This window comes from Nostoc sp. XA010, assembly GCF_020829625.1.
GTDB lineage: Bacteria > Cyanobacteriota > Cyanobacteriia > Cyanobacteriales > Nostocaceae > Nostoc.
In genome coordinates this window covers 1-89,736 of sequence record NZ_JAIVFX010000027.1, presented here as the reverse complement: position 1 = coordinate 89,736, position 89,736 = coordinate 1, and the positions used below count along the sequence as shown (strand labels likewise).

Below are 89,736 nucleotides of genomic sequence, written 5' to 3'. Positions count from 1 at the left end.
GGGTGTTGAAAATAAAGTCCACTACGTCCGTGACGTTACCCAAGGTGAAGATGCATCCAGAATTCGCACTACCCCTCTGACCCAAATATTTGCACTCGCTCGTAATTTTTCACTCAATTTATACCGGAATAATATGTTTAATAATATGGCACAAGCTCAACGTTTATGTTCTTTTGGATTAGACACACTCAAGGGGCTTTTTAGAATGAAATAGCCCTGCACTTGGTGAATTACGAAATGCTATCAAGAATAAGTTTGATGCTGTAGGAAAGAATATGAAAAAGGATGGTGGTGTAGATATTCTCTTTGACAGTGACAAAGAAGCAGCAAATAACTTATTTGACAAACTTGCTGAGTATGGTCTGTTTGTTGTGCGGAAGGGGGAGTTGGAGTCTTGGCTTCTTCAACTTGCTGTGCCTGGACACGGGCCCAATTGGTTGATTAAAATCTTTGAGAAAATGGGAGAAGATCCAGAATCGCAAGATTATCTCAAACCCTCAGATGATGATGTCTGGAGTTTCTGTGGTGAAATAAAAAAATGGTTTACTAATCCAAATAGGAAAGGCATACCTTCATAGAGTCTTTGATAATTCCAATTTCTTCCGCTTTCTTCTTAACCAAAGACTCAATAAACTGAAATACTGATAGCAATTCGAGATGTGTTAAGAATGATTTCTCTCTAAACTGAGTTCAGCAATAGCCAAAGCTTTTTGGTACAGTATTCTAGAAAATCCATATCACGAGAATAGGCGTTCGCCTTTGACGTTGGCGCAGCCATCGTTAATTGCAATTGCCAGTTTATTGCTCAAAATCGAAAACGCAGTTGCTATGATCAAACGCCTGCTTGTGGTAGAATCTCCCGGAAAAGTCAAAAAACTCAGTCAAATTCTGGGTTCGGATTGGAAAGTTCTAGCCAGTTGTGGCCATATCCGAGAACTCAGCAATGAAGGAGACGATTCCTTGGGCTTCGTCATGGACGGCAGTAATGTTCGGTGCAATTACGTCCCGCGTGACCAACGAGCGAAGGAAACAATTCAGAAGCTCAAGTCTGCGGTGAAGCAGGTTGATGAAGTTGTCTTAGCAACTGACCCAGACCGGGAAGGCGAGACAATCGCTTGGCATCTAAAGGAAACGCTGGGTTTAAAGGAACCGAAACGAGTAATTTATACTGAGATTACAGCATCGGCAGTGCAAAGTGCGATCGCTAATCCCAGAAAGCTAGACCAAAACTTAATTGGTGCTGGGCTGTGCCGAGATTGCCTAGATAAGTTGGTGGGTTATAAAGGTAGCCCTTTAGTTTGGGCATTGAATAACGGCGCTAAGAGTGTTGGCAGAGTCCAAAGCGCCACGTTGCACCTGATTTGTCAGCGAGAAAACGAAATTCTGGCTTTTGTCCCCCAAGATTACTGGAGTGTCTGGGTAGATTATGCTGAAGGATTTCGGGCTTTTTACAAAGGGACGGTAGATTCTGCAAAAGATGCAGCAGACCAAGAAACTGAAACTCACGATGACGCGAAAGTAGGTAATAGTCCAGAAACACCGGAGTCTAAGCGCGTTCTTTCAGAAGCAGAGGCTACACGTTTAGTTGAAGAAGCACAGCGACATCCTCATCAGGTGATTCATTTTGAAGGAAAAATCGTTAACCGCCAGCCACCTCCACCATTTACAACTTCCAGCCTTCAGCAAGCAGCCGGTTCAAAGTTGAGGTTTGCTCCCGACAAAACCATGATTGTGGCCCAAAAGCTTTATGAGGCAGGGCTGATAACATATATGCGAACAGACTCAGTAATGCTAAGTCCAGAATTTTGTGCCAGCGCCCGTAAATGGTTAGAGCAAAATGATCCTCAGAATGTACCGTCGCAAGTCGCCAAGCATCGCAGTAGCAAATCGGCTCAAGAAGCACATGAAGCGATTCGTCCAACGGATGTATTTCGTCCCTCAGTTCAATTGCGTTTAGAACTTCCTGATGATGAGTTTAATCTGTATGTGATGATCTGGAAACGGTCAATTGCTTCTCAGTGTCGGGCTGCCCAATTGCGTAAAACTTTAGTGATTACTCAGTCTGGTTCTCTACTGTGGTCAGCTAGAGGGCAAGTGATTGAATTTTACGGTTATGCCCGGTACTGGAATAATCTTAGCAAGGATAGTGTTTTACCTTCATTACAACAGGGACAAGCGCTGAAACTGGAGAATGCTGGACATGAGCAGAAGCAGACGCAGCCACCACCCCGTTATAGTGAACCAAAATTGGTGCAACTGATGGAACGTAAAGGAATTGGCCGCCCAAGTACCTATGCTCCTACTGTTGCTACCTTAAAAAAACGAAATTATGTTGAGTTGAAAAAAGACCATCTGCAACCGACAGCGTTAGGGTTAGAAGTTGATGCGTTTTTGCTCAAAGCACTGCCTGATTTACTAGAGGCGGAATTCACAGCAAAAATGGAAGATGCCCTTGATGCAATTTCTGAAGGAAAAAACTCTTGGCAGCATTATTTAACTAGTTGGAATCAGAATTACTTTGTACCAGCGCTTTCCAAAGCTAAAACTGTAGTTGCGAGTTCCCCAACAGGTAAAGCTAATGTGATAAGCGAGCGGAAATATGAAACTTCCAAGACGCGATGCCCTGAATGCAAAAACTTTCTCGCCAAAATTCCGAGCAGTAAAGTCAAAAAGAAATATTTCCTCAAATGCACAAAAGGCTGTGAAAATGTCGTGCTATTTTGGAGCGACTTTAACAAAACTTGGCAGCCACCACAAACTAAAACAGTTCAGGCTGAGAATCAACAAAAGGCTCCCGTGAAGATGACGGCATATCCCTGCCCAGTATGTAAGAAACCTTTAGAAGAGTACAGTTATATCAAAGAGGGGCAAAGTAAGAAAATGTTGCGATGTTGTGACCCACAATCCCGTAAAGACACCAAACATAAAGATGTGGCTTATTTCAGTACGCCAAAGGGGTGGTGGAGTCCTAAGTTTGGGGAGTTAGAAGTTAAAAGTTAGGAGTTTTGAATTAATAACTCCTAACTTTTAACTCCTAACTTCTAACTTCTAACTTTATTTACTTTAACCGCGAGTTCTGCGGGGTTCATCTGCTCGTAGTGTTCAAAAGGTTGATGAATCCAGGGGTTATCAGGCAGATAATCAACATAATAATTGGGTGCTATAACTGAACAGGCTTTATACCAAAGAACGGCGGTGCGAATTTCCTCAATGGGGAAATCAGTATTTTGCTGGAGCCAAGGTATAGTCTGCTGGAGTGTGATGCCAGAGTCTACCAAATCATCCACTAGGAGAATGCGCGAACCTAACTTTTCGGCAGTCATCGTTAAGTGGCGAGAGAAAATTAAATTATTTCTTTCTTGCTTACCAGCGCCACTATAAGATGAGGTTGCTAAAATTGCCAACGGCTGCTGGTATATGCGCGAGAGAATATCTCCGATTCGTAGTCCTCCTCTGGCAAGACAGATAATCTGGTTAAATTCCCAACCGGATTCATAAATCTGAATAGCCAGTTGTTCAATTTTTTGGTGATAATCTGACCAAGAAACATAAAGGTCTGGCATAAGTCTAACGGGAGTGGTAGATAGCTAGTATTGAAGGCAATCGCAGACTTTTTATTTTAGTATGAGTGCAAAGTTTTATGAATGATTCTACTGCTGATGGCGATGCCCAACGAAATCCTCTTACTGAAAAACTCGACTTAAAAACCAAGCTGGCTTACGGTGCAGGGGATTTAGGGCCGGCAATTACTGCAAATATCTCTGTCTTTTATCTGCTGATTTTCTTTACCAATGTCGCTGGTATCCCTGCGGGTTTAGCTGGCACTATTTTGATGATTGGCAAAATCTGGGATGGGGTAAATGATCCGCTTGTCGGGTTCCTGACTGATAAAACGAAATCTCGCCGTTGGGGCCGTCGTCTTCCTTGGATGTTTTATGGAGCAATTCCCTTTGGAATTTTCTTCTTCTTGCAGTGGACTGTACCGCAATTTAGTCCAAATCAGAGTGAGAATATCTGGCCGCTGTTCTGGTATTACGTAGCAATTGGGGTGCTATCTCAGTCGTTTTACACAGTTGTGAATTTGCCTTATACGGCGATGACTCCAGAACTAACTCAAGATTACGACGAGCGCACCAGCCTTAACAGCTATCGCTTTACATTTTCCATTGGTGGCAGCATTCTGTCATTGATTTTAGCGCTAATTATTTTTATCAAAATTGCCGATCGCCAACAAGCATATCTCGTTTTAGCAGCAGTTTGTACTGTAATTTCGATTTTAGGATTATATTGGTGCGTTTTTGGAGTCCGCGATCGCATCTTGGCTTTTGAGGCTAAACGCATCCTAGCCGAGGAACCTGCATCTCTCCCCTTCGGCGAACAGCTAAAAATTGTCTTCAGCAACCGACCTTTCTTATTTGTTATTGGTATATATCTTTTTTCTTGGCTAGGTGTGCAAATTACAGCCAGCATTATTCCCTATTTTGTAGTCAATTGTATGAGACTTAAAGAATCAGATGTGCCCACAGTGCTGATTGCAGTCCAAGCAACTGCCCTGCTGATGCTATTTGTCTGGGGTGAGTTGAGTAAAAAAGTCGGGAAAAAAGTTGTTTATTTTCTGGGAATGAGTTTGTGGATAATAGCCGCCGCCGGACTATTTTTCTTACAGCCTGGTCAAATAGTTTTGATGTATGTGATGGCTGTCATGGCAGGTATTGGTGTCTCCACAGCTTATCTAATTCCCTGGTCGATGATGCCAGATGTGATTGAATTAGATGAGCTGCAAACTGGACAACGCAGAGAAGGCATTTTTTATGGCTTCATGGTTTTGCTACAAAAATTTGGTTTAGCTTTCGGGCTGTTTTTGGTGGGAAATGCTTTGCAAATATCCGGTTTCAAAGAATCTGTAGCCGGAAGCCCACTACCCATCCAACCTGAATCTGCACTGTTTGCGATTCGTATTGCTGTTGGGCCTATACCTACAGTTTGTTTGCTTTGTGGCTTAGTTTTAACGTATTTTTACCCAATTACCCGCGAAATGCACGCAGAGATCATGCTGAAACTCAAAGAACGGCAAGAGAAGAAGGGGAGTTAAAGGAGTGGGGCAGGGGGCAGGGGGCAGGGGAGACAAGGGGACAAGGTGAATTTTTATGCTTGTTCACGAGTATCAAAGACTCATTAATGGAGTTCAAAGGCTCATTAATGGAGTGCAAAGACTCATTAATGGAGTTCAAAGGCTCATTAATGGAGTTCAAAGACTCATTAATGGAGTTCAAAGACTCATTAATGGAGTTCAAAGGCTCATTAATGGAGTGCAAAGACTCATTAATGGAGTGCAAAGACTCATTAATGGAGTTCAAAGACTCATTAATGGAGTTCAAAGACTCATTAATGGAGTTCAAAGGCTCTACCAGACGAATGCCGAACGCCCAATGACTAATCCCTTGTATTTGCGATCGCAAACTGACTTAACCTAAGTATATGCCTTTGACAGAGGTAAATTCAAACGCTCTGTTCCATACTTAACTAAAGAGCAACTATTTAGAGACAACTGAACTAAGTCTCAACTACATTTGCATTGCCTTGTAAATTGGTTAGTCGCTTATTGTTGCAAACCATGCAGGTTACAAGTTTGATTGCAAATCCTCTTAAATAAACTATCAAAAGTTTTCTGTCTCCGCTTAAATAAAACACCTTTGCCTCATTCCCACTTTTGGAAATGAGGCAAATTTCTATGCAGCGCACACCGCACGGTTAATATTGTCATAGGGGATGTGGGTAAACCGAAGACTCTTACATAAGGCAATCTCTTAAAGCTTTTTCTACTTCATCTAGTCAAACTCTTTACCGATACGATTTTCTCGGCTTCATTTACCCTAATCTGCGCCAACCCAAATTGTTCAATTACGGCTGCATTGGTCGTTAAATGTCTACTCACCTCAGCCACCCGGTAATGGCTCTCCTGTGACGCTAAAGCAGCTGGTAATAATAACTGATCTGCTAAATGTTCATCTACTGCTGCGCCGGTTTTATGAAACTCAAGTAGTTGCTGACAAGCAATTTCTGCAACTGTTTCCGCCGACAACCGTAATCGTCCAAATCCACCAAAGCCAGTCAAGCTGTTCTCATACTCAGCAGTTAAAAAAATACCCGCCCCAGGTGCTATACCTCTTTCTCGCAAAGCGTGTACAGCAACTTTCAAATGGGCTTCACGTAACAAATTCTCGGCACGATTCGCCATCCGTTGGGGAATATGCGAAGGCAATTCTGTTACCACTGCTAGCCCTCGCACCTGTTGTAAATTTCCCCGTTCCAACAAGTTAATCCCGTTGAGTTTACCACCGCCATCCACCTGCAACTGTACCTCTCCGCCACCTTTGGGAAACCACCCCCAAGCGCCTAACTTGACTTGGGCTTCTACACCCATGCGTTGCAGTATCGGCAAATAAACTTGCTCAATGTACGTCACTGTCGGGCTAAAGTTCACATGAGTTCCACCCTTTAGTGTGACTTGGGAATTGCCAGATGCTAGTGCCAAAGGTAAGAGAATTGTCTGTAAAACTAGAGCGATCGCACCTGCAGAACCACCAACTTGTGCTTTACTAACATCAAAGGTATAAGTTCCAGCTTGCACAGCACTACCTGGGATGAATTCCAGTAGCATTGAACCTAAAGCATCACCCTGTAGTTGGGCATTACAAATTCTCGCCGCAGCCCGAACTGCGGTTAAGTGTTGTGCTGCTAATCCTGGCTTTGTGCGTCCAGCGCGAATGCCTGAAATTCGTATGGGTTCGCCAGTGATGGCTGCTAGACTTAAGGAAGTGCGAAGAACTTGTCCGCCTCCCTCTCCGTAGGAACCGTCAATTTCAATCATGGGCGATTTTGGAATGGTGGATTTTGGGTTATCCCCACGGCTCTTAAAATCAAACCACAAATTATAAACGTCTAGCAGCTAGTTTTTTGAAGACAAGTTACACAAATATACAGAAAAAGTTCTGAGATGTGTTTTTTGTAGTTTGCTAATTTTGAATTTGCAATTGAAGAACCTTGCTTTTACCGGGATTCATCAACCGATATGGATCAACTATTTCCTTAAATTTTAACTGCTCAGGATCAATAACTTTTCTGCCGCCCTCTTCAATAATATACGTGTGGGGATTGGCAATACTCACACCGTGTTCTTCGTGATAGCGGATAATTTCGTTGAGACGTTCTTCGGTGGTGTAGCGCACAAGTTGCAAAGCACCAGGAACTACCGCACCGTTCACGCGAAAGAATTCCAAATGCATCATTACCTCATCGCCGAAGTGATGATACATGTGTTGTACCAGTTGCAAACTGCGGTCGTGAGGAAACATACTTTGTAAATAGGTAATACCAGTATCTACACTCCGGGCGTGTAAGGTAGTGTGGTTCCAGCAAAATTCTGCTAAATGTATACCTTTACCCGCTTCCTCGGCTGGTTTTTCATAAGTAATTTTGCCGCCATATTGCTGCACCAAACCTGGTAAGAATTCCAAACTCGATTCAGCAATTATCAAAAATGCTGGGTGAGTCCCTTCAGGAATATACTCTTGTAGGGCGTGAAAGTATTGAGGAATTGGGGATGCAAATACAGAAATCAACTTCTTAATCATGCCATCAGCATTGCCAAGAGCCTGACCAAACTTTGCTGCTGTCATAAAGTCGTCAAAGGTGACAATCACTTCTGCCCAAGGATAAGCAGGCCCCAAGGGGATTTCTACTTCAGTGATAATGCCGTTAATTCCCCAAGCATGATTCACCTTTTGCACGTCGTCGCCGCGTAATTCGATCGCACGGGGTTCATCTTCTACAGTTACCACTCGCAATGCTAGGATATTACCGCGATCGCCTAATAACCCATATTGTATCGAACCAATGCCCCCACTACCCCCAGCAATAAATCCGCCAATTGTGGCTGTGCGGTACGTGGAGGGGGCCATGCGGATTTCCCAGCCGATTTCTCTGGTTTTTTTATCCAACGCCGCCAACTTTACCCCAGCTTCTACCCGCGCCACCCCTGGCTTTACCCAAGGAATCCCCTGCATCCGCGTCATATCTAAAATTACGCCACCATGCAACGGTACGCATTGCCCATAATTCCCAGTTCCCGCACCTCGCACTGTCAGGGGTACACGGTGTTTCGCGCAGGCGGCGGCAACTTTTAAAACCTCTCCTTCATTGGCGGGACGCACTACAATATCCCCGACTTTTCCCTCTAGTTTCGGCACAAGTACCGGGCTAAAGCTGTGATAATCCTGGGATAATTTTGCGACTTGGGCGGAGTCAGTGATGGTTTCTATACCTTCTAGAGAATTAATTAGGGCATCCAATGTCGTCATAGCTTATATCCTTTTTTTAACCCAGAGGGACGCTGAGGGAAGCGCATAGGCGCTTCTCTACGAGACGCTACGCGTAGCTTGCTTCCACGAAGTGGTACGCCTTCCCGCAGGGTAGGTTCGCAGAGAATTAACTCCTCTGCGTTCCTCTGCGTAAACCTTTGCGTTCCTCTGCGTTTTAAAATCTTAATTCTCATGTTTCACTGCACTTTCATGCCACTTACTTAATATAAGGTCAGATAAGGCACTCAAGCTGACAAAAATTAATACACCCAATCCAGTTGTGAGAAATAATGCTGCAAACATCCGAGGAATTTGTAAGTTGTAGCTGGAAATTAAAATTCGGTAAGCAATGCCAGATTTTGCCCCACCAGTACCAGCGACAAATTCGGCAACAACTGCGCCAATTAATGCTAAACCACCGCTAATTTTTAAACCACCTAAGAAATAGGGCATGGCGCTGGGTAAACGGAGATACAGGAGAGTTTGCCAGCGAGAAGCTTTGTAAAGTTGAAATAGGTTGAGCAAGTTCTGGTCAACGCTGTTGAGTCCTAGTGTAGTGTTGGATACGATGGGGAAAAAGGCGACAATCCAAGCACAAACTACTAAAGCGGCAAAAGTGTTATTTTTTAACCAGAGAATGATTAAGGGTGCGATCGCAACTATCGGAGTTGTTTGTAAAATTACTGCATAAGGAAATAAACTGCGTTCAATCCATTTACTTTGGGTAAACAAAATCGCCATTAGTAAACCAGAAATAGCCGCAGCAATAAAAGCAACGACTGTGATTTGCAGTGTAATTAATAGTGATGGAAAAAGCTCATTCCAGTCAGTAATTAAGGTTTTAAATACTAATAAAGGGCCAGGGAGTATATAAGGAGGAAGATGTGTTATCCGCACAAATATATCCCATAAAAATAATGCTATAATGCCAACTACCATCGGTGCCAAAACGTCAGCAGAAAGAAACTTGCTCGATGTCTTTTGTGATTTGGTGCGACGGATGAATAGCATATAAATTCAAAATTTTAAATTGGCGCAAAGCTCATAGCTTTAGCTAGATGCTGAGAAATTTCACGGCAATACTGGTTATACAGCAATGATGTGCGAAAGTCATCGTTACGGGGGTAGGGAACATCAATTTCTACATCAGCTACAATCCTTCCGGGACTTGTCCCCATAACTAGCACGCGATTTGATAAGTACACTGCTTCGTAAATATTGTGGGTAACAAAAACCACAGTCCAGCGCTGTTGAAGCCACAAATCTAGTAAATCACCATTGAGTTTGCTACGAGTAATTTCATCTAATGCGCCAAATGGTTCATCCATCAATAAAATATTTGGCTGAGTAACTAATGCTCTAGCAATTGATACTCGCATTTTCATCCCACCTGATAATTGGCGGGGATAGTTCTCTTCAAAGCCTTCTAATCCTACCAGCGCTAATGTCTGCTGCACCAATTTTTGGCTATCTTTTTTAGACATTCTCGCCAACTTTAGCGGTAGACGAACATTCTCCCAGACATTTACCCAAGGCATGAGTGCGGCATCTTGGAAAACAAAAGCCAGTTTTCTTGCTTGCTGAGTTATACCCCAGTCAATACTACCAGAACTCGTGCGCCCTAATCCGGCAATCAGTCGCAGAACTGTACTTTTACCGCACCCGGAGGGGCCAACTAAACTAACAAATTGCGACTCTGGAATTGCTAAATTGAGGTCTTGCAGGGCAACAGTGCCATTGGTGTAGACCTTGCTAATCTGATTGAGCGTGATAACGGGATGGTGACTCATTCAAAAAATCTGGAGAATAGCAAGCGGCTTACTTCTTGTAATAGCCTACTCCTTTATTCACAAATTGCAAGGTGTATGCTTCTTTGTAGTTAACGTTAGATTTAGAAATCTTAGTATCAACCATGCTGTCAAAGAGTGATTTCCACCTTGCATCACTCATCGCCCCAATCCCTTGTTGTTCGGCTGCATCAGAAAGGATAATCCCATATTGTTTTAGCTTTTGAATGCTATAGACAAGTTGCTCATCCGTCATTTCTGGATTATCTTTTTTAATTAATTGATTACCTGGTTGGGGATTTTCTAGGTAGCTATACCAACCTTTAATTGAGGCATCAACAAATCGCTGCACTAATTCGGGATTTTTTTCTACTAGTTCTTTTTTTGTTTCAAGAGTGGTTGCATAGGGTTGATAACCATAATCTGCTAATAAAAATACTACTGGCTGAAAACCACCCTGCTTCTCAATAGCAAAGGGTTCAGATGTAATATAACCTTGCTGGGCTGAGTTTTTGTCAATCAAAAAAGGAGCAGGATTAAAGTTGTAAGGCCGCTTTTGATCTTCGGTAAAACCATACTTTGTTTCAAGTAAAGGCCAATAGGTGATATTAGCAGAAGCAGAGACATAAATTGGTTTGCCTTTGAGGTCTGCAAGGGTTTTAATTGCTGGGTTGGGATGTGCAATAAGACACCAGGGGTCTTTCTGGAAAATTGCTGCGACTGTGATTTTGGGAATACCTTGTGCTATAGCATTCACGGCATCAATGCCATAACCCATAAAGAAATCTACCGCATCCCCCATCAACAATTGAGTACCACTGGGAACCTGCGGGCCACCCATTTTGATGGTGACATCTAAACCATAGTCTTTATAAATACCAGTGGCGATCGCCTGGTAAAATCCGCCGTGTTCTGCTTGTGCTATCCAGTTTGTACCAAATGTAACTTTATCAAACTGAGAATTGCTAGTTGATGGTTGGTTGCTGTTAGTACAACCAGCAATGAAGCTACTACCAATCAAGATAGAACCGTATTGAATAAAATTGCGGCGACTAAGGCGGTGAACGGCTGTTGATAAGGGTGATGACGGATTCATAAAACAGGATGATATTATCTTCTATTTGCCGTTGTAACTGAATCTAAATGTACATTCTAGAATCAACTTTTGATTCACTAGCGAATAAGGCTGAATTTCTAAAGCAGCTTTAAAAGCTTTGATGGCTTCACTATACTCTCCTAGTGCTGCATAACACAAACCCATACCGTGAAGCGCCCCAAAATGTATTGGATTTATCTGCACGACTATCTGACAATCTGCCAGAGATTTTTGATAATCTCCAATACTGTAATACAGAAAAGCTCGACGATTCCAAGCTTCTGCAAAATCTGGCTGGTCTTTGATTAGTGCTGTCAGAGCTGTTTCGGCTTCAGCAATTTCACCTGCATCAAGTAATTTTTGACTGCGATCAATTATTTCCAGCCCATAAATTCCCTTTTGCTGAAACCAAATCCGCCAGATTTTTCTGGTTGCTTTTTCGCGGACTGTGGCATCTGGGTTTTTCAACTCTTCAAGTAAGGAATTGATAGGTAAAGAATCCATGAATTTGAAATCCGTGAATATACGTTTGTATTAACTTTCTCACAAAATATATCTATTAAATGATTTTTAAAGCCATCTTTAAATTTGCGGCAATTTATTGCTAATTATGAATTTTCTGTGTTATTTATTGTATTCAGCATACGACTAATACCACGCTCGATATTTAGAGTTATAAAAATAAAAACAGATTATAGGTAGTTGACAAATACCTAGTGACTAATAGCTTATAAAAATATCCCCAAAAAAATAATGACTATGCCAAAGCAAAACGACGTTTTTGGCGCAAAGTAAAAAATACTTGATTTTAGTTAAAATTGCCAGCTTACTTGTAACCCAACGATATCCACGCCACCTTCAAAATTACCTTTGAGCGTACCTGCTGTAGTACTTGACTGGTTAATGTAGCTATTGTTTACAAATACGTGCGTATAACCAATATCGAAATTGAATGACTTGGAAGGCCGATAGCTAGCACCGAACCCAATCAAGGTGCGATCGCCACCGGGTAATCGGGGCGTATTAAATTCTTCCGTAACAGGGCTAGGATCGTAAGTGATACCCGTTCGCAGTGTTAAGCGATCGCTCACAGCATAATTGGCCCCAACTCCAAAACGGTAAGTATCATTCCAATTCTCCGGCTGTACGGTATCTGCTTGAACTGGATTGTCAAATTTAACTCGCAGTTCTTGAAAGCGGCTCCAGTTTGTCCAAGTTACATCACCGACAATTGCCAAACGAGGGTTAAGTTCTTGATATACAGCAAGTGATAAGGTATCGGGCAAGTTTAAGACGGCGCTGGCTCCTGTGTCTGTAAATTGTCCCCTAGCAGTTAATGCTCTAGCGCTTGCAGGAACTGTAAAATCAGCATTTCCCCGAATGTCTTGAGTAATTGGCGATCGATAACTCAAACCAATCCGGGTACTTTTGGATGGTTCATACATCACTCCCAAATTGTACCCTACACTCCAATCGGAGCCTGACACTTTGACAAAACCATCTGCCTGTTGGGATTGGGTACGTAAACCAACACTTTGCCCAATTAAACCAAAGTTAATCGCATTCGAGAGCGTTGTCTCGGCATACTATATATTAAGATCGGCACCAACAGACAAGTTATCACTCAACTTAGCTGCCACAGTGGGATTAATATTAATAGTAGTGAGTTTAGACTCGACTGCCTGGTAACGCCCAACCCAGTTACTATCGTATTTGCTAGATAATCCAAAAGGAACGTTAATACCAATACCCAGTTTCAGGCGATCAGAAACGCTCCAAGCAGCATACAGGTTTGGCACAATAATATCAACGCCTGCTTCTCCACCATTACCACCTGACAATGGAACCCCTGTTGCTACAGAACCCTGGTTTTGAAAAATGATTGTCGGGAAAATGACATAAGAAGCTCCAAAAAAGGAATTATCTCGTAAGCGAGTCAAGCCTGCCGGGTTAAAGAAAATTGTGCTGGCATCATCAGCAGTGGCTGCACTTCCTGCAAAAGCATTTCCCAAACCCTTGACACTCTGTTCGTTCAAAGCAAATCCTCCAGCAAATGCAACGCTGGCTGTACTGTTTACTGTCAGCGCTACCAATATTGGTATTAAGGACAATTTCACCCGCAATTGCTTCAATGTATGCATTTGGAATTTTATATCTTGTCTATCTTGTAAGTTGTTTTAAATTTTTTATTGATTGTGAGCAGATTGAGGCTACGCCTACGCCGCCATTGATGACCATTTGGATGAACATGGCTATATTATTCCTGGGTTGGGAGATGCAGGCGATCGCTTGTTTGCTACAAAATAAGCTACTAATTTCAATTTACACCAAACGCTACCCTAGAAATCAGTATCGTTTCAATCTTGAAGTTTCAAATATGATAGCCTCGCCCCAACAAAACTACCTTAGCCCTGAAGAGTACCTCCAAATAGAGGAACAAAACTCTATCAAACATGAATACATCGACGGCTATATCTACGCAATGGCTGGAGCGCTTGACGCACACGTTACTATTTCTCTTAACCTGGCATCTCTGCTCCGTAATCATGTGCGCGGCTCTGGTTGTCGTGTTTACATCGCTGACATGAAAGCCAGAATTGAATCTCTAAATCGCTTTTATTATCCCGATGTTATGGTTACTTGCGACCAACGAGATCAAGAAACGCCAGCTTATAAAAGATTTCCCTGTTTAATTGTCGAAGTTTTATCTAATTCTACTGAAGCCTTTGACCGGGGCGACAAATTCGCCGATTATCAAGCCCTGGAAAGTCTGCAAGAGTATGTTTTAATTAATACAAAACGTCAGCGAGTCGAGTGTTTTCGACGCAATGAGCAGAGGCTTTGGGTTTTACAATCTTACACAGCAGAAGATAAATCATTTCGACTCAACAGCGTGGATTTTGAGGAAACAATAGCAGCACTTTACGAAGATGTAGTTTTTGAATAATCAACTTATGATTGGTATGCTACACAATCTTTAGTAAACTAAATATCTATTAATATCTTCAAGGCTTCCTAACCCGGCGGGGGCATTGAGCAAAACAGACACAATTGATTGTATAAAAGTTATGGCGCTTATAGTTCAGAAATACGGTGGTACATCTGTCGGTTCAGTCGAACGTATTCAAGCTGTTGCACAACGTGTTTACAAAACTGTTAAAGCTGGAAACTCTCTTGTAGTAGTGGTTTCAGCAATGGGCAAAACCACCGATGGACTCGTCAAACTAGCTAATGAAATTTCTTCAAATCCTAACCGCCGGGAAATGGATATGCTGCTTTCCACTGGGGAACAAGTCACTATCGCCTTACTTAGTATGGCTTTGCAGGAACTCGGACAACCAGCAATTTCCATGACTGGCGCTCAGGTAGGAATTGTTACCGAAGCCGAACACAGCCGCGCTCGGATTTTACATATTGAAACTACTCGCCTAACTCGCCACATAAATGCAGGTAAAGTAGTTGTAGTAGCAGGATTTCAAGGCACATCCAACGCCGGAGAAATGGAAATTACAACTTTGGGACGTGGTGGTTCTGACACTTCGGCAGTGGCGATCGCAGCCGCATTACAAGCAAATTTTTGTGAAATTTATACAGACGTTCCAGGGATTTTAACTACAGACCCCCGCTTAGTTGCCGAAGCCCAGTTGATGGATGCCATCACCTGTAATGAAATGTTGGAACTAGCTAGCTTAGGCGCAAAAGTGCTGCATCCCCGCGCTGTGGAAATTGCTCGCAACTATGGTGTTCCTTTAGTAGTTAGGTCTAGCTGGACGGATGCTCCCGGTACTTGGGTAACATCAGCCAAACCCCAAGGGCGATCGCTAATCAATCTAGAAATTGCCCGTCCGGTGGATGCTGTAGAATTTGACACTGACCAAGCAAAGGTGGCTTTGTTGCGCGTACCCGATAGACCCGGGATAGCAGCAAGGTTATTTGGCGAAATTTCTCGGCAAAAAGTAGACGTAGATTTGATTATTCAGTCAGTTCATGAAGGTAATAGTAATGACATTGCCTTTACTGTCACCACACCAATATTAAAACGGGCAGAAGCAGTAGTAGCAGCGATCGCCCCAGCACTGAGGAGTCAATCTAACCCCAAATCTGACGAAGCCGAGGTAATGGTAGAACATAATATTGCCAAAGTCAGCATCGCAGGCGCGGGAATGATTGGGCGTCCTGGTGTAGCTGCAAAGATGTTCGCCACTTTGGCAGAAGCAGGCGTGAACATCCAGATGATTTCCACCAGCGAAGTGAAAGTAAGTTGTGTAGTCGATGCCACCGAATGCGATCGCGCCGTCATAGCACTCCGCACTGCCTTTGAGATAGAGGCAGGGGGGCAGGGAGCAGGGGGAGCAGGGGGAGCAGGGGGAGCAGGGGAAGCAGGGGAGGCAGGGGAAAATAAATTAATTTTTTTATCCTCCCCACTCCCCGCTCCCCACTCCCCGCTCCCCACTTCTCCCGTTCGTGGTGTAGCTCTCGATTTGAACCAAGCGCGTCTTGCTATTCGCCAATTACCAGATCGGCCGGGGATGGCGGCGAAGTTGTTTGGACTGTTAGCGCAACATAATATCAGCGTTGATATGATTATCCAATCTCAGCGCTGTCGGGTGATTGATGGTGTTCCCAGACGAGATATTGCCTTTACAGTCTCGCGGATAGACGGGGAAAGTGCAAAAAAAATGCTTACCCAAGTAGCGGCAGAATTAGGATGGGGTGAAGTTGTTTTAGATAGTGCGATCGCTAAGGTGAGTATTGTAGGTGCAGGTATGGTGGGACAACCAGGTGTAGCCGCTAAAATGTTTGAAGCACTAGCCGAACACCAAATTAATATTCAAATGATTGCCACTTCAGAAATAAAAATTAGCTGTGTCGTGGCACAAGAGCAAGGTGTTAAAGCTTTGCAAGTCATTCATGCTGCTTTTGGACTAGCTGGTAGTGAAAAATTTGTCGTGCCAGCGTAGAACTAAATTTTTAATTGTTGATTATCTATTTCTGAAATCCCATTTTTCCATCATGGCTACCATTTCTGAAAGCCGACGTTCACCACACCAAACTAAATCAAGTTTTTTGAGTTGATCAAGCCTGATACCACCCTCTTCCTCAGCAATGCGGTGATATTCTTTATCTCCCATTGCTGCTAATAAATGTCCGAAGATAATAATTTCATCGAACTGAGGATTTGTCTCTGGATCGTTCAAGATTAGCATTGCTCGTTCTTGAGACAGTCCTTGGAGAGTATTAGCAATAAATCGTGTGGGAAAGTCAGCATCCTTAAGTTGAGGATAACGCGACACTAATCCAGCCAACAGCACTCCTAAATAAGCCGCCGCTTGGGAATTACTCAGTACCTGCATCTGTTGGATAGCAATCTCAGTTAAATTGCTAAAAAATGCACACCCTAACTGCTGTTCGATGGTAGTAACTGGATCTGAGACTAACGAGGTTTCTAACTGTGCCTCAAATGATGCTTGATGCTTCTGTGGTACTTGGGTAAGTAAGATTTGCTTGGCGCGATCGCTTACAATCATCATGCCATCAAGTCCAAAGCTAAAGTCCTTGCCCGGTTTCAAACCTTTACTCACTAATATTTGAAAGACGTTACTTTGAGCTTTTTCCTCCATCTGTTCATATTGGGCTTGTCCAAGGAAAATTTGACAAAACCAACTGTGGCAGTCAGAATCACATTCGAGCATTACCTCGTTAACAATCAAATCAGTTAACTTTTCCGATCTCAGAATCCTTTGCCATTCTACAATCAAACTCTTAATGGCAGCTATATCACGGCAATTCAGCGCCTTGAGCAATTGACGCTTCGCAGTAGCTCTCACGTCTTTTTTCCGCCCAAATATGTTGATTTTCAACCTTCTATATGGGGTTATGAATAATTCAAACTTCTATTTTTTACTCCATTGGAGGACTAGGTGTCATGAGTGGGATTGCTGAAAAATCAAGATCAAAATATCCCCGCTTCCTACTTACCTCCTTTACCAAATGTCGTTTAATATACAAACTTTACTCAAGTCTGGTAATATGTAACCGTATTAACGCTTTTAACATTTTTTAATAAAAACCATATTAGTAGTAATATGCCACATTAGCTAATAATTAATACTTTTACCTGCCAGAATGGCATTAATTTTTTTATTAAGTATTTTTTAAATGAACTTACCAGTAAAAACACTTAAGGTATAATAATAAAATTTATAAAACTATATTTACATTGATGAATATTCATTTACTAAATGGACATTATCGAATACTAAAAGTTCTCAATGATAATGAAAAGGGAAAAACTTATCTAGTTGAAGATGTTAATCTTGCTGACAGCAAATTTATAGTAAAGCAGTTACGTTTTCCTAGTAGCAGTCCTCAAAGTTTAACAATTCTACGCCGCTTGTTTGACAGTAAGGCAGCAACTTTAGAAAAACTAGGACAAAAACACGAGAAAATTCAAAAGCTAATTGCTTATTTTGAAGAGAATGAAGAATTCTATATAGTCCAAGAATTCATAGTCGGTAATCCTTTAACTGACGAAATTATCCAGGGGCAACCTTTGAGGGAAGACCAAGTAATTAGTCTTTTATCAGAGATATTAGAAATTTTGGTGATTGTACATAGCGATGGCGTGATTCATCGGGATATTAAACCAGCAAATATTATTCGCCGTGAATCAGATAAAAAGTTAGTTTTGGTTAACTTTGGCACTTTTAATGGAGCCATCGCTAATACCGTTGACAATCTGGAATATATGCCGATAGAACAAGTTAACGGTAATCTCAAATACAACAGCGATATATATGCTTTAGGTATCGTTGCGATCGCAGCCCTTCTAGGTTTATCTGAAAACGAAATATCTAATTTGCGAACTCATAAAAATCGGCTGACGGGTGAAATAGTTTGGCAGAAAAAAAATATAAAAGTTAATAAAAACTTAGCAAAAGTTATTAATAAAATGGTGCGTTTTAACTATCGTAAGCGCTACCAGTATGCCACCGAAGTTTTAGACGATCTGAAAAAGATAACAAATGTTGATCGCGATCAGCAAAAACAGGATCATAAAAAATTATTAGTAGTTCTGGCTGGGGTAGCTGGCTGTATCACACTTGCCGTTGGAGCGTGGCAATTGAGGTTGCTAAAACCTCTAACAAATGCTCAACAGACATTATACCAAGAGGGAGTAAATAAATATGAGGCAGGAAACTATGAAGGAGCAGTTAAAGATTTAAATCAGGCTATTGAATTAGATCCAAAAAACGCTCTAGCGTATAATAAGCGAGGCGATGCTTATTATCGATTAGGAGACTACGAGCAAGCACAAGCAGATTCTAGCCAAGCTATTTCGCTCAATCCTCAAGATGCTAATGCCTATTTTGACCGAGGATTTGCTTTTTCTGAATTAGGCAAATACAAAGAAGCGATCGCAGACTATACCCAAGCGATTAAGTTAAATTCTAAGGATGCTTATGCTTACTATGGCCGCGGGTTAGCCCGTACTCAACTGAAGGATAATAAAGGAGCAATTGGAGATTTTAACAAAGCGATCGCTCTCAAGCCTCAGTATACCGAAGCCTACTTACAGCGAGGGATTCTTCGCCGTCGCCTCAGACAAAGACTTGAAGCAATCCAAGATTTTGATACGGTAATTAAGATTAATCCTAGCGATGCTAAAGCTTATTATCAAAGGGCTTTAACTCAATCTATTAATAAGCAAAAATATGCAGCCCTGAAAGATTATACAGACGCAATTAACATCAATCCTAAATACATTGAAGCCTATCTTAATCGTGGTGATGTTTACAGCGATTTGGGAGATAACCTCGAAGCTACTGAAGATTACAACACTATTTTACAGATTGATCCTAAATTTACTGCGGCTTACATCCACAGAGGTATTCACCGCTTTTCTTTCGGAGATTATAAAGGCGCTATTCAAGATTACACCGAAGCGCTAAAACTAGATTCTAATAATTTAGCAGCTTATAATAACCGTGGTAACGCCTATCTCGAGCTGGGAAATAAAAAAGCTGCAAATCAAGATTATTCACGAGCGATCGCAATTAATCCTAACAATGCCTTAGCCTACTATAACCGGGGCGTGATTCGCACTAAGCAGAAAAATAAACAGGGAGCGATCGCAGATTTCAGAAAATCTGCAAAACTATTTCAGCAGCAAGGAGAAAAAGATAGTTATCAAGATGCACAAAGAGAAATTGCAATTCTACAAAATAAGTCAGCATCAGTGAAAGCTACCCGCCCTAAATCTGGGAAAAGAGAAAAAAATTGAGCTATGATCCAATACAGTAATACCATTTTAAGAGGATATTTTAATAGTCCTCTAGTCGGGTAGCAAAATGTTTTAGATCCCCCTAAATACACCTTAAAAAGGGGAATTTTGATTCGATTCTCCCTTTTTTTAGGGGGGTTGGGGGGATCTTTCAGGGTAAAATATTACTAACACCAAGCGCATTGCAATATGTCTATTCATCGTAATAAACCGCAAGCTTTGACATTTTATGTGTCCTTGTAGACTAATAAATTATCGCTCAACATGAGTCATAGTGTTTTTCGACGACTCAATTAGGATGCCTATATGCTAACTCTTCTCACTTTTTATCCAGACAACCTGGAATTATTTAACAGTAATCATGTCGATACGGTACTGAAACAAATTGATAGTTCTCGCAATATTTGGTTGCGCTGTATTCACTTTCGCGACCGCACTGGAACAGCCAAAATTATTAAGCACTTTGGTCTTAATCCATCGCGTGTGAATATGATTTTCAACCATTCCCCTGTAGGAATTGATGAAAATGTAGAAGATTGCTTATTTGACAGTTATGAAATATTAACTCCTCAAATAAAAAATCACGAGTTTGAGGTTGCTCGTGGCAATATTGTGCTGGGTAATAATTTTATTATTACCTTTGAAATCACTGAATTAAAAGTTTTAAGTATTTTAGCTAATAATCTGCAAAAACGAACTAAGGATATTGAAACGTTAGGAATTGACTATGTTTTTTATCTCATTTTTAAAGAGGTTTTGAATAATTACCATACTGTATTTGAATATATTTCTAGAAAACTTGATGATTTAGAAGATGAAGTTTTAGATAATTCTGGTGATGAATTAACATACCAAAAAATTGCCACCATGAGGCAATCGACTCGTTCAGGACGCCGTAATTTTCAAAGCATCAAGTCACTGATGGCTATTATGGATTACGAAGATTTCCAATGGATCACCCAACCAGTGAAGGAACTATTCAATCAAGAATTAGTTCATCACGTTGATAAACTTTGGCAAGAATATCAAGCGTTGAGAGCCTGGATGTCAGAATTGATGGAAATTCAACGCGATAATATTGCTAGCAAAACTGGTGAACGAATTAATCGTTTAACTATCCTCTCAACTATATTTTTACCAATTACTTTTATGTCTGGTTTCTATGGCATGAACTTCAAATATATGCCGGAATTAGAGCAACCTTTGGCTTATCCTGCTGTGATCTGCGTGATGGCATTAATTGTAATTGGTAGTATCGCTTATGCTAAAAAACAACAGTGGTTGTAATGTCTTTCAGATTACAGACATTGGTGGAATAGGAAAATTTACATCTCGTTTAGCATTCTTATAATTATCCATAAAGGGAACAATAAAGCCACTATATTCACATAAGTATTACAAATAATTACAAATGAAGTTTATGCTTAAATTGATGAAACTCTATGTAGTATTATTGATTTGAGTATATATGTATCTTTACTTAACCGTAGGAAAAATTATGTCTGAAAGCAAACCAGAAGAACTGAATTCACAAGCACTACCCTTCTTTGCCAGATTTTTAGAAGGGCAAAGCTTTGAAGACCTATCTGATAAAGAATCAGAAGGGATTGGCGGTGGAAGTTGTGGTGTAACCAAGAAGGAGAATGATGAACTTGTCCAAACTCTAAAGTTTCCATCTGATCAAGAAGATTTAACGAAAAAGTATCCCTCTGATAGTGATGAACAGATTTTTACTACTCAGAAGTACCCTTCAGACGGTGATGATCATGGGCCGGCAGAATAACTGCATACTTTTGATTAGACTAGAGATGTAGTTTTTAACAATATTCTTAGAATAAAAATACTGTTAGCTTTGCCAACTCCATTTAGGGGTTGGCTTCCCATTAAAAAAGCTTATTTTTTTTATAGTTGACAGTAGGGAAAATACAAAAACCTAATGAAAATATTTTATGTACGTTGACCGTGATGTGGTTTTATTAATTACCCATAGTAGTGATTATTTCACAATAGATAGAGTTGCAGAAGCTGTATCAAAACGAGGCGCACAGCCATTTCGCCTTGATACTGATAAGTTTCCGATGACTGTACAAATCGAGGCGAATTTCAGTAACTCTGGGAGCAATCATAAACTGGAATATGGCACTCGCTCCCTAAACACCGAGCAAGTGCAAGCAGTATGGATGCGACGTATCTGGCAACCCGACTTAGGTAAAGAATTGGCTCCACAATTCCAAGCAGCTTGCTCTAGCGAATCACTCGCAGTCTTAGATGGCTTTTGGGACAGTCTGAGGGGAGCTACCTGGGTGGATGATTTACAACGGATCAGTGCAGCCGAAAACAAATTACGCCAACTAAGAATTGCATCGGAAGTAGGTCTTGTCATACCTGGGACTATCGTCACCAACAATCCTCAACAAACACGAGAGTTTTTTGGGGAAGTTAAAGGGAAAATGGTTGCCAAGCTACTCAGGCCTCTTTCTTATGGGATGCAAGCCTCCTCTTTTTTCATGTATACCAGCGTCGTTAAAGAAGAAGACTTACTTGATGCTGAAACACTGCGCTATTGTCCAGTTGTGTTTCAAGAACAAATCCCCAAACAGCTAGAACTACGCGCAGTCTATGTGAATGGTAATCTCTTTGTCGGCGCACTGGATGCGTCTGAGTATGCAGCATCCACCCAAGATTGGCGACGGGGAACAAAAGAGGCTCTTACCTGGCAACCATATCAATTACCTGATAAACTAATCCGTTGCCTGGATGCTTTTATGGCAAGGTTTGGACTGATTTTTGGAGCATTTGACTTCATCAAAACGCCATCAGGAGAATATGTTTTTTTAGAAATTAATCCCACAGGAGAGTGGGGAATGCTGGAGAGAGATTTGGAATACCCGATCGCAGATGCGATCGCAGATGCACTACTTTCAACAAGTCCTAAGCAAAATGCTTTTACTTAAAAATTCATAACCAACTGACAGCCTTTATAAATTTAGGAACTTATTAATTTTTAATTTTTAATTCGGAGCGAAGCGACGTGACTGTTTTAATCATTACTCACAGCCAAGACAACGAAAGTATTCCTCTAGTTATTCAGGCAATTGAAGCCCAAGGAGGGAAAGCATTTCGTTTTGATACAGACCGATTTCCCACAGAAATCACCTTAGATGTTTACTATGCTAAAAGTGAGCGAGTTACTCTAAGCGTTGAAGACCAGACATTAGATTTGAGTGAAGTGTCAGCAGTTTGGTATCGCCGCATTGCAATTGGGTCAAGAATTCCCGACTCGATGGACAAGCAACTCAGACAAGCCTCGCTCAAAGAATCTCGCGTCACCATTGACGGAATGATTGCCAGTATTAAGGGCTTCCATCTCGACCCTCTGCCAAATATTCGCCGAGCCGAAAATAAGCAACTGCAATTACGAATAGCGCGAGAGATTGGTCTAGATACGCCACGTACTCTGACTACAAACAATCCAGTGGCAGTGAAGCAATTTGCCCAAGAGTGTAAGGAGCGAATGATTACAAAGATGCTCTCTTCCTTCGCTATTTACGATGAACAAGGACGAGAAAAAGTTGTGTTTACGAATCCAATTTCATCTGAGGATCTGGATAACCTCGATGGATTACGTTTCTGCCCAATGACGTTTCAAGAGAAAATTCCTAAAGCATTAGAATTGCGGACAATTATTGTAGGCAAACGTGTGCTGACGGCGGCGGTTGATTCTCAAGCTTTGGATAAGGCGCGTTACGACTGGCGCAAACAGGGAATTGCCTTACTCGACGCTTGGGAACCATACAATCTGCCTGAAGATGTCGAAGAGAAACTCCTCAAACTCATGGCAGAATTTGGTTTGAACTACGGAGCTATTGATATTATTTTGACTCCTGATGGTCGTCATGTATTTCTTGAGGTTAACCCAGTTGGTGAGTTTTTCTGGTTAGAACGCTGTCCTGGCTTACCGATTTCTCAGGCGATCGCACAGGTTTTACAAAATTAAAGTTAAGAATTATTGAGTGCAAATTTAGAGAAAATTGGTATTAGATTTTAACCATATTAACCTAATGAGCATTTAATTTGCATAACACTAGGGCTGAAGTCCTTACTACAAGCGAATCAGTCTGGAAAAATGAATGACGATTAGCTTAATCAGTCGAATTGTTAGAATTTCCCATTCGACTTTAGACAAGAAAGAAGTGATTCGCGTGGATTTTCTACAAACCACTTCGAACAATTTACTCATACGGTAAGCGAGGCTATACCGAATGCTTATCACGTAAACAGTTAACCTCATTCGCAATTGCTAACAATACTTTCATCCAGTTAGACTTTAAAATACCATCACTCAGCTCTCAACGTGTGGAATGTAGGGTATAGAATTCGAGTGAAGAGATTCCCAAATAAGACTTGTAGATTCAGTTGATGTTGATGTATGCAATTACTAGTTAATGAACTGTCCCTCTCAATGATTCAGCATCAACGGGTTTGATTAGGTAAGTCTGCAATAGATGCCCAACAATGGAGGCTATCAAGGGTAATTTTTGGCAGAATTTTACAACTGGTGAACGAGCGCTGTTATTAATCTCTGCTAGTTTCAGATTAAGGTCAGAACACTTCTCCAACCGCCGGAAGAACTCTGGGTGATTTGTATTCAAAATCAAAGGAAATGCCCCTGCGGCGGTGTTATTCGTCTCTTGAATGACTCTGGTATTATATTCGCGCGGATCTATCCCAATGGATTGATAAAAGGTTGCGCGTTCAAATACGGTCAAGGTGTGAGTAGCAAAAACACTCAGCAAAAAGAAACGCACCCATAATCTAGCTCTCCAATTGTTCCATAGTTGAGGTTGCGATCGCAGCAGTGCTTTGAAAAAATCTCCATGTCGATTTTCATCCTGACACCAACTCTCAAACTTACGGAATAGTGGATAAATTTGGTGTTCTGGATGTTTCTCCATGTGTCGATACACCAAGATGTAGCGCCAGTAGCCAATTTTCTCAGACAGGTAGACTGTGTAAATAATCCACTCTGGCGGGAAGAAGGTATAAGTGCGATTTTTGGTTAAATAACTTAAGTCAAGGGAAAGATTAAAATCTGCCATTGACTTATTTAAAAATCCCGCATGGCGTGCTTCATCCCGCGCCATAAAATTAAAAGCATCCGCCAAAATCGGATTGCGGTTTTTCAGACGGCGTGATAACTCTTTGAACAGCAGAAATCCAGAAAACTCTGAGGTGCAGGAACGTTCCAAAAAGTCAATAAAGGCGACGCGCGTTTCCCCATCAATGTGATCCCAACACTGCTGAAATTCCTCATCACGGACAAAGTGATGACGGTTATAGTCAGCTCGTAACTCCTCTACAATTGCCAGTAACTCAGCTTCCTGGGACGAAATATCCAACTGCGCCGCAGCTTCAAAGTCAGTAGTATAAAACCGAGGTGTTAATAATGTTTCTTGAACAGGCGCTTTTACACCTGGTTTTAGCAACTCATGTTCGGGAGCCAGCGCGGTCTTGGGGGTTTCCCCCATGAGCGACTGGCGTTGGCTTTCCAGAGACTTAACCATAAGAATCCTTTGATTTTTTCATCCTTTAAAAGTTATCTAAGCATAAATAGTTGTTTGTAGACATCAGTTAAATTATTGAGAGTAAATTGTGAGAAATAAACTTATTACCCGTTGTTTCAGGAGAGTTTAAATGCCTATTCCACAACCAGTTTTGTTACTACTCAAGTAGGATGTGCCTAAAGGTGAAAATCAGAAAAACCTAAATAAATACTAATATCTTTATAGTCATATATAAATTAATAGTTAAATAATCTTAGGAGAAATAAAAATGGCTGGGATCTACATCGGCAGTGATACTTGCCAGATAGAGTTATGCAGATCCTCTCTAAACCTAGAATAACAATCTTTTAGCTGACACTGGCAGGCATCCTGAGTCAGTGACTGCCCAGAAACCTTGCCCCTGAACATGAAGGAAGCAACAATGAGTAGTAATCTAGCCATCAAACTGCGCTCTGGAACTCGACAAGCCCACACCTCAGCAGAAAATGTGGGATTTATGAAATGTTTTCTGAAAGGAGTTGTGGATAGAGACTGCTTCGCCAAGTTCTTAAGCAACTTGTATTACGTCTACAGCGAACTAGAAGCAGCATTAAAGAGCCATTTAGAGCATCCTGTAATTAGTGCGGTTTATTTCCCCGAACTTAATCGCCAATCCTCGCTCGAAAAAGACATGGTGTTCTATTATGGGGATAATTGGAGAGAGAAAGTTACACCTTCACCTGCTGCCCAAAAGTACATTAACCGCATTCGGGAAATTTCTATTAGTGAACCAGTCTTATTGCTAGGTCATGCCTACACTCGCTACATGGGCGATCTTTCTGGGGGTCAAATGCTACAAAAAGTTGCTCAGTCAGCCCTGAAGCTTTCTGGCTATGAAGGCACATCCTTTTATAATTTTGAGCAAATTCCTGACAAAAAGGCATTTAAGGATAAGTATCGTCAGGCATTAAATGAATTACCAGTTGATGATATAACAGCAGAACGGATTGTTGCAGAAGCTAATAATGCCTTTGGGTTCAATTTACAAATAGCTCAAGACTTAGAAGGAAATTTAATTAAAGCACTCGGTCAAGTTATGTTTAATAGCCTAACTAATTAGTCGTTAGTCATTAGTCATTAGTCATTCTCCCCCTGCTTCCTCTGCCTCCCCTACTCCTCACTCTCCACTCGCTACTCCCTTCATTCATTGGAAAGCAACTCAATGGTTTTTCTATTACCTGGTGTCAAGTTTGATCTGGATCTGATTCAAAAGTACGACACTCGCGCACCTAGATACACCAGTTATCCGCCTGCTACAGAGTTAAGCGAAACATTTACTGAAACTGATTTTAAGGCCGCGATCGCAGCCTCGAATCAACGCAAAACTCCTATGAGTCTATATTTCCATATCCCCTTTTGCCAAAGTGCTTGCTACTTCTGCGGCTGTAACACGGTAATTTCCAACAACAAGAATATTGCGAAACCTTACGTGGAATCTTTGGCTCAAGACATTAAAAACACCGCAGCTTTAATCGATCCAGATAGAAAAGTGCTGCAAATCCACTGGGGAGGCGGTACTCCTAATTACTTGGATCGTCACCAAATAGAATTTTTATGGAAAAACATCAATAGCCATTTCAACATCGATCCAGAAGCAGAAATCTCAATTGAGATTAATCCTCGTTATATCGATAAAAACTACATTTTCTTTCTGAGAGAAATTGGGTTTAACCGTATTAGTTTTGGCATTCAAGATTTTAATAGCCAAGTTCAAGTAGCTATAAATCGTGTCCAGCCAGAAGAAATGCTATTTGATGTTATGAGTTGGGTTAAAGAAGCTAAGTTTGAAAGTGTGAATGTAGACCTTATTTATGGTTTACCTTATCAAACCCGCGAAACATTTCGGGAGACGTTGAAAAAAACTGTTGAGTTAGATCCTGACCGAATTGTTGTCTTTAACTTTGCATATATACCGTGGATTAAACCTACACAAAAAAATATTCCTCAAGAGGCGCTACCCGCAGCAGAAGAAAAGTTAGAAATTCTGAAAATGACCATTGAAGAATTGACGAATAACCAATATCTATTTATTGGGATGGATCATTTTGCTAAAACTAATGATGAACTAGCGATCGCTCAACGCAATGGTACTCTCAAACGCAATTTCCAGGGCTACACTACCCACGCTGAGACAGAACTATTTGGTTTTGGTTCTACATCCATCAGTATGCTAGAAGATGCTTATGCTCAAAACCACAAGGAATTAAAGGATTATTATCACACAATTGCAGCAGGTGCTTTACCTGTTAGCAAAGGTATCAAGCTCACTCAAAATGACATCATCAGACGGGATGTGATCATGGGTATTATGTCTCACTTTCATTTGCATAAGCAAGATATTGAAAATAAGTATGATCTCAATTTTGATGAATATTTCTCTGAGGAACTAGAGGCGTTAAAACCACTAGAAGCCGATGGTCTAGTTATTTTATCAAAAAATCAGATCCAGATTACAGATATCGGTAGATTACTAGTCAGAAATATTGCCGTCATCTTTGATACTCACACAAGAACACGAGAGACAAAATTTTCTCGTGCTATTTGATACCACTTTTACAAATGTCAGCTACATATTATCCCCTCAATCTACCTTGAAAATCACGATTGAGGGGATTTAACTAATTAAAACTTACGCATCAGGTATCTATAGTCGTAATTTGCCAGCCGAGGGCAAAAGCTACTACTAACCCCATGCCTAAGTTCAGAATTTTTCTTGATAAATATATAGATTACATCATCGTGTAGCTGTTTCCCCATTTTTTAAAAGGAACAAAGGATACTCTTTTAGTCTTGATATTATTTCTCAATAAAGTGGTATTGTTAGATCAACTTAAATCTGCTTTGTCAAAGTCACTTGCGTACAGCTTTGCCTTGTGACCAAAAAGAGTAATGGGGACTAGGGGAATTATTGAAAAAGAGGCAAGGGAGCAAGGAGAAAGGAAAAGAGGAATTGGGGCGGGGTGCGCTTTGCTTGGGAGAAAGTTTCCCCTTTTCCCCCTGCTCCCTGCTCCCCTGCTTCTTCATTTCCCCCTCCTCTCCTCCCAATCCCTAGATCCCCAACCCCTCACTGACCAATAGCAGTTTCAGTCACCAGGCGTTACATGTGTATATGGTGGTGTTAATGAGGATTGATATTTTACTCAGAGTTTACAAAAGAAAATCAATACGCGTTTTACCCTTAATACTCAGTTTGATACTGGTTTTGTTTGTCGGAAGCCGCACTGTAGCTGTACCAACAAAATCCACAGAGATATTATGGGATACCTATGGAGTGCCGCACATCTACGGTAAAGATGACCAGAGTGCATTTTATGCCTTTGGTTGGGCACAAATGCAAAGTCATGGAGATTTACTTTTGCGTCTCTATGGTCAAGCACGGGGACGCGCAGCCGAATATTGGGGAGAGGAATATCTGGAGTCAGATCGTTGGGTACAGACTGCGGGAGTACCAGAACGCGCTAGTACTTGGTACAGAGCACAGAGTCCAACTTTTCGTAGTTATCTTGATGCTTTTGCTGCTGGGATCAATGCTTATGTAAAACAAAATCCGAAGTTAATTGACGATCAAGTTGAGGTGGTGCTACCAGTTAAGGCAGAAGATGTCATGGCTCACTTACATCGGGTACTCAATTTCACCTTTGTGGTCAATCCGGAGTCAGTATTAGACCTGAGCAAAGAAAAGTTGCAAGCAGGATCTAATGGTTGGGCGATCGCACCAAGTCATTCTGCCAATGGGAATGCCATGTTGCTAGCAAACCCACACCTACCTTGGTCAGATTTATTTTTGTGGTATGAAGCTCAAATCACCGCACCAGGGATTGATGCTTATGGAGCAACACTTGTAGGTATTCCTGTATTAGCGATCGCCTTCAACAACAACTTAGGTTGGACTCACACCGTTAATACATACGATGGTTGGGATGTTTATGAACTCACACTCGCAGGTAATGGGTACCGCTTTGATGACAAAGTTCGTAACTTTCAGACAAAAACCCTCTCATTGAAAGTGAAGCAGAAAGATGGCTCCTTGCAGGAGCAACCATTAGTAGTGAAAAGTTCCGTTCATGGCCCTGTGGTAGCCGAGAAAAATGGTAAAGCCGTGGCGCTAAGAGTTGCAGGTCTTGACCGACCAGGTGTACTCCAGGAGTGGTGGGATATGGCACGAGCAAAAAATCTTGCCCAGTTTGAAAAGACACTCCAGCGCTTGCAATTGCCAATGTTTACGGTGATGTATGCGGATCGGGAAGGGCATATTATGCACTTATTCAATGGTCAAGTTCCAGTGCGCTCTAAGGGTGATTTTGAATACTGGCAAGGCATAATCCCAGGAAATACATCTAAAACCTTGTGGACAAAACTTCATCCTTACCAAGATTTACCGCGCATAGTTGACCCGAAAAGTGGCTGGTTGCAAAATACAAACGATCCACCTTGGACAACTACATTTCCAGCCGCCATTAAAGCAGATAATTACCCGCCTTACATGGCACCTCGTTTCATGGATTTTCGCTCCCAACGTTCTGTAAGGATGCTGGCTGAGGATAACAAAATCTCTTTTGATGAAATGGTTGCATACAAACACTCTACTCGTATGGAACTGGCTGATCGGATTTTGGATGATTTAATTCCGGCTGTACGCAAGTACGGTCAGGACTTAGGGCAAAAAGCAGCTAATGTCCTAGAAGCATGGGATCGACAAGCCAATGCAGATAGTCGCGGGGCTGTATTATTTGCCTTTTGGGTACAACAGATGGACTTAGATAAAACGTTTAGTAAACCTTGGAATGAAAATTATCCACGCACCACACCCGATGGTTTAGCTAATCCTGAAAGTGCAGTTGCAACTCTGCAAGCAGTTGCAGCAGAGATAGAAAAGACTTATGGGGCGCTTGATGTACCGTGGGGCAAGGTTTTTCGGCTACGGTTGGGTGATATGGATTTATCTGCTAATGGTGGGGATGGGGAACTGGGAATTTTTCGGGTACTGAATTCTGCTCCCGGAGAAAATGGGCAATTCCAAGCCGTTGCGGGTGATTCCTATGTGGCTGCAATTGAATTTTCCAACCCTGTACGGGCAATGGCACTCACCAGCTACGGTAATGCAACTCAACCCGGATCGCCCCACATTAGCGACCAGTTACAGATGTTCGCCAACAAAAAATTGCGGACTGTATGGCGCGATCGCTCAGATATTGTTGCTCATTTAGAAGAACGTAAAATATTCTGAGTTCAATAGTCTGTTTCTAGCGCTTGCGATGTCTGCGACGGGCTACGCCTACGCCCAAAAATTTCTCATTTTCTGGAGATATTTGGAGCGATCGTATGTATGACCGTCGCTTCTCTACGTTCCCTGCGGGACGGTGACGCGTAGCTTGCTTCGACCTAGAAATACGCTTGAATTAAAAATTGAAAAATTTTTTAATTCCCCAAAGGGGGTTAATAGGAATTTATTTGGAAAAGCAATTGCAGTTTGCAACAAGTAATTTAATCTAACATGAGCCTAAATAACACTGCTAATTTTGACTAGTGAACCAGGAGGCAAGATGGAAAGCAACACTATACCGTGGTGGATATATGCATTACTTTCGGCTGGCTTTGCAGCATTGACAACTATTTTTGCCAAAATTGGCATAGAAAATATTAATTCTAATTTAGCAACAGCAATCCGAACTGTTGTTATCTTAGTAATTGCTTGGGGAATTGTATTTTTTCAAGGAAATGTAGTTAATATCTTAGCTATTTCCCCAAAAACGATGATCTTCTTATTATTATCTGGAGTATCTACAGGGTTATCATGGATTTTTTACTTCCAAGCTTTACAAACCGGAAAAGTCTCCCTTGTCGCACCAATTGATAAATTAAGCTTGGTATTAGTTTTATTGTTTTCAGTTATGTTTCTGGGAGAAACATTAAACTTGAAAATAATATTAGGAAGCAGTTTAGTAGTTGTGGGGACTTTAGTTCTAATCCTTTAAACACTTAATTACAAGTGTTTCAGATGTTGAGATAGAACAACCTTTACCAAAAATATAATACGTTATAATTTACCCCCAGCAGATTCTTCTATTTTCTTACGAACATTAAGTGGTCTCATGTCAGTCCAAGCTTCTTTGATGTAATAGACTTGTCCGAAATATTAACTTATGAAAAGAAAATGCTAAAACGTTTAATTGAGGATCTACCATTTTTCCAAATGTCTATAGTGTTTGATTATATCCAAAAGTATCCATCCCGAACAAAACAGATTTTAGCAAATAGTCACCAACAGTTACAACCACTGTTAAATTGCCCTATAAATCGTCACAACGAAATCAAAACTAAAAAGTCAAGTCAAAAAATTAAAATCAATGCGCCTGGTGGAGGTCGCCCGGAAAAATTATTAGTAAGCAAGCAAGTATGTTTATGCATATTGCAATGATTCGTATCATGGTCATACGACTTGCATGATTTTTTACTGGCTTTGACTTTTCAAACATCCTCTAAGGCTTTCACTGCCTTTTGCATAAATCGTGCTAATTACGAATTACAAATTATTTTAATTCATCTGCAAAAAGTTAGATTATTTTTTTATATCTTAAGGTAGATATAAAAAAATATAATTCTAGTGTCTAGTTCGAGAAAAAGTAACTTCTAGAGTTGTGTATTCAATAATTCCTGATTTATCTGACAAAAATTTCGTTTAGTATTTTTATTTATAGAATAAAAATACCAATTTCCATCTGAACCTTGATGTAAAGTTTTTTGTCTAACTTTTGGATTTAGCATTTATCCCATCTGGTAGAAAGAATTGTGAATCAAAGTTGATAACTTAGATACAAGTGAGATTGTTGAGGCAGTTATGAGTATTCTTGCTTGGGTAGTTTTACGACTTTTAGCAGGTGCTATGCCTAACGGCGGGCTACGCCTACCCTAAAGCTGTTTATCCTGGTTATCAAGGTGGTGGAATTCTCTCCACAATGATTTTGGGTATCATGAGGCTTTTGTCGGTGGAAGTCTGTTTACTTTACTACGAACAGGAACTCTACAAATTACTGCGGCTGGTGCTGGTTTAACTCTTCCAAGTATTTTAGTAGCTGTGATTGACGCAATTGTTGCTATTTATCTATGGGGATTAATCAGAAGAAGCAGCAATGCTTAATTGCTGATTGGCAGTTATCAACACTAACATGACTACTGTATTTTATTGGTCTTCTAGTGAACCAGTTTGAGAAGGTATTAAATCTTAAATTAGGTAAATATTGAAAAATACTAGGAGACAATAAAATAGTTTGTTAATTCTGTAAAATCATAATTTCTGGAAGTGTAAATCTATGTTTTTTCACAAAAAAGAGCCTATTCATGCAGTTAACGTGACTGAACCAAACCCTCGTTTTGCTCAGTTGCTTTTAGAGCAGTTTGGCGGAGCTACGGGAGAACTTAGTGCAGCACTTCAATATTGGGTTCAATCATTCCATGTTGAGAATGCTGGAATTAAAGACATGCTTCAAGACATTGCGATCGAGGAATTCAGCCATTTAGAAATGGTTGGTAAACTCATTGAAGCTCATACTAAGAATAGCGATCAAACAGAAGCTTATAAAAGTACTCTCTTTGCAGTCCGAGGGATTGGGCCTCATTTTCTAGATAGCCAGGGTAATGCTTGGACTGCAAATTACTTAAATGAAGGCGGAGATGTAGTACGTGATTTGAGAGCTAACGTTGCAGCTGAAGCTGGCGCTCGTCAGACTTACGAAGAATTGATTAAGTTGGCAACAGACAAAGGAACCCAAGAGACTTTAGTCCATCTGTTAACACGAGAAATTTCTCATACCCAGATGTTTATGAAAGCTCTAGATTCGCTGGGTAAGTTGACAGATCCGTTCTTTGGTAATATTAAGCCAGATGAAACTGTTGCTCTTTACTACAATCTATCTACAGACAGCAGTGGGCAAGATGAGCGTGGCCCTTGGAATTCTGAGCCAACATTCAAATACATTGCGAATCCGTTAGAAAGCCACTCTTAATTTCAAGATTGCAGTTAGAGGTTCTTGAAAACTCCCAATTATTAGGTAGGCAAACAGCCCACCTTGTTCAGCAATGGTTCAACTGTTTGTCTACATCAGGGATTTTTGAGGGAGAATTTAGCCTTATCTAACCTAAAGCAATCTTAAATCATTCGTGAACAACAAGATTCCCGATTTCTTAGAGAAGTCGGGAATCTAATTCGAGCAGTATTTACTGATATTGATTTGGATGCAACACGCACTTTGAATACTTTGGATACATATCTCTGCGCGATATTGAAATTAAGCTACACTGAACAAGTCAGAGCGATCGCCTCTTCAAATCTACCCCGACGTTTCTGAATTCAAAAATTAATTCAACTCAAAATCAAAACTAAGAATCAGGAGATTGATTTGTGATTGTCAACGCTACGCCAAATGGTTGGGAAGTTATTTATCACCGCGCCCATGCTTTATTAGCAGCTCAACTTGCAGGACAATGGCGGCGTAAAGATGCTCCAGTAAGGTTATATGAAACCGTCGCTGCAATTTCCCATCACGATGACCTAGAAAAAGAGTGGGAAGAGGACATTCTTACTGAAGCAGGTGCGCCACTGGACTTCATGCTCTCTTCAAATACCAATGTAGATGCTAGTGTCCAGAAATTGGCTGATCTGGCTAAGAATGCCCGCTACCGTGGACGATGGGTGGCTTTATTAATTTCCATGCACATCAGCCGTTTAAATGAGTCAAGTCGGGGTAAGGGTTCCAAGCTAGACAAACTTTTAGATGAGCAACTGCAAAACCAGCAACGTTGGCGCAAAGAACTAGGCATCAAAAAGGAAGAAGTTGATGCAGCCTATGCATTTATGCAATGGTGCGATCGCCTTTCTCTCATTTTATGTCAGCAAGAACTACCTGATGATGAGCGATTTTTAGAAATTAGCAAGGGCCCTGATGGTCAACGTTATGACATCATGCAGCGCAGCGATAACTTGGTTGTTGTCAAACCTTGGCCCTTCGAGAACGAAAAATTTACAGTCAACGTTGAAGCCTGCGACCTCTCCCAAATAAAATTTAAGAGCAGCGCTGAACTAACTCAAGCACTACAAGAAGCTCCCATCAAAGTATTAGAGTGGACATTCGTTAAGAGTTAGATAGTTGTCGCCGCCATAGTCAGCAATTCAAGCCTCCAGATGGGGGCTTTTGGTATTGGAGTTTCTCTGGCTTTTCAATAAAAAAGAGCCAGAGAACTAACTCTCTAGCTCAAAGCTGGAGACAAGTAATCATCGAATAAAGGCTTGGGTAAAAACCTAAATTCTTCCCAGGTTATGCAACCCTAAGACGACGCCCACTCCTAAGATATGACCAAAGGCAGCAGTTGCTAAAAGGGCTGGTAAACCAAAACCACCAAATAAATTAGCTGAGGGTAGTTTTGGTTCTGCGTTAGGATATCTGATGGTAAATTTACCAAAGGCAATGGCAACAATATTAACAATAATGATAATCAGTGCAACTGTTGGACTCCATTGCAGAGGTGTGGTTGCGGCAGCGAGTAAGGTTGAACTAAACACCTGATTTGCTCCTGAAATTTATTAATGATTGCAAATATAATCTGAGACTTTCCGAAGCAAATTCCAGAAAGTACCCGATTTTGCATCAATATTTAACAGTTATTCTCACTACTTAATACAACATGGGTTCAACGGCATTAATTCAGGACTTATACCAATTTAATGTGAAGCTGCACTAAATGAGTAACTCTCTATTCTTGGCGTACTTGGTGAACCAGCGCTGTAGGCGGGTTTCCCGCCGTAAGCGACTGGTGAACCCGAAGGGCGGTTTGTTTAATATTCTGTGCATCTTCATACGGAATTGGTATTAGGCAAAAATCGCCAAAAAGCTTAATTCATCGGACTACTTTCTTTACAATACCCTGTGCATCCGGTTGCTTTTCCCTTCCTCAAACTCACGTTAATGCATGTATCTATGGCATTATATCTGCACAAAGAAGACGAGAACTATAATTTTTATCTATCAAAAGCATTAGATATTTTGAATTAATATAGCAATCCGACTTGAAATAAGAGAGAATACTAAGCTCAAAGTAAGTATTTATAAGCTTTTCAGCAATTTTGATTTTTGCAAAAATTTTATAGTTTCTATAAGAGAAATATAATTTTCATCTATCAAAAGGATGAAATCTAAAGATAAAAATTTTCTATATCTAAAGAAATTAAATATTTGTATTTAATCTAATAGTATACTTCTGGCAGAAGATGTAAAACAATATTAGGCATAGTAAATTAAAATCAATATTAATTAAGGTTCCTAAACAATTCGGACAAGTGTGCTATACACGAGTTTGGAACAGCTTAAAACTTTGTTAAAATCAGCAACACACAAACTATGAACTCTACCACCGAAAAACGTATCGCCTTGATTTCCGTCCACGGAGACCCGGCGATTGAAATAGGGAAAGAAGAAGCTGGGGGACAAAATGTTTATGTGCGTAACGTGGGTGAAGCACTAGCGCAGCTGGGATGGCAAGTTGATATGTTTACTCGCAAAGTGAGTCTGGAGCAAGACTCGATTGTTAAACACAGCGACAATTGCCGAACTATTCGTTTAAAAGCTGGCCCCCTTGAGTTTGTGCCGCGAGATGAAATTTTTGAATTTCTGCCAGAATTTGTGGATAATTTCCTCAAATTTCAATTAAAAAATGACTTTACATACCAATTAGTTCACACTAACTATTGGCTCTCTAGTTGGGTGGGGATGGAGTTAAACAAAATCCAACATAGTAAACAGGTTCACACCTACCACTCTTTAGGAGCCGTCAAGTATAACACTATAGAAGATATTCCTCAGATTGCTAGTATGCGATTAGCAGTGGAAAAAGACGTGTTGGAAAAAGCAGAGCGAATTGTAGCGACAAGTCCGCAAGAACAGCAACACATGCGATCGCTAGTTTCCACTAAAGGTAATATCGACATCATTCCCTGCGGTACAGATATTCAGCGCTTTGGATCGATTGCACGAGAAGCAGCCAGGGCTGAATTGGGAATTGATAAAGAAGCCAAAGTAGTATTATATGTAGGGCGTTTTGACCCACGCAAAGGGATAGAAACCTTGGTGCGTGCAGTAAACAAGTCTGAGCTACGTGACTCCAAAAATCTCCAGCTAATTATTGGTGGTGGCAGTACTCCAGGTAACAGCGACGGTATTGAGCGCGATCGCATTGAGCAAATCGTCAACGAATTGGGGATGAGTGACTTTACCACTTTTGCGGGTCGTCTGAGTCAAGATATTTTGCCAACTTATTACGCAGCTGCTGATGTTTGCGTTGTTCCCAGTCACTACGAACCTTTTGGACTCGTAGCGATCGAAGCGATGGCAAGTAGTACACCAGTGGTAGCAAGTGATGTCGGCGGACTTCAGTCTACTGTAGTTAATGAAGAAACTGGTTTATTGGCAGCACCACAAGATGTAGATGCCTTTGCATCTGCCATTGACCGAATTCTCTTAGCTCCAGAATGGCGAGATGAATTGGGTAAAGCTGGTAGAAAGCGTGTCGAAACTAAGTTTAGCTGGGATGGTGTAGCACATCAACTGAGTGAACTTTACACCGGACTGTTGCAGCCACAACCAGTAGCGTCAACAGCAAAAGAACTAGTGGAGTCAACAGCCGAATTAGTGCAGTCAGCAGCAAAAGAACTAGTGGAGTCAACAGTCGAATTAGTTCAGTCAACAGCAAAACAACCAGTTTTGGTTGCTAAATAATTCTCTTAGGTAACAGATAATGGTTAATGGGTAACTCGGAAGTAAGCAATAATTTTATTTTCCTAGTGGTTACTCACCATTACTCAATCATTAATTCTAAATATTCTCTAGGCTGAGTGATTTCCATTATTAGTTCAATTAGTGGATATTACTTAGCTTTTTTATATAGCCATTAGCTTAGAGACCATTTATAAAGTAAATCTTTAGGTGACTAGACGAAGTATTTTATAAATCTAATTCTTCTAAATGATTAGTTTTGAATAGTTTGATTGTTTCCTCTAGCCAGAGACGATCATTAATTTTATAAAGCTCTTTTAAACTCAAGTTATAACTAACTCCTTGCATAAAACCTCTTTGAGTTAAATATTACGAAATTACAATTTTAGGCTAAGGGGCATCCAAGAATTAAATTACTCAATTCCTACATCCAACGTCACTATCCAATTTTTTCTCCCCCTGCTCCCCCTGCCTTCCAAAACAATTGATTATTTTTTTAGTTGGAAGTCCCTAACATTCTTTGGGGGATAATAATGTAGCCAGTGGTGCGATCGCCCAATACTAAGTTACGTTGTTCTCCCCAATACCACCAGTATGCAGAAACATAGGCGCAAATTAAGCTATCTAATTGATCTTCAACTACTTTGAGGGCTGCGCTTGTGGTGGGAATTTCGGAGGGAAACAAACCGCAGAGGCGCAGAGGGCGCAGAGGAGGAGAGAATGAGGGGAGGATATCGAGAAGATAATTTTGGAGTTTGATTAGTTCTAGGCGGCGCTCAGTGAGTCGTCCTTTTTTGTATTTGAGGATGCGTTCTAAGTTGAATAGGTTAACGATTGCTGGGTGGGGAAAGACTTCTATTTGATATCTGCTGAGTTTTTGCGGTTCTATGGTGGGTGCGTGTGCAAAACCGCGTGATTCTAATTCTAAGCCAAAGTTAATGGTGCGTTCTGCAAAGGGTAGCTTTTGATTAGCTGGGTAGCATCCTGCATGATATTTACCAAAGTACTTGTGGCTGAGTTTGTCGGGGAGGCGACTTCCAGTGGAGTTGGGTATGAGGGTAGGTGCATCTACGGCGATGATAGCTGGTTCGTCTGGTTGTACGCTTTGATCAATCCAGGTGAGGATGTCTGCAATGGCTTCTTTACGATCTAGATCAAGTAGTTGCAGTTGTCCATCTATCCATTCTAAACAGCATAGTCCACTTGGTTGAGATTTCCAGCCTAAATCAATGCCAATAAATTTCATGGTCATAACACGAATTTGCGATTATTTTCGCATTTCGCGGCAACATTCACCTAAATTTACTTGCTAAAAATTGTGATAAATAATCTTATAATCTTAAATAGCTTGTCTTAATTTATTTTATGTCGCAATAAATTAATCAAGATTATTCCAATGAAAGTTTTATTTCTACATCCCAATTTTCCCTCTCAATTTCGCAACCTAGCGACAGTTTTAGGTAAAGATCCTAATTGCCAAGTCGTGTTTGGAACAAATCGTCGTGAAGGCGAAATACCTGGCGTTTTTAAAGCTATTTACACTCCTTCTCGTGAAGCTGCTCCCCAAACCCACCATTACGTTCGCAACCTGGAAAATGCTGTTCTCACCGCGCAGGCTGTCTATCGCGTGTCAGAAAAATTAAAGTCCGAAGGTTTCATTCCAGATATAGTTTATGGTCATTCTGGTTGGGGGCCAACTTTATTTATGAAAGATATTTTCCCTAAAGCAGAATTATTATGTTATTTCGAGTGGTTTTACCATGCTCATGGTTCCGATGCAGATTTTGATCCCAATGAACCACTGAATGCTGATGATGAATGCCGCATCCGCGTAAAAAATACGCCGATTTTGACTGATTTATATAGCTGCGATCGCGGTCTTTCTCCAACGAATTGGCAGCGTCAGCAATTTCCCAAAGAATATCATAGCAAAATCACTGTAATTCATGATGGTGTTGATACCAAATATTTTGTTCCTAAACCAGGCGCAAAGTTAGTTTTACCAAGAATAAATCTGGATCTTTCCCATGTGGAAGAGTTGGTAACTTATGTGGGACGGGGGATGGAACCTTATAGAGGATTTCCGCAGTTTATGGAAACGGTGGCGCTAATTCAGCAGCGAAGACCTAAGTGCCATGTGGTAGTTGTGGGAGAAGATAGGGTGGCTTATGGAAAAAACCTTCCTGATGGTCAGACTTATAAACAATTAATGTTAGAAAAATTATCTTTGGATTTATCGAGGCTGCACTTTACAGATAGGCTTCCTTACAATGAGTATCTTCAGGTTTTGCAAGCTTCTTCAGCTCATGTTTATTTAACTCGTCCTTTTGTTTTATCCTGGTCAATGTTAGAAGTCATGGCAGCAGGATGTTTACTAGTAGCTTCTAAGACTCCGCCAGTATTGGAAGTCTTACAGGATGGGGTAAATGGACTGCTGGTAGATTTCTTCTCTCCTCAGAATATTGCTAATAGGATTGAAGAAGCACTGAATAATCCTCAAGAAATGAAAGCAATTCGTGCGAATGCGCGAGAGACTATTTTGAAGCGTTATGATTTGGCAAAACTATTACCACAGCATTTGCAATGGATGTTTGCTGGCAAAAATTCTAATAGTTTGAAAAAGCGTCCAACTTCTAAGGGATTTAGCAAAAATTAGATAATATTCGTTATCAGTGATTAACCTCTTGCATAAATATTTTTTGCCTCAAGCAAAGGTGCAAATAAAAGCTGAAGAAAACGACTTTTGTAATAAGTATATTAATTATTAGTTATTGGTCAATAACTAATGAAAAATGAAAAATGACAGAGAGCAATATTTAAAATGCGAATTATTTTTACCATTGCCCATTATTTCAAACCTAGCAGTGAGGGTCGTCATGCTTCCCAACGCAAAGACCCGCAACCACGCTTACAGGCGTTAACTAATAGCCTTACCGCCTTACACCAATTATTTGGTAAATCTCAAAGTATCATCAATATTGCTCAACGAATGGCTTTCCCTGCTAACCAGCCGCAATCTCACGAATTAGATATTGTTATTTGTACAACCAAAGATAATCATCTTCTGAATCAGCTTCCCCTACCATCCCATTTATATAGGCATCATTCTAGCAATGCAGAACCTCTACTTTTAGGATTTGAGTGCCAAGCTATCCTGCAAAGTTGTCTCGGTCAGTATGATTACTACTGCTTCCTTGAAGATGACCTAATTATCTATGATCCTTGGTTTTTTATAAAATTAAACTGGTTTACCCAACAAGCAGGTGATTTAAATCTGCTCCAGCCAAATCGTTATGAAGTTTCCCCTTACGCTTTGGTTCACAAAGCTTACATTGATGGAGATTTAGCTTTGCGAGTAACTGCTCCCTTTCAAAATGTGCAGGAGCAACAGGAACTCAAAGGTACAATTATGAATGCACCAATTACCTTTTGTCGTGCCCTCAATCCTCATGCAGGCTGCTATTTTTTGAATGCAAATCAGATGACTTATTGGGCTAATCAACCTTATTTTCTCGACCGAGATATTAGCTTTGTTGGGCCTCTAGAAAGTGCTGCCACCTTGGGAATTATGAAAACATTTCGGATTTACAAAACCTCACCAGAGCAAGCAACTTTTTTGGAGATTCAGCACTTTGGAACAGGATTTTTGGGGCTAATTGGAGGACAGGTGGGTTTAGCAAAAAGGTGAATATTACAAGGTAATCATCAATTAATACGGTTTTTGAAGGGCGATCGCAACCAACTGCCACTAGTACAATGCCTAAGCTAGTTTTGCGGTTTTGTAGTAACACAAAGCGTGATTAGAGGATAAGGACTAAAGTCCTTACTACGAACTTAGTTATCCATCAATTTAAACTTGATAGACCGCTAGAAACGGAAACGAGTTGAGTTAATAACACCCTGACGCCCAAACAATTATCGGAAATAAACGCAGTTAATGCCAAGTTATAAGACAATACGGTTCAGTTAAGCCAGAAAAATAAATTTGGGTAGGTTGGGTTGAGGAACGTAGACCCAACCTACAATTATCCTTAACCCAAGCGTATTGAGTTATAAGACATTTTCCCTTAGTACCCTTACGTTTTATCAAGTTAAAGTGGCGGTAGACGTGTTGGAGATAAATATTTCTAAATGTATGTTACAACTTCTTACGTTTTGGTGTTAAAAAACTAAAAAAATCTAATTATTATACTCATGTAGGATAATTTTAATGCTTGTTTAGGAGTTATAGCTATGACTACTAGTACCCTGCTGCAAGAAATAGAAAAGTATATCCCTATTGTGGGAGATATAAATATTAAAAGTCCATTAGCATACCAAGCAACTCGTGGGGCGGTTGAGGTAGTTAACACAGTTCAGATGGCAGTGGCGGAAGCTTATATCAACGGATTAGAAGTTCCTGATTCCGTTCTAGAATCGCTTTTCGACACCTGTATGCCAATTTTCTTTCAGTATTTCCCATCCCTACTAGCACCGTATGAATGGGTATTAAAAGAAACTGATCATCTCGCCGAAGGCTCGCGGGAACTAATGAAAATTCAGTACGACTTGCCTCAAGCCATGCTGAATACTATGTTAGGGGAGGGAAAACTCATTTATCCTAAGTACAGCATGGGATTGTGGGAAAAAGGAGCATTAAACCTTGAACAATCACAGATGCACATGATTGATGATGTGATTGAAAAGCTAGACATCAAGGATGGAGACAATATCTTAGACTTTGGGTGCGGGTGGGGATGTGTTCCTAATTACATTCTTTCTAAGTTCCCCAATGTCAAATTTACGGGTCTTAATTTGAGCCACGAGCAATGTGAATATATACGCCGCAAAATGCAAGATCCTGACAGTTATCTCAGTTCAGATCGGTTTACCCTATATGAAGGTGATTTGAATAATGCAAATTTCGAGACGAAGTTTGATAAAATTCTCTCGATTGGTGTTTTTTGTCATGTTGGTAACTTAACGGGAGCTTTTAAAAAATTAGCTTCGTTTCTGAAGGATGATGGCAAAGTTTTAATTCACATCATCACAGTCCGCATCCCTAACAATATGTCTAGCGTTTACACTCACAAATATATTTTTCCACACGGTCGGTACTGGAATTACGATGCAGTTCCTAGCCATAGACAAGACCTCAAAACAATTCAAAGATGGTATCTTAATGGCTCTAATTACTCTAAAACACTAACTAACTGGTTACAAAATTTTGACGAGAACCAGACAACAATAAAAACATTAAACTATGGCATGGATTATGCCAAGTTTCGCCGGATATGGAGATTTTATTTGATATGGTTTATTCGCAATTTTGCTAGTTGCGATGGAGAATATAATGGTAATGGTCAATTTTTAATGGTTCATGCTTAACTGATAAAAGCTAGTGTTTCGCCTGCTAGGGAATGGACATTCTGCCTGTCCTTATTTAACTGGCTAAAGATGCCTTCTTCACAAAAATATCTTCAAAATGTTAAATCCTTGGATTCTTGGCTGAGAGGCTATTTATAAAGTAAATTTTAAGTAAAGTGGGTTACGCGCTGCTTTAATGCACTTTACAATTTAAGGTTTGCTTTATAAATGGTCTCTAAGAGTCTGTCTGAATAATAGATTTCTGCGTTAGGGATCTCCAAAAAATAAATTATCCAATTTCTGGACTTCACTACGACTTTCCCTCCCCCAGCTAAGATATCCCTGTCCCCCTGCCTCTGTAGCGATGGTATATTTTTTTATTTGGAAGTCCCTTAGCTATCACCAAACCAAGTAACCGTTATGATAGTTGAGGTCTGTTATGCTTTGACTAAACTAAGATAAAAGCATAGCGATCGCTACCATTTGAATGTTAATAACTAATCGCTTTGCAACCAGTTGACTTTACCACTCTCACAGCTGCTTGTAGCGAAATCCGCGCTAACTGGCTACCATCACGCTTAGAACAGGTTTACCAGCGCGATCGCTACACTATTGCTATGGCATTACGCACCCTGAAACAGCGAGATTGGCTACAAATTTCTTGGCATCCTCAAGCTGCACATATTTGCATCGGCGATCCACCACCGCGATCGCCAGATACCTTTACCTTTAGCCAACAACTAGTACACCAATTGAATGGTTTAGCACTGGTGGCGATTGAAGCGATCGCCCCTTGGGAGCGGGTTATTGATTTGCAATTTGCCCGTCGTCCCGGAGAAACCGCCCTATATCATGTCTATGCAGAAATCATGGGCAAGTATAGCAACGTCATCCTCACCGACGCCAACAATATAATTATCACCGCAGCCCATCAAGTCAGTCAGCAACAATCTAGTGTCCGTCCCATCCAAACTGGACAACCTTATGAAACACCGCCAAAACTGACTGGAACTGTCCCCAGTTTGAACGAATCTCAAGAACGTTGGCAAGAACGGGTAAGTTTAGTGCCAGGAGCAATCAAGCGGCAATTGCTCAAAAGTTATAGTGGCTTGAGTGCTGCACTACTAGAGTTAATGCTGTTAGAAGCAAATCTCGCACCAGAAACATCCACCGATACTCTTAACCCCGACGACTGGCGACGGCTATTTGAACGCTGGCAAGAATGGCTGCAAGCTTTGAATTCCAGTAAATTTCAACCCGGTTGGACAAAAGATGGCTACACCGTAATGGGTTGGGGTGCAGTTGAAAAGGTCAAAAATATCCAGGAGCTACTCAACCGCTACTACAGTAACCAAATTGACCAACAATTATTTTCTCAATTGCGCCATCAGTTGAGTCAGAAATTGAATAATATTCTGGCGAAATTGCGGAATAAAGCTCAAACCTTTAAGACGCGCTTGCAGCAATCAGATAAAGCCGATGAGTATCGGCAAAAAGCTGATTTATTGATGGCTCACTTGCAAAACTGGGAACCGGGGATGAAAGAAATTATCCTTGCTGATTTTGATACAAATTTGCCAGTAGCGATCGCTCTCCAGCCAGATAAAAATGCCGTCCAAAATGCCCAAGGTCTTTACAAACAGCACCAAAAGCTCAAACGCGCTCGTGCTGCCGTCGAACCGCTACTATTAGAAGTGCAGACAGAAATTGAGTATTTAGAACAAGTAGAAGCTGCGATCACTCAGATAGACACCTACCAAACAGCAGAAGATTTGCGAGCTTTAGAAGAAATCCGCGAAGAGTTGATTGGACAAAAGTATTTAGAAGATCCAGAATATCGCAGCCGCAGTGCCAATGAACCCCCCAGCACCAACTTTCATCGTTACCTTACCCCCAACGGCTTTGAAGTATTAATCGGTCGCAACAATCGCCAAAATGACCAATTGACCTTTCGTGTAGCTGGGGATTATGACTTATGGTTCCACGCTCAAGAAATTCCAGGGAGCCATGTGCTACTACGTCTAGAACCCGGTGCTGTTGCAGAAGAAGTTGATTTGCAATTTGTAGCTAATCTTGCCGCCTACTACAGTCGCGCCCGTCAGAGTGAACAAGTGCCAGTAGTTTACACTCAGCTAAAACACGTCTACAAACCCAAAGGAGCAAAACCGGGAATTGCAATTTACAAGCAGGAAAGCATCCTCTGGGGAAAACCACAAATGGTTATTAGTCATTAGTCATTAGTCATTTGTCAAAATTTAAGAATTTTTCCCTACTTCCCCTACTTCCCCTACTTCCCCTACTTCCCCTACTTCCCCTGCTCCTCTACTCCACTCCTTTTCTACCCTGCGATTTGCTGAATTATCCTGATAGATAGAAGCTTTTAAGCTTTGTTCGGATATTTTTTGATGAAGTTTCACGAAAAATTTGTGTTGACTGTTACAATATTGTTAAGAAAAGTTGCCCGTTGCATTTTGGGAACGCGCATTGGGTTTTAACTCTCTTGAGAAGACAACGCAAAAAAAATTTTATAGACCAGCTGTGGGAGGCTGGTCTTTTTGTTTTTTAATCAGTGCGCTCTGATTTATCCAACTTTACCCCTATAGATTAGCCAAACATGTCTAAAAATAGTCAACGTGGACTAAAAGCACCCATCTTTACACCAATAACAATCGCTGAAATAGAGTTTCTGGATAAACAATAAACCCCTGAAAGCGTGAGCCTTCAGGGGTTTTAATGGTATGCCAGGAACCGGACTTGAACCGGTGACACGAGGATTTTCAGTCCTCTGCTCTACCAACTGAGCTATCCCGGCTGGGGCTTTTGTGAGCCACGATTAATAAATGTAGCAAACATCCAATAAAATAGCAAGCCCTTGGAGAAAAAAGATTTATGCGGCTTTCAAATTCAACTTAAACCAGATGAAAACGGCTACAAATAGTAGAAATTGAACAAGAACAATACTTGGTCCAGAAGCAAAATTGAAAATACCTGACACAATGATGCCAGCAATGCTGCTGATGGAACCAACTATCACCGACATAATTAGAAAACGGCTAAAGTGATGACTCATCAGTTTGGCGGTAGAGGCGGGAATAACCAAAAAGGCATTCACTAGTAAAACGCCAACAGCTTTAATCGCTACAGCAACGGCGAGTGAAAGCAAGACCACAAACACGTAGCGGTACAACTGGACGGGAATACCTTGAACTTGCGCTACATCGGGGTTAAGGGTTAATAAAATTTGCTGCCGCAGGGTTGATAGTAAAAATATGCTGCCTCCCACAAGTACTAGCAGCGTCAAAATCAAATCTGTGGTATCGATCGCTAGAATATCGCCGAATAGCACAGCCATCAAGTTGCCACGATATCCTTTAATTAGGCTAGTGAGAATCACACCGATCGCTAATGCCCCAGATAGCACTATGCTAAGGACGCTATCACTACCTAAATCGGTTTTGTCGATGAAGTAGAGGACAATAACCCCAAAAACCAACGTGAAAGGTAACAGCATCCAAGTCGGATTTATTTGTAGCAACACACCTAAAGCTACACCTACTAATGCTGCATGACCAACCGCGTGGCTGAAAAAGGACAACTGGCGCAAAGTGACAAAACTGCCTAACATCCCGCCAAGTATTCCCATTAACACAGCACCTACGATTGCACGCTGCATAAAGGGGAATGTTAACAAGCTTACCAAGTCATTGCTACTGGCGATCGCTAGCCTTGCTATCTGACAATCATTGAACAAATTCATACTTATGGACATTAACTAATTCTGGGAGTCTAATTACGAATTACGTTAGCGTAGCGGTAGCGACGTAGGAGCGTCATTACGAATTATTTTAATGTTGATGCTGGTAACGGCTAAAACCTGGGCCGTAGGTTGCTAACAAGTTTTGCGGTGAAAGGGCAATCTCTGGCTTACCAGTACAAACAATACTTTGGTTCAGGCAAAGCACGCGATCGCAATGGCGATTTACCATATCAATATCATGAGAAACTTGCAATACCGTCCAACCTTCCTGACGCTTTAATTCATTTAGCAAAGCGTAAAAATCTGCTGAACCTTGTACATCAACACCAGCAAAGGCTTCATCTAGTACCAAGAGTTTGCGAGGCATTACCAAACAGTAAGCCAATAAAACCCGCTTGAGTTGACCACCGCTAAGAGTACCAATAGCTTGATGCTGTAAATGATAAGCATCGGTTCGCCGTAAAGCTTCTGCTACGGCTGCCGATTTTTCTCGGTCTTGTCTCCACAGCTTGGAAAAAAATAAATCCCTTTTTTTCGCTTCCTTGTCCCATCCAAGTCCTACTAACTCGCTGACAGAAATGGGAAAGCTGCGGTCAAAAATGAAGTTTTGTGGCATATAGCCCAACAGATGACGTAAACGCCCCAGCCTTGCAATTGGACGACCTAAAACTTCAATCGTACCAGAACTGCGAGGTATCAAATCTAAAACCGCTTTTACCAGAGTACTTTTACCAGCACCATTGGGGCCGACTATAGCTGTATCTGTTCCTGGCAATAATTCAAAAGAAACATCTCGAACAGCTAGATAGCTTCCTTGATAGACAGTTAATCCTTCTACTTTCAAAATAGCAATGTTATTATTCATTATTTAAATTGATAAATTATGAGTTTTAACTCCTAACTCCTAACTCCTAACTCCTAACTTATTTACATGCAGTTTGCAGAGTTTGCAAGTTAGCTTTCATAGCCTTGAAATAATGCTGTGGATCTGTTTCGCCAGTTTCCAGAGAATCCAGAGGACGCAAAGTTAATTTTAAATCTTTGGAGAGGCTGGATAGAAGTTTGTTATCTACTCCTGGTTCGCTAAATAAAGCTTTAACTTTGTACTTTTTCACTGCATTGACTGCATTTTGCACATCCGTTGGTGAAAGTTGATCTTCGGGAATTTGTACCACAGCAACTTGCTTGAGGTTATAGCGTTGAGCTAAATATGGAAACGCATCATGAAAGGTAATAAAGGTACAACTAGGAGTTTTCTGCAAAGTCTGCTGAAATTCGCTGTTTAAACTTTCTAATTCTTTAATATAAGTCGCAGCATTCGCCTCATAAGTTGCTTTGTTCGCTGGGTCAGCAGCAATTAATCCATCCCGAATATTAGTTACCTGCTGTTTTGCCAAAACTGGATCTAACCAAACGTGAGGATTACCTTGGGCGTGTTCATGGTCGTGGTCTTCTTCCTCTTGGGCCGTTTTTACAACGGGTGAAATTTCATTTAAGGGTTTAATACCTTTACTAGCATCAATTTCAGCTAATTTCCTATTTTGGGCATTTTTGACAGTACTTTCCAGAAATTCCTCCAAACCTAAACCATTTTTTACTAACACATTCGCAGTTGCGATCGCTTTGACATTTTGTGGTGTCGCTTGGTATTCATGCACCTCCGTACCAGGTGGCACTAGAATTTCTACATCTGCCACATCTCCAGCTACTGCCTTAGTAAACAAATATATCGGCAAAAATGTTGTCACTACTTTAGTTTTTCCCGCCTGCATCGACGGCGTAGAAGCAGCTTCCTGTGCTTGCGGCGACTGTTCAAAAGCTGTTCCCTGATTCGGATTCGATTGGCTACAGCTAGCTATTGACAACATTAGCAGAGCAATTATAGACAAGATGCCGCTTCTTTGTCTGCCTGTTCTAAGTCCTCTGTAATTCATCATCACGGTATTTTCCCTTTAAAACGGATGCTTGTTCTGCCTCTGTCACAATTCCTATTGACAATGAGACTGATTATTGATTTTATACTATAATAATTCTCATTCTCATTCAAAGCACATCATATCATTCGGGGTTTCCTGTGTAATGAATAACAACAAAACTTTTTCAGATGTTACAGCCCTCTGCAATTTAGTTTTCCCTAAATAATTAGGATCTCTTGACTTCTTTTGTTAAAAAGTTTGCTTACTTCTGATAAGATTGTTGACAAATATTTTCATAAAATACACGTTTAAAAAAACGTGGTTTGGGTGTGAATTGGAGATCAGTGTGAGGGGAGAAATGCAAAAATTCTGTAAATATCTGCTAGTTAATCCAGTAGTCTGCGGTGTCATTCTATTTTTTAATACTGCTACGTTTGCAGGTGAAACATCCAACACGTCTGAAATCAATCAACCACAAGTTTTAGCTAATCCAGACATAAGAGCTACGAACATAGCGCCAGATCAGATAACGGCGCAAGTTACCTCAGTGTCTCAATTTTCCGACGTGCAACCCACCGACTGGGCATTCCAAGCATTGCAGTCTTTGGTTGAGCGCTATGGGTGTATTGCAGGATACCCAAACAGCACTTATCGTGGTAATCGGGCATTAACACGATATGAGTTTGCTGCTGGTTTGAATGCTTGTCTTGATCGGGTTAACGAATTAATTGCTACAGCCACCGGCGATTTAGTTAACAAACAAGATTTAGCCACATTACAAAAGCTGCAACAAGATTTTTCAGCCGAACTAGCAACACTGCGAGGTCGTGTGGATGCAGTAGAAGCACGCAGTGCTGAATTGGAGGCAAATCAGTTCTCAACCACAACCAAACTGCAAGGACAAGTTATCGCAGTCGTTAGCGATGTTTTGTCAGGAAATACAGTCAACGGTGCAGAAATTACAGACGAGAATACAACTTTAGGGGCACGAGCGCGGATAGAACTTGTGACCAGCTTCACAGGACAAGATACGCTGTTTACCAGAATCCAGGCTAATAATATTCTCAGCCCTAACATTGGTACACCAGAGGGCAACTTATTTTTTACTGGGGACGGTACTACTGATGCTGCCATAGATGCACTGTTCTACAGATTTCCCTTGGGCGAAAAAACAGAGGTTGTGGCTATTGCCAACGCAGGTGCAGCAGATGACCTTACCACTACTGTTAATATTTTTGACGGTGATGGTGCTTTTGGTGCTTTATCTACCTTTGGTACACGCAACCCAATTTATTATCAGATAGGCGGCGCGGGGTTGGGAGTAACGCACGAGTTCGGTGACAAATTGGCACTAAGTTTAGGGTATTTGAGTGGTACAGCTAATGACCCAACGCCCAATAATGGTTTGTTCAATGGTTCTTATGGTGCGCTGGCACAGTTGACTGTTAAACCAAGCGATCGCATTACTATTGGTTTAACTTACATCAATTCCTATAATCAACCACTATTCACAGGTAGCAATGCAGCAAATCTCGCACCCTTGGATTTAGATGGCGATGGTACATTAGATTCCCGATTTTCCAGTAATTCTTACGGTGTCCAAGCATCCATCGGCATCACTGATAATATCGTCTTAGGTGGTTGGGCTGGATACACCAACAGCCGCACATTAAATGGCGATCGTGGAGAGGTTGACATTTGGAACTATGCCGTCACTCTCGGCTTTCCCGACCTTGGTAGAGAAGGTAACTTAGCAGGTATCATCGCTGGTGTAGAGCCGAGAGTAACAAGTTCTAACATCGCAGGATTAGATAGAGATCAGGATACATCCTATCATCTTGAGGCGTTCTACCAGTATAAGCTGACTGACAATATCACCATTACCCCAGGAGTCATCTGGTTAACATCGCCAGATCATAACAATGACAACGATGATGTTGTGATTGGCGCACTGAGAACCACATTCAGTTTCTAATTTTCAAAATTTCTAAAGAAGACGCAAATTTAACTTTTGCGTCTTTTCTTTTGTGTGATATCAAAAATAAAACTCAATCCAAATGCTGGGCTTGATAAACTCAGGTTTGCACAGCAAATTCTTCTGGATCAATTCCCCAATTTACCCAGTGAATTGCTTCATGCGCTGAGTTCATATTCGGTGGAACTCGCAAGGCGTGAATAAATCCTGTACTGGGGCAAGTCATTTTTAATAAGTAAATTGCTTCTTCATCGACATCGTTATCTATTTTTAATAGAGTATATTCTTTCCAAAAATCTAATTCAATTGCCTGTAATTCTTGGCAAATTCCTGGCATTCATGTTGAGGATAAAGAATGTTGAGGACAGAGATACAGAAATCAAACTCAGTCATCCAGTCAACGTGTTCTTCAGGTTTAAAGCAGTCATGAAGTTGCGTTTCTATCCACCATGAAGAATCCTCTAGCTGCTCGTTTAATTGAGTACTAAAATTGTCAAGTAAGCTATTGAGCATTTCATGATTTAAGGAATGATCCGCCACTAAATAGAGACAGTTATTTAACTGTGTATGTACTTGGTCTCCAAGCTGTTGATTTAATTGACTCGAAAGTTCTTGAAAGAAATGACCTGAGAATAAGCTTCCTAAATTATTTGGTTCACGAAGGTAACTCTCGATTAATTGAGGTGACAGTCGTTTTAGCATCCAGTTGTAAGCTGCATAAGGGCTATCACAAAAAATAATTTCAGGCTGTTCAACATCCATTGCAACATAAGTAGCTTTTACCGCTTCGGCTGCTTTTTCCTTATCAATTCGCTCAGTTGAAAGCGCGATCGCTCTCCACTTTTCCCGATAAACTGGAATCAAAGCCTCTTGCTCAGGCGTTAACTTTTCAATCAGCGACATATCGCCAACCTTCAGGCTCGTATTCCCGTTGAATTTTCACCATCCAGTCACCTTGGAAAATAGAAATAGCTTAATGCTCCTCATGGGCAAGCAAGGCCGACTCTGAAAAGACACGCAAATAGAGTGTGCTATCTTTATCGTATAATTCTGCGTCTCCCTCAGTAATGCGATGCTTATGCCCCGTAACTTCGCCTTCTGCCAAAGTTAAGTGAGGTATTTTTTGTCCTTCAATTTGCTGCACAGGCAGTAAGATTACATCACCTTGGCGAATCGGTTTCATGGTTTTGCTTTCCTGACATGGGTACAAACCCACTTCGCTTTTGCTCTCAAGTTTGGTTTAATTTTGGCACAAGCTCTTAGGAATTTGGGCATTAGGCATTGGGCAATACAATAGTTATTCTCTTGTGCCCCATTCCGCACTCCCCACTCCCTACTCCCCAATGATATTTTGAAAACTGTAGTCGCCAATTATGCGTTAGATAAGTTAAAGATTGAAATAGCTGGAAATTCACACCCAGCGTTCTCCTCCTCTACCCTGTGGGACAGACTGGGCCATAAGTTCAGCAGATTTTATCCCAAGCAGGCAGTTTATGTGAGGATTAAATCACTGCCCTAAGCGTGACCTTTTATCTTGACAATTTGCAAAAATTAGCTCAATTTGACTGTTTAGCTTAGTAGCTCTTCTTTTTATTGAAATTTCCATGTCAACTCTCGTCATTGTCGAATCTCCAACCAAAGCTCGTACCATTCGCAACTACCTGCCAGCAGGCTATCGGGTGGAGGCGTCTATGGGTCATGTGCGTGACCTCCCCCAGTCGGCTAGTGAAATTCCTGCTGCCGTCAAAGGGGAATCATGGGCGCAGCTAGGGGTAAATGTGGACGCCGACTTTGAACCGGTGTATGTTGTCCCGAAAGACAAAAAGAAAATTGTTACCCAGCTCAAAGAAGCCCTCAAAGATGTAGATGAACTGATTCTGGCAACGGACGAAGACCGGGAAGGTGAAAGCATTAGTTGGCATTTATACCAATTGCTGAAGCCGAAAGTTCCGACTAAGCGGATGGTGTTTCATGAAATTACCCAAGAGGCGATCAAAAAAGCTCTGAAAAACTGCCGCAATATTGATGAGCAGTTGGTTCGCGCCCAAGAAACGCGGCGGATTTTAGATCGACTGGTGGGTTATACCCTGTCTCCCTTGCTATGGAAAAAAATCGCCTGGGGATTATCTGCTGGGCGAGTACAATCTGTAGCTGTCCGACTTTTAGTCACTAGGGAACGCCAACGCCGCGCTTTCCATGAGGGTACGTACTGGGATTTGAAAGCTAGTTTGTCAAAGGAAAAAACCCCCTTTGCTGCCCAGTTGGTAACATTAGCAGGAACCAAAATCGCTAACGGCAGTGATTTTGACGCAACGACGGGACAAATTACCGCAGGTCGCAATGTCTTGTTGCTAAACGAAGATCAAGCGGTAGCCCTCAAGGAACGCCTAACTGGGAAAACCTGGAATGTTATCGAGATGGAGGAACGCCCAGTGACGCGCAAACCGTCACCACCGTTTACCACCTCGACGTTGCAACAAGAATCTAACCGGAAATTGCGCCTCTCAGCCCGTGACACAATGCGGGTTGCCCAGAATTTGTACGAGCAGGGGTATATTACCTATATGCGGACAGATTCGGTGCATTTGTCAGATCAAGCGATCGCAGCTGCTCGGAGTTGTGTAGAAAAGCTCTACGGTCAACAATACCTTAGTCCCCAACCCCGGCAATACACCACCAAATCCAAAGGCGCACAAGAAGCGCACGAAGCAATTCGTCCAGCAGGTAGCACCTTCCGCACCCCTCAAGAAACTCCTTTGGGCGGTCGAGAACTTGCTATCTACGATTTGATTTGGAAGCGGACTGTAGCCTGTCAAATGGCTGATTCCCGCCAAACTCAAATTACCGTGCAATTACAAGTCGAGGACGCTGGATTTCGTTCTTCTGGCAAACGGATTGAATTTCCAGGATACTTACGTGCCTACGTCGAAGGTTCAGACGACCCCGAAGCAGCACTAGAAGACCAGGAAGTGATTTTGCCGAATTTGAAAGTAGGAGATCATCCCGATTGTACAGAGCTAGAAGCAGTTGGGCACGAAACCCAACCGCCAGCTAGATACACCGAAGCCACTTTGGTGAAAACCTTAGAAAGCGAAGGTATCGGTCGTCCCAGTACCTACGCCAGCATCATTGGCACAATCATTGACAAAGGTTATGCCCATTTGGTGAGTAACGCTCTTATTCCTACCTTCACCGCTTTCGCCGTCACCGACTTACTGGAAAAATATTTCCCGGACGTTGTTGATCCTAGTTTTACCTCAAAGATGGAGCAAACCCTGGATGACATTGCCACAGGTGAAGCGAAATGGCTACCCTACTTGCAGCAATTTTATCTGGGAGAGAAAGGGCTAGAAACCCTGGTAAGAGAACAGGAAAGTCAAATTGATGCCACCAAAGCTAGGACTGTAGAACTGGAGAATCTAGATGCCAAAGTCCGCATTGGCAAATATGGCCCATACATTGAAGTTGAAAATGGTGACGGAGTTATCACCGCTTCAATTCCCAAAGACTTGACACCAGCCGACCTCGACCCCAAACAGGTAGAAGTATTGCTGCGACAAAAAATCACAGGCCCTGACCAGGTAGGTCGGCATCCCGAAACTGGCGAACCGATTTATGTGAAAATTGGCGCCTATGGCCCTTATGTCCAATTGGGTGACAAAACCGACGAAAACCCCAAACCGAAACAAGCCTCCCTACTCAAAGGTGTTACCCCAGAAACCGTTACCCTGGAAATGGCTGTTGGTCTGTTGGCACTACCCCGGACATTGGGAGTTCATCCAGTCACTGGCGGCAAAATCCAAGCAAGTTTGGGGCGCTTTGGCCCTTATGTGGTTCATGACCAGGGTAAGGAGGGGAAAGACTACCGTTCTCTAAAAGCTGCTGATAATGTATTGACGATTAGCTTAGAACGTGCATTGGAATTATTGTCTGAACCCAAAAAAGGACGTAGTTCCACAAACAGCAAGTCCAAGGCAGCTTTACGCGAATTGGGTACACATCCAGATGATGAAGAAACAATTAACATTTACGATGGCCCATACGGCCCTTACATCAAGCATGGCAAAACTAATGTGAGTATACCAGAAGGTCAAACGGTAGAAAATATAACCCTGGCTGAGGCGCTGAACTTGTTGTCAGCTAAAGCATCAACAGGGAAATCGACTCGCAAAACGACTAAATCAACGACTTCCAAATCTAAGTCAACTGCTAAGTCAACAACCTCTACGAAAAAAAAGGGCGCAGAAGGTTAATTGCAAGTCAGCTAATTTTGAATTTTGGACTTCGACTTTGCTCAGTCGAACGATTTTGGATTTAAAGAATTTTGGGGTTCATTCCCCGCGCCTGGTAAGCGAAATAAATCTAAAATCTAAAAAACGCTCCTACGTCGCTCTAAGCGTACTCCTACGGAGAAGCAAGCTACGCATAGCGTCTCCAAGAGTTGCCATACCGTTGGCAGAGCCTCTCTAAGAGTTGGCTTTACGCTACGCTATCGTAAATCAATTCGTAGTCAAGAGTCCAAGTTCGATCCCTAACTCTTGACCCTTAATATCCATCCTTGATAGGATGCAGTTCAGTAGGTGCAAGTGTGATACTCTAAAAAGTAAGGGAAAACACAACGCCAAATTTTAGAAGTGGCTTATGTCCCAAACACGGGATTGTTTATCAGCCCGGTTGGAAGCCAGAGGTGCGAAAATATACCAATTTCTGCGTACCTGTTAATCAAAAATTGAGGTAGTATCTCAGGAGTCGTCAGTTCATGGACTATATAGAAAAGGTGCTGGAAAAGGTTAAGGAATTAGCACGGAGGCTAATTGAGAGCCTGTTTGGGCCAGAGGCAGAACCGGAACCGGAACTGATTCCGATTCCTGTAAACGATCGCTCGCGTCGTCGCCACTAATCTCAAAGTGCTCAACTCGACGTTGCAACCCTTAAGCATTCTGGCGCTGCATGGGCCAAACTTAAATTTGCTAGGACAGCGAGAACCAGGAATCTATGGTGCGTTGACTCTAGCTGAAATTAACCGCCTGTTAGAAGAAGAGGGATTCAAGATACAGGCGAAAGTTTTTTCTGTGCAGTCAAATCATGAAGGAATTTTGGTAGATACTATTCATGCCGCATTAGGACAACATCACGGGATTTTGATTAATGCAGGGGCATATACCCACACAAGTGTGGCATTGCGAGATGCGATCGCGGCTGTTAACTTGCCCACAGTCGAAGTACATCTAAGTAATATTTACCGTCGGGAAGATTTTCGGCATCATTCGTACATCGCTCCAGTAGCGATTGGGCAAATAAGTGGTTTTGGCGAACAAAGTTACTTGTTGGGCTTACAAGCTTTGGTGAATCATTTAAGAGTTAGGAGTTAGAAGTTAGGAATTAGGAATTGGTAGTTGGTAGTAAAGTTAGGAATTAGCAATATTTCATTAACTCCTGACTCCTCGCTTTTAACTAGATAATTTATGCGTTACTCTCCTATAAGTCGGTTTAGAGGTACTTTACTCGGAGCATTCCTGGGAGAAAGTTTAGGTACTGGTAATATAAAGTCTCAGAGTTACCTGGATTTGGGCAGAATGACGGTTCTAGGTACTGAGAGTTTGATTGTGTTTGGTAGATTAGATTTAGATGATTGGATAGCGCGTCAGCAACAAGAATCTCTTCATTTAGCAGCAACTGATAACATATCGATCAAAATAATTCTTGCGACACTACCAGTAGCACTTTTTTTTCACGAAAATCCGATTAAGCTTCGGGAAAACTTGCTGCATGTCCTAAAAATCTGGGAGGATGACCCAATAATAAGGGATGGAACGCTAGCAGTAGGATATGCGATCGCTCTTGCCTTAACTGAAAAACTTAACCCCCGAACCCTCATCCCACAAACAATTTCTTTTCTCGGGCAAACGCCGACATCAATACCAAAAAAATTATTAATAGTTCAGGATTTATTAGAGCAAGGGGCAGGATTATCAAGGGTGCAAGCTGAGTTTGCTAAAGAAGAACAGCTCAGTAGCACTATTGCTATGGCGTTCTACTGCTTTTTGAGTACCTTGGAAGACTTTCGGCTGGCAGTTTTGCAGGCTACTCACAATGGCAATTTCATGGAACATGCTACGCCTCTAAACTTACAGGCTACAGGTGCAATTACTGGTGCCTTGTCAGGAGCATATAACGGTATAGGCGGAATTCCGATAAATTGGCAAGTCTTGCTCTTACAGAGGAATTCTCCAAGATGGGGACTAACTAGCTTTTCCCAAATGTTAAAATTGGCGGATGCATTTGTGGCGGTGTGGTCGGGAGTGTATGATCTTACCTTAAATCCAAGGGAGTTAACTGAGGAGGAATGTGAGGTGGATTTGCTTTCAGTTTACGCAGCTCCTCGCGTTATTCGCTCGCGTTAATCCTATTTTTACCGAATAACTGTGTAGGTACTAAACACTGAAGACTACCAATCTAGCCAAAAACTAAAAAACTTATATACTAGAATTTTTCAGAAAAACTTTGGACTGATTCTGTAGGTAGCTATTGTGGCAAATCAGCTTTAATTAGGCTCCGTTACTGGAGTTGCGATAGCCGCTAATCAAACTTCCCTGATGATTGTCTTATTTTGAACCATCAAAGTCAGCAATTGCAGGCAGAAATAATGAAAATAAAGCAATTTTTGCAGTTCTTAACCCAGCAATTGACTAACTGGCGGCGACAGTACAAAGGACTACGCCGTAAGGGAAAGTTAATGAGAAGTCCCAATAGCAAAACCCATAGAAGGGAACTTCTAAGGACTGTGCTTAAGAATATAATTCTATTTTTATCAAAAACTAACGATAAAAGCGAGCGCCGAAAACAAGAAAGAGCGCTCCAGTCAAAAACAAAATCGGTCAAAACTAAGAGTACTATTTATACAGTTGCTTTAGATTGGGTACATGAACAGCGTTCCTTGGTAATTTTAGCGATCGCTCTAGTGTCCCTCACTGGCGTTATAGGGCATAAATTATACAACCAGACTCAAATTCAAGTAGGAAATCCCGCGCCCCAAACAATAACTGCGCCTTACACAGCTAACATCGAAGATCAGAAAAAAACAGAATCACAGCGCCAAGCCGTTAGTCAAACATCCTTACAGGTGTTGATGATTAATGTGCCAATGAACGAGCAAATCAACGAAAATTTGCAACGACTTCTAGATGATGGCAACGAAATTCGCGCCGTTGCTGGAGCTTTTCCTTTTTTTGATCCTCTAGTTTTGTCCATCTCTACCCAGCGTTACCTCCGCTCTTGTCCTGATTCGGAATGGCAAGCACTGCTAATAGCTGTAGAAAATACTAAAAATCAGCATCAGAAAGGAACAGGACAAACCACCGCCTCATCCGCACCCAATCAGGAACACCAACGGCGCACAACACCAACGCCACAGAAGACAAAGCCTGTTGATTTTTCTCAAAACACTGACTTTACTCAAGCAGTGGCAGAACTAGAATCTTACCGCCTCACTTCTAAGAAAAACTTGTCTTTAGTGATTTCCCAAATTTCCCAAGCACGGCAAAGATACACCCAAGCCACTGCCAAACTTTTACAGTTAGAGACTGTTACCCCAGAAGCAGTATATGAGGAATCCCTACTTTTGAATTTGTCAGATGAGGAGTGGGGAAAAACACAAATGGGAATTCATCAGAGTGCAGAGCGGATTCTCACCCAAGGTATCCCACAAGGACTGCCAAAAAATATCTTACAGGATGCGGTGAGTTTACAATTGCAGTCCTTTGTACCAGAATCCGCCGAATCTTTAGCAAAGAAGCTTTTGTTAGCTGTACTCAAGCCGAATCTGCAAAAAGATGAAGAACAAACCAGAGAAAACGCTCAAAAGGCTGCTGCTGGGGTGCCACCCGTGATGGTGAAGGTACGGTATGGTGAGGTGATTGTCAGAAAAGGAGCGCAGATTACTGCATGGAACTTTAAGGTGCTGGAGCATTATCACCTGGTTCGCCGCGAGGTAAAATGGCGCGAGTTAGTGAAGTTAGCAGGTGTAATTGCGATCGCCATTGGTATTTTTGTCTGGGTAGAACGGCATGTCAATTACGAATTGCGACAACGCGATCGCCTATTGGTGTTATTGCTGACTTTGAGTGTGCCAGCATTGGTAACGATGGGATTGCCTTATACCACCTGGAGTGCCCTTGGTTTATTGTTGGGAAGCTTTTACGGCCCCACTTTGGCGTTAACAGTTGTCGGACTGCTGTTGCCAATATTAGCTATTAGCTTGGATATAAGCAAGGCTGCGCTTTTAGCTTGTGTAGGGGGAGGAATATTAGGTAGTTACATAGCGCAACGATTGCGATCGCGTGAAGAATTAGCATTATTAGGTGTTGCGATCGCTTTAACTCAGGGCAGTATTTATCTGGTTGTTAAAATCTTAATTGGTCAAGCATTTGGTTCAACTTGGTATCTCGTCCTCCGAGAAGCCGGATTGTTTGCTTTATCCGGTTTAGGCTGGAGTGTTGTAGCTTTAGGCTTGAGTCCTTATCTAGAAAAAGTTTTCGATTTAGTTACCCCAATCCGTTTAGCGGAACTGGCGAACCCTAACCGCCCTTTATTAAAACGACTCGCTACTGAAACTCCTGGAACTTTTCAACATACGCTGCTTGTCGCTACCCTTGCCGAAGCTGCTGCCAAACAACTAGGATGCAATGTTGAACTAGTCAGGGCTGGCACACTATATCACGATATTGGCAAAATGCACGACCCTCTTGGATTTATTGAAAATCAAATGGGAGGGCCGAATAAACATGATACAGAGATTAAAGATCCTTGGAAGAGTGCAGAAATTATCAAAAAGCACGTAACGGAAGGGTTAGTGATGGCGCGTAAACACCTTTTGCCGACAGCAATTCAAGCTTTTATTCCAGAGCATCAGGGAACGATGCTGATTGCCTATTTCCATCATCAAGCCCAGCAAATGGCGCAGGCAGATCCAAGTTTAACAGTAGACGATGCAGATTTTCGTTACGATGGCCCGATTCCTCAATCACGGGAAACAGGAATTGTCATGTTAGCAGATTCTTGCGAAGCAGCGCTGCGATCGCTTGAAGCATCGGCTAAACCTCTGGGAGAAAAGCGATCGCTTAAAGATGTTTCGACTGAACAAGCTTTAACTATGCTAAATAATATTCTGCGTGCCAAATGGCAAGACAATCAACTCGTAGATTCAGGATTAACACGAGAAGAAATGTCAAAAATTGCCCAGATATTTGTAGATGTTTGGCAGCAATTTCATCACAAACGGATTGCTTATCCTAAGTTGAAGGCTAATGGTGCTGTGCGAAATTCGTAATTAAGAAACTTAGTACAGCTTTGCGTAATAATTGTAGCGTTTTTAATGCAAGGGGACGCATTGCCATTGTTAGTCTATGCGTTGCCATTGTCAGCCGATGCATTGGCGTTGTCAGTCGATGCGTTGGCATTGTCAGTTGATGCGTTGGCATTGTCAGCCGATGCGTTGGCATTGTCAGTCGATGCGTTGGCATTGTCAGTCGATGCATTGGCATTGTCAGATTTAATTCGTTACAAATTAATGAAATGCTGTATTTAGCTTTAATCTCGTTTCTGACTTTTCACGTTATCTGGAAAAACTAACGCGAAACCTAATCCCCCAACCCCCTTCCCTGGTAAGGAAGCTACGGTGTACACACAAGTCTTTTGACCTGCACCTTTGTTGCATCGATGTTTTTTTACCTTGTATGTACACCGTAGGGTAAGCAAGGGGGAGAATTCAAAGCCTCTCTCCTGCAAAAACAGAGGTTTTCCAGATCCCGTGAAAAGTCAGAGTCGTTTGGTGTTTGGAACTCAAAGTTTGTTGTTCCAAGCGAACTACGCTTGGATAATAAAATCAGATGCCTTGAGAATTGGCGCACCAGTTAGAGTCACAAATAGACCACCGGTGCCGAAACCAGCCGTGCTGCCATTTTCGTTGTAGAACAACTGCCCACTCACAGCATCGTAGACAATTGTCGCCGTGCTAGTCCCCGCAGAAGAAGTGATTTCAAAATCACTCTCGTTACTAAAACCTATTCCCGCAACAGAAGTAATTGTATTAAAGGTAGCCTTATCCAGTACAATCTTGTCACTTTGTGTAGTGGCTGCAAAAAATCCACTGTAGAACCCACTAATGCTATCTAGACCAACATCAGTACTGTTAAAAGGAGCATCGGTATTGTAAAGGAATCTGTCAACACCCTCACCACCTATGAGTACGTCATTGCCAGCACCGCCAACCAGAGTATCATCGCCAGCACCACCGATGAGGGTATCATTACCAGTTCCACCCCGTAGCAAATCATTGCCACTATTGCCGTTGATGATGTCATCACCTCCCTGACCATTAATCACATCGCCGGAGTCTTTAAAACCCGTAATGTTATTGTTAAGGTCATTGAGGAATGTAACGATGTTCGTCGGGTTAAATAGCTCAGTTTGAGTGGAGTTGGCATCGAAGACATCAAAACTGTCAACGATGCCTCTCTGGTTGTCAAACAGGATATTGCCAATAGCTGGGCTGACATCAGATGCTGGTAAATTATTCAGCTTTTCTAACTGGAAGTTTTCTAGAATGATTTTGGTATTGCTTGTATTTTCAAAAGTGAGTTCTAGATTGTTGCCATTTTGATTTAATTGCAGATTTTTAGCAGTCAATCCTAATCTAGTAAAATCCAAGGTATCAACTTCAGCAATTACCGCCGTTGATGGATTTAAAGTATCAACTTCAGCAATTGCCGCCGTTGATGAATTTGAATCAATACCTACGGTACCTACGCCGCCAAAGTCGGTTATGGTGTCGATGCCATCGCCTCTTGAGAAGATGAATGTGTCTCGACCACCACTACCAGTGAGCTTGTCGTTACCAGCTTTGCCCTCGATGACATTGTTGTTGAATGTGCCGATGAGGATATCTGCATCAGGCGTGCCCGTGATCAATTTCTGGACACTACCCAAAGTGGTGGTTGCTACTGCACTGGTGTTACTCACATCTTGGCCGTCATCGACGACAAACTCAATTGTGGTGTTAACAGTGGTAGCTGTACTGTTGTAGGTAACGCTGCTGAGGACTTGTCGATAATTGGCAATGGTATCCGTACCACTAAGAGTGAGAGCGCCTGTAATGGGGTTGTAGGTAGAGGTGATGTTGCCGATGGCAGTGGCATTGAGACTCTCGGTTGCGCCATTCAAGAGATTGGTAATGGTGATGGTGGCACCAGCTAGGGTACTGCCATTGTCGCCGAGGGTGAAGTTGCTATCGATGATGGAGACGGGAGTACCGCTAAAGGTAGTGCTAAAATCAATACCCTCTGAGTTGCCGTTGAGGTCGAGAACGGGGGTGCGGTTGCCAAACACGACATAGGTTTGCCCTGAGCTAATGTCGTTGGGGTCGGCAAAGGGTGCTGCGATAATCAAGTCATCAATACCGTCGCCGTTGATATCTCCGGCACTGCTAAGAGAGTAGCCGGAACGGTCATCTGAATTGATACCGTTGATGGCAAAGCCATTTGTGCCGTTGAGGTTGAAGAGGTTGAGTTGGGCACCAAAACCCTCTTTTCTGCCAAACACCACGTAGCTTTGCCCTGAATTGGTGCCGTTGGGGTCGGCAAAGGGTGCTGCGATAATCAGGTCATCAATGCTGTCGCCGTTGATATCTCCGGCACTGCTGACAAAACTGCTGAAGAAGCCGTCACCTTTATTGAAGCCGTTGATGGTGAAACCATTAGTGCCGTTGAGGGTGGAGAGGTTGAATTGGGCAGCAAAACTTTCCTTGCTGCCAAACACCACGTAGGTTTGCCCTGAATTGTCGCCGTTGCCGTCGGCAAAGGGTGCCCCAATGATCAGGTCGTCAATACCGTCGCCGTTGATGTCTCCGGCACTGCTAACAGAGTTGCCTAAAGAGTCATCTTCATTGATACCGTTGATGGTGAAACCATTAGTGCCGTTGAGGGTGGAGAGGTTGAGTTGGGCATCAAAACCCCCCTTGCTGCCAAACACCACGTAGGTTTGCCCTGAGATAATGTCGTTGGGGTCGGCAGAAGGTGCCCCAATAATCAGGTCGTCAATGCCGTCGCCGTTGATGTCCCCGGCACTGCTAACAGAGTTGCCTAAGGAGTCCTCTTCATTAATACCGTTGATGGTGAAACCATTAGTGCCGTTGAGGGTGGTGAGGTCGAATTGGGCAGTAAAACTTTCTTTACTACCAAACACCACATAGCTTTGCCCTGAAGAGGTACCGTTGGGTTCGGCAAAGGGTGCCCCGATAATCAGGTCGTCAACACCGTCGCCGTTGATGTCTCCGGCACTGCTAACAGAGTTGCCTAAGGAGTCATATTGATTGATGCCGTTGATGGTGAAACCATTAGTGCCATTGAGGGTGGAGAGGTTGAATTGGGCAGCAAAATTTTCCTTGCTGCCAAACACCACGTAGGTTTGCCCTGAGGTGATGCCGTTGGGGGAAGCACCATCTGCCCCGATAATCAGGTCATCAATGCCGTCGCCGTTGATGTCTCCGGCACTGCTAATAGAGTTGCCTGAACGGTCATCTGGATTGATGCCGTTGATGGCAAAGCCTGACGTGCCGTTGAGGGTGGAGAGGTAGAATTGGGCATCAAAACTTTCCTTGCTGCCAAACACCACGTAGGTTTGCCCTGAGGAGTTGCCGTTGGGTTCGGCAAAGGGTGCCCCAATGATCAGGTCGTCTAGACCGTCACCGTTGATGTCTCCGGCACTGCTAATAGAGTTGCCTGAACGGTCATCTGGATTGATGCCGTTGATGGCAAATCCCGACGTGCCGTTGAGGTTAGATAAGTTGAAAACTGAATTTGCCATGAGTTCGTCCTTTTGTTTGAAAAGTAAAATTTTGATGTTTGGAACTCGAAGTTTGGTGTTCTGAGCTTTAACTTCGGTTGTTTGGAACTCGGAATTTGGTACGAATTGTGACAACGCGATCGCTCGAAGCATCGGCTAAACCTCTGGCAGAGAAGCCAATACGGTTCGGATAAGCAGGGGAGGCAAGAGGGTATATGTTCAGTCATTCTTCTCTCCCCGTGCTTGCCTCAACCAAGCTTAACCGAACAGTACTAGGAGAGAAGCGATCGATATTAAATCTCTAATCTTCAGTACGTCGCACACCAGCCAAAATAAAATTAACTGCTGCTTGAGTATGCTGCTCAATCATTTCTGGACTCAGTAATTGCAAATCGGGTTTAGTATGCTTGATGTTTTCGTAAGCGTTGAAGTATAAATTACAAACCCCAATAATATGTAGGGTGGTGAGAAATGGATCGATCTTACGGAAACAACCTTCAGCCATCCCCCGTTCTAAAATCTTGATGAGATAGCTAAAATTCTCTTGCCAATTCCCCTGTTTGAAATACTTTCCCTGATTTTGGTTTGCTTCTTGAAACCAAAGCATTCCTCTGTGCGGGTGAGCAGCTTCATAAGCGATCGCTCCTTTGACAAGTACCTTCAATGCCTCCTCTGGTGGGAACTGATCCAAATTTAGCTGCTCAAACCCTTCGTGCATCTCCACCGCCGGACGTTGCAGAACAGCTTCATATAGTCCTTCCTTGCTCTGGAAGTAGTAGTAAATCATCGCTTTGGTGACACCTGCACCTCTAGCGATCGCTTCTGTCCGCGCCCCACTAAGTCCATTTCTGGCAAACTCCGCTTCCGCCGCATCAAGAATCTGCTTTTTCGTCGCTTCTGCATCGCGCACCTGAGGCGTATCCTCGGCAAAAACCAAAAATTAGATTGCCAAATGAAGAGATTATGTTCTATGCAGAAAAACTCTACCGCCAGTGGTAATTTAGATTTGCAAAACCTAACTGCGCTTTACAATTAAGTAGATACTGTAGCTAATTACTGCTGGAGGTACTCAAATATGCGACAGCTAAAATCCGCCGAGGAAATGCCTGGTAGCTATGGCTTACCCCTCTTGGGGGAGACTTTGGAAATATTTCAGGATTCAGAGTTGTATTTGTGGCGACGATTCCAGCAGTATGGTTCAGTTTTTAAGACGAGCGTCATGGGGCGTAAACGTGCTTATTTAATTGGCCCTGATGCTAATCGGCTGGTGCTGGTGGAACAGGCGGAACACATGTCATCGCGGATAGGATGGTATTTCTTAGAATCAACATTTGGCAATAATATTTTATTACAAGATGGGGAAGAACATCGCCTAACTCGTCGCTTAATGTATCCAGCATTTCACGGAAAAGCGATCGCTACATATTTCGACACCATCCAAAATATTGTGCAAGACTTCCTCAAAAATTGGGGACAGAGAACGATTCCCTTAAATTCTAGTTTCCGCCAGCTTACCCTGATGGTTGCTACTCGCCTGTTTTTGGGAAGTCAGAACAAGAGCGAAGTTGAGCAAACCAGTCAGTGGTTTACACAACTGCTAGATGGCAGTATGACGATATTCAAATTGAATGTCCCTTTTACTTTATATGGCCGCGGTCAAAATGCTAGGGGTAATTTAGTGGCTTTCTTGCGTCAAGTAATCGCACAGCGTATCGAGAAAGGTAACTTAGAAGAATCAAAAGATGTTTTGGGATTGCTGCTAGCAGCTGTTGATGAAGACGGGAATAAATTCAGCGAAGCACAGATAATCAACGAGGCATTACTACTCCTGTTTGCTGGACACGAGACGACAGCCTCTTTGCTGAGTTGGGTAATATTTGAACTAGGTAATCATCCCGAATGGCGAGAGCGACTGCGCCAAGAACAATTAGCAGTTGTGGGAAATAATCCCCTTAATCTGTCTCATCTCAAACAACTTCCAGATTTAACCAACGTTTTAAAAGAAGTAGAACGGCTTTATCCGCCAGTGTATGCCTATAATCGTGGAGTCCTCAAAGATATTGAGTATGCAGGTTATCGCATCCCAGCAGGTTGGTTTGTGACTATCTCGCCGATGTTGACTCACCGTCTACCAGAACTGTATACCGATCCCGATCGCTTTGACCCCGATCGCTTTGCACCACATCGTGAAGAAGATAAGAAACATCCTTTAGCACTAATGGGTTTTGGTTATGGTTCGCACCGATGTTTAGGCATGGAATTTGCCCAAATGGAAATGAAAATCGTGCTTTCCACACTGCTTCGCCATTATGACTGGACAGTAAAACCTGATTATTCTGCGATCGCTCCAATTCGTCAGCCTTCTAAAGTTAAAGATACTCTAGAAGCATATATTGATCCTTTAGTGATAGAACAGCCCTTGAAGAGTCAAACATAAATCTTTGATGAAACAAATCGATTTTCCGCATCTAGCATGAAATCGTAGGTATTTAGAAAATCAGACTGCCACTTTTCAGGTTTTTGGCAAATTGCGAGTGGAAGCTGAGAAAAAACATAAACTCTCATCTGCTCTTATCAGACAGATAACAGTGAAACAAATTCTTACATGATAAAAAATAGCTTTCTAGTAAGCATGGTAATTGTTAGATGGTTAACATACTATGGTTAACCCAAGATGTTAACCCAATGCTACGCTACAGTTAGAAAGCTTGAGAGGCAACTATGACTGCCCTGATTCTGAACCTCAGCCCCACCATTGAACTGACAGATGAGCAGTTCTTCCAACTGTGTCAAAATAATCGAGATTTGCGACTTGAGCGCACGGCAGAGGGAGAATTGATTATCATGCCACCAACTGGATGGGGAATCGGAAATCGGAATAGTAAACTGACACAGCGCTTAGGTAATTGGGCTGACGCTGATGGTACAGGTTTGGCTTTTGACTCTTCTACAGGTTTCAAACTTCCTAATGGTGCAAACCGTTCTCCAGATGCGTCTTGGGTGAGCCGGGAACGATTAGAAGCCCTGAATCCAGACCCCGACAGATTCCTACCACTCGCTCCAGATTTTGCGGTAGAATTACGCTCTGCTTCAGACAGCTTAAAGACTGTGCAACAAAAAATGCAGGAGTATATTGACAACGGTGTGCGTTTAGGCTGGCTGATTGACCCCCAGAACCAACAGGTGGAAATTTACCGCCCAGGACAGGAAGTTGAGGTTTTGCGCTCGCCTACTAGCTTATCAGGAGAGGATGTATTGCCTGGGTTTGTGCTTGATTTGACGCAGATTTTAAGTTAGGCGATCGCTTAATTTCGCTCATTTCACAATCTGGGCAACTTGCAACTATAAGTTAATAAAAATTTGCAGTCAAAAACCAAAAATCAATATTGACTAAATATTAAAAACCCTGTCTGCAATAACCCGATAACAAAACCCAAAACACCACCTAAAGTTACAATAGCTTGCAATTCATTTTTTACAATTCCCTCAATTGCAGCTTCTAAATCAGCCGGTGAAGTTGATTTTACGCGGTCAACTATCACTTGATCTATCGACAAAATTGGAATTGCTTGCGCCACAATTACTTCTAAATCTTTTTCCAAATACTTATCTAATATTAAAGCCAATTCTTGACTCATTACTTCTAAAGAAGTATTGACAACCGGTGAAGTACTCAGACGATTTAGCAGGACTACAGCAATATTTTCCCAATCAACAGAATCAGTTAATCCTTGTAAAAAATCGCTGCCACTGTTTTGTAAGTAATGGCGGACACTTTCGCGGGTGGTCTTTCGGAGTTGGCGCACCGTCCCCATTGGCAAGTTTTGTAATGATAAATTTTGCAGTAATTTCCTAATGCGATCGCGCATTTGCAAATCTTTAGTCAATTCTTGCAAGCGAGTATTAGCAGCCTCTTTTTCATCCAAACAAAAAGTTCGTAGTCGCGTGAGAGTATTACGTAAGCCAAACAAATTTGCTACTACCCAATAAGTCCCACTGGTTTTTTCGCGGAAGCCTTCATCAACAATTTGAATTGTGCGATCGGTCAAAAAATCAACTATCGTCTGCCGCAGCACATCTGGCGGTAAAACTGCTTGCAACAACCAATCAGCAAGCCGCGTGGCTTGTTCTTCACTCAATTGAAATTCCAGCAATATCTGATCAAAAATTTGATTTATCTGCGCTTCCAAAAAGTCTTCACGTCGCGCTAAAACCTTGAGTAGCCGTGGCAGGGATTCCCCTATTAAATCCCGCAAAATTCCCGCCACAATTTTGGCACTTTTCTCGTTTTTATCTGTTTTAATTTGTTCAATTGCCAGCCGCAACAACCAGAGAATTGCGCCTTGCACCCGTTCTGTTTCCAACAGACGCCGCGCCAGATTTTGCAATTCTTGTGGTGTCAAAAGTGACCCCATGATTGTCTTAGAAATGTTCAGAGCCAAACGTTCCTGGTTGCGGGGAATCAATCCAGGGGTGAAGGGTACTCTTCGTCCAGCAATGTAAATTGCTCGGTAAGGACGGAACAACATTTTGATGGCTATGTCATTTGTGAAATAGCCAATAATTCCACCCAGTACCGGGGGAGACACATAAAGCCAAAGATGAGACCAGTCCAAGGGAAGAATTAAAAAAGTTAGGAGTTTAGAGCCTAGAGTTTAGAGCTTAGAGTTAGGAGTTAGGAATGATAAATTTTAAATGAGAATTTATCACTACTCATAATTCATAACTTTTAACTAATAACTCATAATTTACTAAGCACTAGCACTCCCATCATACCGTTCACAATGGGGTAATGTGTGGCAACAGCAAAACCAACTTGCCGCGCTAACTCTATTTGCTCTCTCCCGATGGGAAAGCGGTCTAAGCTAGGGCTGATGTAAGCATATTCTTCTTTTAACCCTAAATAACTGGCAACTGGCACTACAAAACTGTCCAGATACAACTGCTGAAGGGCACGTAGCTGAGGATTACTCGGTCGATGAAAGTCTAAAATTGCGGCTTTAGCACCCGGCTTCAAAACCCGATATAACTCTTGGAGACTGCGAGGAATATCTTTAACATTTCTTAAACCATAGCCCATTGTTGCGGCATCAAATTGGTTATCCTCAAAGGGTAAATTTAGCACGTCGGCTTCTACCCAAGCGATGCCTACGGCGGGCAAAGCCAACGCAGGTTGGGGGTACTGCCAATGTGAGCGTTCTTTAGCTTTTTCTAGCAGGTTAGGTGAAAAATCCACTCCGTAAACCTTCCCTGTTGCCCCTACATGCCGTGCCAGACGTAAGGCTAAATCACCACTACCGCAACACAAATCTAATGCAGTATCACCCGATTTAGCTGCACTCCATTTCACTGCCATTTCCTTCCATATTCGATGCTGTCCCAGACTCAACCAATCGTTCAACTGGTCATAAACCGGAGCAATACGGTTAAAAATGGACTGAATTTCGTTAGTCATTGGGTATTGGGTATTGGGCATGGGGCATTGGGCATTGGTTTTTGACTAATGACAAATGACTAATGACAACTAGTAAAAGCGATCGCTATCAGTTGGGCTGATAAATTAATTAGCATTAATTCATCTTCCCGTAAAGTGCAGGGTTGTTTCCACTGTAGGGATAATACGCCCAAAAGTTGATTACGGTAGCTAATTGGGATAACTAAATGTGCTTGCACATCCGTATCTTTGTAGTGAATAGCATCAACTAATTTTGTGTCTTTAAGTATATTTAAGGAAAGTTGCATTTGCCCGGTGGCGATCGCTTCCTTTGTTAGTGGGTCAACAGATAGCCAATTCTCTATTGTACCTGTATCGCTGTAAGTTCCTTGAGTCGCAATCAGAGTATTTCCATCTGTCAGTTGTAAAATACATCCGTCTGTTCCAAAAGTATTACTCACAGCCCTAGCAATTGGAGCGAGAGTTTCTTCTAAGCTAGAAACTGCTTGAGTTACCTGTACCAAAACACTCAGCAGGGCTATTTGAGCATGAGAACGGCGTAATTCTTCTGTACGTTGCTTGAGCAAGTCGTAGGTTTCTGCTGCTCTTTGCACCACTGCCTTCAGTTCGCCTGGGTCCCAAGGCTTGGTGATATATTTGTAGACTTGTCCTGCATTAATCGCCTCTACCAAGTCTTCAATATCAGTAAATCCGGTGAGAATTATCCTAACCGTATCGGGAAACTGAGGTACAGTCTTGCTGAGAAACTCAGTTCCTTTCATTTCTGGCATCCGTTGATCGGAGATAATCACCGCTACCTCCCCTTCTGCTGCCAAAACTTCTAGGGCGTTCACTCCACTATCAGCTTTCAGAACATTAAAGTCGCGTCGAAAGGTGCGATAAAGCAGATCGAGATTATCTGGCTCATCGTCAACTACCAGGATTTTCAGCTTTTTTGGTTGTTGGAGAGTTATCACTTGATATTGGAGTTTATCAATTTCGAGATTGGGCTTATCCATAAGATATTTCCTGTAAATATTCACTATCTTGTTATATTCCATACCAAGCTTAGTTGAGAATAGCGAAAATTTATCAAGGGTTTTTACGGAGTTAGCTTGCATGTTTAAATACGGCAAATGTGAGTGTCACAGAGGATATTTGCCTGCCCCAATATCTGAAGCAAGAAAAAATTGCACAAGAAGAATTGACTAGATAAGTTTCTACAGATCAACTCAAAGCAGTAGTTAACGTAATGTGCAACTTATCCTTAGAACCCCACTTCCATTCCTCTCCCCGAAAGGTCGAGCTTTGATTCTTGCTCCCATTCCCTTGTAGGGAAGGAGTTGGGGGTTAGGTCTGAGAGAAAGTTGCACACGGCGTTAGTTATACTCAAAACTTGCACCAGCCCCAACAACCGCCTCAGAATAAATTCTGTATTGCCAAGCAAGTGGGCAGGTGCAAGATATAACTATGGGTAGTTCATAGATTAGAATAAGACTTGCTCATGAGGTATTAATCAACCTCTCAAGTTGAAGCTCGCACTCTGATTATGACTGATCTACCACCCAACGCTCAGAATCCCGAAGAAAATGCTACTAACGATGTAGCACAAGAATTACTGCGAAGGCTGAGGCAAAAACAAGGTAACTGGGTGGAATGGGGAACGGCGATCGCCTCGTTGCTAAAAACCGGTTACAACCCCCAAGACATTTTTGAGGCGACTGGATTTGAGCCGATTCAACAAAATCAGGTGGTTGTTGGTTCTCAAGTTTACAATTCTTTAGAAAAGTTTGGAGTATCGGAAGCAACGCGATCGCACTATGCTATACGCGGCAGTGATGTTTTATATGAACTGCGTTTGCTCACCCAAGAAGAACGCGCCGCCGCCGCCGAACTAATCTTCGTCCACAATGTTGATGCCGATGAGGCACGGGAAATAGCAAAAGCACTTAAAGAGTTCTCTTATTACCGCACTTTACCAGAAGGGTTTTCTGCCCATCCTGGGGATGCTGTTGCTCATCAAGTTTGGAAACTGGCACGCCAAAATGCAGATTTACAACAGCGATCGCGCCTAATAGCCAAAGGTTTACGCTTTGCTCACACGCCAGCAGCAAGACAAAAAATCGAACAGCTACTGACTGATTTTACTACTACTCCCCAGCGTCCAGCGCCAATTTTACCCTTTTACCGTCTGGAATTTGAAGAACAATTACCCCGAATTTTGCCCGTGGTAGGCGACTTGCCATTATCACGACAAGACTTGCAAGCTGTGCCCATACTGACAGAAATTGAACCATTTCGGTTGGTCAAGTTTTCTGGAGAACAAGCTTGGATACCATTACCAGGTTGGCAAGTGTTGTTAGCGGCAGAAGATCCAGTAGTAATTTTAGCAAATAGCGATCGCTTCCCCATCCAAACCCAAAGCCAATTAGGTCCGGTGGTAGTAGTGGTAGATCGTGCCCAACGAGAATGGGATGCCTCCAGCTATTTTGTTGTCGAAAAGGGTGGTGAATTAGATTTTCAGTGGTTTGAAACTGAGCCAGAAATTCCCTTATTAGGACAAGTTATTATCATCGTGCGTCCTAAGAAAATTCTGGATGAAGAATTAACTAAGGATTCCTGGCAGATTGATGAATAAATTTAATTTTAGACAGAATTAACTCCGTGATGTGATCTGTTAAGACTGTCCAAACACCACATAGCTGATCGGGCATTGGTTCAATTTTTTGTTTAGCCAATGCTGCCACTTGCTTTAACTATTGTACTTGGTACATACCTCGCCACTTGGCGTGGAATATTTTTAAATAGAGTTAATTGATACCCCGTCCCTTGTAGGCAGTCTTTTAACTCAGCAATCTTCATCTTGAATTTGACAATATCAGTATTTATACTTGCTATAAAGATACCAAGTAATACCATTTCGCTTTAAAATCGATACAAATAGCCAGCAAGGGGGCAGGGAGCAGGGAGCAGGGGGAAAGAATTAAAAACTAATCATTTGTATCAGGCATTTCGTGAAATGGTATAAAACGTGAATTATTTTGATTGAATAAAAGTGTTTGACCTGAAGGGGAATCTCAATAGATTCTCCTTCAGGATTTTTATGTTTGGGGATCTCTCTGAAGACTACTGTTTGATTTTTGATAGAGCTATTAGCTAATTAATTTGCAATTCAAAAATATTTGTCATCACAGATAAACACCAATGATTTTTCATATCTGCGGTTTTGGAATTAAAATTATTAAATATAAAAATATCAATGTCAGACACTAAATTTACTGCTCCTGTGGCTCAAGAATCACTCCACTTAGAATTGTCCGAACGATCGCCTGTTCCTTCTCTGCGGGAGAAGATTCTAGCAATCCGCAACAGTCTACGCCCTGGACAACAGCAAATGGCTGACTGGCAATCTGGCCCTTTGGCTATTTCTGCCGTTCCTGGTGCAGGCAAATCTACTGGGATGGCGGCGGCGGCGGCGATCGCGATCGCACGCCAGTATGAACGTTCATCCTCCCGCAGTCACTTGGTAGTTGTTACTTTTACTCGCTCTGCTGCTGCCAACATTAAAGCGAAGATCCGCAAAGACTTAAAGAAATTATCCTTACCTCAGACAGGCTTTTTTGTCTATACCCTACATGGTCTAGCGTTGAACATTGCCAGTCGCCATCCTGATTTGTCAGGTTTGCAGTTAGAAAATGTCACATTAATTACACCAACTCAAAGTCACCGTTTTATCAGGACAGCCGTAGAGCAATGGATTGCGAATAATCCAGGAATATATTTGCGGTTATTAGAAGGTCATCAATTTGACGGAGAAGAGACAGAAAGATTGCGTCGCCAATCGGTGCTGCGAACAGAAGTATTGCCAGAATTGGCTAATACGGTAATTCATGAAGCAAAAAGTTCTGGGATATCGCCAGAAAAATTGCGGGAGTGGAGTAAACAAACCACAGACGAATATACAATTTTGAGCGTAGCGGCGGGATTGTATGAGCAATATCAAAAGTTAATGCGATCGCGTGATTTCATCGACTACGACGATATGATTTTAGCCGCACTGCGCGTTTTAGAAAATGACAGCGCCCGTCGCATCGAGCAAAACCAAGTTTTCGCTGTCTTTGAAGACGAAGCCCAAGACTCTAGCCCATTACAGACGCAGTTGTTAGAAATTTTGGCAAGTGATGGGCAATATGGGGGAGTGAGGGGAGATAAGGGAGATAAGGGAGATGAGGGAGATAATTCTGCACTCCTAACTCCTAACTCCTCACTCCTAACTCCTCACTCCTCACTCCTCACTCCTAACTCCCCACTCCCCACTCCCCACTCCCCACTCAACTTGGTACGAGTTGGCGACCCGAACCAAGCGATTAATTCTACCTTTACCCCAGCCGATCCGATTTATTTTCGGCAATTTTGCGAAGAGTGCGATCGCATCCAACGATTAGCAACGATGGATCAAGCTGGTCGCAGTACTAGAATTATCATTGAAGCTGCTAACTTTGCCCTCAAATGGATCAATAATCAATCCTTAGCAAAAACGAATAACGGACAACAGATTCCTGACAACCGACAAGTACCATTTCGCTTGCAGACAATTCGCCCTGTTGAAGCTGGTGATCCGCAAGATAACGCCAACCCAGCACCAGTAGGACGAGGATTGGAACTTTATACTCCGCGTGATATTCATCACACCGTTGAATTGTTATCTCAAAGAGTAATCGAGTTATTTGGCGAAGACCCAACACAAAATAGTGCAGCGATTTTAGTGCGAGAAAATCGTCAAGGACGATGGTTAGCAGAGGCTCTGACACCTGTGTGCAAAGAGCATAAAATTACACTTTACGATGTGGGAGAACGCGATCGCCGTTCCCATGTTCCCCAAGAGATTTTAGCATTACTACAATTTTGCGATCGCCCCCACTCCCCCGATTACCTCAAAGCCGCACTAGAAGCATTAGTACAGCGCCAGTTAATACCTACTCAAGACCTCAACGCCCTTGCTAGTCTCCCAGAAGAATTTTTGTATCCTGGCCCCCTAGCAGCACCCCAGCCAGAAACAGTCCAAAAAGCTGCTCGTTTGTGTCGCAATTTACTTCGCGCCCGGTTGGAATTGCCCCTGTACCAGCTAATTTCCTTTCTCGCCTTGACCTTAAATTACGACCAGGCAGAATTAGCAACTGCTGACAAACTCGCAGAACGGGTAAACCAGCAGATAGCAGGCAATAGTTCAATGGGGGGAATGCTGTCAACTTTAAGTGAAATCGTCAGTTCCGAACGGTTTGAACCAGTGGAAACCGAAGATTCGGAAGAACGTTACACTCGTCGCGGTCAACTGACCATTATTACCATGCACAAAGCCAAAGGGTTAGATTGGGACTATGTGTTTCTTCCCTTTCTCCACGAAAACTTGATTCCTGGGAGATTTTGGGTTCCTCCCCAAAGCCAGTTCTTAGGGGATTTTACCTTATCAGAAGTAGCCCGCGCCCAAATTCGTGCTGCTCTCCACGGAGAATCTACCATACCAGATGTTACACAAGCATGGGAACAAGCAAAGCACTTGAAAATATCTGAGGAGTACCGTTTACTATACGTTGCGATGACACGAGCAAAGCGTCTGGTGTGGATGTCAGCAGCGCAGAAAGCCCCATTTACTTGGAGTAAACCGGACAATTTACAAGAACAAGCGCCTTGCCCGGTTTTTCCTGCATTAAAGCGCCAATTTCCTGAATGTGTAATGAATTTAGGAGTAATGACCAAACAAGCGTGATCAAAACTTTTAAGAAATTAATTGAAATCCCCGGTTAGTAGCGATCAGATTGTGAATATTTGTAGAAAATAAGCTACCTATAGTGGAAGTTGCCGTTTGAAAATTGGTGTTATAAATTGGTGCTGAGATTTTAATCAGAAATTGATTTACCAATGAAAACCCAACAATTGACAACGACACAAGAAAACAGACCCAGCAAGACAAAAAAACAGTCTTTTCCTGGCATTAGTATTGGTACTCCTAAAGTACCATTCCGCCAATGCAAGAAAGCTGTACAACAGCATGAGTTACTCAGTGACTGGGAACACGCAAGTTAATTTTGTAACATTCTCTCATACCAACTTACTAGTTGTGATGCATAAATTAGGAGTGTAATGGATTCTTTTGGTCTATTGCCATAAGCCAACAATCTGAGTATTCCCCTTCATGTAGCTCATGGGTGGGCAATAACTTTACTTTGACAAAACCAGATTTTTCATAGCAACGGATAGCGCGAGGATTGTCAACATGAGGATCTATGACAATTTTATGAGCTTGTCGCTGTTCAAAAAGATAACTAATAGCTGCTGACAAGATTTTTGTACCAATTCCCTTGTTCCAATAGCCGGTTTCGCCTATGAACAAGTCAATTCCGTAGACATAATCAGTTTGATCGAGATGATACAATTGTCTATCAGTTTGGGATAAGTCATTAAGCGCACAATACTGCAAATAACCAATAGGGATATTTTGATAGTAGAACAGACACGGAACAACCGGGTCATCTCCCCTGATCATAGGTTTGTACGATTCTATAATTTTTTCTAAATCAAAAGGATTATCTCTTCCTTCATAAAATTCCAAAACTTGTGCATCAGTTAACCATTTTGCCATCAACTGATAATCATATATTTTATCTTCCATTAGACGAATAGCAATTTCGTCTTGTTCAATTAGCATTTTCTATGTAGATAGATTTTCTAGCCAATATTTAAATAATTATAGTTTGTTCAAAATGTCTATCATCTTGCAAAAATTCTGAAAAAGCAAAAGGGAATCCCATACCCGCTTCGTAAAAATGGAATTCCCTTTAAATTTTGCCTTACCTCTAACAAAAGATGCCTATGCCAAACTTAAATTTACTCAATTGCCACCAGAGACAACAGATTTATTATGTATAGCAGTGTCTTCAGGCTTTCTCTGCCATTTGCCATCGCTGCCTGGTTCGTATTCATTCTTTACACTATTCCAAGCAATCTCACGCGCACCCTCTTCACTTGAACCATTACTTTGAGCAGCGTTAAGTGCTGCTAGAAAAATCTGCTGTGCGTGTTCGGGCAACTGTTCTTGAATTTCAGCAGGCAATTCATTTATTGTTTGATCAGCCATAAACTTACTCCGATTATCTCAAGTTAAGTTCATGTTAAAAAACTTGCAAGAGAATTTCATCTTTCTGCAAGTAGAGAAGCAAATAATCATACTTTTGGCTGAGTTAAGCGATTTTTAAATCAGCGATGCAATAATATTGATGCTCATCGCTAAAATTGTGGTATTGAAAAAGAAGGATAATATGCTATGTAACAGAGTCAAGCGCCTCATATCGCGTGATCTCGTCTCCACATCTGAAACTTGACTAGTCATGCCAATTACAAATGAATAATATAAAAACTCCCAATAGTCTGGATAGTCGTTATGAGGAAAATCTAAACCTCCAATGATTTCTTCACTATTATTACGATTAATATATTTGTAATAGCTGTGTGCATATTGCACTGCAAACATCGTATGCACTAGTAACCAGGAACCGACAATGGTCATAATTGAAAGTATGACATGTAGGGTAAGCAGAATTGTTGATAACTCTTTTTTATCAGTTAGTAAAAACCCGATCGCTAAAACACTAGCACAAGCCGCAGCTATTACCAGCATGAATATAGCTAAATGTCCTTCATATTCATTCTCAGCATAACGGCGAATTTTTTCTGGGGTAGCTTTGATCATCTTCCACCAGGTTACGGCTAAGAAAAAGTCAGCGCCGGAGTTCCAAGCGCAGAGAATGCGAGTAGGTAAGTGTAGCCAAGATGGAAGAATTATTGAAATTAATCCAGCGATTCCGACAGCAATCATCAGTCGGGGTCGGTGGTCAAAGTTTTTAAATAAATTAAGTTTCACAAAACGAATTATTTTAACTTGGCTCTAATCGTTTCTATTCGTTGACGATTAACACCCAAATCGCTTTGACCTAAGCGTGAAGCCGAACGTACTTGGATAACATTAGCATTCCGGTCTAGATAGAATTCTACATCATCCACAAATCCCAGTAAAGCGCTTTTAAATTCTGCATATAAATAATCTTGGCTTTCGGTAATTATTTTAGTTCTTGGTAAGGACTCAATAATCTTTTTAAGATTACTAATCGCTTCTTCTGTGGTAGATGTAAAAGTCAATGGTGCAATTTTGTGAACTGCATCTGTACTCTGACTAGAAACGCAGTTAGGAGAATTAGGGCAAGGTGCTAATTTACCGTTGCTAATACCTAAATTATTTGGTCGTTTACCAGCAAAAACCATAATTATGTTCCGGGTAAGTGAATAAGTATACTCTCGCACATTTGGTTGAATCACTGTAATACTTTGCCGTAATCGCATCTTCTGGCAAATGACAGATTCATTAAAACATGGGTGATGCGTTCGCTCTATGATCCGGTAAGTATTGTCTAGGCGAAAACAGATTATGACGCAAACAATTTCAATCAACGACTCTGGGCGCTTGCAACTCACACCGTTAGAAATTCCATCCCGTCTGCTGTTGGGGCCTGGGCCCTCCAATGCCCATCCCGCAGTTCTCCAGGCGATGAATACCTCACCAGTTGGGCATCTTGACCCAGCTTTTCTCGCACTCATGGATGAAATTCAGTCGTTGCTACGCTATGTATGGCAAACAGAAAACCCACTTACCATTGCAGTCAGTGGTACAGGAACAGCCGCAATGGAAGCAACCATTGCCAATGCTGTAGAACCTGGTGATGTCGTTTTAATTGGTGTGGCTGGTTACTTTGGTAATCGCCTTGTGGATATGGCTGGACGTTATGGCGCGGATGTGCGAACCATTACCAAACCTTGGGGACAAGTTTTCAATCTAGATGAACTCCAAACAGCATTAAAAACTCATCGTCCAACTATTTTAGCCCTAGTTCATGCCGAAACCTCCACCGGCGCACGTCAACCATTGGAAGGTGTCGCTGATTTGTGCCGTGAATTTGGCACTTTGTTATTGGTGGATTCAGTCACAAGTTTGGGTGGCGTCCCCTTGTTTTTGGATGCTTGGGGAGTTGACTTAGCCTATAGTTGTAGCCAAAAAGGTTTGGGTTGTCCGCCTGGTGCTTCACCTTTTACAATGAGTCCGCGTGCCTTTGAGAAATTGCAACAGCGCCAAACAAAGGTTCCAAACTGGTATTTGGATATGTTGCTACTGGGTAAGTATTGGGGCGCTGAACGCACCTATCACCACACAGCACCGGTTAATTTATATTATGCATTGCGGGAAGCACTGCGTTTGCTTGCAGAAGAGGGGTTAGCAAACTCCTGGCAGCGTCATCAGAAAAATGTAGAATATCTCTGGGAAGGGTTGGAGAGTTTAGGACTGAGTATGCACGTTGAGCAACAGTATAGACTACCAACGCTTACCACTGTCTGCATTCCAACAGGGGTAGATGGGAAAGCGATCGCTCGGCAGTTACTCAATGAACATAATATTGAAATTGGCGGTGGTCTTGGCGAACTAGCGGGTAAAGTTTGGCGCGTCGGATTGATGGGCTTTAATAGTCGAAAAGAAAGTGTTGACCAACTTTTAGCAGCACTACGGCAAGTTTTGCCTAAGTAGTTTTCGGGCAATAGTGGTGCGTTAACAGTAGCTTAACGCACCTGATAGACAAGGCGTAGGCATCGCGCTAAGAGGATGTTTGAAAGGTCGCAAAGTATACTAAAAATCACACTTCCATTCCTCTCCCCGAAAGGTCGAGAGGCTTTGAAACCCCCATTCCCTTGTAGGAAGGGGGCTAGGGGGGTTAGGTTTTGGAGCTTTTGGTGTTAGCAATAATACTTTTCAAACAACCTCTAACATTCGTTTGATAATTAAAGCAAAGCTGATGCTCCACACTTACTTGCTCTTTGGACTTATCCCAAAGATTAAAGAAAGAGCAGGTTAATTTTTGTAGGTCTATACAATCGCATTGTTAGTGAATACAATGGCATTGTTAGTCGATACAATCGCATTGTTAGTCGATACAATGGCATTGTTAGTCGATACAATGGCATTGTTAGTCGATACAATGGCATTGTCAGTCGATACAATGGCATTGTTAGTCAATACAATCGCATTGTAGGTCGATGCATTAACAATTCACGAGATTGGGTTAAGATGCCACGGTAATGCAAAATGCGACTTGTTCACATTTTATGAAAAACGTCGGCAGAATATATCTGTAGAGTATTCCTCAGTAGCTCACTGCGATAAAAAACCAACAAACAGTAGAGGCAAGAGTATTAGTAGGGACACAATTAATACGAGGGTTGCTGGCTCGATTTTAATCTGGTTCTTCTGTGGATCGCGCATTTGGCACTCCCTCGAACAATAAGTATATTAACTCAGCCTAAAGGATGTTTATTCCTTTTTCCAAGCCCAATCAGGTTGAAAAATGTAAATTTTTTAAGTACACTAGTGCATTAAATTTACATTTTTTTGATTTTAATAACTGTTAATCCCTTGATTCATCCCCCCATCTGCTTATTTCTTCCAAGGTAGTTTAGTTCCCATTTCAGTTAATGCAGAAAAGATGAGATAGAGAACGAGTAACCCAGCACCCGCCAAAAAAGCCAGTAAATCGTTATCCATAAGTGCATTTGCTAAAACTTCGCTAATCATAGCGGAATCACTTCATATTTAGCATTTTTCTACAGCCCCAATACCGTTCAGTTAAGCTTTCTTTTCCCCCCCTGCCTCCCCTGCCTCCCCTGCTCCCCCTGCCTGCCTTAGCGGAAAAATTTCCTTAACCCAAGCGTATTGTCTACAGTCCTACAATCTTTGGTCTTTTGGATGCAAACTGTACCATCCATACCAGTGACGCACTGCTAGCCAAACGGCTGAAAGCAAACCCGCGAGGCTGAGGGTTAGTCCACTGAACGGTACTAATAATCCAAAGATGGGTAATACTGCTCCAGCAATAGTGCAGATAATAGCAGCAAGGGAAGCACTGCGACTTGCCCCCAATCCCCATGTCAGAAACAGTAAGATAATGGAAATTAAAGTCCAAGCTAACTGAGCATTCATGACGCGAGCTAGATACGTCAAAGTCAATAGACAAGCAAAGAAAATACTAGCAGCGATCGCAATATTTTTAAAACTCATTGGCAGTGACAAATATAACAACAATATCCACCACACAAATATTGCTGGTGCTAGCAATAAAAGACGCGGAATTACGCCAGTGTGACGAATAGGTTCGGTGTTGGTAAACACTCCAAATGGATTTTTGACTGAAACATTATCGTCAAATTTCCAAGTAAATTGCGTACTGCGTCCGTTAACTTTAATCTCATTCGGTACAACACCACTAGCAAAATCAGCCGGAGCAAAGTTAGCAACTGCTATGAGGCTAAAATTAGAAAGCAACTGTCCTGCGGCGCTATAAACCCAGCGAGGCCCTCCTTGAGCCTGATAAGTGACTCGAAAAGTGGTTTCTTCCCCTGGTTGTAGCTGGAAGGGAAAGCCATAGTCTCCCGGATTGGTTTGTTGTAACCTAGTACCATCACGTTCAACTTTGTAGCTAGCAAGAAGTGTGTAGCCGTTAGGTGGGGGTACTTCAAAGAAAAAATTATTAATATCCTTGAGTTGGTTAACTACTTTATAGTCAGCAGTATAATTTGCCTGATAAACTGAGCTACGACCTGGAACATCTACGCTTTGGTCAAGCTTGACTTGAATTTGCGAACCAGCCAACGTCAAGAAGCGGTTGATTTCTCGTGTCTCATTTACCTTGACAATCTTGCCATTGACTTGAGTGTTATAAGAGTATGGCTCTCGAATAGAGTAGCGGACTTGAGGGGCAAATTGTTCGAGCTTTTCACCTGCAACACTTTCAGCAACTTGAGCCACCCTTGCTTGTTCCCAGTAGTGGTAGCGATTGCTTAAAGTTGAACAGAGAAAAAATCCCGGTACTAATAGAATTAATACTAGAGTTAAATGCTGTAATCCTCGCAGCAGTTGGGAATAACCAACAGCCCATTCGCCGATGAATATAAATTGTTCCGGCTGGCTTCGGCGGAGAGAAAAACTGATCAGTGCGATCGCAACTCCCAAAGCTACGACCAAAAATACTAATAACAGTGAAGCTTTGAGCGCCTGGGTTCCAAATTGGACAAGCTCAATTGAATGCGTCAAATCGGGTAATCCGGGAATACCTTGTGCAGAAGATGACATTGGTTAATTTTTGCAGAATTTGGAGAACCAGACCCATAAAATCTCTTAAAAGTTTCTGGAAATGGGTATAAATTATTCTCCAATCTGGTCATGGTTATAAATGCCCAATTCAAGTTTGTATTTTCAGAATTTCCTTTAATTTATTCTCATAGAAAAATTCCTTTTCTCCCATCGCTGGAACTAAATCAGTTAACCAGGTTGCTTTCTCGTCATAACGTGCAAAGAAAGGACGTTTACACCAATTGGGATCGCGTCCTTGCAAAAAAGAAAGTACAAATACTTTCTCTCCATAAATCTCAGTTACGCCATCCACTGCAACTTTACCTGGTAGCGCTGACATCACTGGGCCACGAGCTGTGCGAGCTAACCCAGACACTTTTTGTATTGCTGCTTGATAAATTTCCCAAGCTCGAATAATTGGCACTTCAAAGTAATGTTTTGCTCCAGTATCTCGTTCCATAAACATATAATAGGGAACGCAACCAAGGCGAACTTGTTCTTGCCACATCTGTATCCATACTTCCGAAGAATCATTAATTCCCCGCATAAGTGGCCCTTGGGTGCGAATTTGTGCGCCTGTATTACGAATGCGTTGAAGCGCTGCTTGGGCAATTTCAGTTTTAATTTCTGTCGGATGATCGTAGTGTGCCATAATCGACAGATGTTTGCCTGAGCTAGTCACTTTCTCAAACAAACGTAAGACATCATCAGCATCTTCATCTGTAACAAAGCGATAAGGCCAGTAAGCTACCGATTTAGTACCAATCCTAATTGTTTGGATATGTTGAAAACCCGAATTTAGCAGTGGTTCAATATATAAAGCCAGATGTTTCGCTTTCATTGTCATTGGATCTCCGCCAGTAATTAAAACATCTGTGACTTCTTGATGTTGGCGGAGATACTCTTGAAAAAGTCCTGATTCACGAGTAGCAAATTTCATTCCGTCCATCTTCACAAACTGGGGCCAACGGAAACAAAATGTGCAATATGCGTGACAAGTTTGACCTGCTGTTGGAAAAATCAAGACTGTTTCCGGATATTTATGTTGAATTCCTGGTACTTGTTTTCCATCTAAAGTTGGAATATTATGTGCCTGTCCGCCTGGATGGGGGTTAAGTTGCGATCGCATTGTATTTACTACCTGACGCAGGTCTTCTGGCGTGGAATTTTGCAGATGCCAAATAACCTTGTCTAGAGATTCAGGAGCCAACATTTCTTTTTGAGGAAAGGTGAGGCGAAAGATGGGATCATCAGGAATTTTTTCCCAGTCAATCAGTTCTTCTACTACGTAATTATTGACACGGAACGGCAATACTTGGGCAACTGCTTTCATTGCTAAACGCTCTGCTGTTGAAAGTTTTTGCAGTTGAGGAAGCCGATCTATATCTTTAATTTCATATAACTGAAGTTTTTTAGGGTTAAGTTGCGACATTTAATTAATATTATTAATTTATATAAAAAATAGAAGAAAAGGCGAGCGCCTTTCCTCTATTTTCTTACTTAAGTCCAGACTGTTCTTTACTCTTGAGCCTGTAATTCTCGTCGAAAGTAGCAGTAATTTTTGAACCATCAGGATTCGCCCAAACAAAAGTTACCATAGTTGCAGAACGACTAACCTCAATTCCTTGACTTAAGATTGAGCGTACCTCTGTTAAGGACATTTCTGGTTTTAACTGTTCATACTCTACACGGCTGAAAGGATTAAGTTTATTTGTAGCAGATTGTTCATGCTGCTTAGAATCGAAAACCGCTTTACAAAAGCCGTATCCTAAACCAGAACCTAAAGCTATTCCTAGTGACAAGACCATAGCTAGTGGACGGATAGAAGGACTGAACAGACCGATATAATTTGGCATAATGGCAATCCTCACAAAAAAGTAATGAGACTCAACAATAAGCAACTAATACACATTTCCAAGAATGCAATTAAAGAACATCATCATGGTTTTTAATTAATGAATTAATCTTCAATAGCACCCAATTCTTTAAGTGTATTTTTTTGTTCTTCCCCTAGACCAGATAGCCCCTTAATATTCATTCCTTCATAAGGTCTTTTTGACATGAGTGTTTTGATACACTCTCCAGTTTTGACATTCCATTGCTTAATAGCTCCATCCTGGGAACCGCTAAACAAAGTTCCATCCGAACTAAAGGTAACAGAACGAACCCAATTATTATGTCCTTGCAAAATAATTAGACGTTGACCTGTGTGAACATCCCAAATTTCTACAGTGTGATTAACACAAGCACAGCCAATAATCTTACCATCAGGGCTAAAAGCAACAGAACGTATCCAATCATTATTGACTAAAATTTTGCAACATTCGCTAGTCTGAAGATCCCATAGCCGTACTGTCTTGTCATCACCGCCACTAGCTAATAACCCTCCAAATTGCCCTTGTGAAGGGAGGAGCGGGCTAAAAGCAACAGACCATATTCGCATAGTATGCCCTTCCAAAACTCGAATGCATTCCCCTGTATGAACATTCCACAGGCGCAGTGTTTGATCATCACTTCCACTAGCAAGGATTTCACCATCAGGACTAAAACTGACAGACTGCACCCAATTTGTATGCCCCTGTAATGTTTCAAAGCATTGGCCAGTCCGAACATTCCATAACTTGATGTTGCAGTCAACACTACCACTAGCTAGAATTTGGCCATCATGACTAAAAGCAATAGAGCGGATGCGATCGCTATTTTGCAAAACTTTCACGCACTGTCCACTCAGAGTATCCCAAAAGCGGATGGTTTGGTCATCACCGCCGCTCGCTAATAGTCCCCCAGCGAGTGGACTAAAAGCAACAGACCAAAGGCGGCCAGCATGTCCTTCCAAAGTGCTGATACATTGGTCAGTCTGAACATCCCACAGCCTAACGGTTTTATCATCATTGCTACTAGCAATTATCTTCCCATCTGGACTCAGGGCTAAATCATGTACCCAATTGGTGTACCCCTGCAAGATTTGGATACATTGATAAGTTTCGATGTCCCAAAATCGAACGGTTTTGTCATAGCCACCACTGGCGAGTGTTTTTCCGTCAGGACTAAATGCAACAGACAGAATAGAATTACTGTGTCCTTCTAAAGTTTTTAATAATTTTCCTGTTTGAACATCCCAGAGTTTCACGGTTTTGTCATCGCTACAACTGGCGATGATCTCTCCTCCTTGTGAAGAGGGGATCGGACTCAAGGCTATAGAATGGATTAAATTGGTGTGTCCTTTTAAAGTATTTAATAACTTCCCCGTTTGAACATCCCAGAGTTTCACGGTTTTGTCGTCACTACAACTGGCGAGTATTTCACCATCAGAACTAAAAACTACGGACTGGACTAATTTAGTATGTCCCTCAAGAGTTTTTAAACATTTACCTGTTTTTACATCCCACAACTTCACAGTTTGGTCAGCACTACCACTAGCAAGTATTTTTCCATCAGGACTAAAGGCAACAGAACGAACGAAGTTGTTATGTCCCTTGAAAATTTTCCAGCATTGTTGAGTACTTAGATCCCAGAGTCTAATGGTTTTATCGCTACTAGCACTGGCAACAATTTTGCCATCAGGACTGAAAGCAACAGACCTGACCCAGCTAGTATGTTCTTCAAGAGTCATGAGGTGTTTTTGGCTATCAACATCCCAGAGTTTTACAGTATGGTCATCACTACAACTAACTAAAGTTTTACCATCGGGACTAAAGGCAACAGTTCTTACCCAGTTAGAGTGTGCTTTCCAATGAAAAAGTTGCTCGCCATAGGTAGCTTGCCAAAAGCTAATCCGACCATCAGCGTCACCTGTAGCAACAATTTCTCCCTTTACAGGATTAAATGCCACTGACAAAATACTATCGAAGATTCCTGTAAATACAGACTTAGATAAATCAGAGTTAGCAAAGTTAACATTATGCAAGTTCACACTTGTTAGGTAGGCTTGCCATATCTTGAAATTAGAAAAATCACATCCAGTTAAATCAATTTCCAGATGACAAAGGAGGTTAATAATATTCCCGCCAGCATAGCCCGATGTCAGAGGAGTGTTTACTCGGAGCAATTCTATTATTTTTAATAAATGTTCTTTAATCCGATCTTTATTACCAAACTTATTAATTAACTTTTCAATAACAGGTTCTAAAATTAAACGAATTTGGGCATTTCTAACCTTTCCTTCGGTTTGGGCTTTGAATAAGGCATGGCTTTTTAATAATGAAATATTTTCTAGATTAATCTCAGAGATAATTTCTTCACTAACCTGGTTAACAAATTGGCTAATAATATATTCCATAACTACAGCTTGGAGCATAAATTTTGCCAAACCCTTCTCGTTAAAAATTAGCGATCGCCGTCGCAATGATTCTAAAGCTTCAATTAATTGTGGTTGTGATGTCGTTGAAATAACATCTGCTTGTAATTCGATAAATGAAGTAGGCTTGCAATTAATTCCTAACCAGTATAAAATTTCCTTTTCTAAATTTGATAACCGATTAAATTGCTGTTCTAATAGATTGCGAATATCTCCAAATAGCACGGAAATATCACAACTAATGAATTCTGATATATTGCTACCAAAAACCTCTTGAATCGTATTACAAACGATTTTTAAGGCTAAAGGATTACCTGCATACTGATTAATTAATTTGTTCCAGTCTTTCTCTGAACCAAAAAAATCACCTTTGCCCACAAATATGCTTTTTGCAGCGATGTTTTCTAGCCCACTTAGGTGCAAGGATTTAACTTTAAGATTGCTTCCTTCTAAGGTGATAATTTCTTTGGGACTTTCACGACTGGTTAAGACTAAACAGCTTTGATGAGGCACTTCCCCAACTTGTCGGAAAAATTCTCCATATTCTTCATATCCTTCTCGATATTGACCGACATAATCGCCTCCAAGCAAGACCGACTCTACATTATCAAGTACCAATAAACAGCGATGTTTCCGCAAATAAGCAATCAATTGCGAAATTCCTACTTCTTTCGGTTCATTCTTTTTAGAGAAGAACTCAATCAGGTCTGCAAAAATCTCCTTAACAGAGGGTGCATGACGTAGCGATCGCCAGATAACATACTCAAACTGTCCCTGAATTTTCTGTGCCAGCTTGATAGATAACGCTGTTTTGCCAATTCCCCCCATACCGAATATTGCCACAAGCCGACAACGGTCTTTGTTTACCCATTGCTCTAGAACGTCTAACTCCGACTCACGCCCAAAGAAAACGGGGACATCAGGTGCTTCGCCAAAATCATGACATGATAAGGCATTAACAACTGTTGATAACTGATATCTTTCCTGGATAATACTCCTAATCACCTCTAATTTCCCAGGAGTACTTCCAGCAATGTCAAACTTTTGGTAAACCGAACCAAGCCGCTTCCGCACTGCTGCTGCACTAATTTCGAGAGTGGTTGCAATAGACTCTGCCGTTTGACCAGCTAACGCTAGAAGTAAGGCACTTACCTCAGCCTCAGATACATTGTGTTCGGCTGTAACCGTTCTCAAGAAACTTTCAGGAATTTCCGTCATGAAGTAAATTTCTCCAGCCACAACTATTTATCGATATGTGAGGTCAATGTGAGATATATTTCTACTTCTTTATAAAGTCTTCTCTGGGCACATAGAACGGGAGAGGACATCAGCCCTGAAAAAGCCTAAATTTTACCTCTCTCCCGCAAAAAGAGAGGCTTTGAGCCTTACTCATCGCGTAGCTTCTCTAAAAGAAGCACATTGACAAGACACTACTAAACTATACTCTAAATTATCAACTTGTCAATTTGGCTTATCAATTGATTGACAATATTCATAAAGTAAATGTAGAATCTATTACAAATTAGGTGTGAATCGCGAGGATAGCTGAAGTAACTAGCACTGAGGTACCCCACAATATGCCAACACCTGACGTTTCAAATTCTGCCCAAGAATTATTTGAGTTGCTTGAGAAAGATATTCTTGCTTGTCACGCTTGCAAGGATGGAATGATTGAAGTGACTATCCGCAAGATCGGAACCGAAGAGTTTGAGTTGCGTGTCATCTCTTTCCGAGGTTCTTTTCGTTGTGTTCATGCGGATCTAAATAGGTATTTAGACGAGTTACGGATAGATACAACAGATACGCCAAGTCAGGTATCTATTTATCGCGATCGCTTTCGTGTGGGGTTGAGGGAATTGTTAAAGAAGGGGTTTGGACTACTCAGACTAGACTTTTCTCGATGCAAGAGGGGAAATACCGCGCCGATATTTGGCTGGATGGTATCTGAATTGTTGGATAAGGAATGAGTTTGGTTGTTTTTGCCAATCATTATAACCAATTACTAACTATTAACCATCAACAGCCACTAATTTCATCTCAAGGTTTAGAGAAACAGTAAAAAATTGTTTTCGTTCTTGAGGTTAACAAGTGAATAATTTTCCAGCCCAAGAGAGTCTAGAAAAAGATTACAACAGGGTTGACATGGTGCTAACAAGTGCCCCGTCAACCCTGTTATTTTTTATCTATTTATCAGGAGGAAAAAATGACTACGAATCGTCACAGCTTTTTATTTCGTTTGACTACCCAGGTTCTTAAATATTTTGCTTGGTTCATATTTGGCCTAGCGATCGCTTACGTTTTGTCAGCTGTTTTCGGAAGCTCACATATTGCGATGAGTCTGCTACCTTTTGTTTTTTATTGGGTCATTTTGCGATGTGGGTTAATTCTCCTGTGCTTAATATTAACGACAGTAATTTTTGAATCTGTTCGTTAGCATCTCATATACAATATTCGACTTTCACATTTTGCATCATTCTCAACTAATATCCTCGCTCACTCTAAATGAATAATATTGCTGCTAGCGTGAAAGTCTGAATTCCTTTGCAAAGCTTTTTAGAGCCGTGAAAAATTTCGTCTCTAAGTATCTCTGACTGTATTTAGGATGTGTTAGAAGATTTTTTTCAATCTAACACACTACCTTTTTTGTCAAACATCAGCCAAAAATGATCAATTGGAGACGGAAGGAAAAATGACAAAAAAACATAGCAATTTTTCTGGACAAGAACAGTTTCATCCTGTATTAGTTATCTTAGTAGCAGGTTCGCTCTCTTTAGCAATTGTTGATCAGAGCAATCGCCCTGCATACTTTGATATTGTGAAAATTGCAGTCGTTTATTTTTTTGGTACAACTAAGTCCCAAGAAAATATTAATAAGTCTAACAACCTAGATGATTCAGAAATCGCAGACAATTCAGATAGTCCGAAATGTAATGATAGTCACGACAAGCCTAAATGAAGAACTGAACTAGTTAAAGAAACGGTAAATAAAAGTAAAATCAAAAGCCCGGTCTTCATGACCAGGCTTTTGAGCGTAAACAATGGGGCTATATTCCCCGAAGGTTAGTTATAGAGGTTCAGTATAATATCGATGCTCTAATAAGTGATACTACCTTGCTGTTCTCGATTCCGGAAAATTCGCTAAAAATTTTTGAGTAGCCTTTTTGTCCCAAAATACAGCAAGCGGCTGGTAGCTTCAGCGTGTAGAATCTAAAAATATTAATTTTCCGGCTTTTGCTGATGAATAATGAATTTGATAGCTGGCAAGAATGGCTGACAGTATTCACCTATCTAGGTTTTACGGTCTTTATTATCTGGCGCGTGTTTTCCACCCAGAAGAACTAAAAAAGCTGCAATTTCATCAGGGACTTTTTGCTCAAAGCGAGAAATAACTCCTAACTCTTGTACAAACGCGATTAATCGCGTCTCTACTTTTCAGATCCCTTTAAATCCCATACCTTGTTCTACTTGAACTGCAACTTTACGAGAAATCTGAAAGCGAACACCAACTTGGCTAAGTAGCGAAGGTTACAATATAAACGTGGCACATGATGGCATTGCTGGTTTAACATTAGCACGGGAGTTATCGCCAGATTTAGTTATTCTTGATTGGATGCTTCCAGGGCTGCCAGGCTTGGAAATCTGTCGTCGGTTGCGGGCGAATGGTATTTCCGTAAGAGTAATTTTACTGGTAGCAAAAGATGAAGTTAACGATCGCGTCGCAGGTTTGGATGCAAGATCTGATGATTATGTAGTCAAACCATTTACTATAGAAGAACTCCTAGCTAGAATCCTTGCTCATTTACGCCGCACTCAAGAAACAGATCAGGATATTTTTCAGTTTGAAGACTTGAGTTTAAATCACCGGACTCGCCAAGTTTACCGGGGTAAGCGGGCAATTGAGTTAACCGCTAAAGGGTTCGACTTGTTAGAATATATACTCTCGTATCCCCGTCAGGTATTTACTAAAGACCAAATTCTACAAAAAGTTTGGGGTTACGACTTTATGGGTAATTCCAATATTATTGAAGTATACATCCGCTACTTGCGCCTAAAACTAGAAGAAAATAATGAAAAACGCTTGATTCATACCGTGCCTGGAGTAGGGTACGTACTGCGAAAATAGTCAGCCCTAACCCTTGGGGACGCTGGGCGATCAGGGAAATCAAAAGTCAAAAGTCAAAAGTTAAAACATTTTATTTTTATTCATATCCTTGGGTTAATATCATTTACTCTCAGAGGAACGATACTAACCCAAGGATTTATTTGATAAAATAATCAATTTCCACACCAAAATAGCAATTCGTAATACTCTCCGTAATTGAGAAAGTCAGATTACATTTGGCTGGGTTTCCACCATTTGTATCTGTAGTCTTATTAGTTTTATTTTGAATAATTGATATAAGATATGTGCAACAAATAGTCAGTCTTAAGGACGATAAAATTGCGAATAAAAACAAATTTTGAGCAATCTTGGATTGTACGTTGTTTTCTAGCAGTATTGCTTTTCGGTCAAGTGTGGCTACATTTCCTCCAAGGAAAAACGTACTATCGCAAGATTCTGCAACATCTAGTGACTGCTGGGCCAGGTTCTATCTCTCCAGTTCTCCTTGTTAGCGGTTTTGCAGGGATGATTTTTACTATTCAGATGGCAAGAGAATTAGTCCAATTTGGGGCTATCAATGCTGTGGGAGGTGCTTTTGCCTTAGCTTTTTGTAGAGAATTGGCTCCAATTTTGACCGCTAGTATTATGGCGGCACAAGTAGGTTCTGCTTTTGCAGCAGAAATAGGTGCAATGCAAGTCACAGAGCAAATTGATGCACTTTATATGCTCAAAACTGATCCAATTGATTATCTAGTAGTTCCTAGAGTAATTGCTTGTAGTTTAATGGTGCCTTTGATGACTATTTTAGCTTTAGTTACGGGCATTTTGGGGTACAGCCGGGATACGTGCAAAATGGGACACGTTGTAAAGTTTTGTAAAGAAATCAGGTTGAAACCATTGATTTTAGGTTCAGTCGAGCCAGAAATTGTTGAAGCGATCGCTCGATAGTTCTGT

General features: G+C 41.7%; 72 protein-coding genes, 1 tRNA gene and 5 pseudogenes. 44 read left to right on the top strand and 34 right to left on the bottom strand.

Translation table 11 applies throughout. From position 1 onward, the window contains the following. The 3 genes from LC608_RS27530 to topA (LC608_RS27520) all read left to right on the top strand — a co-directional run. On the top strand, positions 1-214 hold a 214-nt coding region (locus LC608_RS27530; protein ID WP_374108466.1), incomplete at its 5' end, for a transposase. A gap of 61 nt (positions 215-275) precedes the next feature. Continuing rightward, positions 276-578, top strand: coding sequence for a hypothetical protein (locus LC608_RS27525; protein WP_229556605.1), 303 nt, complete (start codon positions 276-278; stop codon positions 576-578). A gap of 250 nt (positions 579-828) precedes the next feature. Further along, entirely contained in the window at positions 829-3,000 is a 2,172-nt protein-coding gene (gene topA / locus LC608_RS27520; RefSeq protein ID WP_229556612.1) for a type I DNA topoisomerase, read from the top strand. Positions 3,001-3,041: 41 nt separating this feature from the next. Here topA (LC608_RS27520) and LC608_RS27515 read toward each other — a convergent pair whose 3' ends face one another. Further along, on the bottom strand, positions 3,042-3,563 hold the full coding sequence (locus LC608_RS27515) for a phosphoribosyltransferase (protein WP_229556604.1): 522 nt from the start codon (positions 3,561-3,563) through the stop codon (positions 3,042-3,044). A gap of 77 nt (positions 3,564-3,640) precedes the next feature. On the opposite strand from LC608_RS27515, the gene LC608_RS27510 reads away from it, so the two are divergent. Next, positions 3,641-5,092, top strand: coding sequence for an MFS transporter (locus LC608_RS27510; RefSeq protein WP_229556603.1), 1,452 nt, complete (start codon positions 3,641-3,643; stop codon positions 5,090-5,092). Positions 5,093-5,147: 55 nt separating this feature from the next. Continuing rightward, positions 5,148-5,474: a hypothetical protein gene (locus LC608_RS27505; protein WP_229556602.1), complete on the top strand. Its 327-nt coding sequence runs from the start codon at positions 5,148-5,150 to the stop codon at positions 5,472-5,474. Positions 5,475-5,824: 350 nt separating this feature from the next. Here LC608_RS27505 and rtcA read toward each other — a convergent pair whose 3' ends face one another. From rtcA to LC608_RS27470, 7 genes and pseudogenes are all read right to left on the bottom strand, one after another. Continuing rightward, complete coding sequence (gene rtcA, locus LC608_RS27500; RefSeq protein ID WP_229556601.1) at positions 5,825-6,871, bottom strand: RNA 3'-terminal phosphate cyclase; 1,047 nt, start codon at positions 6,869-6,871, stop codon at positions 5,825-5,827. A 145-nt stretch (positions 6,872-7,016) separates the two neighbouring features. Then, positions 7,017-8,360 (bottom strand): FAD-binding oxidoreductase, encoded by a 1,344-nt coding sequence (locus tag LC608_RS27495; protein WP_229556600.1) that lies wholly within the window; start codon positions 8,358-8,360, stop codon positions 7,017-7,019. A gap of 183 nt (positions 8,361-8,543) precedes the next feature. Continuing rightward, a complete protein-coding gene (locus LC608_RS27490) occupies positions 8,544-9,371 on the bottom strand; it encodes an ABC transporter permease (RefSeq protein WP_229556599.1) in 828 nt (275 codons plus the stop codon). 14 nt (positions 9,372-9,385) lie between these two features. Next, positions 9,386-10,150 carry an ABC transporter ATP-binding protein gene (locus tag LC608_RS27485; RefSeq protein ID WP_229556598.1) on the bottom strand — a complete coding sequence of 255 codons (765 nt, stop codon included), beginning with the start codon at positions 10,148-10,150 and terminating at the stop codon, positions 9,386-9,388. Between the two features lie 28 nt (positions 10,151-10,178). Then, entirely contained in the window at positions 10,179-11,243 is a 1,065-nt protein-coding gene (locus LC608_RS27480; protein WP_229556597.1) for an ABC transporter substrate-binding protein, read from the bottom strand. A 21-nt stretch (positions 11,244-11,264) separates the two neighbouring features. Then, the gene (locus tag LC608_RS27475; RefSeq protein ID WP_229556596.1) at positions 11,265-11,747 is read right to left on the bottom strand and encodes a tetratricopeptide repeat protein; all 483 of its coding nucleotides are present in this window, start codon (positions 11,745-11,747) and stop codon (positions 11,265-11,267) included. A 308-nt stretch (positions 11,748-12,055) separates the two neighbouring features. Then, positions 12,056-13,384 (bottom strand): annotated as a pseudogene (locus tag LC608_RS27470) (OmpP1/FadL family transporter). A 79-nt stretch (positions 13,385-13,463) separates the two neighbouring features. Between LC608_RS27470 and LC608_RS27465 the strand changes: the two are divergent. The 3 genes and pseudogenes from LC608_RS27465 to LC608_RS27455 form a co-directional block, all read left to right on the top strand. Next, positions 13,464-13,550 (top strand): annotated as a pseudogene (locus LC608_RS27465) (uracil phosphoribosyltransferase); the annotation flags it as partial. 70 nt (positions 13,551-13,620) lie between these two features. After that, positions 13,621-14,190, top strand: a complete 570-nt coding sequence (locus LC608_RS27460) for a Uma2 family endonuclease (protein WP_229556611.1) — start codon at positions 13,621-13,623, stop codon at positions 14,188-14,190. A 121-nt stretch (positions 14,191-14,311) separates the two neighbouring features. Then, a complete protein-coding gene (locus LC608_RS27455) occupies positions 14,312-16,204 on the top strand; it encodes an aspartate kinase (protein WP_229556595.1) in 1,893 nt (630 codons plus the stop codon). 21 nt (positions 16,205-16,225) lie between these two features. Here LC608_RS27455 and LC608_RS27450 read toward each other — a convergent pair whose 3' ends face one another. Next, a complete protein-coding gene (locus tag LC608_RS27450) occupies positions 16,226-17,071 on the bottom strand; it encodes a hypothetical protein (RefSeq protein WP_229556594.1) in 846 nt (281 codons plus the stop codon). Positions 17,072-17,466: 395 nt separating this feature from the next. Between LC608_RS27450 and LC608_RS27445 the strand changes: the two genes are divergently transcribed. The 5 genes from LC608_RS27445 to LC608_RS27425 all read left to right on the top strand — a co-directional run bounded on the left by LC608_RS27445 (position 17,467) and on the right by LC608_RS27425 (position 23,524). Next, positions 17,467-19,527 (top strand): serine/threonine-protein kinase, encoded by a 2,061-nt coding sequence (locus LC608_RS27445; protein ID WP_229556593.1) that lies wholly within the window; start codon positions 17,467-17,469, stop codon positions 19,525-19,527. A 306-nt stretch (positions 19,528-19,833) separates the two neighbouring features. Further along, a complete protein-coding gene (locus LC608_RS27440) occupies positions 19,834-20,814 on the top strand; it encodes a magnesium transporter CorA family protein (protein ID WP_229556592.1) in 981 nt (326 codons plus the stop codon). A 211-nt stretch (positions 20,815-21,025) separates the two neighbouring features. Beyond that, positions 21,026-21,310, top strand: coding sequence for a microviridin/marinostatin family tricyclic proteinase inhibitor (locus LC608_RS27435; RefSeq protein WP_229556591.1), 285 nt, complete (start codon positions 21,026-21,028; stop codon positions 21,308-21,310). Between the two features lie 166 nt (positions 21,311-21,476). Continuing rightward, entirely contained in the window at positions 21,477-22,481 is a 1,005-nt protein-coding gene (locus LC608_RS27430; RefSeq protein ID WP_229556590.1) for an MvdC family ATP-grasp ribosomal peptide maturase, read from the top strand. 77 nt (positions 22,482-22,558) lie between these two features. After that, a complete protein-coding gene (locus LC608_RS27425; RefSeq protein ID WP_229556589.1) occupies positions 22,559-23,524 on the top strand; it encodes an MvdD family ATP-grasp ribosomal peptide maturase in 966 nt (321 codons plus the stop codon). A 445-nt stretch (positions 23,525-23,969) separates the two neighbouring features. On the opposite strand, the gene acsF is transcribed toward LC608_RS27425, so the two are convergent. Further along, positions 23,970-25,055 carry a magnesium-protoporphyrin IX monomethyl ester (oxidative) cyclase gene (gene acsF / locus LC608_RS27420; RefSeq protein WP_229556610.1) on the bottom strand — a complete coding sequence of 362 codons (1,086 nt, stop codon included), beginning with the start codon at positions 25,053-25,055 and terminating at the stop codon, positions 23,970-23,972. 457 nt (positions 25,056-25,512) lie between these two features. Here acsF and LC608_RS27415 point away from each other — a divergent pair, with 457 nt between their 5' ends. From LC608_RS27415 to LC608_RS27380, 8 genes and pseudogenes are all read left to right on the top strand, one after another. Further along, a complete protein-coding gene (locus LC608_RS27415) occupies positions 25,513-26,190 on the top strand; it encodes a heme oxygenase (biliverdin-producing) (RefSeq protein WP_229556588.1) in 678 nt (225 codons plus the stop codon). 102 nt (positions 26,191-26,292) lie between these two features. Then, positions 26,293-27,675 carry an oxygen-independent coproporphyrinogen III oxidase gene (gene hemN / locus LC608_RS27410; protein ID WP_229556587.1) on the top strand — a complete coding sequence of 461 codons (1,383 nt, stop codon included), beginning with the start codon at positions 26,293-26,295 and terminating at the stop codon, positions 27,673-27,675. 576 nt (positions 27,676-28,251) lie between these two features. After that, on the top strand, positions 28,252-30,357 hold the full coding sequence (locus LC608_RS27405; protein WP_229556586.1) for an acylase: 2,106 nt from the start codon (positions 28,252-28,254) through the stop codon (positions 30,355-30,357). A 316-nt stretch (positions 30,358-30,673) separates the two neighbouring features. Further along, the gene (locus LC608_RS27400; protein ID WP_229556585.1) at positions 30,674-31,105 is read left to right on the top strand and encodes an EamA family transporter; all 432 of its coding nucleotides are present in this window, start codon (positions 30,674-30,676) and stop codon (positions 31,103-31,105) included. 179 nt (positions 31,106-31,284) lie between these two features. Next, positions 31,285-31,548, top strand: coding sequence for a hypothetical protein (locus LC608_RS27395; RefSeq protein ID WP_229556584.1), 264 nt, complete (start codon positions 31,285-31,287; stop codon positions 31,546-31,548). 420 nt (positions 31,549-31,968) lie between these two features. After that, a pseudogene (locus LC608_RS27390) lies at positions 31,969-32,268 on the top strand (GlsB/YeaQ/YmgE family stress response membrane protein). Between the two features lie 172 nt (positions 32,269-32,440). Beyond that, positions 32,441-33,133 (top strand): manganese catalase family protein, encoded by a 693-nt coding sequence (locus tag LC608_RS27385; protein WP_229556583.1) that lies wholly within the window; start codon positions 32,441-32,443, stop codon positions 33,131-33,133. A 395-nt stretch (positions 33,134-33,528) separates the two neighbouring features. Then, positions 33,529-34,269 (top strand): DUF3891 family protein, encoded by a 741-nt coding sequence (locus tag LC608_RS27380; RefSeq protein ID WP_229556582.1) that lies wholly within the window; start codon positions 33,529-33,531, stop codon positions 34,267-34,269. Between the two features lie 156 nt (positions 34,270-34,425). Here the strand turns inward: LC608_RS27380 and psaK are convergent, their stop codons facing one another. Further along, positions 34,426-34,686: a photosystem I reaction center subunit PsaK gene (psaK, locus tag LC608_RS27375; RefSeq protein ID WP_229556581.1), complete on the bottom strand. Its 261-nt coding sequence runs from the start codon at positions 34,684-34,686 to the stop codon at positions 34,426-34,428. A gap of 835 nt (positions 34,687-35,521) precedes the next feature. Between psaK and LC608_RS27370 the strand changes: the two genes are divergently transcribed. Further along, complete coding sequence (locus LC608_RS27370) at positions 35,522-36,895, top strand: glycosyltransferase family 1 protein (RefSeq protein ID WP_229556580.1); 1,374 nt, start codon at positions 35,522-35,524, stop codon at positions 36,893-36,895. Between the two features lie 493 nt (positions 36,896-37,388). On the opposite strand, the gene LC608_RS27365 is transcribed toward LC608_RS27370, so the two are convergent. Beyond that, on the bottom strand, positions 37,389-38,138 hold the full coding sequence (locus tag LC608_RS27365) for a DUF429 domain-containing protein (RefSeq protein ID WP_229556609.1): 750 nt from the start codon (positions 38,136-38,138) through the stop codon (positions 37,389-37,391). A 150-nt stretch (positions 38,139-38,288) separates the two neighbouring features. Between LC608_RS27365 and LC608_RS27360 the strand changes: the two genes are divergently transcribed. The 4 genes from LC608_RS27360 (at position 38,289) to LC608_RS27345 (ending at position 44,472) form a co-directional block, all read left to right on the top strand. Beyond that, complete coding sequence (locus tag LC608_RS27360; protein WP_229556579.1) at positions 38,289-39,548, top strand: glycosyltransferase family 4 protein; 1,260 nt, start codon at positions 38,289-38,291, stop codon at positions 39,546-39,548. 165 nt (positions 39,549-39,713) lie between these two features. After that, positions 39,714-40,580, top strand: coding sequence for a calcium-binding protein (locus LC608_RS27355; protein ID WP_229556578.1), 867 nt, complete (start codon positions 39,714-39,716; stop codon positions 40,578-40,580). A 545-nt stretch (positions 40,581-41,125) separates the two neighbouring features. Continuing rightward, positions 41,126-42,259 (top strand): cyclopropane-fatty-acyl-phospholipid synthase family protein, encoded by a 1,134-nt coding sequence (locus LC608_RS27350; RefSeq protein WP_229556577.1) that lies wholly within the window; start codon positions 41,126-41,128, stop codon positions 42,257-42,259. A 485-nt stretch (positions 42,260-42,744) separates the two neighbouring features. Further along, positions 42,745-44,472, top strand: a complete 1,728-nt coding sequence (locus LC608_RS27345) for an NFACT family protein (protein ID WP_229556576.1) — start codon at positions 42,745-42,747, stop codon at positions 44,470-44,472. Positions 44,473-44,493: 21 nt separating this feature from the next. Here the strand turns inward: LC608_RS27345 and LC608_RS27340 are convergent, their stop codons facing one another. The 5 genes from LC608_RS27340 to LC608_RS27320 form a co-directional block, all read right to left on the bottom strand. After that, a complete protein-coding gene (locus LC608_RS27340) occupies positions 44,494-44,655 on the bottom strand; it encodes a hypothetical protein (RefSeq protein ID WP_229556575.1) in 162 nt (53 codons plus the stop codon). A gap of 322 nt (positions 44,656-44,977) precedes the next feature. After that, positions 44,978-45,050: transfer RNA gene (locus LC608_RS27335), tRNA-Phe, on the bottom strand. Between the two features lie 75 nt (positions 45,051-45,125). Continuing rightward, positions 45,126-45,995 carry a metal ABC transporter permease gene (locus LC608_RS27330; RefSeq protein WP_229556574.1) on the bottom strand — a complete coding sequence of 290 codons (870 nt, stop codon included), beginning with the start codon at positions 45,993-45,995 and terminating at the stop codon, positions 45,126-45,128. Between the two features lie 88 nt (positions 45,996-46,083). Next, positions 46,084-46,860, bottom strand: coding sequence for a metal ABC transporter ATP-binding protein (locus LC608_RS27325; RefSeq protein ID WP_229556573.1), 777 nt, complete (start codon positions 46,858-46,860; stop codon positions 46,084-46,086). 58 nt (positions 46,861-46,918) lie between these two features. Continuing rightward, a complete protein-coding gene (locus tag LC608_RS27320; protein WP_229556608.1) occupies positions 46,919-47,929 on the bottom strand; it encodes a metal ABC transporter substrate-binding protein in 1,011 nt (336 codons plus the stop codon). Positions 47,930-48,269: 340 nt separating this feature from the next. Between LC608_RS27320 and LC608_RS27315 the strand changes: the two genes are divergently transcribed. Further along, the gene (locus LC608_RS27315) at positions 48,270-49,886 is read left to right on the top strand and encodes an iron uptake porin (RefSeq protein WP_229556572.1); all 1,617 of its coding nucleotides are present in this window, start codon (positions 48,270-48,272) and stop codon (positions 49,884-49,886) included. A 100-nt stretch (positions 49,887-49,986) separates the two neighbouring features. Here LC608_RS27315 and LC608_RS27310 read toward each other — a convergent pair whose 3' ends face one another. The 3 genes from LC608_RS27310 to LC608_RS27300 form a co-directional block, all read right to left on the bottom strand. Then, the gene (locus LC608_RS27310; RefSeq protein ID WP_229556571.1) at positions 49,987-50,223 is read right to left on the bottom strand and encodes a hypothetical protein; all 237 of its coding nucleotides are present in this window, start codon (positions 50,221-50,223) and stop codon (positions 49,987-49,989) included. Continuing rightward, positions 50,184-50,789, bottom strand: a complete 606-nt coding sequence (locus LC608_RS27305) for a hypothetical protein (RefSeq protein WP_229556570.1) — start codon at positions 50,787-50,789, stop codon at positions 50,184-50,186. Before LC608_RS27305 ends, LC608_RS27310 begins: the two co-directional genes overlap by 40 nt. A 70-nt stretch (positions 50,790-50,859) precedes the next feature. Next, entirely contained in the window at positions 50,860-51,069 is a 210-nt protein-coding gene (locus LC608_RS27300; protein ID WP_229556569.1) for a hypothetical protein, read from the bottom strand. A 421-nt stretch (positions 51,070-51,490) separates the two neighbouring features. Here LC608_RS27300 and topA (LC608_RS27295) point away from each other — a divergent pair, with 421 nt between their 5' ends. The 6 genes from topA (LC608_RS27295) (at position 51,491) to LC608_RS27270 (ending at position 59,472) form a co-directional block, all read left to right on the top strand. Continuing rightward, positions 51,491-54,139 (top strand): type I DNA topoisomerase, encoded by a 2,649-nt coding sequence (gene topA, locus LC608_RS27295; RefSeq protein WP_229556568.1) that lies wholly within the window; start codon positions 51,491-51,493, stop codon positions 54,137-54,139. 506 nt (positions 54,140-54,645) lie between these two features. Continuing rightward, positions 54,646-54,786 (top strand): hypothetical protein, encoded by a 141-nt coding sequence (locus LC608_RS27290; protein ID WP_229465963.1) that lies wholly within the window; start codon positions 54,646-54,648, stop codon positions 54,784-54,786. Between the two features lie 22 nt (positions 54,787-54,808). After that, positions 54,809-55,258, top strand: a complete 450-nt coding sequence (aroQ, locus tag LC608_RS27285) for a type II 3-dehydroquinate dehydratase (RefSeq protein ID WP_229556607.1) — start codon at positions 54,809-54,811, stop codon at positions 55,256-55,258. Between the two features lie 93 nt (positions 55,259-55,351). Then, positions 55,352-56,290, top strand: a complete 939-nt coding sequence (locus LC608_RS27280) for an ADP-ribosylglycohydrolase family protein (protein ID WP_229556567.1) — start codon at positions 55,352-55,354, stop codon at positions 56,288-56,290. 242 nt (positions 56,291-56,532) lie between these two features. After that, the gene (locus LC608_RS27275; RefSeq protein ID WP_229556566.1) at positions 56,533-59,214 is read left to right on the top strand and encodes an HD family phosphohydrolase; all 2,682 of its coding nucleotides are present in this window, start codon (positions 56,533-56,535) and stop codon (positions 59,212-59,214) included. A gap of 45 nt (positions 59,215-59,259) precedes the next feature. Next, positions 59,260-59,472, top strand: coding sequence for a hypothetical protein (locus tag LC608_RS27270; protein WP_229556565.1), 213 nt, complete (start codon positions 59,260-59,262; stop codon positions 59,470-59,472). A gap of 278 nt (positions 59,473-59,750) precedes the next feature. Here LC608_RS27270 and LC608_RS27265 read toward each other — a convergent pair whose 3' ends face one another. Continuing rightward, positions 59,751-62,879, bottom strand: coding sequence for a hypothetical protein (locus LC608_RS27265; RefSeq protein WP_229556564.1), 3,129 nt, complete (start codon positions 62,877-62,879; stop codon positions 59,751-59,753). 148 nt (positions 62,880-63,027) lie between these two features. After that, positions 63,028-63,663 carry a TetR/AcrR family transcriptional regulator gene (locus LC608_RS27260; protein WP_229556563.1) on the bottom strand — a complete coding sequence of 212 codons (636 nt, stop codon included), beginning with the start codon at positions 63,661-63,663 and terminating at the stop codon, positions 63,028-63,030. Positions 63,664-63,801: 138 nt separating this feature from the next. Between LC608_RS27260 and LC608_RS27255 the strand changes: the two genes are divergently transcribed. Further along, entirely contained in the window at positions 63,802-65,163 is a 1,362-nt protein-coding gene (locus LC608_RS27255) for a cytochrome P450 (protein WP_229556562.1), read from the top strand. A gap of 284 nt (positions 65,164-65,447) precedes the next feature. Continuing rightward, entirely contained in the window at positions 65,448-66,023 is a 576-nt protein-coding gene (locus tag LC608_RS27250) for a Uma2 family endonuclease (RefSeq protein ID WP_229556561.1), read from the top strand. Between the two features lie 83 nt (positions 66,024-66,106). Here the strand turns inward: LC608_RS27250 and LC608_RS27245 are convergent, their stop codons facing one another. From LC608_RS27245 to LC608_RS27235, 3 genes are all read right to left on the bottom strand, one after another. After that, positions 66,107-67,342, bottom strand: coding sequence for a DUF445 domain-containing protein (locus LC608_RS27245; RefSeq protein WP_229556560.1), 1,236 nt, complete (start codon positions 67,340-67,342; stop codon positions 66,107-66,109). 125 nt (positions 67,343-67,467) lie between these two features. Then, entirely contained in the window at positions 67,468-68,181 is a 714-nt protein-coding gene (ubiE, locus tag LC608_RS27240) for a bifunctional demethylmenaquinone methyltransferase/2-methoxy-6-polyprenyl-1,4-benzoquinol methylase UbiE (RefSeq protein WP_229556559.1), read from the bottom strand. A gap of 59 nt (positions 68,182-68,240) precedes the next feature. Then, positions 68,241-69,179: a response regulator gene (locus tag LC608_RS27235; protein WP_229556558.1), complete on the bottom strand. Its 939-nt coding sequence runs from the start codon at positions 69,177-69,179 to the stop codon at positions 68,241-68,243. A gap of 530 nt (positions 69,180-69,709) precedes the next feature. Here LC608_RS27235 and LC608_RS27230 point away from each other — a divergent pair. The 3 genes from LC608_RS27230 to LC608_RS27220 all read left to right on the top strand — a co-directional run bounded on the left by LC608_RS27230 (position 69,710) and on the right by LC608_RS27220 (position 74,244). Next, positions 69,710-70,798 (top strand): RuBisCO accumulation factor 1, encoded by a 1,089-nt coding sequence (locus tag LC608_RS27230; RefSeq protein WP_229556557.1) that lies wholly within the window; start codon positions 69,710-69,712, stop codon positions 70,796-70,798. A 621-nt stretch (positions 70,799-71,419) separates the two neighbouring features. Beyond that, positions 71,420-73,927, top strand: coding sequence for an ATP-dependent helicase (locus tag LC608_RS27225; protein ID WP_229556556.1), 2,508 nt, complete (start codon positions 71,420-71,422; stop codon positions 73,925-73,927). A 152-nt stretch (positions 73,928-74,079) separates the two neighbouring features. Continuing rightward, on the top strand, positions 74,080-74,244 hold the full coding sequence (locus tag LC608_RS27220) for a hypothetical protein (RefSeq protein ID WP_229556555.1): 165 nt from the start codon (positions 74,080-74,082) through the stop codon (positions 74,242-74,244). 46 nt (positions 74,245-74,290) lie between these two features. On the opposite strand, the gene LC608_RS27215 is transcribed toward LC608_RS27220, so the two are convergent. The 4 genes from LC608_RS27215 to LC608_RS27200 all read right to left on the bottom strand — a co-directional run bounded on the left by LC608_RS27215 (position 74,291) and on the right by LC608_RS27200 (position 76,476). Then, positions 74,291-74,866: a GNAT family N-acetyltransferase gene (locus tag LC608_RS27215; protein WP_229556554.1), complete on the bottom strand. Its 576-nt coding sequence runs from the start codon at positions 74,864-74,866 to the stop codon at positions 74,291-74,293. A gap of 183 nt (positions 74,867-75,049) precedes the next feature. Next, the gene (locus tag LC608_RS27210) at positions 75,050-75,295 is read right to left on the bottom strand and encodes a ChaB family protein (RefSeq protein ID WP_229556553.1); all 246 of its coding nucleotides are present in this window, start codon (positions 75,293-75,295) and stop codon (positions 75,050-75,052) included. 114 nt (positions 75,296-75,409) lie between these two features. Beyond that, on the bottom strand, positions 75,410-76,078 hold the full coding sequence (locus LC608_RS27205) for a DUF1345 domain-containing protein (protein WP_229556552.1): 669 nt from the start codon (positions 76,076-76,078) through the stop codon (positions 75,410-75,412). Positions 76,079-76,086: 8 nt separating this feature from the next. Beyond that, a complete protein-coding gene (locus LC608_RS27200) occupies positions 76,087-76,476 on the bottom strand; it encodes a DUF1499 domain-containing protein (RefSeq protein WP_229556606.1) in 390 nt (129 codons plus the stop codon). Positions 76,477-76,639: 163 nt separating this feature from the next. Between LC608_RS27200 and LC608_RS27195 the strand changes: the two genes are divergently transcribed. Beyond that, complete coding sequence (locus LC608_RS27195) at positions 76,640-77,788, top strand: alanine--glyoxylate aminotransferase family protein (protein WP_229556551.1); 1,149 nt, start codon at positions 76,640-76,642, stop codon at positions 77,786-77,788. 364 nt (positions 77,789-78,152) lie between these two features. After that, complete coding sequence (locus LC608_RS27190) at positions 78,153-78,290, top strand: hypothetical protein (RefSeq protein ID WP_229556550.1); 138 nt, start codon at positions 78,153-78,155, stop codon at positions 78,288-78,290. A 401-nt stretch (positions 78,291-78,691) separates the two neighbouring features. Here the strand turns inward: LC608_RS27190 and LC608_RS27185 are convergent, their stop codons facing one another. The 5 genes from LC608_RS27185 to LC608_RS27165 form a co-directional block, all read right to left on the bottom strand. Continuing rightward, a complete protein-coding gene (locus tag LC608_RS27185; RefSeq protein WP_229556613.1) occupies positions 78,692-78,829 on the bottom strand; it encodes a hypothetical protein in 138 nt (45 codons plus the stop codon). Positions 78,830-78,979: 150 nt separating this feature from the next. Beyond that, on the bottom strand, positions 78,980-80,383 hold the full coding sequence (locus tag LC608_RS27180) for a hypothetical protein (RefSeq protein WP_229556549.1): 1,404 nt from the start codon (positions 80,381-80,383) through the stop codon (positions 78,980-78,982). Between the two features lie 109 nt (positions 80,384-80,492). After that, a complete protein-coding gene (locus tag LC608_RS27175) occupies positions 80,493-81,815 on the bottom strand; it encodes a KamA family radical SAM protein (RefSeq protein ID WP_229556548.1) in 1,323 nt (440 codons plus the stop codon). Positions 81,816-81,879: 64 nt separating this feature from the next. After that, positions 81,880-82,239: a hypothetical protein gene (locus LC608_RS27170; protein WP_229556547.1), complete on the bottom strand. Its 360-nt coding sequence runs from the start codon at positions 82,237-82,239 to the stop codon at positions 81,880-81,882. 104 nt (positions 82,240-82,343) lie between these two features. Then, positions 82,344-85,898, bottom strand: coding sequence for an NB-ARC domain-containing protein (locus LC608_RS27165; RefSeq protein ID WP_229556546.1), 3,555 nt, complete (start codon positions 85,896-85,898; stop codon positions 82,344-82,346). 359 nt (positions 85,899-86,257) lie between these two features. On the opposite strand from LC608_RS27165, the gene LC608_RS27160 reads away from it, so the two are divergent. The 4 genes and pseudogenes from LC608_RS27160 to LC608_RS27145 all read left to right on the top strand — a co-directional run. Then, positions 86,258-86,647: a hypothetical protein gene (locus LC608_RS27160; RefSeq protein ID WP_229556545.1), complete on the top strand. Its 390-nt coding sequence runs from the start codon at positions 86,258-86,260 to the stop codon at positions 86,645-86,647. A 722-nt stretch (positions 86,648-87,369) separates the two neighbouring features. Further along, entirely contained in the window at positions 87,370-87,636 is a 267-nt protein-coding gene (locus tag LC608_RS27155; RefSeq protein ID WP_229556544.1) for a superinfection exclusion B family protein, read from the top strand. Positions 87,637-88,191: 555 nt separating this feature from the next. Beyond that, a pseudogene (locus tag LC608_RS27150) lies at positions 88,192-88,803 on the top strand (response regulator transcription factor); the annotation flags it as partial. A gap of 318 nt (positions 88,804-89,121) precedes the next feature. Then, positions 89,122-89,613: pseudogene (locus LC608_RS27145) on the top strand (ABC transporter permease); the annotation flags it as partial. Positions 89,614-89,736: the final 123 nt, after the last annotated feature.

Excerpts from the sequence above, each read along its gene's own strand:
- LC608_RS27200 (WP_229556606.1), bottom strand. The coding sequence starts at position 76,476 with ATGGTTTTTGCTGGTAAACGACCAAATAATTTAGGTATTAGCAACGGT.
- LC608_RS27220 (WP_229556555.1), top strand. The coding sequence starts at position 74,080 with ATGAAAACCCAACAATTGACAACGACACAAGAAAACAGACCCAGCAAG.
- rtcA (WP_229556601.1), bottom strand. The coding sequence starts at position 6,871 with ATGATTGAAATTGACGGTTCCTACGGAGAGGGAGGCGGACAAGTTCTT.
- LC608_RS27480 (WP_229556597.1), bottom strand. The coding sequence starts at position 11,243 with ATGAATCCGTCATCACCCTTATCAACAGCCGTTCACCGCCTTAGTCGC.
- LC608_RS27370 (WP_229556580.1), top strand. The coding sequence starts at position 35,522 with ATGAACTCTACCACCGAAAAACGTATCGCCTTGATTTCCGTCCACGGA.
- LC608_RS27405 (WP_229556586.1), top strand. The coding sequence starts at position 28,252 with ATGAGGATTGATATTTTACTCAGAGTTTACAAAAGAAAATCAATACGC.
- LC608_RS27430 (WP_229556590.1), top strand. The coding sequence starts at position 21,477 with ATGTACGTTGACCGTGATGTGGTTTTATTAATTACCCATAGTAGTGAT.
- LC608_RS27265 (WP_229556564.1), bottom strand. The coding sequence starts at position 62,879 with ATGCTTCGAGCGATCGCGTTGTCACAATTCGTACCAAATTCCGAGTTC.
- LC608_RS27490 (WP_229556599.1), bottom strand. The coding sequence starts at position 9,371 with ATGCTATTCATCCGTCGCACCAAATCACAAAAGACATCGAGCAAGTTT.
- LC608_RS27365 (WP_229556609.1), bottom strand. The coding sequence starts at position 38,138 with ATGAAATTTATTGGCATTGATTTAGGCTGGAAATCTCAACCAAGTGGA.
- acsF (WP_229556610.1), bottom strand. The coding sequence starts at position 25,055 with ATGGGGGAAACCCCCAAGACCGCGCTGGCTCCCGAACATGAGTTGCTA.
- LC608_RS27290 (WP_229465963.1), top strand. The coding sequence starts at position 54,646 with ATGGACTATATAGAAAAGGTGCTGGAAAAGGTTAAGGAATTAGCACGG.
- LC608_RS27445 (WP_229556593.1), top strand. The coding sequence starts at position 17,467 with ATGAATATTCATTTACTAAATGGACATTATCGAATACTAAAAGTTCTC.
- LC608_RS27310 (WP_229556571.1), bottom strand. The coding sequence starts at position 50,223 with ATGCCAGGAATTTGCCAAGAATTACAGGCAATTGAATTAGATTTTTGG.
- topA (WP_229556568.1), top strand. The coding sequence starts at position 51,491 with ATGTCAACTCTCGTCATTGTCGAATCTCCAACCAAAGCTCGTACCATT.
- LC608_RS27455 (WP_229556595.1), top strand. The coding sequence starts at position 14,312 with ATGGCGCTTATAGTTCAGAAATACGGTGGTACATCTGTCGGTTCAGTC.
- LC608_RS27440 (WP_229556592.1), top strand. The coding sequence starts at position 19,834 with ATGCTAACTCTTCTCACTTTTTATCCAGACAACCTGGAATTATTTAAC.
- LC608_RS27270 (WP_229556565.1), top strand. The coding sequence starts at position 59,260 with ATGCAAGGGGACGCATTGCCATTGTTAGTCTATGCGTTGCCATTGTCA.
- LC608_RS27300 (WP_229556569.1), bottom strand. The coding sequence starts at position 51,069 with ATGAAACCGATTCGCCAAGGTGATGTAATCTTACTGCCTGTGCAGCAA.
- LC608_RS27320 (WP_229556608.1), bottom strand. The coding sequence starts at position 47,929 with ATGAATTACAGAGGACTTAGAACAGGCAGACAAAGAAGCGGCATCTTG.
- ubiE (WP_229556559.1), bottom strand. The coding sequence starts at position 68,181 with ATGACTAACGAAATTCAGTCCATTTTTAACCGTATTGCTCCGGTTTAT.
- LC608_RS27385 (WP_229556583.1), top strand. The coding sequence starts at position 32,441 with ATGTTTTTTCACAAAAAAGAGCCTATTCATGCAGTTAACGTGACTGAA.
- hemN (WP_229556587.1), top strand. The coding sequence starts at position 26,293 with ATGGTTTTTCTATTACCTGGTGTCAAGTTTGATCTGGATCTGATTCAA.
- LC608_RS27485 (WP_229556598.1), bottom strand. The coding sequence starts at position 10,150 with ATGAGTCACCATCCCGTTATCACGCTCAATCAGATTAGCAAGGTCTAC.
- LC608_RS27395 (WP_229556584.1), top strand. The coding sequence starts at position 31,285 with ATGCTAAAACGTTTAATTGAGGATCTACCATTTTTCCAAATGTCTATA.
- LC608_RS27350 (WP_229556577.1), top strand. The coding sequence starts at position 41,126 with ATGACTACTAGTACCCTGCTGCAAGAAATAGAAAAGTATATCCCTATT.
- LC608_RS27165 (WP_229556546.1), bottom strand. The coding sequence starts at position 85,898 with ATGACGGAAATTCCTGAAAGTTTCTTGAGAACGGTTACAGCCGAACAC.
- LC608_RS27170 (WP_229556547.1), bottom strand. The coding sequence starts at position 82,239 with ATGCCAAATTATATCGGTCTGTTCAGTCCTTCTATCCGTCCACTAGCT.
- LC608_RS27230 (WP_229556557.1), top strand. The coding sequence starts at position 69,710 with ATGACTGATCTACCACCCAACGCTCAGAATCCCGAAGAAAATGCTACT.
- LC608_RS27305 (WP_229556570.1), bottom strand. The coding sequence starts at position 50,789 with ATGTCGCTGATTGAAAAGTTAACGCCTGAGCAAGAGGCTTTGATTCCA.
- LC608_RS27525 (WP_229556605.1), top strand. The coding sequence starts at position 276 with ATGAAAAAGGATGGTGGTGTAGATATTCTCTTTGACAGTGACAAAGAA.
- LC608_RS27400 (WP_229556585.1), top strand. The coding sequence starts at position 30,674 with ATGGAAAGCAACACTATACCGTGGTGGATATATGCATTACTTTCGGCT.
- LC608_RS27515 (WP_229556604.1), bottom strand. The coding sequence starts at position 3,563 with ATGCCAGACCTTTATGTTTCTTGGTCAGATTATCACCAAAAAATTGAA.
- LC608_RS27175 (WP_229556548.1), bottom strand. The coding sequence starts at position 81,815 with ATGTCGCAACTTAACCCTAAAAAACTTCAGTTATATGAAATTAAAGAT.
- LC608_RS27250 (WP_229556561.1), top strand. The coding sequence starts at position 65,448 with ATGACTGCCCTGATTCTGAACCTCAGCCCCACCATTGAACTGACAGAT.
- LC608_RS27495 (WP_229556600.1), bottom strand. The coding sequence starts at position 8,360 with ATGACGACATTGGATGCCCTAATTAATTCTCTAGAAGGTATAGAAACC.
- LC608_RS27325 (WP_229556573.1), bottom strand. The coding sequence starts at position 46,860 with ATGAATAATAACATTGCTATTTTGAAAGTAGAAGGATTAACTGTCTAT.
- LC608_RS27210 (WP_229556553.1), bottom strand. The coding sequence starts at position 75,295 with ATGGCTGATCAAACAATAAATGAATTGCCTGCTGAAATTCAAGAACAG.
- LC608_RS27330 (WP_229556574.1), bottom strand. The coding sequence starts at position 45,995 with ATGAATTTGTTCAATGATTGTCAGATAGCAAGGCTAGCGATCGCCAGT.
- LC608_RS27225 (WP_229556556.1), top strand. The coding sequence starts at position 71,420 with ATGTCAGACACTAAATTTACTGCTCCTGTGGCTCAAGAATCACTCCAC.
- LC608_RS27235 (WP_229556558.1), bottom strand. The coding sequence starts at position 69,179 with ATGGATAAGCCCAATCTCGAAATTGATAAACTCCAATATCAAGTGATA.
- LC608_RS27275 (WP_229556566.1), top strand. The coding sequence starts at position 56,533 with ATGAAAATAAAGCAATTTTTGCAGTTCTTAACCCAGCAATTGACTAAC.
- LC608_RS27155 (WP_229556544.1), top strand. The coding sequence starts at position 87,370 with ATGACAAAAAAACATAGCAATTTTTCTGGACAAGAACAGTTTCATCCT.
- LC608_RS27415 (WP_229556588.1), top strand. The coding sequence starts at position 25,513 with ATGAGTAGTAATCTAGCCATCAAACTGCGCTCTGGAACTCGACAAGCC.
- LC608_RS27505 (WP_229556602.1), top strand. The coding sequence starts at position 5,148 with ATGCTTGTTCACGAGTATCAAAGACTCATTAATGGAGTTCAAAGGCTC.
- LC608_RS27180 (WP_229556549.1), bottom strand. The coding sequence starts at position 80,383 with ATGTCATCTTCTGCACAAGGTATTCCCGGATTACCCGATTTGACGCAT.
- LC608_RS27360 (WP_229556579.1), top strand. The coding sequence starts at position 38,289 with ATGAAAGTTTTATTTCTACATCCCAATTTTCCCTCTCAATTTCGCAAC.
- LC608_RS27475 (WP_229556596.1), bottom strand. The coding sequence starts at position 11,747 with ATGGATTCTTTACCTATCAATTCCTTACTTGAAGAGTTGAAAAACCCA.
- topA (WP_229556612.1), top strand. The coding sequence starts at position 829 with ATGATCAAACGCCTGCTTGTGGTAGAATCTCCCGGAAAAGTCAAAAAA.
- LC608_RS27460 (WP_229556611.1), top strand. The coding sequence starts at position 13,621 with ATGATAGCCTCGCCCCAACAAAACTACCTTAGCCCTGAAGAGTACCTC.
- LC608_RS27195 (WP_229556551.1), top strand. The coding sequence starts at position 76,640 with ATGACGCAAACAATTTCAATCAACGACTCTGGGCGCTTGCAACTCACA.
- LC608_RS27190 (WP_229556550.1), top strand. The coding sequence starts at position 78,153 with ATGGCATTGTTAGTCGATACAATCGCATTGTTAGTCGATACAATGGCA.
- LC608_RS27160 (WP_229556545.1), top strand. The coding sequence starts at position 86,258 with ATGCCAACACCTGACGTTTCAAATTCTGCCCAAGAATTATTTGAGTTG.
- LC608_RS27315 (WP_229556572.1), top strand. The coding sequence starts at position 48,270 with ATGCAAAAATTCTGTAAATATCTGCTAGTTAATCCAGTAGTCTGCGGT.
- LC608_RS27185 (WP_229556613.1), bottom strand. The coding sequence starts at position 78,829 with ATGATTAGCGAAGTTTTAGCAAATGCACTTATGGATAACGATTTACTG.
- LC608_RS27510 (WP_229556603.1), top strand. The coding sequence starts at position 3,641 with ATGAATGATTCTACTGCTGATGGCGATGCCCAACGAAATCCTCTTACT.
- LC608_RS27280 (WP_229556567.1), top strand. The coding sequence starts at position 55,352 with ATGCGTTACTCTCCTATAAGTCGGTTTAGAGGTACTTTACTCGGAGCA.
- LC608_RS27355 (WP_229556578.1), top strand. The coding sequence starts at position 39,714 with ATGCGAATTATTTTTACCATTGCCCATTATTTCAAACCTAGCAGTGAG.
- LC608_RS27215 (WP_229556554.1), bottom strand. The coding sequence starts at position 74,866 with ATGCTAATTGAACAAGACGAAATTGCTATTCGTCTAATGGAAGATAAA.
- LC608_RS27255 (WP_229556562.1), top strand. The coding sequence starts at position 63,802 with ATGCGACAGCTAAAATCCGCCGAGGAAATGCCTGGTAGCTATGGCTTA.
- LC608_RS27435 (WP_229556591.1), top strand. The coding sequence starts at position 21,026 with ATGTCTGAAAGCAAACCAGAAGAACTGAATTCACAAGCACTACCCTTC.